Annotated in this window: 102 protein-coding genes and 2 pseudogenes (2 of these 104 only partly in view); 49 read left to right on the top strand and 55 right to left on the bottom strand. The window is 75.0% G+C overall.

Annotation, left to right across the window (positions count from 1 at the left end; translation table 11 throughout):
* The 3 genes from ACZ4VL_RS01430 to ACZ4VL_RS01420 all read left to right on the top strand — a co-directional run.
* A protein-coding gene (locus ACZ4VL_RS01430) for an NADP-dependent succinic semialdehyde dehydrogenase (protein ID WP_468194169.1) crosses the window boundary here: on the top strand, positions 1 to 1,284 show its 3' portion. The gene continues 111 nt to the left of window position 1, outside the view; 1,284 of the gene's 1,395 nt are visible here — the last part of the coding sequence; the start codon falls outside the window, past its left edge; the stop codon is at positions 1,282 to 1,284.
* A gap of 121 nt (positions 1,285 to 1,405) precedes the next feature.
* A complete protein-coding gene (locus ACZ4VL_RS01425) occupies positions 1,406 to 2,749 on the top strand; it encodes an MFS transporter (protein WP_468194166.1) in 1,344 nt (447 codons plus the stop codon).
* On the top strand, positions 2,746 to 3,960 hold the full coding sequence (locus ACZ4VL_RS01420; RefSeq protein ID WP_468194164.1) for an anhydro-N-acetylmuramic acid kinase: 1,215 nt from the start codon (positions 2,746 to 2,748) through the stop codon (positions 3,958 to 3,960). The genes ACZ4VL_RS01425 and ACZ4VL_RS01420 overlap by 4 nt, the downstream gene beginning before the upstream one ends.
* Positions 3,961 to 3,969: 9 nt before the next feature.
* On the opposite strand, the gene ACZ4VL_RS01415 is transcribed toward ACZ4VL_RS01420, so the two are convergent.
* The 5 genes from ACZ4VL_RS01415 to ACZ4VL_RS01395 all read right to left on the bottom strand — a co-directional run bounded on the left by ACZ4VL_RS01415 (position 3,970) and on the right by ACZ4VL_RS01395 (position 10,080).
* Complete coding sequence (locus ACZ4VL_RS01415) at positions 3,970 to 4,761, bottom strand: SOS response-associated peptidase (RefSeq protein WP_468194161.1); 792 nt, start codon at positions 4,759 to 4,761, stop codon at positions 3,970 to 3,972.
* 545 nt (positions 4,762 to 5,306) lie between these two features.
* Positions 5,307 to 6,542, bottom strand: coding sequence for an FAD-dependent monooxygenase (locus ACZ4VL_RS01410; RefSeq protein ID WP_468194159.1), 1,236 nt, complete (start codon positions 6,540 to 6,542; stop codon positions 5,307 to 5,309).
* Positions 6,543 to 6,660: 118 nt separating this feature from the next.
* Entirely contained in the window at positions 6,661 to 8,301 is a 1,641-nt protein-coding gene (pgm, locus tag ACZ4VL_RS01405) for a phosphoglucomutase (alpha-D-glucose-1,6-bisphosphate-dependent) (protein WP_468194156.1), read from the bottom strand.
* A 164-nt stretch (positions 8,302 to 8,465) separates the two neighbouring features.
* The gene (locus tag ACZ4VL_RS01400; protein ID WP_468194153.1) at positions 8,466 to 9,362 is read right to left on the bottom strand and encodes a CHAD domain-containing protein; all 897 of its coding nucleotides are present in this window, start codon (positions 9,360 to 9,362) and stop codon (positions 8,466 to 8,468) included.
* 307 nt (positions 9,363 to 9,669) lie between these two features.
* Positions 9,670 to 10,080, bottom strand: coding sequence for an organic hydroperoxide resistance protein (locus ACZ4VL_RS01395; protein WP_361087464.1), 411 nt, complete (start codon positions 10,078 to 10,080; stop codon positions 9,670 to 9,672).
* A 130-nt stretch (positions 10,081 to 10,210) separates the two neighbouring features.
* On the opposite strand from ACZ4VL_RS01395, the gene ACZ4VL_RS01390 reads away from it, so the two are divergent.
* The 10 genes from ACZ4VL_RS01390 to ACZ4VL_RS01345 all read left to right on the top strand — a co-directional run bounded on the left by ACZ4VL_RS01390 (position 10,211) and on the right by ACZ4VL_RS01345 (position 20,675).
* Positions 10,211 to 10,684, top strand: a complete 474-nt coding sequence (locus tag ACZ4VL_RS01390) for a MarR family winged helix-turn-helix transcriptional regulator (protein ID WP_468194149.1) — start codon at positions 10,211 to 10,213, stop codon at positions 10,682 to 10,684.
* A 104-nt stretch (positions 10,685 to 10,788) separates the two neighbouring features.
* A complete protein-coding gene (locus ACZ4VL_RS01385; protein WP_468194147.1) occupies positions 10,789 to 11,289 on the top strand; it encodes a hypothetical protein in 501 nt (166 codons plus the stop codon).
* On the top strand, positions 11,286 to 11,714 hold the full coding sequence (locus ACZ4VL_RS01380; protein WP_468194144.1) for a WD40 repeat domain-containing protein: 429 nt from the start codon (positions 11,286 to 11,288) through the stop codon (positions 11,712 to 11,714). Before ACZ4VL_RS01385 ends, ACZ4VL_RS01380 begins: the two co-directional genes overlap by 4 nt.
* A gap of 9 nt (positions 11,715 to 11,723) precedes the next feature.
* On the top strand, positions 11,724 to 12,110 hold the full coding sequence (locus ACZ4VL_RS01375) for a VOC family protein (protein ID WP_468194142.1): 387 nt from the start codon (positions 11,724 to 11,726) through the stop codon (positions 12,108 to 12,110).
* Positions 12,111 to 12,467: 357 nt separating this feature from the next.
* A complete protein-coding gene (gene mdlC, locus ACZ4VL_RS01370; RefSeq protein ID WP_468194139.1) occupies positions 12,468 to 14,093 on the top strand; it encodes a benzoylformate decarboxylase in 1,626 nt (541 codons plus the stop codon).
* A 41-nt stretch (positions 14,094 to 14,134) separates the two neighbouring features.
* A complete protein-coding gene (locus tag ACZ4VL_RS01365) occupies positions 14,135 to 15,541 on the top strand; it encodes an FAD-binding oxidoreductase (RefSeq protein ID WP_468194137.1) in 1,407 nt (468 codons plus the stop codon).
* Positions 15,538 to 16,992 (top strand): cytochrome P450, encoded by a 1,455-nt coding sequence (locus tag ACZ4VL_RS01360; protein ID WP_468194134.1) that lies wholly within the window; start codon positions 15,538 to 15,540, stop codon positions 16,990 to 16,992. Before ACZ4VL_RS01365 ends, ACZ4VL_RS01360 begins: the two co-directional genes overlap by 4 nt.
* 53 nt (positions 16,993 to 17,045) lie before the next feature.
* Positions 17,046 to 18,401, top strand: coding sequence for an alpha/beta hydrolase (locus ACZ4VL_RS01355; protein ID WP_468194132.1), 1,356 nt, complete (start codon positions 17,046 to 17,048; stop codon positions 18,399 to 18,401).
* A 49-nt stretch (positions 18,402 to 18,450) separates the two neighbouring features.
* A complete protein-coding gene (locus ACZ4VL_RS01350; RefSeq protein ID WP_468194129.1) occupies positions 18,451 to 20,421 on the top strand; it encodes a peroxidase family protein in 1,971 nt (656 codons plus the stop codon).
* Positions 20,418 to 20,675 carry a hypothetical protein gene (locus tag ACZ4VL_RS01345; protein WP_468194126.1) on the top strand — a complete coding sequence of 86 codons (258 nt, stop codon included), beginning with the start codon at positions 20,418 to 20,420 and terminating at the stop codon, positions 20,673 to 20,675. The genes ACZ4VL_RS01350 and ACZ4VL_RS01345 overlap by 4 nt, the downstream gene beginning before the upstream one ends.
* 45 nt (positions 20,676 to 20,720) lie before the next feature.
* On the opposite strand, the gene ACZ4VL_RS01340 is transcribed toward ACZ4VL_RS01345, so the two are convergent.
* Entirely contained in the window at positions 20,721 to 21,608 is an 888-nt protein-coding gene (locus ACZ4VL_RS01340) for an NmrA/HSCARG family protein (protein WP_468194124.1), read from the bottom strand.
* A 282-nt stretch (positions 21,609 to 21,890) separates the two neighbouring features.
* Here ACZ4VL_RS01340 and ACZ4VL_RS01335 point away from each other — a divergent pair, with 282 nt between their 5' ends.
* From ACZ4VL_RS01335 to ACZ4VL_RS01325, 3 genes and pseudogenes are all read left to right on the top strand, one after another.
* Positions 21,891 to 22,430 carry a DM13 domain-containing protein gene (locus ACZ4VL_RS01335; RefSeq protein WP_468194229.1) on the top strand — a complete coding sequence of 180 codons (540 nt, stop codon included), beginning with the start codon at positions 21,891 to 21,893 and terminating at the stop codon, positions 22,428 to 22,430.
* Between the two features lie 171 nt (positions 22,431 to 22,601).
* A pseudogene (locus tag ACZ4VL_RS01330) lies at positions 22,602 to 22,766 on the top strand (thymidylate synthase); the annotation flags it as partial.
* Between the two features lie 112 nt (positions 22,767 to 22,878).
* On the top strand, positions 22,879 to 23,550 hold the full coding sequence (locus ACZ4VL_RS01325; protein ID WP_468194122.1) for a Na/Pi symporter: 672 nt from the start codon (positions 22,879 to 22,881) through the stop codon (positions 23,548 to 23,550).
* Between the two features lie 74 nt (positions 23,551 to 23,624).
* Here ACZ4VL_RS01325 and ACZ4VL_RS01320 read toward each other — a convergent pair whose 3' ends face one another.
* Complete coding sequence (locus ACZ4VL_RS01320) at positions 23,625 to 24,134, bottom strand: hypothetical protein (protein ID WP_468194119.1); 510 nt, start codon at positions 24,132 to 24,134, stop codon at positions 23,625 to 23,627.
* A gap of 292 nt (positions 24,135 to 24,426) precedes the next feature.
* On the opposite strand from ACZ4VL_RS01320, the gene ACZ4VL_RS01315 reads away from it, so the two are divergent.
* Both ACZ4VL_RS01315 and lysA read left to right on the top strand, forming a co-directional pair.
* Entirely contained in the window at positions 24,427 to 24,816 is a 390-nt protein-coding gene (locus ACZ4VL_RS01315; RefSeq protein ID WP_468194117.1) for an SAV_915 family protein, read from the top strand.
* 14 nt (positions 24,817 to 24,830) lie between these two features.
* On the top strand, positions 24,831 to 26,165 hold the full coding sequence (lysA, locus tag ACZ4VL_RS01310) for a diaminopimelate decarboxylase (RefSeq protein WP_468194115.1): 1,335 nt from the start codon (positions 24,831 to 24,833) through the stop codon (positions 26,163 to 26,165).
* A gap of 113 nt (positions 26,166 to 26,278) precedes the next feature.
* Here lysA and ACZ4VL_RS01305 read toward each other — a convergent pair whose 3' ends face one another.
* Positions 26,279 to 26,890, bottom strand: a complete 612-nt coding sequence (locus ACZ4VL_RS01305) for a short chain dehydrogenase (protein ID WP_404232499.1) — start codon at positions 26,888 to 26,890, stop codon at positions 26,279 to 26,281.
* Positions 26,891 to 26,960: 70 nt separating this feature from the next.
* Here ACZ4VL_RS01305 and ACZ4VL_RS01300 point away from each other — a divergent pair, with 70 nt between their 5' ends.
* The 7 genes from ACZ4VL_RS01300 to ACZ4VL_RS01270 all read left to right on the top strand — a co-directional run bounded on the left by ACZ4VL_RS01300 (position 26,961) and on the right by ACZ4VL_RS01270 (position 36,057).
* On the top strand, positions 26,961 to 27,872 hold the full coding sequence (locus ACZ4VL_RS01300) for a LysR family transcriptional regulator (protein WP_468194111.1): 912 nt from the start codon (positions 26,961 to 26,963) through the stop codon (positions 27,870 to 27,872).
* A gap of 17 nt (positions 27,873 to 27,889) precedes the next feature.
* Positions 27,890 to 28,510 carry an L-threonylcarbamoyladenylate synthase gene (locus ACZ4VL_RS01295; protein ID WP_361086533.1) on the top strand — a complete coding sequence of 207 codons (621 nt, stop codon included), beginning with the start codon at positions 27,890 to 27,892 and terminating at the stop codon, positions 28,508 to 28,510.
* Between the two features lie 142 nt (positions 28,511 to 28,652).
* Positions 28,653 to 28,880 (top strand): DUF6296 family protein, encoded by a 228-nt coding sequence (locus ACZ4VL_RS01290; protein WP_468194108.1) that lies wholly within the window; start codon positions 28,653 to 28,655, stop codon positions 28,878 to 28,880.
* A gap of 87 nt (positions 28,881 to 28,967) precedes the next feature.
* Entirely contained in the window at positions 28,968 to 29,873 is a 906-nt protein-coding gene (locus ACZ4VL_RS01285) for a hypothetical protein (protein ID WP_468194105.1), read from the top strand.
* The gene (locus ACZ4VL_RS01280) at positions 29,873 to 32,044 is read left to right on the top strand and encodes a bifunctional serine/threonine-protein kinase/ABC transporter substrate-binding protein (RefSeq protein ID WP_468194103.1); all 2,172 of its coding nucleotides are present in this window, start codon (positions 29,873 to 29,875) and stop codon (positions 32,042 to 32,044) included. Before ACZ4VL_RS01285 ends, ACZ4VL_RS01280 begins: the two co-directional genes overlap by 1 nt.
* 6 nt (positions 32,045 to 32,050) lie before the next feature.
* Positions 32,051 to 34,357 carry a bifunctional serine/threonine-protein kinase/ABC transporter substrate-binding protein gene (locus ACZ4VL_RS01275; protein WP_468194101.1) on the top strand — a complete coding sequence of 769 codons (2,307 nt, stop codon included), beginning with the start codon at positions 32,051 to 32,053 and terminating at the stop codon, positions 34,355 to 34,357.
* A gap of 287 nt (positions 34,358 to 34,644) precedes the next feature.
* The gene (locus ACZ4VL_RS01270; RefSeq protein WP_468194099.1) at positions 34,645 to 36,057 is read left to right on the top strand and encodes a L,D-transpeptidase; all 1,413 of its coding nucleotides are present in this window, start codon (positions 34,645 to 34,647) and stop codon (positions 36,055 to 36,057) included.
* 87 nt (positions 36,058 to 36,144) lie between these two features.
* Here the strand turns inward: ACZ4VL_RS01270 and ACZ4VL_RS01265 are convergent, their stop codons facing one another.
* The 3 genes from ACZ4VL_RS01265 to ACZ4VL_RS01255 form a co-directional block, all read right to left on the bottom strand.
* Positions 36,145 to 36,816 carry a DUF4360 domain-containing protein gene (locus tag ACZ4VL_RS01265; RefSeq protein WP_468194096.1) on the bottom strand — a complete coding sequence of 224 codons (672 nt, stop codon included), beginning with the start codon at positions 36,814 to 36,816 and terminating at the stop codon, positions 36,145 to 36,147.
* A 47-nt stretch (positions 36,817 to 36,863) separates the two neighbouring features.
* Positions 36,864 to 37,511 carry a DUF4360 domain-containing protein gene (locus ACZ4VL_RS01260; protein WP_468194093.1) on the bottom strand — a complete coding sequence of 216 codons (648 nt, stop codon included), beginning with the start codon at positions 37,509 to 37,511 and terminating at the stop codon, positions 36,864 to 36,866.
* A 197-nt stretch (positions 37,512 to 37,708) separates the two neighbouring features.
* Positions 37,709 to 38,434, bottom strand: coding sequence for a DUF72 domain-containing protein (locus ACZ4VL_RS01255; RefSeq protein WP_468194091.1), 726 nt, complete (start codon positions 38,432 to 38,434; stop codon positions 37,709 to 37,711).
* A gap of 128 nt (positions 38,435 to 38,562) precedes the next feature.
* Between ACZ4VL_RS01255 and ACZ4VL_RS01250 the strand changes: the two genes are divergently transcribed.
* Positions 38,563 to 38,934 carry a hypothetical protein gene (locus ACZ4VL_RS01250; protein WP_468194088.1) on the top strand — a complete coding sequence of 124 codons (372 nt, stop codon included), beginning with the start codon at positions 38,563 to 38,565 and terminating at the stop codon, positions 38,932 to 38,934.
* A 65-nt stretch (positions 38,935 to 38,999) separates the two neighbouring features.
* Here ACZ4VL_RS01250 and ACZ4VL_RS01245 read toward each other — a convergent pair whose 3' ends face one another.
* From ACZ4VL_RS01245 to ACZ4VL_RS01215, 7 genes are all read right to left on the bottom strand, one after another.
* Positions 39,000 to 40,898, bottom strand: a complete 1,899-nt coding sequence (locus ACZ4VL_RS01245) for a complex I subunit 5 family protein (RefSeq protein WP_468194085.1) — start codon at positions 40,896 to 40,898, stop codon at positions 39,000 to 39,002.
* Between the two features lie 6 nt (positions 40,899 to 40,904).
* Positions 40,905 to 41,261, bottom strand: a complete 357-nt coding sequence (locus tag ACZ4VL_RS01240; protein ID WP_468194082.1) for a sodium:proton antiporter — start codon at positions 41,259 to 41,261, stop codon at positions 40,905 to 40,907.
* On the bottom strand, positions 41,261 to 42,004 hold the full coding sequence (locus ACZ4VL_RS01235; RefSeq protein ID WP_468194079.1) for an MnhB domain-containing protein: 744 nt from the start codon (positions 42,002 to 42,004) through the stop codon (positions 41,261 to 41,263). The genes ACZ4VL_RS01240 and ACZ4VL_RS01235 overlap by 1 nt, the downstream gene beginning before the upstream one ends.
* Positions 42,001 to 42,342: a Na(+)/H(+) antiporter subunit B gene (locus ACZ4VL_RS01230; protein ID WP_468194077.1), complete on the bottom strand. Its 342-nt coding sequence runs from the start codon at positions 42,340 to 42,342 to the stop codon at positions 42,001 to 42,003. The genes ACZ4VL_RS01235 and ACZ4VL_RS01230 overlap by 4 nt, the downstream gene beginning before the upstream one ends.
* On the bottom strand, positions 42,335 to 42,586 hold the full coding sequence (locus ACZ4VL_RS01225) for a monovalent cation/H(+) antiporter subunit G (RefSeq protein WP_468194076.1): 252 nt from the start codon (positions 42,584 to 42,586) through the stop codon (positions 42,335 to 42,337). Before ACZ4VL_RS01225 ends, ACZ4VL_RS01230 begins: the two co-directional genes overlap by 8 nt.
* A gap of 79 nt (positions 42,587 to 42,665) precedes the next feature.
* The gene (locus ACZ4VL_RS01220) at positions 42,666 to 42,965 is read right to left on the bottom strand and encodes an MrpF/PhaF family protein (protein ID WP_468194073.1); all 300 of its coding nucleotides are present in this window, start codon (positions 42,963 to 42,965) and stop codon (positions 42,666 to 42,668) included.
* On the bottom strand, positions 42,962 to 43,423 hold the full coding sequence (locus tag ACZ4VL_RS01215; RefSeq protein ID WP_468194071.1) for a hypothetical protein: 462 nt from the start codon (positions 43,421 to 43,423) through the stop codon (positions 42,962 to 42,964). The genes ACZ4VL_RS01220 and ACZ4VL_RS01215 overlap by 4 nt, the downstream gene beginning before the upstream one ends.
* Before the next feature lie 220 nt (positions 43,424 to 43,643).
* Between ACZ4VL_RS01215 and ACZ4VL_RS01210 the strand changes: the two genes are divergently transcribed.
* Together ACZ4VL_RS01210 and ACZ4VL_RS01205 are read left to right on the top strand one after the other, a co-directional pair.
* Entirely contained in the window at positions 43,644 to 44,483 is an 840-nt protein-coding gene (locus ACZ4VL_RS01210) for a class II glutamine amidotransferase (RefSeq protein WP_468194226.1), read from the top strand.
* A 190-nt stretch (positions 44,484 to 44,673) separates the two neighbouring features.
* Complete coding sequence (locus ACZ4VL_RS01205) at positions 44,674 to 46,245, top strand: alpha/beta hydrolase (protein WP_468194069.1); 1,572 nt, start codon at positions 44,674 to 44,676, stop codon at positions 46,243 to 46,245.
* A 20-nt stretch (positions 46,246 to 46,265) separates the two neighbouring features.
* On the opposite strand, the gene hypE is transcribed toward ACZ4VL_RS01205, so the two are convergent.
* The 16 genes from hypE to ACZ4VL_RS01125 form a co-directional block, all read right to left on the bottom strand.
* Positions 46,266 to 47,327, bottom strand: a complete 1,062-nt coding sequence (gene hypE / locus ACZ4VL_RS01200) for a hydrogenase expression/formation protein HypE (protein ID WP_468194066.1) — start codon at positions 47,325 to 47,327, stop codon at positions 46,266 to 46,268.
* Positions 47,320 to 48,456 (bottom strand): hydrogenase formation protein HypD, encoded by a 1,137-nt coding sequence (hypD, locus tag ACZ4VL_RS01195; RefSeq protein ID WP_468194063.1) that lies wholly within the window; start codon positions 48,454 to 48,456, stop codon positions 47,320 to 47,322. Before hypD ends, hypE begins: the two co-directional genes overlap by 8 nt.
* Complete coding sequence (locus ACZ4VL_RS01190; protein ID WP_385838700.1) at positions 48,453 to 48,794, bottom strand: HypC/HybG/HupF family hydrogenase formation chaperone; 342 nt, start codon at positions 48,792 to 48,794, stop codon at positions 48,453 to 48,455. The genes hypD and ACZ4VL_RS01190 overlap by 4 nt, the downstream gene beginning before the upstream one ends.
* Positions 48,763 to 51,228 carry a carbamoyltransferase HypF gene (gene hypF, locus ACZ4VL_RS01185; protein WP_468194060.1) on the bottom strand — a complete coding sequence of 822 codons (2,466 nt, stop codon included), beginning with the start codon at positions 51,226 to 51,228 and terminating at the stop codon, positions 48,763 to 48,765. Before hypF ends, ACZ4VL_RS01190 begins: the two co-directional genes overlap by 32 nt.
* Positions 51,228 to 52,007, bottom strand: a complete 780-nt coding sequence (hypB, locus tag ACZ4VL_RS01180) for a hydrogenase nickel incorporation protein HypB (RefSeq protein ID WP_468194057.1) — start codon at positions 52,005 to 52,007, stop codon at positions 51,228 to 51,230. The genes hypF and hypB overlap by 1 nt, the downstream gene beginning before the upstream one ends.
* Before the next feature lie 3 nt (positions 52,008 to 52,010).
* Positions 52,011 to 52,433, bottom strand: a complete 423-nt coding sequence (gene hypA / locus ACZ4VL_RS01175; protein ID WP_468194055.1) for a hydrogenase maturation nickel metallochaperone HypA — start codon at positions 52,431 to 52,433, stop codon at positions 52,011 to 52,013.
* Positions 52,434 to 52,591: 158 nt separating this feature from the next.
* A complete protein-coding gene (locus ACZ4VL_RS01170; RefSeq protein ID WP_385838726.1) occupies positions 52,592 to 52,705 on the bottom strand; it encodes a DUF6893 family small protein in 114 nt (37 codons plus the stop codon).
* A gap of 10 nt (positions 52,706 to 52,715) precedes the next feature.
* The gene (locus ACZ4VL_RS01165; protein WP_468194053.1) at positions 52,716 to 53,252 is read right to left on the bottom strand and encodes a hydrogenase maturation protease; all 537 of its coding nucleotides are present in this window, start codon (positions 53,250 to 53,252) and stop codon (positions 52,716 to 52,718) included.
* Positions 53,249 to 54,700, bottom strand: coding sequence for a hypothetical protein (locus ACZ4VL_RS01160; RefSeq protein WP_468194050.1), 1,452 nt, complete (start codon positions 54,698 to 54,700; stop codon positions 53,249 to 53,251). Before ACZ4VL_RS01160 ends, ACZ4VL_RS01165 begins: the two co-directional genes overlap by 4 nt.
* Positions 54,697 to 55,404, bottom strand: a complete 708-nt coding sequence (locus tag ACZ4VL_RS01155) for a DUF6084 family protein (protein WP_468194047.1) — start codon at positions 55,402 to 55,404, stop codon at positions 54,697 to 54,699. The genes ACZ4VL_RS01160 and ACZ4VL_RS01155 overlap by 4 nt, the downstream gene beginning before the upstream one ends.
* Positions 55,401 to 56,030: a DUF5947 family protein gene (locus ACZ4VL_RS01150; RefSeq protein WP_468194224.1), complete on the bottom strand. Its 630-nt coding sequence runs from the start codon at positions 56,028 to 56,030 to the stop codon at positions 55,401 to 55,403. Before ACZ4VL_RS01150 ends, ACZ4VL_RS01155 begins: the two co-directional genes overlap by 4 nt.
* Before the next feature lie 65 nt (positions 56,031 to 56,095).
* Positions 56,096 to 56,623: a hypothetical protein gene (locus tag ACZ4VL_RS01145; RefSeq protein WP_468194045.1), complete on the bottom strand. Its 528-nt coding sequence runs from the start codon at positions 56,621 to 56,623 to the stop codon at positions 56,096 to 56,098.
* Positions 56,620 to 58,404, bottom strand: a complete 1,785-nt coding sequence (locus ACZ4VL_RS01140) for a nickel-dependent hydrogenase large subunit (protein ID WP_468194042.1) — start codon at positions 58,402 to 58,404, stop codon at positions 56,620 to 56,622. Before ACZ4VL_RS01140 ends, ACZ4VL_RS01145 begins: the two co-directional genes overlap by 4 nt.
* A 91-nt stretch (positions 58,405 to 58,495) precedes the next feature.
* Positions 58,496 to 59,551: an NADH-quinone oxidoreductase subunit B family protein gene (locus ACZ4VL_RS01135; RefSeq protein ID WP_468194040.1), complete on the bottom strand. Its 1,056-nt coding sequence runs from the start codon at positions 59,549 to 59,551 to the stop codon at positions 58,496 to 58,498.
* A 93-nt stretch (positions 59,552 to 59,644) separates the two neighbouring features.
* A complete protein-coding gene (locus tag ACZ4VL_RS01130) occupies positions 59,645 to 61,426 on the bottom strand; it encodes an enoyl-CoA hydratase-related protein (protein ID WP_468194037.1) in 1,782 nt (593 codons plus the stop codon).
* A 184-nt stretch (positions 61,427 to 61,610) separates the two neighbouring features.
* On the bottom strand, positions 61,611 to 62,090 hold the full coding sequence (locus ACZ4VL_RS01125; protein WP_468194034.1) for a hypothetical protein: 480 nt from the start codon (positions 62,088 to 62,090) through the stop codon (positions 61,611 to 61,613).
* Between the two features lie 322 nt (positions 62,091 to 62,412).
* Here ACZ4VL_RS01125 and ACZ4VL_RS01120 point away from each other — a divergent pair, with 322 nt between their 5' ends.
* Positions 62,413 to 62,643, top strand: coding sequence for a hypothetical protein (locus tag ACZ4VL_RS01120; RefSeq protein ID WP_468194031.1), 231 nt, complete (start codon positions 62,413 to 62,415; stop codon positions 62,641 to 62,643).
* 22 nt (positions 62,644 to 62,665) lie between these two features.
* Here ACZ4VL_RS01120 and ACZ4VL_RS01115 read toward each other — a convergent pair whose 3' ends face one another.
* Complete coding sequence (locus tag ACZ4VL_RS01115; RefSeq protein ID WP_468194028.1) at positions 62,666 to 64,312, bottom strand: type 1 periplasmic-binding domain-containing protein; 1,647 nt, start codon at positions 64,310 to 64,312, stop codon at positions 62,666 to 62,668.
* Between the two features lie 51 nt (positions 64,313 to 64,363).
* On the bottom strand, positions 64,364 to 66,544 hold the full coding sequence (locus ACZ4VL_RS01110; protein ID WP_468194026.1) for a hypothetical protein: 2,181 nt from the start codon (positions 66,542 to 66,544) through the stop codon (positions 64,364 to 64,366).
* Between the two features lie 229 nt (positions 66,545 to 66,773).
* Here ACZ4VL_RS01110 and ACZ4VL_RS01105 point away from each other — a divergent pair, with 229 nt between their 5' ends.
* The gene (locus ACZ4VL_RS01105; protein WP_468194024.1) at positions 66,774 to 67,130 is read left to right on the top strand and encodes a hypothetical protein; all 357 of its coding nucleotides are present in this window, start codon (positions 66,774 to 66,776) and stop codon (positions 67,128 to 67,130) included.
* 83 nt (positions 67,131 to 67,213) lie between these two features.
* Positions 67,214 to 68,347 carry a site-2 protease family protein gene (locus ACZ4VL_RS01100; protein WP_468194022.1) on the top strand — a complete coding sequence of 378 codons (1,134 nt, stop codon included), beginning with the start codon at positions 67,214 to 67,216 and terminating at the stop codon, positions 68,345 to 68,347.
* Positions 68,348 to 68,414: 67 nt separating this feature from the next.
* Here the strand turns inward: ACZ4VL_RS01100 and ACZ4VL_RS01095 are convergent, their stop codons facing one another.
* Together ACZ4VL_RS01095 and ACZ4VL_RS01090 are read right to left on the bottom strand one after the other, a co-directional pair.
* A complete protein-coding gene (locus ACZ4VL_RS01095) occupies positions 68,415 to 69,155 on the bottom strand; it encodes a PP2C family protein-serine/threonine phosphatase (protein WP_468194020.1) in 741 nt (246 codons plus the stop codon).
* A 272-nt stretch (positions 69,156 to 69,427) separates the two neighbouring features.
* Positions 69,428 to 70,258 carry a LysR family substrate-binding domain-containing protein gene (locus tag ACZ4VL_RS01090; RefSeq protein WP_468194018.1) on the bottom strand — a complete coding sequence of 277 codons (831 nt, stop codon included), beginning with the start codon at positions 70,256 to 70,258 and terminating at the stop codon, positions 69,428 to 69,430.
* A 58-nt stretch (positions 70,259 to 70,316) separates the two neighbouring features.
* On the opposite strand from ACZ4VL_RS01090, the gene ACZ4VL_RS01085 reads away from it, so the two are divergent.
* The 5 genes from ACZ4VL_RS01085 to ACZ4VL_RS01065 all read left to right on the top strand — a co-directional run bounded on the left by ACZ4VL_RS01085 (position 70,317) and on the right by ACZ4VL_RS01065 (position 73,690).
* Positions 70,317 to 70,721, top strand: coding sequence for a DUF5997 family protein (locus tag ACZ4VL_RS01085; RefSeq protein WP_468194015.1), 405 nt, complete (start codon positions 70,317 to 70,319; stop codon positions 70,719 to 70,721).
* Between the two features lie 151 nt (positions 70,722 to 70,872).
* Positions 70,873 to 71,562, top strand: a complete 690-nt coding sequence (locus ACZ4VL_RS01080) for a LamG domain-containing protein (protein WP_404232560.1) — start codon at positions 70,873 to 70,875, stop codon at positions 71,560 to 71,562.
* 164 nt (positions 71,563 to 71,726) lie between these two features.
* Entirely contained in the window at positions 71,727 to 72,485 is a 759-nt protein-coding gene (locus tag ACZ4VL_RS01075; protein WP_468194013.1) for a 3-hydroxybutyrate dehydrogenase, read from the top strand.
* 142 nt (positions 72,486 to 72,627) lie between these two features.
* On the top strand, positions 72,628 to 73,317 hold the full coding sequence (locus ACZ4VL_RS01070; protein ID WP_468194010.1) for an HAD family acid phosphatase: 690 nt from the start codon (positions 72,628 to 72,630) through the stop codon (positions 73,315 to 73,317).
* Between the two features lie 181 nt (positions 73,318 to 73,498).
* A complete protein-coding gene (locus ACZ4VL_RS01065; RefSeq protein WP_385838821.1) occupies positions 73,499 to 73,690 on the top strand; it encodes a DUF6126 family protein in 192 nt (63 codons plus the stop codon).
* A 24-nt stretch (positions 73,691 to 73,714) separates the two neighbouring features.
* Here the strand turns inward: ACZ4VL_RS01065 and ACZ4VL_RS01060 are convergent, their stop codons facing one another.
* Positions 73,715 to 75,727, bottom strand: coding sequence for a glycoside hydrolase family 15 protein (locus tag ACZ4VL_RS01060; RefSeq protein WP_468194007.1), 2,013 nt, complete (start codon positions 75,725 to 75,727; stop codon positions 73,715 to 73,717).
* A 212-nt stretch (positions 75,728 to 75,939) separates the two neighbouring features.
* Complete coding sequence (locus ACZ4VL_RS01055; RefSeq protein WP_468194004.1) at positions 75,940 to 76,950, bottom strand: helix-turn-helix transcriptional regulator; 1,011 nt, start codon at positions 76,948 to 76,950, stop codon at positions 75,940 to 75,942.
* Between the two features lie 91 nt (positions 76,951 to 77,041).
* On the opposite strand from ACZ4VL_RS01055, the gene ACZ4VL_RS01050 reads away from it, so the two are divergent.
* From ACZ4VL_RS01050 to ACZ4VL_RS01025, 6 genes are all read left to right on the top strand, one after another.
* Positions 77,042 to 77,755: an NADPH-dependent F420 reductase gene (locus tag ACZ4VL_RS01050; protein WP_468194001.1), complete on the top strand. Its 714-nt coding sequence runs from the start codon at positions 77,042 to 77,044 to the stop codon at positions 77,753 to 77,755.
* A gap of 110 nt (positions 77,756 to 77,865) precedes the next feature.
* On the top strand, positions 77,866 to 79,041 hold the full coding sequence (locus tag ACZ4VL_RS01045) for a winged helix DNA-binding domain-containing protein (RefSeq protein ID WP_468193999.1): 1,176 nt from the start codon (positions 77,866 to 77,868) through the stop codon (positions 79,039 to 79,041).
* Positions 79,042 to 79,224: 183 nt separating this feature from the next.
* Complete coding sequence (locus tag ACZ4VL_RS01040; RefSeq protein WP_468193997.1) at positions 79,225 to 80,469, top strand: alpha/beta hydrolase family protein; 1,245 nt, start codon at positions 79,225 to 79,227, stop codon at positions 80,467 to 80,469.
* A gap of 276 nt (positions 80,470 to 80,745) precedes the next feature.
* Positions 80,746 to 81,516 (top strand): hypothetical protein, encoded by a 771-nt coding sequence (locus ACZ4VL_RS01035; protein WP_468193996.1) that lies wholly within the window; start codon positions 80,746 to 80,748, stop codon positions 81,514 to 81,516.
* 67 nt (positions 81,517 to 81,583) lie between these two features.
* On the top strand, positions 81,584 to 81,904 hold the full coding sequence (locus ACZ4VL_RS01030; protein ID WP_468193993.1) for a hypothetical protein: 321 nt from the start codon (positions 81,584 to 81,586) through the stop codon (positions 81,902 to 81,904).
* Between the two features lie 308 nt (positions 81,905 to 82,212).
* Complete coding sequence (locus tag ACZ4VL_RS01025) at positions 82,213 to 82,680, top strand: hypothetical protein (RefSeq protein ID WP_468193989.1); 468 nt, start codon at positions 82,213 to 82,215, stop codon at positions 82,678 to 82,680.
* A gap of 86 nt (positions 82,681 to 82,766) precedes the next feature.
* Here ACZ4VL_RS01025 and ACZ4VL_RS01020 read toward each other — a convergent pair whose 3' ends face one another.
* Positions 82,767 to 83,198: a GNAT family N-acetyltransferase gene (locus tag ACZ4VL_RS01020; RefSeq protein ID WP_468193987.1), complete on the bottom strand. Its 432-nt coding sequence runs from the start codon at positions 83,196 to 83,198 to the stop codon at positions 82,767 to 82,769.
* A gap of 101 nt (positions 83,199 to 83,299) precedes the next feature.
* On the opposite strand from ACZ4VL_RS01020, the gene ACZ4VL_RS01015 reads away from it, so the two are divergent.
* From ACZ4VL_RS01015 to ACZ4VL_RS01005, 3 genes are all read left to right on the top strand, one after another.
* Entirely contained in the window at positions 83,300 to 83,974 is a 675-nt protein-coding gene (locus ACZ4VL_RS01015) for a hypothetical protein (RefSeq protein ID WP_468193984.1), read from the top strand.
* A gap of 142 nt (positions 83,975 to 84,116) precedes the next feature.
* A complete protein-coding gene (locus tag ACZ4VL_RS01010; protein ID WP_468193982.1) occupies positions 84,117 to 85,505 on the top strand; it encodes a GH1 family beta-glucosidase in 1,389 nt (462 codons plus the stop codon).
* Positions 85,502 to 86,812 (top strand): MFS transporter, encoded by a 1,311-nt coding sequence (locus ACZ4VL_RS01005; protein WP_468193979.1) that lies wholly within the window; start codon positions 85,502 to 85,504, stop codon positions 86,810 to 86,812. The genes ACZ4VL_RS01010 and ACZ4VL_RS01005 overlap by 4 nt, the downstream gene beginning before the upstream one ends.
* Before the next feature lie 22 nt (positions 86,813 to 86,834).
* Here ACZ4VL_RS01005 and ACZ4VL_RS01000 read toward each other — a convergent pair whose 3' ends face one another.
* Positions 86,835 to 90,449 carry a hypothetical protein gene (locus tag ACZ4VL_RS01000; RefSeq protein ID WP_468193977.1) on the bottom strand — a complete coding sequence of 1,205 codons (3,615 nt, stop codon included), beginning with the start codon at positions 90,447 to 90,449 and terminating at the stop codon, positions 86,835 to 86,837.
* 146 nt (positions 90,450 to 90,595) lie between these two features.
* Positions 90,596 to 90,832, bottom strand: a complete 237-nt coding sequence (locus ACZ4VL_RS00995; protein WP_468193975.1) for a chaplin — start codon at positions 90,830 to 90,832, stop codon at positions 90,596 to 90,598.
* A gap of 149 nt (positions 90,833 to 90,981) precedes the next feature.
* Between ACZ4VL_RS00995 and ACZ4VL_RS00990 the strand changes: the two genes are divergently transcribed.
* Entirely contained in the window at positions 90,982 to 92,259 is a 1,278-nt protein-coding gene (locus ACZ4VL_RS00990) for a pyroglutamyl peptidase (RefSeq protein ID WP_468193973.1), read from the top strand.
* Between the two features lie 245 nt (positions 92,260 to 92,504).
* Complete coding sequence (locus tag ACZ4VL_RS00985) at positions 92,505 to 94,847, top strand: Orn/Lys/Arg family decarboxylase (RefSeq protein ID WP_468193971.1); 2,343 nt, start codon at positions 92,505 to 92,507, stop codon at positions 94,845 to 94,847.
* A 120-nt stretch (positions 94,848 to 94,967) separates the two neighbouring features.
* On the opposite strand, the gene ACZ4VL_RS00980 is transcribed toward ACZ4VL_RS00985, so the two are convergent.
* The 8 genes and pseudogenes from ACZ4VL_RS00980 to ACZ4VL_RS00945 form a co-directional block, all read right to left on the bottom strand.
* Positions 94,968 to 95,855, bottom strand: a complete 888-nt coding sequence (locus tag ACZ4VL_RS00980) for a calcium-binding protein (RefSeq protein WP_468193969.1) — start codon at positions 95,853 to 95,855, stop codon at positions 94,968 to 94,970.
* Positions 95,856 to 96,170: 315 nt separating this feature from the next.
* A pseudogene (locus ACZ4VL_RS00975) lies at positions 96,171 to 96,881 on the bottom strand (IclR family transcriptional regulator domain-containing protein); the annotation flags it as partial.
* An 899-nt stretch (positions 96,882 to 97,780) separates the two neighbouring features.
* The gene (locus tag ACZ4VL_RS00970; RefSeq protein ID WP_385838891.1) at positions 97,781 to 98,368 is read right to left on the bottom strand and encodes an RNA polymerase sigma factor; all 588 of its coding nucleotides are present in this window, start codon (positions 98,366 to 98,368) and stop codon (positions 97,781 to 97,783) included.
* Positions 98,369 to 98,739: 371 nt separating this feature from the next.
* The gene (locus tag ACZ4VL_RS00965) at positions 98,740 to 100,098 is read right to left on the bottom strand and encodes an MFS transporter (protein ID WP_468193966.1); all 1,359 of its coding nucleotides are present in this window, start codon (positions 100,096 to 100,098) and stop codon (positions 98,740 to 98,742) included.
* A gap of 88 nt (positions 100,099 to 100,186) precedes the next feature.
* Positions 100,187 to 102,205, bottom strand: coding sequence for a prolyl oligopeptidase family serine peptidase (locus ACZ4VL_RS00960; RefSeq protein ID WP_468193964.1), 2,019 nt, complete (start codon positions 102,203 to 102,205; stop codon positions 100,187 to 100,189).
* A 70-nt stretch (positions 102,206 to 102,275) separates the two neighbouring features.
* Positions 102,276 to 103,784: a glutamate synthase subunit beta gene (locus ACZ4VL_RS00955; RefSeq protein WP_468193963.1), complete on the bottom strand. Its 1,509-nt coding sequence runs from the start codon at positions 103,782 to 103,784 to the stop codon at positions 102,276 to 102,278.
* Between the two features lie 188 nt (positions 103,785 to 103,972).
* Positions 103,973 to 104,260 carry a DUF6225 family protein gene (locus tag ACZ4VL_RS00950; protein ID WP_468193961.1) on the bottom strand — a complete coding sequence of 96 codons (288 nt, stop codon included), beginning with the start codon at positions 104,258 to 104,260 and terminating at the stop codon, positions 103,973 to 103,975.
* Between the two features lie 77 nt (positions 104,261 to 104,337).
* Positions 104,338 to 104,940: a TetR/AcrR family transcriptional regulator gene (locus ACZ4VL_RS00945; RefSeq protein ID WP_468193958.1), complete on the bottom strand. Its 603-nt coding sequence runs from the start codon at positions 104,938 to 104,940 to the stop codon at positions 104,338 to 104,340.
* A 147-nt stretch (positions 104,941 to 105,087) separates the two neighbouring features.
* Between ACZ4VL_RS00945 and ACZ4VL_RS00940 the strand changes: the two genes are divergently transcribed.
* Positions 105,088 to 106,506, top strand: a complete 1,419-nt coding sequence (locus ACZ4VL_RS00940; RefSeq protein WP_468193956.1) for an amidase — start codon at positions 105,088 to 105,090, stop codon at positions 106,504 to 106,506.
* 27 nt (positions 106,507 to 106,533) lie between these two features.
* Here the strand turns inward: ACZ4VL_RS00940 and ACZ4VL_RS00935 are convergent, their stop codons facing one another.
* A complete protein-coding gene (locus ACZ4VL_RS00935; protein WP_468193953.1) occupies positions 106,534 to 107,688 on the bottom strand; it encodes a S8 family peptidase in 1,155 nt (384 codons plus the stop codon).
* A 165-nt stretch (positions 107,689 to 107,853) separates the two neighbouring features.
* On the opposite strand from ACZ4VL_RS00935, the gene ACZ4VL_RS00930 reads away from it, so the two are divergent.
* A complete protein-coding gene (locus ACZ4VL_RS00930; RefSeq protein WP_468193950.1) occupies positions 107,854 to 108,411 on the top strand; it encodes a hypothetical protein in 558 nt (185 codons plus the stop codon).
* Positions 108,412 to 108,511: 100 nt separating this feature from the next.
* On the opposite strand, the gene ACZ4VL_RS00925 is transcribed toward ACZ4VL_RS00930, so the two are convergent.
* From ACZ4VL_RS00925 to ACZ4VL_RS00915, 3 genes are all read right to left on the bottom strand, one after another.
* The gene (locus ACZ4VL_RS00925; protein ID WP_468193947.1) at positions 108,512 to 110,146 is read right to left on the bottom strand and encodes an isovaleryl-CoA dehydrogenase; all 1,635 of its coding nucleotides are present in this window, start codon (positions 110,144 to 110,146) and stop codon (positions 108,512 to 108,514) included.
* Positions 110,130 to 110,744 (bottom strand): TetR/AcrR family transcriptional regulator, encoded by a 615-nt coding sequence (locus ACZ4VL_RS00920; RefSeq protein ID WP_468193944.1) that lies wholly within the window; start codon positions 110,742 to 110,744, stop codon positions 110,130 to 110,132. Before ACZ4VL_RS00920 ends, ACZ4VL_RS00925 begins: the two co-directional genes overlap by 17 nt.
* 79 nt (positions 110,745 to 110,823) lie before the next feature.
* A protein-coding gene (locus ACZ4VL_RS00915; RefSeq protein ID WP_468193942.1) for a cytochrome P450 crosses the window boundary here: on the bottom strand, positions 110,824 to 110,952 show its end. Its footprint extends 1,224 nt past the window's final position; only the last 129 of its 1,353 coding nucleotides appear in the window; its start codon lies off the right edge, out of view — the gene reads right to left on this strand; the stop codon is at positions 110,824 to 110,826.

Raw genomic sequence — 110,952 nt, 5'->3', positions numbered from 1 at the left:
TCGTACCGCAGGACCGGCTTCGCCGAGCGGGCGGCGCTGCTGCTGCGCGCCGCCGACCTGTTGGAGGGGGACAACGAGGACATCGCGCGGACGATGACCACCGAGATGGGCAAGCCGCTGGCGGCGGCCCGCGCCGAGGCCGCGAAGTGCGTGAAGGCCATGCGCTGGTACGCCGAGCGCGCCGAGGGCCTGCTCGCCGACGAGGTGCCGGTGGACGCCGACGTCCGCGACAGCGGCGCCTCGACGGTGCGCACCCACTACCGGCCGCTCGGGGTGGTCCTCGCCGTCATGCCGTGGAACTTCCCCCTCTGGCAGGTGGTGCGGTTCGCCGCGCCCGCGCTGATGGCGGGCAACGTCGGCCTGCTCAAGCACGCCTCGAACGTCCCCCAGACGGCCATCTACCTCGGCGACCTCTTCGAGCGGGCCGGCTACCCGCACGGCTGCTTCCAGACCCTGCTGATCGGCTCCGGCGCCGTCGAGGGGGTGCTGCGCGACCGCCGGGTCGCCGCGGCCACCCTGACCGGCAGCGAGCCGGCCGGCCGCGCGGTCGCCGCCACGGCGGGCGACGAGGTCAAGAAGACGGTCATGGAGCTGGGCGGCAGCGACCCGTACGTGGTGATGCCGTCGGCCGACATCGCACGGGCCGTACGGACGGCGATCACCGCGCGGGTGCAGAACAACGGGCAGTCCTGCATCGCCGCCAAACGGTTCATCGTGCACGCCGACGTCTACGACGAGTTCGCGGAGCGCTTCACCGCCGGCATGGCGGCGCTGGCCGTCGGCGACCCGATGCTGGAGACCACCGACGTCGGCCCGCTCGCCACCGAGAAGGGCCGGGCCGACCTGGAGGAGCTCGTCGACGACGCGGTGCGCGGCGGCGCGGAGGTCCTGTGCGGCGGACGCCGGCCGCCGGCGCTGGAGCAGGGCTGGTACTACGAGCCCACCGTGCTCGCGGGCATCACCCCGGACATGCGCATCGACCTGGAGGAGACCTTCGGGCCCGTCGCCACGCTCTACCGGGTCGCGGACCTCGACGAGGCGGTGGCGCGCGCCAACCACACCCCGTTCGGGCTCAGCTCGAACGTGTGGACCCGCAGCGACGAGGACGTCGCCCGGTTCGTCCGTGACCTCCAGGCGGGCGGCATCTACGTCAACGGCATGACCGCCTCGCACCCCGCCCTGCCGTTCGGCGGCGTCAAGCGCTCGGGCTACGGCCGGGAGCTGTCCGGGCACGGCATCCGCGAGTTCTGCAACATCACCACGGTCTGGCAGTCGGCCGGCTGACCCGCCCGGTCCCGGCCCCGCCCGCTGCGCCCCCTCCCGGTCACCCGCCTGTCCGCCGCCGTTCTGCTGAACCGTGTCCTGCGCAGGCGTCGGGCGGGCGCCGAGGGGGCACGCAGCACGGGTGAGCCCTCTCGAACTGCGTCCGGCCATCGCCGACGCCCGTACCGCCCGGTCCCGGCGGGCCCTGCTCGCCGGCTGTGTCGGCAACCTCGTCGAGTGGTACGAGTTCGGCGTCTACGGCTGCCTGGTCACGGTCATCGCGGACAACTTCTTCGCCGCCCGCGGCCCGGCCGGCGGAGCCGGGGCGCTCCTCGCGACGTACGCCTCCTTCGCGCTCGCGTTCTTCTTCCGGCCGGTCGGCGCCCTGCTGTTCGGGCGGCTCGGCGACCGGGCCGGCCGCCGACCCGCCCTCGTCGCGTCCGTCACCGTCATGACCCTGGCCACCACCGCCATCGGGCTGCTGCCCACCCGGGACGCGATCGGCGTGGCCGCCCCCGTCCTGCTGACGGTCCTGCGCGTGCTGCAAGGGCTCTCCGCGGGCGGCGAGTTCGGCGGTGCCGTCTCCCTGATGACGGAACACGCGCCGCCGGGCCGCCGCGGCCTGCACGGCGCCTTCCAGTCCTTCACCGTCGCGCTCGGCCTGCTGGCCGGGGCCGCCACGGCCGCCCTCCTCGCGACCGTACTGCCGACCGCGGCCCTGTACGCATGGGGGTGGCGGATCCCGTTCCTGCTGGCCCTGCCGCTGGGGGCGGTGGCGCTGTGGCTGCGCACCGGGGTGGAGGAGCCGCCGGCCCCCGTCCCGGTCGCCCCGGTGGCCGGCGCCGGACCGGACCGGGCCGGCTGGCTCCCGTCCGCCGGGGCTCCCGGCCCGGCCCCGGTGGTGTACGCCGTCGTCCTCGGCATCGGCCGGGTCATGGGCTGGTCGGCGGCCGGCTACACCTTCCTCGTCGTCCTGCCGTCCCATCTGCAGACCGTCCTCGGCGCCTCCGTACGGGACGCCCTCCTCGCCACCGCCCTCGCCAACCTCGGTTTCGCGGCGGCCATCCTCCCCGCAGGTGCCCTCAGCGACCGGATCGGCCGCCGCCCGGTGATGGTCTTCGGGGCCCTGTCGGTGGTCCTGCTCTCCTTCCCGCTGCTGCGCCTGCTCCAGTCCCCCGCCGCGGCGACGGGCGCCAAGGCGGGCGCGGTGCTGCTCGCCGGGGTGCTGGTCGGCCTGCTCGCCGGGCCGGGGCCGGCCATGCTCGCCGAGATGTTCCCGCGCCGGATCCGCTGCACCGGCCTGGGCGTGGCCTACGCCCTGGCCAACGCCGTGTTCTCCGGGTGCGCGGGCCTCGTCATCACCGCGCTGACCGCCCGGACCGGCAGTCCGGACGTGCCCGCCTTCTACGCGGCAGGGGCCTGCGCCGTGAGCACCGTCGCGCTGCTGACCCTGGGCGGCGACGACCACCTGGAGCCGCTGCGATGAGGGTGATCGGACTGATGTCGGGGACCTCGTACGACGCGATCGACGCCGCGGCCGCCGACCTGGCCCTGACCGACTGCGACGGCGACGGCGACGGCGACGGCGACGGCAGCACGTTGTACCTGACCCCGCTGGGCATGGTCAGCGACCCGTACCCGGACGAGGTGCGCGGCGCCCTCGCCGCCGCCCTGCCGCCCGCCCCCACCACCCTGGCCGACGTCTGTCGCCTGGACACGTGGGTCGGGCAGGCCTTCGCCGCCGCGGCGGCCCGCGCCGACCGCGAACTCTGCGCGGGACGGGCCGAGCTGGTCGCCTCGCACGGGCAGACGGTGTTCCACTGGGCCGAGGCCGGCCGGGTGCACGGCACCCTCCAACTGGGCGAGCCGGCCTGGATCGCCGAGGCCGGCGGCTGCCCGGTCGTCTCCGGGTTCCGGCCTCGGGACGTGGCGGCGGGCGGGCAGGGCGCGCCGCTGGTGAGCCTGGTCGACCTGATGCTGCTGCGGGGCCGACCGGGGGTGCCGGCCGCCCTGAACATCGGGGGCATCGCCAACGTGACGGCGCTGCCGGCCGGCGGCGAACCCGTGGCGTTCGACACCGGGCCCGGGAACGCGCTGGTCGACGCCGCGGTCCGGGACCTGACCGGCGGGCGGCTCGCCTACGACGAGGACGGTGCGCTCGCCGCCGCGGGACGGGTCCACCGGCCGCTGCTGGAGCGGCTGCTCGCGGAGCCCTACTACCGGCTGCCGCCGCCCCGGACCACCGGGAAGGAACTGTTCCACGCGGACTACCTGCGGACCGTGCTGGCCGGGTGCACGGGGCCGGCGCCCTCGCCGCAGGACCTCGTGGCGACGCTGACGCGGCTGACCGCCCGCACGGTGGCGGGTGCGCTGCGCCCGCTGCGGACCACCGAGGTCTTCGTGTCGGGGGGCGGGGTCCGCAACCCGGTGCTGATGGGCATGCTCCGCGAGGAGCTGGCGGGCGGCACGGCCGTGCGGGGCTCGGAGGACCTGGGCCTGCCCGCGGCGGCGAAGGAGGCGTACGCGTTCGCCGTCCTCGGCTACCTCACGCTGCACGGGCTGCCGGGGAACGCCCCCCGCTGCACCGGGGCCGGCGGGCCGCGGGTGCTGGGCTCCCTGACACCGGGCCGGCGCCCGCTCCGGCTGCCCGCTCCGCCGGCCCGAGCGCCGCGGGCGCTGGTCGTACGGGAACCGTGAGGCGGCGGGTCAGGGCGCAGGGGCCGGGGCCGGTCGGAGGAGGTCGGGTCCGTCGTTGCGGACGCTGTTGACCGCGGTGGAGACCGGGCGGACCTCCAGCCGGCCGTCCGCCGGGGTGTGGAGCAGGGCGCGCAGTGCGTCGACGTCCTGATGGGCGGGGTCCAGCCAGGCCTCGTAGTCGCCGGGGTCCAGCGCGAGCGGCATGCGGGGGTGGATCCGGCCGGCGGCGTCGACGGCCTCGGTGGTGATGATCGTGGCGGTGACGAGCCAGGCGTCCGGGTCGTCCCCGTCGGCGACGGCCGGGTCCCGCCAGAACTCGTACAGTCCGGCCATGGCCATCACCGAGGCGTCCTCGGGGGTGATGAAATACGGCTGCTTGTACGCCTTCGCGGCGGCGGTGGCGGGCACGGCCTGCCATTCGTAGAAGCCGTCGGCGGGCAGCAGGCAGCGGCGGCGGGTGAAGGCGCGGCGGTAGGCCGGCTTCTCGTGGACCGTCTCCATCCGGGCGTTGATCATCCGGGCGCCGCCGGACGCGTCCTTCGCCCAGGAGGGGACCAGGCCCCAGCGCAGGGGGCGCAGCCGGCGCACCGGAGTGTCGCTGTCGTCGCTGCCGCGGGCGGCGTCGCGGTCGGGGCCGTGGTCGGGGCCGTGGTCGCGGTCGGGGCGTTCGAGGACGGCCCAGACCGGGTCGGTGGGGGCGACGTTCCAGCTGGGCGCGAGCGTCTCCCGGGGGTCCCAGGCGGCCTCGAACAGGCCGGCGAGGTCCTCGGGGGCGCGGGATGAGGCGTAGCGTCCGCACATGGCATCCACTGTGCCACCTCGGCCCCTACGGCCGCCGCGGGCCGACTCCGGGCCCGCCCGACACCGTCCGTCCGGGGGCCGGTGCCGTGGCGTCCGGCGCCGCGGGCGCGGGGAACAAGGAGGGGTACGTGCCCGCAGCCGCCGGGGCGACCGCCCGGGCCGCTCACCGCAGGCGGCCGCCGACTCCAGCGTAGGCCGAGGTGTGGTGTCGTGGACAGCGGAGCCGTCTGCCCGGCCCTGCGGGCGGCTTTTCTCCCCGCCCCGCCCGTTCCCGAAACCGGGGCTCCGCCCCGGACCCTTCCGCCTCACACGCCGGCGGGGCTGGAATGCGCTGCTCCGCCCCGAACCCCGATCCGGGCGCTCAACCACCCCACGGGCCGGATCGTGCCGCTGCCCGGCCATTCCGGCGCCCCGAATCCAGCCCCGCCGGCGTTCGAAGCGCGGGGGCCGGGGCGGAGCCCCGAAACTCCGACGCCGCCCATCCAGCCCCGCCGGCGCGAGGCGCGGGGGCCGGGGCGGAGTCCCGAAAAGCTTCGGCGCCGCCGTCAGGGGGTCAGGGCGCGGCCGCCGATGTCCGGGGCGCCCGCCAGCTGGGCCTGCCACCAGGTGTGGGCGGCGGGTCCGTCCATCTGCGCCCAGGCGGGGGTCCGCTCCACCTGGGCGCGCCCCAGCCGGCGGGCGAGGGCCACCAGATCCCGGCCCGCCGCCCCGCGGGAGGCGCCGTACGCGGACACCAGCCCGGCCCAGGACCCGGCGGCACGCCAGGCCGCCTCGAACGCGGAGGCGTCCTGGAGGGCCTTGGCGGCGCCGCTGGTGTTGTGGGGCCGCACCACGCTCGCCGCGTCCCCCGCGAGCAGCAGCCGCCCGGCGGTGATGCGGTCGGCGGCGAGGTCGTAGAGGGGCTGGACGTGGATGTCCGCGGGCTCGGTCAGCCCCAGGACCCGGGCCCAGTACGGCGGGAAATGCCGGTCCAGGACCTCGTGGAGGTGCGCGGTGAGCTGCTCCGTGACCCGGCCGGGCGGGAAGCTGGTGGGGTCGTCGTACGGGAGGCGGCCGGCTTGCGGGGGCGTGGCGTACAGGACCCAGTTGACGCGGAGCCCGTCCGGGCCGGGGATGCGGTAGACGACGCAGCTGCCGCCGGGGAAGCACACGGTGGAGACCGCGTCGGAGGGCCAGGTGTCGGTGTCGGTGCCGGTCGCCGCGGGGAGGCGGGCCGCGTCCAGGTTGCCGCGCCAGCAGACGTACCCGGCGTACTGCGGCAGGTGGTCCGGGCAGACGGCCTCGCGCACCACCGACCGGTAGCCGTCGGCCCCGACCACCAGGTCGTACGGCTCGGCGGAGCCGTCCGCCAGCCGGACCTGGGCCTGCCCGCCGGCGGCATCGGGCGCGTCGGCGACGCCGGCGACGGCCGCGCCCTGCCGGTAGCGCACCGACGGCGGGGTGGCCTCGCGCAGCCCGCGCCACAGCAGGCCCCAGTGGTAGGAGTGGAACGGGAACGGCTGCTCCCAGAACACCCGCCCGGCCGGGCCGGCCGCGTCGTCGCGGACCAGCCACCGGCGGCGGGCCAGCGGGTGCGCGGCGATCCCGGCGGGCAGTGCGCCGGTCGCGGCCAGTTCGGCGGCCCGATCGTCGTGGACGCACAGCCCGACGCCGCGGTCCGCGAGGCGGCCCCGGGTGCGTTCTAGGACGACGACCTCGTCGGCGCCGGCGCGCACCGCCGCCGAGGCGAACGCGCAGCCCGCGATGCTCCCGCCGACCACCGCGACCCTGCCACCCCGCATGGCTGCTCCCTCCGCGCCCGGCTCGGATACCGACCGGTCCGCCACCCTAGGCGAGAGGGCCGGGGTGGCGGTCGGTTTTCGGCCGTTCGGGCGGCTGTGGAGCCGCCCGGCCGGCGCCTCAGCCGGTCAGGGCGGCGGAGACGACCGCCTTGGCCTCCTGCTGGACGCGGGCGAGGTGGTCGGCGCCGAGGAAGGACTCGGCGTAGATCTTGTAGACGTCCTCGGTGCCGGAGGGGCGGGCCGCGAACCAGGCGTGCTCGGTCGCCACCTTGATGCCGCCGATGGCTGCGCCGTTGCCGGGCGCGTGCGTGAGGACGGCGGTGACCGGCTCCCCCGCCAGGGTGTCGGCCGTGACCTGCTCGGGCGACAGGCGGCCGAGGACGGCCTTCTGCTGCCGGTCGGCGGGGGCGTCGATACGGGCGTACGCGGGCTCGCCGAAGCGCTCGGTGAGGTGGGCGTACCGCTGGCTGGGGGTCTGCCCGGTGACGGCCAGCATCTCCGAGGCGAGGAGGGCGAGGATGATGCCGTCCTTGTCGGTGGTCCACACGGACCCGTCGCGGCGCAGGAAGGACGCCCCGGCGGATTCCTCGCCGCCGAAACCGAGGGTGCCGGCGGACAGTCCGTCGACGAACCACTTGAAGCCGACGGGCACTTCCACGAGTTCGCGGCCCAGGTCGGCGGCGACCCGGTCGATCATCCCGGAGGAGACGAGCGTCTTGCCGACGGCGGCCCGCTGCGGCCACTGCTCGCGGTGCCGGTAGAGGTAGTCGATGGCGGTGGCCAGGTAGTGGTTGGGGTTCATCAGGCCGCCGTCGGGGGTGACGATGCCGTGCCGGTCGGCGTCGGCGTCGTTGCCGGTGGCGATCTGGAACCGGTCCCGGCCCTCGATCAGGGAGGCCATCGCGTACGGGGAGGAGCAGTCCATGCGGATCTTGCCGTCCCAGTCCAGCGTCATGAACCGCCAGGTGGGGTCGGTGTGCGGGTTGACGACGGTGAGGTCGAGGCGGTGTTCCTCGGCGATGCGCTGCCAGTACGCGACGGAGGCGCCGCCGAGCGGGTCGGCGCCGATGCGGACGCCCGCGGCGCGTACGGCGTCCAGGTCGAGGACGGAGGGCAGGTCGCGCACGTAGGCGCCGAGGTAGTCGTACGTGCCGGTGGTCGCCGCGGCGCGGGCGCGGGTGTACGGCAGCCGGCGGACCTCCTTGAGGCCGCCGGTGATGATCTCGTTGGCGCGGTCCTGGATCCAGCCGGTGGCGTCGGAGCCGGCGGGACCGCCGGACGGCGGGTTGTACTTGAACCCGCCGTCCGCGGGCGGGTTGTGCGAGGGGGTGACGACGACGCCGTCGGCCAGGCCCGAGGTGCGGCCCCGGTTGTGGGTGAGGATGGCGTGCGAGACGGCCGGGGTGGGCGTATAGCCGTCGGCGCTGTCGACGAGGACGGTGACCCCGTTGGCGGCGAACACCTCCAGGGCCGTCACCCGGGCGGGTTCGGACAGGGCGTGGGTGTCCGCGCCGAGGAACAGCGGCCCGTCGACGCCCTGCTGCGCCCGGTACTCGCAGATGGCCTGGCCGGTCGCGGCGATGTGGTCCTCGTTGAACGCGGTGGCGAGGGAGGAGCCGCGGTGACCGGACGTGCCGAAGGCGACGCGCTGGGCGGGGTCCGCCGGGTCGGGGTGCAGGGCGTAGTACGCGGTGACGAGCCGGGCGACATCGATCAGGTCGTCCGGGCCCGCCTGCTGCCCTGCTCGTTCGTTCGGCATGTGCCGGCTCCTCCGTACTGGTCCAAAGAGAACAACACCGGCCATTGTGTCGTCCCCGGAAGGTGCCCGCACAGGCGGCCCCCGGCCGTGTTCCCGCCCCGCGGCGCCCCACCGACGCGCCGCCTCCTCCGTTCCGCGCGCGGTCCGGGCCCGGTGACCGCGGGTCAGCGGCCGGGGCTCAGCGCCGCGAGCTCGCGGTGCAGGACGGCCAGGCGGGCCTCGACGGCGGCGGCCGCGGCGTGCTCGTGCACCGTCAGTTCCCGCAGGGCGTCGCGGACTTCGCCGACCGGTGCCGCGTCCAGCCAGGGGGCGACGGTGCGCCGGCAGACGGTGCTGTCCTGGTGCTCACCGAGGGCGTCGTGGAGCGCGCCGAGGACGCGCAGCGGGCTCCGGAGCAGCCCCGGGTAGGCGCGGGCCACGCTGCGGCCGGTGTCGAGCACGGGTTTGGCGGCCTTGCGCACCTCGTGCAGCTCGTCCGCCCTGACCTCGGGGTCCGCGACGGCCGCGGCGGTGGCGAAGTCCTCGACCAACGACGGCCAGGCCGCGCAGAACCACTCGCCGAGGCCCCCGGCGGCGCCCTGCGGGACCGGGGCGTCGGCCCGGGCGTCGAGTGCGGCGACGAGGGACCGGTAGCGGGGCCCGTCGAGCACGGCGAGCAGGTCGCGGCGGGCCGGGCCGCGCGACTCCTCCAGGCGCAGCAGCGTCCAGCGGGCGGGGCGGCCGGCCATGGGGGCGTGGGCCGCGATGCGGTGGGCCGTCTCGTCGAAGTGTCGGACGCGGCCGAGCTGTTCGCCCAGCCAGGTGAACTCCTCCGCCAGGCCGCCGGGCTGCGCCTCGGGTGCGGTGCCGGCGGGCGTCCCGGTGGCCGGCGCCGCGGTCGGCGCCGCCGGTGTTTCGGGTTGTTCGACGGTGTGCCAGACGCTGCGCAGCCGGCGGGAGGCGGTCCGCATCACCTTCACCGCCCCCGGCCGGTCCCGGCGCACGAGCGGTTCGCGCGAGACGAGCCTGTCCCGTTCCCGCTGTACGTACGCGCCGACGGCCGCCGCGGCCTCCACCCTCATCGGTGTTCCCTCCCCCAGGTGGCGTGCGCGCCGGCCGGCCGGTCCGGGCCGGAGCCGCCCATGGTGGGCACGGTCTACCCGAGGCGCACCGTGGCCAAAACCGGGCGGGGGCGGTGCCCCCGATCGGGTCACGGCGGTGACGCCCGGGTGACGGTGACGGCGGCCGCGTTGACGGCGGCCGCGGCCACGGCGGGCGTTCCGCGGGGGCCGGGGTCGGGGGGCCTGAGCCGACCGGTGGGGCAACGGGTGACGGCCGGTCCGGAGCCCCGGCGCGGGGGTCCGGACCGGCCGTCACCGGTCACGTCCGTTACTCGATGACGAGCTCGACCGGGATGTTGCCGCGGGTCGCCTTGGAGTAGGGGCAGACCTCGTGGGCCTGCTTGACCAGCATGGCGCCGGTCTCGCCGGCGAGGGCCTCGGGGAGCTCGACGCGGAGGGTGACGGCGAGGCCGAACCCGTTGCCGTCCTTGCCGATGGAGGTCTCGGCGGTGACGGACACCTCGCCGGTGTCGACCTTCGCCTGGCGGCCGACCAGGCCGAGGGCGCTGGCGAAGCAGGCCGCGTAGCCCGCGGCGAAGAGCTGCTCGGGGTTGGTGCCCTGGCCGTTGCCGCCGAGCGCCGGGGGCATGGCGAGCGCGAGGTCGATCTGACCGTCGGAGCTGACCGTGCGGCCCTCGCGGCCGTTGGCGGTGGCGACAGCGGTGTACAGCGCGTCCATCGGGGTTCCTCTCGCGGTGGTGGTTCCGGTGTGCCGGGCGGTGACCGCCCCGACGTCCATAACTAGAGCACACAATTAAGTTGTGCACAACTCAATGACTCGCTCGTCACGCCCGGGTACACTGGCCGGCATGAGCGAGCTGCCCACCGAAACCCTCCGCGACGAGGACTTCCTCCGCCTGGACGGGCAGATCTGCTTCGCCCTGAACGCGGCGAGCCGGGCCTTCGGGGGCGTCTACCGGGTGATCCTCAAGGACCTCGGCCTGACCTATCCCCAGTACCTGGTGATGCTGGTGCTCTGGGAGGGGGGCACCACGCCCGTCAAGGAGCTCGGCAACCGCCTGCGGCTGGACTCGGGAACCCTCTCCCCCCTGCTCAAGCGGCTGGAGGCCGCCGGCCTCATCAGCCGCGAGCGCAGCACGGAGGACGAGCGCTCCGTCCGCGCCGTCCTGACCGAGGCCGGTACGCAGCTGCGCGCCCGCGCGGTGGAGGTGCCGCGCCGCATCGCCGCCGCCACCGGGTTCGACCTCGCCGAGATGCGGGAACTCCAGATCCGTCTGCACCGCCTCACCACGGCGCTGGACGCGGCCGCCCTGGAGTTGTGACCGCAGCCGCGGCGCCGCCGGCGCGGGCGGTGCGGGGAACCTGAGCGAAACCGCTTCCCGGTGCGCCCGGCGGCTCCTACCCTCGGAAGCGGAGGGGGGCCGCCATGGAGGAGATCGTCACCGTCGCGGCAACGTCACTGCTGCAGGCCATGGCAACGGACGCCTGGCAGCAGGCCCGCGCGGGGGTCGTCGCGCTGTGGAGGCGCGCCCGGCCCGGGCCGCAGCACCCGGCGGACCACCGCGAGGACGGCACGCGCACGGAACGCGAACCGGACGCCGAACTGGACGCCGAACTGGACGCCGAACTGGTCGTGCTGCGCTCGCGGTTGGCCGCGGCGCGGGACTCGGGTGACACGACGGCCGAGGAGGCGCTGGCCGCCGACTGGCGCGAGCGGTTCCGCGAGCTGCTGCTGCGCCATCCCGAACTGGTCGAACCGATCCGGCAGTTGATCGAGGAGCTCCGCCCTGCCCCGACCGGGGCGGCAGCCCCCGGCACCCCGCGCGACCCCGGCGACCCGGGCGGCGGTGCCACCGTGACCACGTACGTCCAGGGCCACGGCACCGTGTACCTGGCCGCCCGGGACATGACCATCAACGGCCGATGACCGCGGAGGACGACGGGCCCCCGCCGCCACCCGGGCAGTCGCCCCCACCCGAGCAGTCGCCCCCGCCGCCCGGGCCGGACGGCGGGAGCCCCGTCCTGCACACCGAGGTCCGCGACAGCGGCACCGCGTACATCGCGGGCCGCGACGTCGTCCTCACCGTCGAGGACGGCCCGCACGTCCACCAGGCCGTCCTGCCCCTCCGACCGCGCGCGGCCGGGCACACCCTGCCCGTGGGCACCGTGGCCTTCGCCCCGGACGGCCAGACCCTCGTCACGGGAGGCTGGGACAACACCGTGCGGGTCTGGGAGACCGACCCGGCGCGCCTGCTGCCCCGCCTGTGCACGGCCACGGCCGGCCCGCGCGACCGCGACCTGTGGCGGCGACACCTGCCCAACGCGCCCTACGCGCCGGGCTGCCGGGCGTAGATTCGCGTCATGGTGCACGTACTGGGCAGCAGGGTCCTGCTGCGTCCCACCGATCCCGAGCGCTCGCGCGCCTTCTACGGCGACGTCCTGGGGCTGGCCGTCTACCGCGAGTTCGGCACCGGCCCGGAGCGCGGCACGGTCTACTTCCTCGGCGGCGGCTTCCTGGAGCTGTCCGGCCGATCCGACACCCCGCCCGGGCCCGAGATCCGGCTGTGGCTCCAGGTCGCCGACGTGCAGGCGGCGTACGAGGAGCTGCGGAAGCGGGGGGCCGAGGTGCTGCGGCCGCCGCTGCGGGAGCCGTGGGGGCTGATCGAGATGTGGCTCGCGGATCCGGACGGGGTGCGCATCGCCGTGGTGGAGGTGCCGGCGGACCATCCGCTGCGGTTCCGCCCCTGAGCGCAGCCGGGGTACCGGGAGTGCCCAAAGTTGCCGGAGTTGCCGGAGTTGCGGGAGGCGGGGAGTTGCCGGCGCGGTCGAGCGCGCGGGCGCGCACGGTCCGCATCGGACCCCGCGCCCGGGAACTCCGGTGCGCTCCGCCGATGGGGTGAACGGGTCCGCCACCTACAGGAGGGACATCCGGCCGATCCCGTAGACGGGGCGTCAACCGCCCCGGGCGGCGCGGGCCCGCCAGGACTGCGGTCGGCGCGGGCGCGTAACAGGTCCGGGGTGGCCGTGGAGGCCTTTTGTAAAGATCCACGCAGTGTGCTGGATTGATCACCGACAGTGCTCCCCCGGCTGCGCGGAAGGATCCCCATGCGCACGGTTCGCGAATCAGTCCTGGACGTCCTACGGGCCCGTGGCATCACCACGGTCTTCGGCAACCCCGGTTCGACGGAGCTGCCGATGCTCAAGCAGTTCCCGGACGACTTCCGGTACGTGCTCGGCCTCCAGGAGGCCGTCGTCGTCGGGATGGCCGACGGGTTCGCGCTCGCCTCGGGCACCACCGCCCTGGCCAACCTGCACACCGGGCCCGGCACCGGCAACGCGATGGGCGCCGTCCTCAACGCCCGTGCGAACCGCACCCCGATGGTCGTCACCGCCGGACAGCAGCACCGGGCGATGCTCACCGCGGAGGCCCTGCTCACCAACGCACAGCCGACCCTGCTCCCGCAGCCGGCCGTCAAGTGGGCGTACGAGCCGCCGCGCCCCGCGGACGTCGCCCCCGCCCTCGCCCGCGCCGTGCAGCTCGCCGAAACCCCACCGCACGGGCCGGTGTTCCTGTCCCTGCCCATGGACGACTTCGACGCGGAGCTCACCGAGCAGGAGGACCGGGCCGCCCGCGCGGCCGCCGCCCGCCGGATCACGCATGCCGCCGCCCCCGACCCGGCCGCGGTCGCCGCCCTCGCGGAGCGGATCTCCCGCGCCCGCTCCGCGGTCCTCGTCGTCGGCGACGACGTCGACGCCTCCGGCGCCTGGGACGCCGTGGTCGCGCTCGCCGAGCGCACCGCGCTGCCCGTCTGGGCGGCCCCGATCTCCGCACGGGTCTCCTTCCCCCGCAACCACCCGCAGTTCCGCGGTGAGCTGACCGCGGCGATCGGGCCGCTGGGCCGGCAGCTGGCGGGGCACGACCTGGTCGTCGTCATCGGCGCGCAGGTGTTCCGCTACTACCCGTACGTCCCCGGCGACCACCTGCCGGAGGGCACCGAGCTGGTGCTGCTGACGCGGGACGCCGAGGAGGCCGCCAAGGCCCCGGTCGGGGACGCGGTCGTCGCGGACCTCGCTCTCGCCGCGCGGGCGCTCGCGGACCGGCTCCCGGCCGCCGGGTCCGCGTCCCCGGCGGCGACACCCCACGAGCAGGCGCCCTCCACCGGGGCGGAGACCGAGGCCGGCGACGGGGTCCTGACCCCGCTGGCCGCCCTGCGGGCGATCGCCCAGGGCGCCCCGGAGAACACCCTCTGGGTCAACGAATCGCCGTCCAACGTCCCCCAGTTCCACGAGGCGACCCGGATCTCCACCCCCGGCTCCTACCTGTTCTCCGCCGGCGGCGGGCTCGGCTTCGGGGCCGCCGCAGCCGTCGGAGCCCAACTCGGCGCCCCCGGCCGGCCCGTGGTGTGCGTCATCGGCGACGGCTCGGTCCACTACGCCGTCCAGGCCCTGTGGACCGCCGCCGCCTACCGGGTGCCCGTCACCTTCGTCGTCCTCAGCAACGCCCGCTACGCGATCCTCCAGTGGTTCGCGCAGCTCGAACACGCCCAGGGCGCGCCCGGACTCGACATCCCCGGCATCGACATCACGGCCGTCGCCACCGGCTACGGGGTGCGTGCCCACCGGGCCCAGGGCGCGGGCGAACTCACCAAGCTCGTACGGGACTCGGCGGCCCAGCAGGACGGGCCGGTCCTCATCGACGTGCCCGTCACCACCGAGTTCCCCTCTCTCTGAGCCCGTCAACGGCCACCCGCCCCGACCAACGGAAGGCCCGCATGTCACCCGAGACCCCCCTCCTGTCCCGTCTGCGCACGCTCCTGCCCGAGCATGCGGACGTCCTGCACACCGATCCCGAGACCCTCTCGGCGCACGCCCGCGACGCGGCCCCGTTCTCCGAGGCGGGCCTGCCCGCCACCGTCGCGTTCCCGCGGACCGCCGAGCAGGTCCAGCACATCCTGCGGACCTCGTACGAGCTGGGCGTCCCCGTCGTCCCGCAGGGCGCCCGGACGGGCCTCGCGGGCGCCGCGAACGCGGTGGACGGCTGCGTCGTGCTGAACACGGGCCGGATGGACCGCATCCTGCAGATCGACCCGGCCAACCGGCTGGTGCGCTGCGAGCCGGGCGTCGTCACCAAGCGGCTGAACGACGCCGTCGCCGAGCACGGGCTCAGCTACCCGCCCGACCCGGCGTCCTGGGAGCACTGCACCATCGGCGGGAACATCGCCACCGGGGCCGGGGGCATCTGCTGCGTGAAGTACGGGGTCACCGCGGACTACGTGCTCGGCCTGGACCTGGTCCTGCCCGACGGGCGGCGGATGCGCACCGGCCGGGACACGGTCAAGGGGGTCGCCGGCTACGACCTGACCCGCCTCCTCGTCGGCTCCGAGGGCACGCTCGCCGTCATCGTCGGCGCCACCCTGGCGCTGCGGCCCGTACGGCCGCCGGCGCTGTCCCTGCTCGCCCAGTTCCCGAGCCTGGTGCAGGCCGGGGAGGCGGTCTCCGCGATCACCGCCGCCGGCCACGTGCCGTCGGCCCTCGAACTCCTCGACCGGGCCACCTCGCAGGCGGTGGCCGACCACGGGCACCCGCTGCTGGAGGCCGGCGCCGCCGCCACGCTGATCGTCGAGAGCGACAGCGCGGACCCGGTCCGCGAGCTCACCGCGATGACGCTGCTGTGCAAGGGGGCGGGGGCGCAGAACGTGGTCACCTCGGCCACCGCCGAGGAGTCCCGGCGGATCATCGAGGCCCGGCGGCTGGTCAGTCCGGCCCTGGGGGCGTTCGCCGCGACGCTGGGCGGCAGGCCGACCGCGTTCATCGAGGACGTGGCCGTGCCGCGCTCCGAACTGGCCAAGTTCATGGGCACCATCGAGGAGATCGCGGCCAACCACCGGCTGCGGATCTTCACGCTCGGGCACGCCGGCGACGGCAACCTGCACCCCACGGTCGTGTTCGACGAGTCGGACGCCGACGAGTTCCGCCGCGCCCAGACCGCGTACGACGACATCATGGCCGCCGGTCTGGCGCTCGGCGGCACCAGCACCGGCGAGCACGGCATCGGCACCCTCAAGCGGGAGTGGCTCACCCGCGAGCTCGACCCGGTCAGCCTGGAGCTGCAGCGCGGCCTCAAGCGCCTCTTCGACCCGAAGAACCTGCTCAACCCCGGCAAGGTCGTGGAGGCATGACCGAGGACTCCCCCGCGGCCGGCGCCGCCGCCACCACCGCCGGCACCACGACTGCCGGCACCACGACCGCCGCCACCGCGTCCGCCGCGCCCGCCGCCCGCACCGCCTCCACGCCCGCGCGCGCCGTGCCGCGGCCCGCCCGGGCCGGGCGGGCCGAAACCGTCCGGTTCGCGGCGACGCACACCCTGCCCGCCTTCATCCGGGGGGCCTTCCACGTCCGGCCCAAGGTGGTCTCGGCGTACGCGGCCCTCGGCCAGCAGGGCTGGTCGGCGGCGACGCTGCGGGCCATGCGCGCCCGGCACGGCGGAGCCCCGGTCGAGGTGCGCGGACTGTCCGGGACGCTGCTGGTCCTGCTCGACCAGGCCGACGTCCGGCAGTTCTACGACATGCCGGTGCGCACCCTGGCCATGGACGCCCCCGACAAGTACCGGGGGCTGTCGCTGCTGGAGCCCACCGGGGTGATCTGCTCCCACGGCGACACCCGCGAGGACCGCCGCCGGATCAACGACGAGGTGCTCGCCGCGGACCGGCCCGTGCACCCGTCCTGCCGGGAGTTCCAGACCCTGGTCGACGAGGAGGCCACCGCCCTGACCTGCGGTGTGGAGCTGGACTTCGCACGGCTTCGCCGCACGACGGCCCGGCTCGGCCGCCGCATGGTCCTCGGCGACGCGGCGGCCGGCGACGAGGAACTCGCCCGCTGGCTGCTGGCCATCCGCGAGGAGGCCAACTGGATGCGGATGCGCAAGGGCCGGGCCGCGGCGGCCGAGGCGCTGTACGCGAAGGCCGCCGCCCGCGTCGAGGAGTACGCCGCCCGGGCCGAGCCGTACACCCTCGCCGCGCTCGCCCGCCGGCACCCGTCGGCGGCCGGCCCCGACGCCGCTGCGCTGGACCCCGTGGGGCAGGCCCACCACTGGCTGCTCGCCCTCGACACCGTCGGCCCGACCGTGGCCCGGACCCTGCTGCTGCTCTCCGCGCACCCGGCCGAACAGGACGCCGTCCGGGCCGAGGTCGACGCCGGGGACCCGGAACTGCCCCGGCTGCGGGCCTGCGTACGGGAGACGCTGCGGCTGTACCCGCTCGTGCCGGACCTGGTTCGGGTCACCCGCGCCGAGACCGAGTGGCGCGGGCAGCGCTATCCCGCGGGAACGGCCGTGCTGGTGCCCGCCCTGTTCCACCAGCGGGACCCCGAACACGTCGCGGCCGCACACCAGTTCGCGCCCGCCCGGTGGCTGCGCGCCGGCGCGGCGGACGAGACCGGGATGGCGCCGTTCAGCCACGGCGGCGGGCGCTGCCCGGGCGAGCACCTGGGGCTGCTGACGTCGACGGCACTGATCGCGGCGGTGCTGCGGGACCACCGGGTCACCGGCGGCCGCCCCGTGCTGGACCCCTCCCTGGCACTGCCGGGCCTGCTCGGCGCGGCCGGCATCCGGCTCGCCCTCACCGCCCGCTGAGCCCGCGCGGCGCGCCACCCCCCTTCCACCCCCATGCCCCGGAGACCACCCGCATGACCGATGCCACGACCGCCGTCACCGGGCACGAACCGGACGTCGACTCCCTGCACCACATGTGCCGCCTGCTCGCCGAGGCCGCCGAAGGCGTGGGGGAGGCGTCCCGGTACGCGTCCGAACTCGCCCTCGGCACCCGGCTGCCGCGGGCCGTCCGCGGCGCCGCCGCCCGGCGCACCCTGCTGCGGACGATCACCGACCCGAAGGGCCTGGGCTGGGCCCCGCGCGGCCGCGGCCTGGCCGGACTGGGGCGGCTCGTCGGCGTGTTCACCAGCCGGGAGAGCCTCGCGGTGACCCTGGCCGTGACGGGTCTGAAGGCCCGCATCCGGGCCGCCGCCGTCCACCACCCCGAGCTCCTGGGGGACCCCGACACCGCCCGCGTCCTCAGAGCCGTCGCGGAGGACCGTCAGCGCGAGGCGGTCCGGGTGTTCCGTGCCATCCTCGGCCGCAAGGGCGCCGAGCGGACCTTCGCGCTGCTCGCCCCGGCCTTCGCCGACGTCCTCGCGTGGAACGCCCTCACCGACGAGAACCCGCTGAACGACGCGGCCGGGTGGGAGGTCGCCACCGGCCGCACCCTCACCGGCGCCGAGCCGGTCCTCGGGATCGGCGCCCGGATCTGGGCGTTCCTCGACCGCGGCCCCGGCCGCGCCGAACCCTTCGTCCCCCCGGCCGGGTTCACCGAGCGGCTGGACACCGGCGGCACCATCGCCGGGTACGTGCGGAACATCGACGCGGTGGGCACCGACGGCACCCTGCTGGTCCAGCGGGCCGTCGGACCCGACGGCGTCCAGCGGTACGTCGTCCAGCTCGCCGGCATGTCGGGGCTGAGCGGGGACAGCCCGCAGGACCTGCTGGGCGCCGTCCACGCGGTGGCGCGGCCCGCCACGCCGTACTCCCGGGCCGTGTGCAAGGCGCTGCGCGCGGCCGTCCCCTCCGGCTCGGAGATCGCCCTCGTCGGGCACAGCCTGGGCGGGATCACCGCGATGAACCTGGCCGCCGACCGGGACTTCTGCGGGGTGTACCGGGTCACCCACGTCGTGGCGATCGGCTCCCCCGTCGACGGCAAGCGGCCCGCCGACCCGCGGACCCGGGTGTGCTCGCTGGTGAACGAGCACGACGTCGTACCCAGCCTGGAGGGCCGCTCCTCGGTGTCCCCGTACCGGCTGCCGGAGCAGTTCACCGAGTTCACCTGGACCGACGACACGCACGCCTTCCCGCTGTGCCACGCCGCCGAGCGGTACGCGCACAACCTGGAGCACGACGTGCCCGGGGCGCGGGCGCACGTGGACGCCGAACTCGCCCCCTACCGGGGCCGGGTGACCGCGACCCGCCTCTTCCGCCTCTACGACCGCTGACCGCCCACCTCCGACCGCTGACCGCCGACCCGCTGAGGACCACCACCACATGAGCGACACCGCCTCCACCGAACAGTCCGGGCCGGGCCGGGGGAAGACCGCGCCTGCCCCGGACGGCCCCGGTACCGCCGGCTCCAGCTCCCGCTCCGGCTCCGGCTCCGGCTCCACGGGGGTGCCCGGGCAGGCGGGCGCGGGCCGCCCGGCGGCCCCCGGCTACGGCCCGCCCGGCCTCCTCGAACGCCTCGGGTCGGCCGCCTTCGCCCGCATCAACCGCACCCGCGCCTGGCACGAACTCCCGCAACCCCTCGCGCTGCTGAACCTGCGGGTGCTCCGCGACGACCTGCGCCGCCAGAACCTGCACGACACGTACGGCGCCGGGGGCGAGCGCCGTCGCCGCCCCACCGTCGAACCCGCGCCGTTCCGCTCGTACGACGGCTCGGGCTACGACCCGTACGACGAGGACATGGGCCGGGTCGGCACCCGGCTCGACCGCAACGCCCCGCTCCACCTGGTGTTCCCGGAGGGCGAGGAGGGGCTGATGTCGCCGAGCCCGCGGGAGATCAGCAGGCAGCTGCTGGCCCGCCGGGGCTTCGTGCCGGCGCCCACGCTGAACCTGTTGGCCGCCGCCTGGATCCAGTTCGAGAACCACGGCTGGGCCAACCACGGCGACAACGAGGAGGCCGAGCCCTTCACCGTCCCGCTCGCCGAGGACGACGACTGGGCCGAACACGGCGGCGGCTGCCCGATGCGGATCAACCGCACCCGCCCCGACCCGGTCGCCCACACCGCCGCGGAGGCCCCGCCGACGTACGAGAACACGGTCACGCACTGGTGGGACGGGTCGCAGGTCTACGGCTCGGACGAGGCCCGCTGCCGCTCGCTGCGGACCGGCGAGCACGGCAAGCTGATCCTCGAGGACGGCCGGCTGCCCACCGACCCGCGCCCGGGCAGGGAGTGCCTCGACCGGACCGGCATGAACAGCGACTACTGGACGGGCCTGTCGCTGCTGCACACGCTGTTCGCGAAGGAGCACAACTCCGTCTGCGACTTCCTGCGCTCGCACTATCCGACGTGGGACGACGAGCGGCTCTTCCACACCGCCCGACTGGTCAACACCGCCCTCATGGCGAAGATCCACACGGTGGAGTGGACACCCGGCATCCTCGACACGCCGGTCCTCAAGCGAGCGATGGACGCCAACTGGTACGGGGTCCTGCCGCGCTGGGTCCGCCGTACGTACGGGCGGGTCGGCCGGGGCGAGATGCTCAGCGGCATCCTCGGCTCGCAGACGGACCACCACGCGGCGCCGTTCTCCATGACGGAGGAGTTCGTCTCCGCGTACCGGCTGCACCCGCTGATCCCGGACGAGCTGGTGGTCCGCGACCACCGCCGGGGCGCCGTCCGCGCCACCATCGGCTTCGACGAGATGCAGGGCCGCACCACCCGCACCGCGATCGACACGTACGGCATGAGCGACCTGTTCGCCTCGTTCGGCACCGCCCACCCCGGCGCCCTGGTCCTCCACAACCACCCGGACGCGCTGCGCAACCTGGCCCGGCTCACCGGCGAGCACATCGACCTCGGGACCGTCGACATCCTCCGGGACCGGGAGCGCGGCATCCCCCGCTACAACGCCTACCGGCAGATGCTGCGCAAGCGGCCCGTCACCTCCTTCGAGGAGCTGACGGGCGGCCACCCGAACGACACGCCACTGCTGGAGGAGCTGTACGAGGGGCGGCTCGACCGTGTCGACACCCTCGTCGGCAACCTCGCCGAACCGCGCCCGGCCGGGTTCGGTTTCAGCGACTCCCTGTTCCGGATCTTCATCCTGATGGCGAGCCGGCGGCTCAAGAGCGACCGCTTCTTCACCACCGACTACCGGCCGGAGGTGTACACCGCGGAGGGCCTGGAGTGGGTCGACCGCAACACCATGGTCACGGTGCTGCTGCGGCACCACCCCGAACTGGCCCCCGCCCTGGACGGCGTCACCAACGCCTTCGCCCCCTGGAGGACCCTGTGACCGGGATTCCCGCACCGCGGCCGGAGTCGCTGCCGCGCCTGCCGGCCGCGGAGGGGCTGCGCGCCCACTCCGCCGCCCTGCTCGAGCACGCGCGACGGCTGCGGGCCGGGGCCGCCGCACTCGACTGGAAGGGGCCGCAGGCGGAGGCCTTCCGGTGGCGCATCGAGGACCTCGCCGACCGGTGCACGGCGGCGGCGGGCGGCCTGGCACGCTCCGCGGACCAGTTGGACGCCGCCGCCCGCGCCCGGCGCTGAGGGCGCCGGGGAGTGTCGGCGCCCCGGTGCTGGGGGAACGGACGATCAAGAGGGGCGGCCCGGCTCCGTCGGCACGGTCCACTCCTTGCCCGCCCAGTCGTCCAGGGTCGCCAGGTGCGGGCGGGCTGCGCGCAGGGCGGGCACGTCGGCGAGGAAGCCCGTGGTGCCGAACCACTCGAACATGACGGCCATTTCCTCGCTGTACGCCCGTACCTCCTCGACGGGCTGGGAGCGGAACCGCACCGGGCGGCCGGCGGCGCGGGCGAAGGCCTCCGCCATCTGCGGGCCGGTCAACCGGTCGCCGGCGATCTCCAGGGTGCGGCCCAGGTACTCGGCGGGGGCGTCGAAGGCGTCGGCGGCGATCTCGCCGATGTCGTCGGGGTGGATCAGCTGGAGCGCGGTGTGCGGGGCGAGCGCCAGCGTCAGGACGAGTTCGCCGCCGGCCCACCGGGGGCCCATGTCCGTGAAGTTGGTGAGGAAGAAGGCGGGTCGGAGCACGGTGGCCGGCAGGCCGAGCTCCGCGACGTGCTGCTCGATCAGGCCCTTGCTCCGGAAGTGCGGCACGTCGCCGGGGCGGCCGGCGCCGTCGACGGAGGTGTAGACGAAGTGGGCGACGCCGGTCCGGGCGGCGGCGTCCGCGACCGCCTTGCCCCGGCGGACCTCGGTCTCGAAGCCTTCGGGCCCGGGCGCGGGCATCGGCTGGACGCTGAAGACGCCGTGCACGCCCCGCATGGCCGCTTCGAGGGAGGCGGGATCGTCGAGGTTCCCGGCGACCGGGGTCGCCCCCAGGGTCCGCAGGGCGCGCGCCGCGGGGAGGCCGGGATCGCGGACCAGGGCGTGCACCTGCCGGCCGCGGGCGACGAGGGCACGGACGGTGGCGCCGCCCTGGCGGCCCGTTGCTCCGGTGACGAGGACGGTGCGGTGGTCCGACATGGCACGACTCCTTGGCGGTGCGGGGTTTGCGAGGCTCGCGGACTTGCGGGCTCGCGGGCTCGGGGGCTGCCGTCGCGGCCGCCCCCGTGTGATCGAAAGCCTGCTCCCTCAAGGGCGGTTGAGGTCCAGTCCCTGTGACCGTGATCACCGTCCGGGCCGGCGCTGCGCGCCGTAAGGGTTTCGTCATCCGGCGGTCCGTCCGCGCGCCGTGTGCAGCGTGTGACGATGGACCTCCTGGGCGGAACGATCACGAAGGGTGAGGGAGCGGCAGTGGGCAAGGGGATGCGGCGCGGACGGGTGTGGGGCGCGGTGCTGGTGGTGGGCGCGCTTCTGGCGGGGGCCGGGCTGTACTGGTTCGAGCCGTGGAAGCTCTGGCAGGACGACCGGGTGAGCGAGGCACTGCCGGCGGCCCCCGCGGCCCCGGCGGCCGGCGGCGCGGCCGGCACCCCGGCCGTCGGCGCGGGACCGCAGGTCCTCGCCCAGGGCACGCTGATCAGCCACGAGCACACCACCACGGGCACGGTGAAGGTGCTGCGCCTCGCCGACGGGTCCCTGAACCTGCGGCTGGAGAACCTCGACACGAGCAACGGCCCGGACCTGCGCGTGTGGTTGACCGACGCCCCGGTGAAGGAGGGCGTGGCCGGCTGGCGGGTCTTCGACGACGGCAGGTACGTCAGCCTCGGCAAGCTGAAGGGCAACAAGGGCGACCAGAACTACGCGATCCCCGCGGACGTCGACCCGGCCGACTACAGCAGCGTCACCATCTGGTGCGACCGCTTCGACGTCTCCTTCGGGGCGGCGCCCCTCGTCAGGAGCTCGTAGCCTTGGTGCATGGCGGAAGCCTAATCCGACAGCGGGCCGGACAGCAGCCGTGAAAAGGGTGACGTCTCCGGGCGAACCCCTTCGGACGCCGGAGCCGTCCAGCTCCCCGCCTGGACCAAGGCCCTCGGCTGGTGCGGTGTCGCCGGGCTGATCTACCTGCTGATCTGTGCCGTGAGCATCATCAGCCGCGGCTTTGTGGGGCTGGGCGGCGACGCTGCGCACACCATGTTCGCCTTCGCAGCGAACCCGTGGGTCGGGCTGGCCGTCGGCGTTCTCGGTACGGTCCTGATCCAGTCGTCGACCACGACGACGGCGATCGCCGTCACCGCCGTGGGGTCGGGTGCGTTGCCCATCCAGGGCGCGATCCCCATCATCCTGGTCGCGAACGTCGGCAATCTTCTTCCCGATCGAGCTGGTCTGGCATCCGCTGGAACGCATCAGCGGGACGTTGACCGATGCGCTGTACGGCACGGACTGGCTGCCGAACCCGGCCCGCTTCAACTTCGTCCGGGCGGCCACCAGGCCGGTGGAACGCGGAGTGATCCACGCGACCTCGCACGTCAGCAGCACGCTCGGTCCGCTGTTCACCATCGTGATCGGCGCCGTGCTGATCCTGGTCGCCGTCCGCTACCTGGGGAAGCTGCTGCTCGAACTGCTCATGGTCGGCAGGGCCCGCGACGTCCTGATCAAGGCCGTCGGGCGCAACGCCTACCTCGCCATGGCGTCCGGCATGGGGGTGACCGTCGTCACCCAGTCCTCGACGATCACCACGTCCGTGCTGGTCCCCTTCGCCGGAGCGGGCATCCTGACACCGGCGCAGGTGTGTCCCGTCGTCGTCGGCTCCAACCTCGGTACGACGTTCACGGTGGTCTTCGCGGCGTTCGCCGGTGTCGGGCAGGACGCGAAGATCGGCCTGCAGGCGGCCTTCGTGCATCTGATCTACAACCTCTTCGCGATCGTCGTGATCTACGTGATTCCGCTCCTGCGCCCCGTGCCGCGGTTCTGCGCCGAGAACCTCGCCCGCGTCGCCTCCGGGCACCGGTGGGTCCTGGCCGTGTATTTCGGCACCGTCTTCATCGCACTGCCCGCCCTGGTCATCGTGCTGGTGGGCGTGCTCTGAACGCCGGGATCCGCGAGGCCCTGCACTGCGCTCCTGCGCCGTACGGGGCCCCGCCACACGGCGAACGCGCAGCACTAGGTCAGCGCGGAGGCCTTGAAGACCGCGCGGGCCGTCTCGCGGTCGATCAGGCTGCAGAACTGGCGCAGCGGGACCAGGCCTTCGCCCAGGGTGCCGCTGGACACGCTCGTGCCGATGTCCTCCCCGACCCGGTACCACAGGGGCGGGTCGTCGGCGAAGACCTGCGGGTCGAGCTCGACGCTGCCGCCGTCCGTGTCCGTCAGGACGAGCCGCTGGGCGACGCAGTCGTGCCAGGCGACCGTCGCGAGCCGGTCGGTACGGACCCGCCGGCGCCGGATCAGCCCCCGGGTGGTCAGCAGGCCGGGCGTGGCGCTGACCCGGGTCGGCCACAGGACCACGAGCAGCAGCAGGCCGAGCCAGATCCACACCACCGCGCGCCGCCAGCCGCTGTCGCCGGCCACCACGTCGGCCGTCAGCAGCACCGCCGGCAGCAGTACCGCGAAGGCGAGCGCTGCCCGTACCTCCCCGCCCCAGGCACGGTTGCGGAGCGCAGCCGGTTCAGACATGGGACCCTCCTCACTTCCTTTACGCGTCAATTAATTTCACACCCCACGCAACGAGGCGGGGAAGGGCCGGTATGCCGTCCGGCGGCGTCCTGGCGGGGAAAGGCCAAAGACTGACGCGTTTCTTACCGACCGGTTTGGCGGGCGTCAGGGCCGTGTATGAACACGGCCCGTCCGCGTCAAGGTCCCGTCAGGGGGAGGCCCGCACGGTACGCGGACGGGCATAGCTTCGATGCGCGCCCCGGCGGCCGGGGCGCATCCCTACCGTTCCACCACGCGCCCCGGGGAGGGCCCCATGTGTCTGTTCCGGTACGAAGACGATCCCGAGCCCGAAGAACGGGTCCCGGCCGGGCTGCTGTACGTGCCCGTCCGGCCGGGGAACTGCACGGAAGCGGTGATCCGGCTGTTCCGCACTCCGCTGGGCACGCGCACGGCCGTCGGGTTCACCGGCCCGGCCCGACTGACCGCCGTCCTCGGCGCCGGCCACCCGTACATCCGGCTGTCGGAGGCCGCGTTGCGCCGGATGTGCGAGCCGCTCGGCGCACACCTGGTCACGGTCGACCCGGCCCTCTCGGCCCCGCCGGTCACCCCGGTACCGGTCCGGGTTCCCGACGGGCCCCGGGATCCCGGTGTGGGGCCCGATCCGGGCCGGCGCCCGGGCCCGCTGCCCGTCCGGACCCTCTGAGCGGGGGCGGGACCATGACCACGGCCGTGCTGTCCGACCTCGCCGAGGGGGCGGCCGAACTGTCCGTGTGGCCCGCGTCCACGACCCGCCTCCCGCACGGCGGCCTGGCCGTCGGCGGGGTGTCGCTGGCGGAGGTCGCCGACCGGTTCGACACCCCGGTCTACGTGCTGGACGAGGGGGAGGTGCGGGCCCGCTGCCGGACGTACCGCGACGCGTTCCCGGACGCCGAGGTGCTGTACGCGGCCAAGGCGTTCCTGTCGCGGGCCATGGTGCACTGGGTCGCCGAGGAGGGCCTCGGACTCGACGTGTGCTCGGCGGGAGAGCTCGAACTCGCCGTCACCGCCGGGTTCCCGGCTGACCGCATCGTGCTGCACGGCAACGCCAAGTCGCCGCGCGACATCGAGACGGCGCTGCGCCTCGGGGTGGGGCGGATCGTCATCGACGGCCCGTCGGAGATCGCGCGGCTGGCCGCCGCCGTGGGCCCGGGCGGCCACCAGAAGGTGATGGTCCGGGTCGTGCCCGGCATCTCGGCGGGCGCCCACGAGAAGATCCGTACGGGGACGGACGGGCAGAAGTTCGGGCTGTCCCTCACCGACGGCTCCGCACAGCACGCCGTCCTGCGGATCCTGGGCCGGCCGCAGCTGGAACTGACCGGCCTGCACTGCCACATCGGGTCGCAGATCACCGATGTCAAACCGTACGTGTCCGCGCTGCGCCGGATGGTGGGTCTGATGGCCCGTATCCGCGACGCGCACGGCGTCGTCCTGCCCGAGCTGGACATGGGCGGTGGTCACGGCATCGCCTACCGGCCCGGGGAGGCCGCGCTCGACCTCACGGCGCTCGCCCGGCGGCTGCGCGCCGAGCTGACCGCGAGCTGTGCGGCGGCCGGGCTGCCCGTACCGCGGCTCGCCGTCGAGCCCGGCCGGGCGGTGGTCGGGCCGGCGGGGGTGGCGGTGTACCGGGTCCTCGCGGTGAAGCGCACCGGGGGCCGGCTGTTCGTGGCGGTGGACGGCGGGATGAGCGACAATCCCCGGCCTGCCCTGTACGGGGTGCGCTACGCGCCCCGGCTGATCGGCCGCCACACGGGCGCCGAGCCGTGCACGGCGACCGTCGTCGGCCGGCACTGCGAGGCGGGCGACGTCCTCGCGGCGGGGGTGGAGCTGCCCGGCGACGTCCGCGCCGGCGACCTGCTCGCCGTACCGGTGGCGGGGGCGTACCAGCTGTCCATGGCTTCGGGCTACAACCTGGTCGGGCGGCCGCCGCTGGTCGCCGTCGACGGCGGTACGGCCAGGCTGCTGATACGCCGTGAGACGTTGGACGACCTGCGCAGCAGGGAGGTGGGCGACTAGGACACCGCCCGCCCGGGCCGCCGGCCGCCGCTGACGGGCGGTCGGCGGCCCGGGGGGCGGCGGCCCGGGGGGCGGCGGCCCGGGGGGCGGCGGCCCGGGGGGCGGCGGCGCGGCTAGTCGCCCAGCTCCAGGATCCGGCCCGTCTCCACGCCCTCGATGCAGCGGACGTACGCCTGGGACACCTCCGCCAGGTCGACCGGAGCGAAGCCGGGGAAGTAGCCGGCGTAGACGTCGAGGGACTCGGTGACGACGGTGGGGCTGACGGCGTTGACGCGCTGCGGGGCGATCTCCGCCGCCGCGGCGCGGACGAACGCCTCGACGGCGCCGTTGGCCATGGAGGCGGCCGAGCCCGTCATGATGGGGCTGCGCGCCAGGACTCCGGTGATCAGGGTGAACGAGCCGCGCGGCGCGATCCGGCCGGTGCCCTGGCGGACCAGCTCCAGCTGGCTCTGGACCTTGCCGCGGAAGGCCGCGGTCCAGTCGTCCGGGGTCATGTCGGCGACGGGCTTGAACGGGACCGAGCCGGCGGCGCACGCCACCGCGTCGAGCTGCCCGCCCGCGCCGGCGGCCTCGTACAGGGCGGTGATCTGCGCCGGGTCGGTGACGTCGAAGCGGAGGTCGCCGCTGGAGCGTCCGGCGGTGACCACCTCGTGGCCGCGGGCGGTGAGGGTCTGGTGCACTGCGGTGCCGAGCTTGCCGCCCGCACCGATGAGGAGGATTCGCATGGCCCCGACGCTAGGCGAACGGGCCGTGACCAGGGAAATACCTTCCGTGCGGCATTTATGCTTGCCGGTTGTGAATGTGGAACTGAGGCATCTGCGGACCCTGGCGGCGATCGGCGACGAGGGCACCATCACGGGCGCCGCGGCCGTCCTGCACATCAGCCAGCCGGCCGTGTCCCGCACCCTCGACCAGCTGGAACAGCGCCTGGGCACCCGTCTGGTCGAGCGCACCACGCGCAGCCTCGCCCTCACCCCGGCGGGCCGGCGGCTGTGGGAGCACGCCCACCGCATCCTCACGCAGCTCGACGACGCCCTCGCCGAGGCCGTGGCCGGCCCGGAGCCGCGGCCGCTGCGCATCGGCTTCGGCTGGGCCGCCCTCGGCGCGCACACCGTGGCCCTGCTGCGCGACTGGCGCCGCGACCACCCGCAGGCGCCGGTCCAGGTGCACCGGCTGCCCGACCCGGTCGCGGCCCTGCGCCGGGGCGACATCGACGCCGCGTTCGTCCGCATCCTGCCCGAGGGGGACGAGGCCGGCGGGCTGTCCGCGCTGGCGCTGTACAGCGAGCCGCGCGTGGCGGCGCTGTGCGAGGACGATCCCCTATCCGGCCGCGACCGGGTCGCCCTGGCCGACCTCGTCGACCGTACCGTGGTCCTGTGTGCTACGGCCGCCACGACCAGCACCGCACTGTGGCCGGAGGGCCGCCGGCCCGAGGCCACCCTGGAGGTCGCCAACGTCGACGAGTGGCTGACCGCCATCGCGACGGGCGAGGCCGTCGGCGTCACCGCCGAGGCCACCCGGCACAGCCACCCGTTCCCCGGCGTCCGCTTCCTGCCGCTCACCGGGATCGGCCCGGTGACGGTGCACTTCCTCGCGCCGACGGTACCGACCCACCCGGCGACGGCCGCGTTCCGCCGCCACGCCCGGCGCGCGCTGTCCCCCGCGGCGCCCGCCGCGGACCCCTCGGCGTCCACGGCCGCGGCCTGATCGCGTACGCTCGGCAGATGGCGAAGTACTTCGACGTGCACCCGGACAACCCGCAGCACCGCACCATCAGCGGCATCGCCGACAGCCTCCGCTCCGGCGCGCTCGTCGCGTATCCGACCGACTCCTGCTACGCGCTGGGCTGCCAGATGGGCAACCGCGACGGCCTCGCCCGGATCCGGTCCATCCGCCACCTCGACGACCGGCACCACTTCACGCTCGTGTGCCAGAACTTCGCGCAGCTGGGCCAGCTCGTGAACATCGGCAACGACGTGTTCCGCGCCATCAAGGCGGCCACGCCCGGCAGTTACACCTTCATCCTGCCGGCGACGCGGGAGGTGCCGCGCCAACTGCTGCACCCCCGCAAGAAGACGGTCGGCGTCCGGATCCCCGACCACACCGTCACCCAGGCCCTGCTCACCGAACTCGGCGAGCCGCTGGTGTCGAGCACGCTGCTGCTGCCCGACGAGGGCGAACCCCTGACCCAGGGGTGGGAGATCAAGGAGCGGCTCGACCACGTCGTGGACATCGTCGTCGACTCGGGCGAGTGCGGCACCGAGCCGACCACGGTCGTCGACTTCTCCGGCGGGTCGGCCGAGATCGTCCGCGTGGGCGCGGGCGACACCAGCCGGTTCGAGTGACGGCGCCGCCGCGCCCCTGACGCCGAGGCCGCCCCGGCGGCGTGCGTGATCGTCTTCCCGGCCGAGGTGCGATGCACCCGGCGGGAGCTGCGCGCATCATGGAGGTAAGGACGCTCCGTTCGCTCGGCGAAGGAGGGCGCGGATGAGTTCCCAGCGGTATGAGCTGGTGTTTTCCGAGGGTCCGGGTACGGGCGAGGACACCGTGGTGGTGGCGCCCACCGGCGTGGCGGGGCCGGGCGGACACCCGGTCTACGAGGATCCGACCGGCATCGTGCGGGCCGAGATCAGCGACCGGGGCGAGGTCCGCGTCCTGGCCACGGGCGGGGGCCAGAACCCGGTCCGCGTGGTCCGGGTCCGGGCACTGCCCTGAGCCGCCGGTCGGAGGGATCCGTATTCGGTCAACCTTCGTTTCCCGTAGGACACTTGAAGCCCGCGCGCGCCGGGTACGCTCTGCCGCGTGGGACGGTCGGGGGGACACGGACACCAGGGGGCGCTGCGGGCCGGCGGCAACCTGGTCGCAGGCCTGCTCCTCGTCGGTCTCACCGGATGCACCTCGGACGGTACGGCGCGCGGGTCCGCGGACGCCTCCGCCTCAGCTTCCGGCTCACCCCGCGCGTCCGCGTCGGGTACGCCCGCCCCGTCGGGCACGGCCTCGTCCTCGGCCGCGGCCGGCACCGGAGCCGGCACCTCCGGCCCGGGCGGCGGCGCGGCCCCGCTCGTCCCCGAGCTGGACGAGCGGCAGCAGCCCCGGGACCGGACCGCGGCGCGGGCCCTGCTCGCCCGCATCGTCGTCGACCAGGACGCCTTCGGGGCGGAGGTGCGGCGCAGCAGCCCGTTCGAAAGCGACCGGGACAGCTGGCCGGTGCTCGGCCACGACTGCGTGTGGCGGACCGAGGGCCTGCCGCCGGACGTCCTGGCCACCAGCACCCGGCAGTTCCACGTCCCGGCCGCCGACGGCCGCGGCCGGGTCAGGATCCACGCCACCGTGACCGTGCACCGTACCCGCGAGGAGTCCGGCTGGGAGACCGCCCACGCCATGGAGGAGGTACTGCGCTGCCCGAACCAGGTGCTGCGCGCCGGCGAGGAGCTGAAGGGCCTGTGGGGCGCCTCCCTCTACCTGGGCGAGCAGCTGAACGGCTGGTCCGAGGACGCCTTCAGCGAGTCCGGCCAGTGGGTGGGCGAGGGCAGCGGTGGACCCCAGCGGTACCTCTGGTCACAGGGACAGTTCGGGCCCGTCACGGTGGCCGTCGCCGGCAAGGGCGCCGCCGGGGTCACCGAGGAGGCCCTCAACGCGCTCGTCGTGCAGGGCACCAGCCGGATGATGTACCGGGCCGGGCAGGCCCTCGGGAAGGTGTCCCGCTGATGGAGCGGCTCCACCCCTCGGACCCGTCCCGGATCGCCGGCCACCGCCTGCTGGGGCGGCTCGGCGCGGGCGGCATGGGCGTCGTCTACCTCGGCCGCACCGCGGACGGGGCGCTCGCCGCGGTCAAGGTGATCCGCGCCGAGTACGCCGACGAGGTGGACTTCCGGGCCCGGTTCCGGCGCGAGGCCGCCATCGCCGCCCGGGTCGACAGCCCCTGGGCGGTGCGCGTCACCGGCGCCGACCCGGATGCGGCCGGGCCCTGGCTGGCCACCGCCTTCGTGCCCGGGCCCTCGCTCGCCGAGGCCGTCGCCGCCCACGGGCCGCTGCCGCTGCGCGCCGTACGGATCCTCGGCAAGGCCCTGGCCCGGGCGCTCGACGTGATGCACGGGCAGGGCCTGGTGCACCGCGACGTCAAGCCCGCGAACGTGCTGCTGGGCATGGACGGGCCCCGGCTCATCGACTTCGGCATCGCGCGCGGCGGCGAGCACACCGCGCTGACCTCGACCGACGTCGTCCTCGGCACCCCCGGGTTCCTCTCCCCCGAGCAGGCGCGCGGGCTGGCGGCGGAGCCGGCGGGCGACGTGTTCTCCCTCGGCTGCCTGCTGGCGTACGCGGCCACCGGCCGGCTGCCGTTCGGCACGGGCACCGTGGACGCGGTGCTGTACCGGACCGTGCACGACGAGCCGGAGTTCGGGCCCGAGGTCCTCGCCGACCCGGAGCTCACCGCACTGCTGCGCACCGCCCTCGCCAAACACCCCGACATCCGCCCCACCGCCCGGGAGCTGGACGAGTCGCTGACCGAGGACGATCCGGGCGGGGACACCGGCTGGCTGCCCGACCCGGTCGTCGCGTCGATCGCCGAGCGGGCCGCACAGCTGCTCGCCCTGCCCGGGATCGAGGAGACCCTCGCCGACCCGGCCGCCGAGCCCACGGTCGGCGCCGGGGGCCGGCCGCAGGCGCGTACGGTGTCGCGGCGGCGGCTGCTGCGCCTGGCCTCCGCCGGTGCGGTGGTCGCGGCGGGCGGCGGCGTGGTGGCCGCCCTCGCGTCCCGCCGGGGCGGGGTGGACCCGGGGGCGACGGCCGGCCGGGAGTGGCTGATCGGGGTGCACGCCGACCTCTCCGGGCCGCAGGCGGTCATCGGCAAGGCCCAGCTACAGGGGGTGGAGTTGGCCGTCGCCGCGTTCAACTCCCGCCCCGACAGGCCGTTCACGGCCTCCGTCCGGCGCGTCGACGATGCGGGGGACCCCGCCCGCTCCGCCCGCGTCGCCGCCGAACTCGCCGGCAGCCCCGACGTCCTCGCCGTGGTCGGCCCCACCGGCAACGCCTCCGTGATGACCTGCCTGGAGGTGTACGGGGAAGCCGCGCTCCCCCTGCTGTCCGTGTCCGCGCTGGGCACCACCTTCGGCGTCGCCGACCGGCGCAGCTTCTTCCAGACCTGCTCGCTCTCCCTCGGCCAGGGCCATGCCGTGGCGCTGCAGCTGGTGCAGGCCCGGGGCGCCCGGCGGGTGGGGCTGCTGTGCGACCGCGCCGGGGACGCGGAGGGCTGGCAGGCGGTGCTCCAGGCGAGCCGGACCCTCGCCGTCGTCGCTCCGCAGGTCGCGCCGTACGCGCGGGTCCTCCCCCGGGAGTCCGGGAACGAACTGCCCGCGGTGCTGGCCGACCTGCTCGCGCAAGGGGTCGACGGGATCTTCTGCACCGGTACCCCGGCCCGTACCGCGCAGGCCGTCCGCTGGCTGGACGGCGCCGGGTTCAAGGGGCCGCGGGTGGCCGACTACACGGTCGTGGGCGAGGAGTTCCTGGCCGCGGCCGGCGCCGCGGCCGAGGGCTGGCAGGTCCTCGCGCCGTACACCGGGCCGGACTCGCCCCCGGTCCTGGAGCACATCGTGGGCGAGCACCGGTCCGGGCCTCCGATCGGGCCGTGGGCCGCCGAGGCCTACGACACGGCCGGGCTGGTCCTGGACCGGCTCGTGACGGCCGCCCGGGCGGGCGGCGGCCGGCCCACCCGCGCCGAACTGCTCGCCGCGCTCGGCCGGGGCACCTACCGGGGTGTGGTCAAGGAGTACGCCTTCGACGAGCGTCAGCAGGTGAAGGGCAACGCGTACTTCCTCCACCGGATCGACCGGGGCCGGCTCCGCCACCTCGGCGCCGCCCCGCAGTCCCCCGCGGGATAGCGGCCGGTGCGCCCCCTCACCCCGGCCGATCCGGCCGCGGTCGGTGGACACCGCCTGCTGGGACGGCTCGGCTCCGGCGGGATGGGCACCGTGTACCTGGGCCGCTCGCCGGCGGGTGCGCTGCTGGCCGTGAAGGTGATCCGCGCCGACCACGCCGCGGACCCGGCGTTCCGCGCCCGGTTCCGCCGCGAGGCGGAGGCGGCCGCGCGGCTGTCGGGGCGGTGGCTGGTGCCGGTGGTGGCCGCCGACCCGGAGGCGCGCGAGCCGTGGTTGGCCACCCCGTTCGTTCCCGGCCCGTCACTGGCGGAGGCGGTCGCGGGGTACGGGCCGCTGCCCGCCGCGAGCGTGCGGACGCTGGGCGTGCGGCTGGCGGAGGCGCTGGAGGGGGTGCACGCTGCGGGGCTGGTCCACCGGGACGTCAAACCGGGGAACGTCCTCCTCGCCGCGGACGGGCCGCGGCTGATCGACTTCGGGATCGCACGGACCGTCGGGGCCACCACCCTGACGGCGGCCGGCTCCGTCGTCGGCACCCCCGGCTACCTGCCCCCGGAGCAGGCCCGGGCGGGCGGGCCGGCGCCGGGTCCGGCCGGTGACGTGTTCTCCCTCGGCTGCGTGCTGGTGTACGCGGCGACGGGGCGCGGCCCGTTCGGGGGCGGGCACCCGGCCGCGGTGGTCTTCCGTACGGTGCACGACCCTCCCGACCTGGCCGGGGTGCCGGCGGAGCTGCTGGAACCGCTCTCCGCCTGCGTGGCCAAGGACCCGGCCGACCGGCCCGCCCCGGCGATGCTGCGGACCCTCCTCGGCGACCGTCCGGGCGACGGCCCCGACGGCCCGAGCGCGAACGGCCCGAGCGCGTACGGCCCGGGCGGGACCAGGTCCGGTGCGGACGGCCCCGGACCCGGCCCCGGCCCCGGCCCCAGCTCCACCGGCTCCGGTGGGGGCGAGGGGGCGGACTGGCTGCCGGCGCCGCTGCCGCGGCTGATCGCCGAGCGCTCCACGCGGGCCCTGGAGCTGCCCGTTCCGGAGCCCACCCGGGTCGACCGCCCCGGAGCGGACGGCGCCGCGCGAGCCGCGGACGGGGGTGCCGGACCGGCCCGCGGGTTCCTCACCCGGCGGCGGCTGCTCGCGGCCGGCGGGGCCCTCGTCGCGGTCGCCCCGCCCCTCGCCTGGCTGGCCACCCGCGACCCGGGCGGGCGGAGCGCACCCCCCGCCGCGTCCGGTGGCGGCCCGCCCACCTTCACCGTCGGACTGCAGGCCGACCTGACCGGACCCGGCCGGGCGCTCGGGCAGGCGTACGAACGGGGGGTGCGGCTGGCGGTGGAGGCGCACAATGCGCGCCCGGGCATCCCGTTCGGGCTGGCCGTGCGCACCGCCGACGACGGCGGGGACCCCGCCCGGGCCGCCGGGGCCGCCGGGCAGCTGGTCGCCGACGCGTCCGTGGTGGCGCTGATCGGCCCCACCGCGGAGGCAGCGGTGCCCGCGGTGGCCGGCGCCTGCCTCGCGGCGGACCTCGCGCTGCTGCTGGTGTCGGCCCACAGCGGGCAGGCCGGCCCGACGCCGTGGCGGACGCTGTGCGACACACGCGCCGACGCGGACGGCATCGGCCTGCCGGTGCTGCACTACCTGTCCCGCGTCCGGCCGGTCACCCGCACCGGCGTGGTGGAGGACGGCGCGGCCGGCGGCGGGGACCGGCAGCTGACCCGCGTGCTGCGGCAGACCCCGCCCTCACAGGGCTCGACCAGCGTGCACCGGATCCCGTCGGGCAGCTCCGACTTCGCCGCCGCGGTGGGCGCCCTGGTCGCGGCGGACGCCCGGGCCGCCGTGTTCTCGGGCTCCTCGCCGGAGCGCGCGGGGCGGTTCGCCCGGGCCTTGGCCGAGGGCGGGTTCCAGGGGCCGCGGCTGGCCACCGGGGAGGTGATGGAGCCGGCGTTCCTGGCGGCGGCCGGCCCGGCCGCGGAGGGCTGGCTGTTCAGCACGTACTTCGCCGACCCGGCGGAGGTGCCCGCCGCGGCCGGGTTCGTCGCCGCGCACCGGGCCGCGTACGGGGGTCCGCCGGCGCGGTGGGCCGCCGAGGCGTACGACGCGGTGGGGCTGCTGGCCGCCGCGCTCGGCGCCCTGGAGGGCGAGGGGCGGGACCGGCCGGGGCTGTCCCGCCGGGTCTTCCGCACCGCCTACCAGGGGCTGGCCAAGCCGCTGGCCTTCGACGCGACCACGCACCGACTGGCCGGGCAGCGCACCGCGCACCTCCACCAGGTCCGGTCGGGCGCCTTCCGGTACCTCGGGCCGTATCAGGACGTGACGTCGGCGTCGTGAGGGACGGCGGCCGTCCCGTGCCAGGGCCGGCCGACTGCCGGGCGTTGCTCCGTGCGAGTTCTCTTGTACGCCCGTTCGGCCGTACGAACCGAGTGCATGATCATCCTTTAGGCCCGCACTCGCTTACATGGCGCCATCCGGTCATGGGCGATCTGGGAGGCCGCGTCCCGATGTCATCGACGCACCGCGCACCGCACACACCACAGGCACCAGGTACACCACAACCACCCCCTGCGCAGAAGGAGCGGCGGGGCAGGCTCCTACGGCGGGACGCGGCGTGGAGCGCGGTGGCCGCGGTGACCGGCGGCGCCCTCCTCATCGCCATGGTGCCGGGCAGCGTGCCCCGGGCGGACGGCAAGGGGCTCGGCTCCGGCGACGCCTCCGTGACGCTGCTGATCGGGCGGGCCCTGCAAGAGGGCGGCCGCGTCGCGCACTGCGGGGCCGCCGGGGCGACGGAGGACCGGCCGTGCACGGGCTGGCGGCAGGAACGGGTCCGGGCGACCGCCTACGGCGCCGGGACGGTGCTCCAGGAGACCGCCGGGCGCGGCGCGGCCGCCGGGGCGCGGCCGGTCCTGCTGCCCACGGACGCGCGCGGCCCGCTGCGCATCGGGCTGGCCGGGCCGGGGCAGCTCATCGACGTCACGGTCCGGGACGGGCACGGGCGGTACGTGGGCGGCGCGCTCGGCCCGAAGGGACGGCAGTGGGCCAACACCGAGTCGCTGCGGGCGGGCGAGCAGTACACGGTCCACGTGGGCGCCCAGGACGGGGCGGGGACGCCGGTCGGGGTCACCATGGCCTTCCGGACCGCGCCGCCCTCGGACGGGGACCGGATCACGGCGGAGCTCGGGCCCGGGTCGGGAACGTACGGGGCGGGGCAGATCGTGACGGCGGCGCTCAGCCGGCCGGTGCCCGCGGCCGATCCGGAGGCGCGCATCCGGGTCGAGCGGGCGCTCGAAGTGACCTCGGAGCCGGCGGTGGAGGGCTCCTGGTACTGGGTGGACGACTCGACGCTGCACTACCGGCCGCGTACGTACTGGCCGGCGCAGGCGGTGGTGCGGGTGCGCAGCGGGCTGGACGGGGTCGAGGTCGGCGACCACGGGCTCGGCGGCCCTTCGGAGTCCGTGGAGTTCACCGTCGGGGACCGGATCGAGGCGGTGACCGACTCCGCCGCCCACGAGATGACCGTACGGCGCAACGGCCGGGTGCTGCGGAGGATCCCGGTCACGACGGGGAAGGCGGGGTTCCTGACCCGCAGCGGCATCAAGGTCGTGCTGGGCAAGGAGGAGCAGGTCCGCATGCGGGGGGACACGGTCGGGATCCAGCGCGGCACGAAGGAGTTCTACGACCTGCCGGTCTTTTACGCGACGCGGGTGACGTGGAGCGGGGAGTACGTGCACGCGGCGCCGTGGTCGGTGGACGCCCAGGGCGAGGAGAACGTCAGCCACGGCTGTACGGGCATGAGCACGGCGAACGCGGCGTGGTTCTTCAAGACGGTACGGGTGGGGGACATCGTCGAGGTGGTGAACAGCGGCGGGGAGCCGATGGCCCCGTTCGCGAACGGCTTCGGCGACTGGAACCTCGACTGGCGGACCTGGCTCAAGGGCAGCGCCCTGGCCGCCGCCCCCGGTCGGGCCCCGGCGGCGCCCGCGGTGCCGTCGGTGTCGGGGCGCACCCCGTCCCGGCTGTACCCGATGACGTGATGCCATCCGCGGGTCCGGCGGTCGGGACGTGCCGTCCCCGGCCCGCGCGGCGCGGGCCAGGGACGGCTGCATGCTGCCGGCCGAGGGCTACCGGCGCGGCGGGCAGGTCTGCCAGGCGAGGTGGTAGAGCGTGCTCACGCCGGCGTCCGTGGAGTCCATCGTCATGAAGCTGGTGGCGGCCTGCGGGTTCGACGTCCCCGCATTCACCCGCAGTTCGGTGTTGATGTTGAAATTGCGCTTTTCCCCGCAGGGGGCCCAGACGAGGTCCGCGAACTCGGTCCGGTCGGTCGACTGCCAGTTGTCGTTCAGCGGACCGTTGAACTGGTGGGTGCGCGAGGTCGTCTGCGGCATTCCCTGGAAGTAGTAGTTCGCCCGTTCCTGTCCCCAGGCTCCGGGCTGGAGGAATGCGAATCCGCGGTAGTCCGCCTGGACGATCGCGTAGGTGAAGCCCGAAGGAACGTGGACCCGGAGATTGAGCTGGCAGTTCCTGCGGAATGCGGTCGGCGGCGCGCCGGGTCCGACCTGTGCGAGGTAGTCACTGTAGGTGACCGTGAAGGCGGTGTTGTCGGGGGCCACGGCCACCTGGGCGGTGCCCTCGCGGCAGCCCGAGCCGTTCACCGTGGCGAGCTCGATCACGATCTTGTCGGGTGGTGCGGTGATCTGGGGGGTGTGGTCTGCGGCTCCGGCCGGTGAGGCGGTCGCGATCAGCGCGGCCGCGGCGGCGCCGGTGAGAAGGGTGCGGGACAGGGAATGGGACATCGTCGTCGCTCCTGACGTGTGTTCGGCGTTCCTGTGCGCACCCCGTGTCAGACCCCGGGGCATTCCTTCCAGGCGAAGTGGTAGACCGTGCTGACGCTGCCGTCCGTGGAGTCCATGCTCATGAAGCTGAGGGCCTGCGGGTTCGAGCTGCCCGCGTACACCCGCAGCTCGGTGTTGACGTTGAGGTTGCGCTCCTCGCCGCACGGGGCCCAGACCAGGTCGGCGTACTCGGTCCGGTCGCTCGCCTGCCAGTTGTCGGTGTACGGGCCGTTGAACTGGTGCACCGTGCGGGCCGTCTGCGCCATGCCCTGGAAGTAGTAGTTGGCGCGCTCCTGGCCGTAGGCCCCGCGCTGGAGGTGGGCGAAGCCGCGGTAGTCGGCGCGGGCGATGGCGTAGGTGAAGCCCTGCGGTACGTGGATCTGGAGGGCGAGTTGGCAGTTCTTGCGGAAGTCGGTCCCGCCGGCTCCGGCGCCGGCCTGGGCGAGGTAGTCGCTGTACGTGACGGTGAACGAGGTGTTGTCAGAGGCCGCGGCCACGCTCGCGGTGCCCTGCGGGCAGCCCGATCCATTGACGCCGACGACGTCGACGGTGATTCTTCCGGGCGGTGTGGTCTCGCTTTCCGCGTGGGCGGGCACGGCCGTTGCGGATAACGCCGCCACCGCCGCGACGACGACGGTGATCCTGCGGAGCGCCATTCGAATTCCCCATTTCCTGCGGAGCCGGCTCTGATTTTGGGCATGCACATGCCACCACGCGGGGAGCGGGCTGGGAAGGTTGGGATACGGCCAACCGGCCCGGGAAACGGCCCCCGCCCGCTCGCTGGCCGAATTCCGCCGGAGCCGGGAACGGCCGCCGGGGCACCTCGGACCCGGGTGTTCCGAGTCCGCTGAGGTCAGGACGCGACCAGGCGGCAGAAGGCCTCGGCGTCGTGGACCGCGGCCCCGCCCGGGTCGTTGTTGAAGTACGCGAACACGTCCGCCCCGCGCGGCCAGGCGTCCGCGATCCGGCCCGCCCACGAACGCAGCGCGGTCGACCCGTAGCGCGGCCACGGGCTCGCCGCTCCCTCGTGGAAGCGCAGGTAGCCCCAGTCGGCCGTGCGCCACAGCGGGGTCACCGGCCGGGAGCCGCGGTCGGCCCAGCACAACGCCGCGCCGCGCGCGGCGAGAACCTCCCGGACGTCCGGATTCCACCAGGAGTCGTGGCGGGGTTCCACAGCCACCCGGGTCCCGGCCGGGAAGCAGCCGAGGCAGGCGTCGAGGGCCTGCGGGTCGGCGCGCAGGGTGGGCGGCAGCTGGAGCAGGACCGGGCCCAGCCGGTCGCCGAGGGCTTCGGCGTGGGCCATCAGCCGCCGGACCGGTTCCTCCGGCTCGCGCAGGCGTTTGACGTGGGTCAGGAAGCGGCTGGCCTTCACGGCGAAGACGAAGCCGTCCGGGGTGCGCTCCCGCCAGTCCGCGAAGGTGTGCGGGGAGGGCAGCCGGTAGAACGCGTTGTTGCTCTCCACGGTGCCGAAGCGGGCGGCGTACTCCTCCAACCAGAGCCGCTGCGGCCGGTCGGCGGGGTACAGCACCCCCGACCAGTCCCGGTACTGCCATCCGGAGGTTCCGACGAGCACGGGCATGGTGCCGATGATGACCGGCCGCGCCCCGCCCCGCATCCGCCGCCCCGCACGCCCCGCCGGCCGCCCCGGCCCGTGTCCGGGGGTGTGGCCGGGGGTGTGGCCGGGCCGCGGCGGGGCAGGCGCGCGGCATGACGTTGCAGCATCCGGCGGAGCGCGTCGGCGAGGACCGGGCGGGACGCTTCGAGAAGCTGGCCGAGCTCGCCTCGAACTTCACGAGCTCCGCCTTCTTCTCGGTCCTGTGCATGGCCCTGGTCGGGGCCTTCGCGGCCGTCCACGCCGCCCACCTGCCCATCGAGTGGCAGCACCTCGTCGGCGACTCCATGGGTGCGGTGTCCCTGCTGCTGCTGGCCCTGCTCAAGAACTCCGAGCGGCGCGCCGAGCACGCGATCCAGCGCAAGCTCGACGCGATCGCCTCGGCCCTGCTGGAGCAGCAGCAGGGCCGCAGGGGCGACGCGGAGGAGGATCTGGAGTCCGCGATCGGCATGGAGGAGCGGTACTAGCGCCGTGGGACGGCGGCGGCCTCCGTCCGGGCCGTCGGTGGCGGCCGACCGGCCGGCAGGGGCCGTCACGTCTGGAGGGCGACGGCGACGAGCAGCGCGGCCATCCCCACGGCCAGCCAGGCCAGGTAGTCGCCGACCAGCCCCGAGTGCAGCCGGCGCAGCGTCCGGACCGCGGCGGCGGCCGCCGGGCGGCGCAGGGCGGTGGCGGCGCCCGGCCGCCACAGCGCGGCCGCCGCCAGCAGGGCCGCGGCCGCCGTGGACAGCAGGCCGAGCCCGACGCCCAGCGGCGTCCACCCCGTGTGCACCTCCTGCGCGGCCCCGGCCCCCGCGTCCCGGGCGGCCCCCGCGCCCTGCGCACCTCCCGTGGCCCGCGCACCTCCCGTGTCCCGGGCGGCTCCCGTGTCCCGGGCGGCTCCCGGTCCCCCGGCCGCGGCCGCGTACCCGGCGGCGTCCGTGAACAGCACCGCCCCGTGCGCCAGGCTCCGCGCAGGCTCCGCGACAGCCCCGGCGAGGAGCCCCAGGGCCAGCAGCGCCGCCGGTACGGCGACCATGGGCCGCGGCGGCACCCGGCGGGCCGTGCGCACCTCGGGCTCCTCCCCCTCCCCCGTGGTCCCGGTGTCGCCGGCGCGCTCCTGCGGCGGCGGGCCCGCGCCGAGGAAGATCCGGGCGGCGGCGCGCAGCAGGGTGCCGCCGGTGACGGCCGAGACCAGGAGGAACACCGGGGTCAGGGCGGGCCCGGCCGCCTCCTCGGCGAGGGCCTTGCCGAGGCCGGCGCCGAACGGCGGCAGCCCGGCGAGGACGAGGGCCCCGACGGCGAAGAGGACGCCGACGGTCGGCAGCGCCCGCCCCTTGCCGTGCAGACCGTGCTCGTCGACGGAGCCGTACTGGTCGAGCAGCACCCCGCTCAGACCGAACAGGGCGGCCTTGGCGCAGCCGTGCCCGGCCACGTACACGGCGGTGGCGCCGGTGCCGGCCGGGGTGAGGAGGGCGATGCCGACGAGGAACAGGCCGATGTGGCTGACGGTGGAGAAGGCCAGCATCCGTTTCAGGTGGCGCTGCGGCCAACACATGACCGCGCCCAGCAGGGCGGTGGCCACGCCGACGGCGACGAAGGTGGTCCGGAACGCCCCGTGCGGGATCCCGCCGGGCCCGGAGAAGACGGTCCAGTACACCCGGGCGACCCCGTACACGCCGAGCTCGACCATCACGCCGGACATCAGCATGCACACCGGGGTCGGGGCGACGGCGTGCGCGTCGGGCAGCCAGAAGTGGAACGGGGCGGCCGCGGCCTTCACCAGGAAGGCGGTGAGGACGAGGACGAACGCGGCCACGGTCAGGGCGCCGGCGGGCCGGCCGGCGAGTGCCCCGCCGAGCCGGGCTAGGTTCAGCTCGCCGGTGCGCGCGTACAGCAGCGCGATCCCGAGGAGCGAGCAGTAGGCGGCGAAGGAGGTGACGATGCCGAAGGCCAGGGCGCCCTGGAGGGGTCTGGGGTCCTCGATGCGGTAGCCGGTGAGCGCGTACGCGGCGACGCTCATCAGCTCGAAGAAGACGAACGCGTCGAACAGGTCGGCGGTGAGGGCGAAGCCGGTCATGCCGGCCTCGAAGAGCAGGATCAGCGCCGGGAACACCCCGGTGCGTTCGCCGGAGGGCTCGTCGAAGAAGCGCCACGAGTAGACGGTCACGGCGAGGACGAGCGCCGAGGCCAGCAGGGCCAGGCCGGCGCCGAGCGGGTCCGCCAGCAGGACGATCCCGACCGTGGTGGGATGCCCGCCCACCAGGGCGGTCGCCCGGTGCTCCGCGTGCGGCCACAGCAGGACCAGGCAGCCGAGGTCGGCGGCGGCCGCGGTGATCGCGAGCACGTCGCAGCCGGTCCGCGGCAACCAGCGGCCGGCCACGGCCAGGACGGCCGCCCCGATCAGCGGGATCGCCACCGACAGCGGCAGCAGCACCTGGGCGGCGGCCACCGGGCCTCAGCCCCTCAGCCCGGTGAGCGACTGCGGGTCGACCGTGCCGTGGCGCTTGTGCAGCTGGATCGTGAGGGCGAGCAGCAGGGCGGTCACGGTGGCGCCGACGACGATGTCGGTGAGGGTCATGGCCTGGACGACGGGGTCGACGACGGGCCGGCTGCCGGGCGGGAGGTCGGCGAAGACCGGGGCGGTGGCCCGGCGGCGGTACCCGACGCCCAGCAGCATCAGGTAGGTGGAGGACTGGGCGACGGCGAGGCAGCCGACGGCGTGGATGAGGTTGCGGCTGGTGACCAGGCCGTACAGGGCGGCCAGCAGGACCCAGCCGGCGGCGAGGAACGGCAGGGCGGCCGTCGGACCCATCAGCCCCCGCCCTCCCCCGGCTCGGTGATCTCGACGGCCTGGTCGAGGAAGTGGGCGAGCAGCACGATCAGGCCCGAGCCGACCTCGATGCCGACGGCGGCGTTGAACAGGGGGACGAGCCCGCCGGAGGTGATCTCGTTGAACGTGCCGAAGGGCAGCACGTTCTCCAGGAAGGCACCGCCGGCCGCGAGCCCGGCCAGGCCCAGGAGGGTGAAGGACACGGCGGCCAGCACGTCCGCGACGTCGAGGACGGCGAGCGGCCGGACCCTTTCCAGGACCCGGTAGTCGGCGGCGAGGTACGCCAGGTGCAGGGCGGTGGCGAGGACGACTCCGCCCTGGAATCCGCCGCCGGGGCTGAGCTGCCCGTGCGCCACCACGTACACGCCGACGGTGAGGGCGACGGGCAGCAGGACGGCGCCGAACAGACGGGTACCGGGCAGGGCCGCCTCGGCCCGGGGCCGGGCCTTGCGCTCGTCGCGGGCCTGCCGCAGCAGCAAGGTGGCGCCGAGAACGGTCGCGAGGAGGATGGACTCCTCGCCGAGGGTGTCGAGGGCCCGGAGGTCGAAGTTGACGGAGGAGACCACGTTCGCGGTGCGGCGGGCCAGGGCGGCGGCCACGGCCCGGTCGCCGTACGGGTGGCGGTCGGTGCCGAAGGCCGGCAGTTGCAGGCAGGCGGCCGTGAGGAAGGCGGCGAGCACGGCGACGGCGGCCCAGAGCAGCACGAGCCGGACCCGGGCGCTCACCGCCCCTCCCGGGGCCGCCCGCGGTCATCGCGGTCATCGCGGTCATCGCGGTCTTCGCGGTCGTCTCCTGCGTCGCGGCCGCCCGGCCGCCCGTCGGTGGCGGGGCCGCGCAGGACCTTGCGGGCGGTGAGCAGGATCAGCAGCGGGGTCAGCGCGGTGCCGACCACCAGTTGGGCCAGGGCCACGTCGGGTGCCTGGAGGACGAGGAACAGGACGGTCAGCGCCAGCCCGAACACGGAGAGCGCGACGGCCTGCCGTTCGGGCTCCCGGCACAGCACGGCGAGCGTCGCGGCCACGGCGACCAGGAGCAGGGCGGTGGTGTTCAGCGCGTCATCCATGCGGGCTCCCGCCCTTCCGCTCGCCCGCGTCGCCCGCGGCGCCCGCGGCTTCCGCGGTGGCCCGGCCGACGGCGATGGCGGTGACCGTCCCGCCGACCGCGAGGAGCAGCCCGATCAGCAGCGTCTTGACGGCGGCCCGGCCGGGTCCCTGCTCCAGGGCCACGGCGGCGGCGATCAGCGGGACGCCGAGCCCGCCCGCCGGGGCGAGCGCGTGCAGCCGGTCCAGGCTCCCCGGCAGCCGCACCAGCGCCGCCGCCCCCGCCAGGACGCATCCGACGCCGGCTCACAGCAGGACGGCGGCCGCCGCGTGCACCAGGGCCATGTCAGCCGTCCCCCGGGGGCCGGCGGGCGCCCGCGAAGCGGGTGAAGACGAGGACGCCGGCGGGCGAGAGCACGGCGAACACCAGCGCCAGGTCCTGGTACGCGGGCCGCTCGTACGCCATCGGCAGCAGCAGGAGCACGGCCCCGGTCACCGTGCCCGCCATGCACAGGCCCACGAGACGGCGTACGGTGCCGCCCCGGGCCGCGGCCCACAGGCAGGCCGGCCAGCCGGCCACGAGGAGGACGAGGGCGGCGGCCGCCCAGGAACCGGCGGACAGGGGTCCCGTCGCGAGGCGGGTCACGGCCGCTCCCCCGTGCCGCGCACGGCGCGTTCCGGCCCGCCGGGCCGGTCCGCGAAGGTGTGCACCACCACGACCCGGTCGCTCCGTTCGGGCAGGTCGATGACGCAGGTGTCGGCGGACCAGCCCAGCAGCACCCCCGCCCACCCGCGGTCGACGCCCTCGCGCAGCCGGATCCGTCGTACCCGGCCGGTGCGCGCCGCCGGCCGGACCAGGACGGTTGCCAGGACCACCAGGCCGCGCACCGCCGCGGCGGGCAGGGACGCGACGGCCCGCAGCGCCCCGGTCCCGCCGCGCACCCGTACGCCGGCCGCGCGCCGCATCCGTCCGGCCACCAGGGCCGCACCGGCCGCCGCGACCGCGGCGACCAGCAGCTCGACGGGGCCGGGCGTGCTGATCAACACCAGCGTGGTCCCCGTGAGCACCGCCCACCAGACGAGGAACTCGACCGCGCCGCGCACTGCCTCCCCTTCCCTGGGCCTGACCCGGGCCCAGGCCCGGGCCCGGGCCGCAGACACCGATTCTGGGCGCCCCCGCACCGGCCGCCGCCGCTGCCGCCGCCCGCGACGCGGGCGATGCCACCCGCCCGGCCCAACGACCGGACCGGCCGGACCCGCAGGCAGGGCGGGGAGCGCCGCACCGCGTTAGGCTCGGACGAGGTGCAGGAGAGGGATGGTGCTCATGTGTCGCTGGCTCGCCTACTCCGGGTCGCCCATGCTGCTCGACGCGGTCCTCTATCAGCCGGAACACTCACTGATCAACCAGAGTCTGCACGCGAAGATGGGGGTCGAGACCACCAACGGCGACGGATTCGGCATCGGCTGGTACAGCCAGGACGGGGGCGGCACGCCGGCGGTCTTCCGCGACATCGGTCCGGCCTGGAGCAACACCAACCTGCGCGAGCTGGCGTCCCACATCCGCTCGACGCTGTTCTTCGCCCACGTCCGCGCCTCCACCGGTTCGGCGATCCAGCAGACCAACTGCCATCCGTTCCGGCACGGCCGCTGGCTGTGGATGCACAACGGGGCCATCACCGACTTCGCCCGCCTCCAGCGCGACCTGTGCATGGCCGTGGACCCGGCGCTGTTCCCGTGCATCCAGGGCTCGACGGATTCCGAGGTGATGTTCTACCTGGCCGTCACCTTCGGCCTCGACCAGGACGTGCCCGGTGCGGTCGCCCGGATGGCGGGGCTCGTGGAACGGCTGGGCAAGGAGCACGGCGTCGCGGACCCGCTGCAGATGACGGTCGCCGTCAGCGACGGGGAGCGGGTGTGGGCGTTCCGCTACTCCAGCCAGGGCAGGTCCCGTTCGTTGTTCTACAGCAGCCGCGCCGAGACCGTGCGCCAGCTGTACCCGGAACTGCCCTTCCTGAAGGAGGTGTCGGACGCGACCCGGCTGGTGGTGTCCGAGCCGCTGGGCGACCTGCCGGGCGTGTGGAACGAGCTTCCCGAGGCCAGCTACGTCGTCGTGCCGCCGGCGGGTCCGGAGGACTACCTGCCGTTCATTCCCGAGCTGCCCTGAGCCCGTGCACGGCTGAGCCCGTGCCCGCCTGCTCCCGGCCGCTCGGCCAGGGGCGTGCTCCCAGGGGCGTGCTCCAGGAGCGGACGGCGATCAGCCCGGAGGCCGATGCGTGGCCCCGGGCCCTTCTCTAACGTCGGTGGGGCGGGGCTCCGTTGGGGTGGGGCCGGGTGACGAGGGGCGGGGAAGCGGCATGCGGGTGGGCAGGACGGCCGTCGTCGGGGCAGCGCTGGTGGTGCTGGCGGGCGTGGCGTGGGGCGGGGCCGGGCCGGCCGCCGCGGCCGGGGCCGCCCGCGGGAAGAAGCCTGCCGAGGCGGCCGCCGTGGCCCCCTTCCGGCAGCAGCGCCTCGCCTGGCACGACTGCGCCACCGACCCGCAGGACCGGGCCGGCCGCGAGCTGGACGAGGCGGGGGCCCGCTGCACCGAGGCCATCGTGCCACTGGACTACCGCAGGCCGCAGGGCCGGACGGTGCGGGTCGCACTGTCACGGCTGCCGGCCGCCGACCCCGCGCGCCGGCGCGGAGCACTGTTCTACGACCCGGGCGGGCCCGGCGTCCCCGCGATGCGGCTCTCCCTCGCCCTCCGGCAGGCCGAGCCGGATCTCGCCGCCCGCTACGACATCGTCGGCATGGACCCGCGCTTCGTGGGCCGCAGCACGCCGCTGGACTGCGGCTGGCCCACCGCCGGGGTCCGTGCCGCCGGGCCGGACCGGGCGGGCTTCGACCGGAGCGCGGCGCTGGCCCGGGACCTGGCGGAGCGCTGCGCGGGCCACCGGGAAATGCTGCCGCACGCCTCGACCCGCAACACCGCCCGGGACATGGACGTGGTCCGGGCCGCCCTCGGCGAGTCCCGGCTGTCCTACCTCGGGTCCTCGTACGGCACCTATCTGGGCGAGGTGTACCTCCAGCTGTTCCCGCACCGCGTCGACCGGGCCGTCCTCGACAGCGCCCTGGACCCCGACCTGTTCGGACCCGACCTGACCCGCACCCAGGGGCCCGCCATGACGGCGGCGCTCGGCAACTGGGCTGCCTGGGCGGCCCGCCACCACGACCGCTACGCACTGGGCGCCACCCGCGAGGCGGTCCTGGCCACCGTCCACCGGGTCAACGCGGTCGTGAACCGGGGCCCGTTGGCGGTCGGTGCGCACACGGTCGACAGCGGGACCCTGCCGCTGGTGCTGTGGACCGTGTCCGCCGGGGACGACGACGCCTCGTACGCCGGGTTCTCCGACCTGGTCCGCGCCCTGGACGAGGCCTCCCGCGGGCTGGACCCGGTCCCGGCCCCGCTGCTGGAGGCGGTGCTGGCCGGGCTGGACTCCCCCGACGCGGAGGGCGCGGCCGCCGCGCAGAACGCGGTGCTGTGCGCCGACCGGGCGGCCTCCCGCGATCCGGAGGCGTACTACCGGGCCGTCGAGGCCCTCCGCGCCGACGAGCCGGTATTCGGCCCGCTCGTGCACAACCTCACGCCCTGCACGTTCTGGCCGGCGTCCCCGGCGGAGCCGCCCACCCGGGTCGCCACCAGGGCCCCGGTCCTGCTGGTCGGGGCCGACGGCGACCCTGCCGCCCCGCGGCCGGGCCAGCTCGCCGCGCACCGCGCACTGGCCGGGTCCCGCCTGGTCACCCTGCGGGGCGCCTTCCACCACACGGTCTACGGAGGGCTGTTCGCCCCCCGCGACGGCTGCGTCGAGGACGCCGTGGGCCGGTACCTCGCCGACGGGATCCTGCCCGGCCGCGACCTGGACTGCCCCGCACCGCCCGCCGGCTGACGGGCCGGTACGGGACGGTGTCAGCAGATCCGGGGCAGTTGCTCCCCGATCGGCAGGTCCACCACACGGGTGCCGCCCAGACCGGTCCGGGCGACGACCATCCCGGGGTGCGCCTCGACGGCCTCGCCGACCACCGCCGCGTGCCGGCCCAGCGGGTGGGCGCGCATCGCGTCGAGGACCGCGTCGGCGTGCTCCCGCGGCACGAAGGCCACCAGCTTGCCCTCGTTGGCGACGTACAGGGGGTCGAGGCCGAGGATGGCGCAGGCGTTGGCCACGGGGTCCGGGACCGGCACCCGGCCCTCGTCCAGCACGACGCCGGTGCCGGAGGCCGCGGCGATCTCGTTCAGGGCCGCGGCCAGGCCCCCGCGCGTGGGGTCGCGCAGCACGTGCAGGTCGGGGGTGACGGCGAGCATGGCCTGCACGAGCCCGCCCAGCGGCGCGCAGTCGCTGACCGTCTCCACGTCGAAGCCGAGGTTCTCGCGGACGCTCATGATGGCCACCCCGTGGAGGCCGATCTCCCCGCTGACGATGACCACGTCCCCCGGGAGGACCCGCTGCGGGCGCAGGTCCACTCCGTCCGGGATCAGTCCGATGCCGGCCGTGTTGACGTAGATGCCGTCGCCGTGGCCGGCCTCCACGACCTTGGTGTCGCCGGTCGCCACCTCCACGTCGGCGGCGCGCGCGGCCGCGCCGAGCGCCTCGGCCACCCGTGCCACGACGGACAGCTCGACGCCCTCCTCCAGGATGAAGCCGCAGGACAGGTAGGCGGCGCGGGCTCCGCTCATGGCGAGGTCGTTGACCGTGCCGTTGACCGCGAGGTCGCCGATGCTGCCGCCGGGGAAGAACAGCGGCCGGACGACGTACGAGTCGGTGGAGAAGGCCAGTCGGGCGCCGCCCAGGGTGAGGGCGGCGCTGTCGCCGAGACCGGCCAGCAGCCGGCCGCCGTAGGCGGGTGCGAAGACGTGCCGGACCAGCTCGGCGGAGAGCGCGCCGCCCCCGCCGTGTCCCATGACCACCCGGGGGTGGTCGCGCAGGGGGGCCGGGCAGGCCCAGCCGGTGATGTCGAGGGCGGTGTCAGACAACGGGGGTCGCCTCCAGCGGTGCGGTCCGGCGCGCCGGGGTGATGTCGAGGCGCCGGTAGAGGTAGTAGGCGGCGCAGGCGCCCTCGCTGGAGACCATGGTGGCGCCGAGCGGGTTGCGCGGGGTGCAGGTGGTACCGAACGCCTCGCACTGGTGCGGCTTGATCAGCCCCTGGAGGACCTCGCCGCTGCGGCACTCGGCGGGCTCCTCGGTGGTGATGCCGGTGACGGAGAAGCGGTGCTCGGCGTCGTACTCCCGGTAGCGCTCGGACAGCCGCCAGCCGCTGTCCGGGATGACGCCGATGCCGCGCCAGGACCGGTCGGTGACCTCGAAGACGTCGTCGAGCATGGCGAGGGCGGCCGGATTGCCCTCGGGGCGGACGGCCCGCGCGTACGCGTTGTCGACGGTGTGTTCACCGCGTTCGAGCTGGCGCACGGCCCGGCGCACGCCCTCCAGGATGTCGAGCGGCTCGAATCCGGTCACGACGATGGGGACCCGGTGGCGGGCGGCGAGCTGCGGGTACTCGGCCGTGCCCATCACACTGCACACATGGCCGGCGGCGAGGAAGCCCTGCACCCGGCAGCTGGGCGAGTTCATGATCGCCTCGATGGCCGGGGGCACCCGGACGTGGGAGACCAGCAGGCTGAAGTTGCGGATGCCGAGCTTCCGCGCCTGGTACACCGTCATGGCGTTGGGCGGGGCGGTCGTCTCGAAGCCGATGCCGAAGAACACCACCTCGCGGTCCGGGTTCTGCCGGGCGATCCGCAGCGCGTCGAGCGGGGAGTAGACGACGCGTACGTCGCCGCCCTCACCGCGCACCTGGAAGAGGTCGCGGCCGGTACCGGGGACGCGCAGCATGTCGCCGAACGAGCAGAAGACGACCCCGGGGCGGGAGGCGATCTCCAGGGCCTTGTCGATGACCTCCAGCGGGGTCACGCACACGGGGCACCCCGGTCCGTGGATCAGCTCGACCTGCTCGGGCAGGAGCTGGTCGATCCCGTGCCGGATGATGGTGTGCGTCTGGCCGCCGCAGACCTCCATGAGCGCCCAGGGGCGGGTCACGGTGGCGTGGATGTCGTCGAGCAGTCGGCGGGCCAGCCCGGGATCCTGGAATTCGTCGATGTACTTCACGGCTGCCGCGCCTCCCGCGCTGTGTCCCCGGCCGGCGCCGGGTCGAAGGGCCAGTCCTGTCCGGCGCCCGCTTCGGCCGCCGCCCGCTCCCAGGGGTCGCCGAACTCCTCCTGGAGCATGCCGAGTTCTGCGAAGAGTTCGAGGGTCTGCCGGGCCGATTCCTCGTCGAGGCGTTGCAGGGCGAACCCGACGTGGACGATGGCGTACTCGCCGACCTGCAGGTCGGGCAGGTACTCCAGGCACACCTCCTTGACCACTCCGCCGAAGTCGACGGTGGCCATCCGGGTGCCGTCCTTCTCCCCGATGTCAAGCACTCTGCCGGGTACCGCCAGGCACATGTCCCTCTCCTTGGTCTGGGTGGTGCGGGGCGCAGGCCGCCACCATGAGCTGGCCGAGGGCCAGTCCGCCGTCGTTCGGCGGGACGCGGTGGTGGCGCAGGACGGTGAAGCCGCGCTCGCGGAGCAGGCGGGTGCAGGCCGACGAGAGCACGGTGTTGGCGAAGACGCCGCCGCTGAGGGCGACGGTGTCGAGGCCGTGCTCCTCGCGGGCGAGCACGGCGAGATCGACGACGAGGGCGGCGACGGCGGCGTGGAAGCGGGCCGCGATCACGGCCGCCGGGGTGCCGGCCCGCAGGTCGGCGACCACGGCGGCCAGGACGGGGGCCGGGTCGGCGACGACGGGCGCCGGGGCTACGTCCAGCCGCGCACTGGCGGGCACGGCGGCTGCCGGGGCGGGCACGACGGGCGCGGGGCCGGGGTCGGGCGGCTGCGCACGGCGCAGGTCGAAGGCGTACCCGGGGCCGGCGTGGGCGGGGTCCGCGGCCAGGGCGGCGCCCTCCAGCTCGATCGCGGCCTGGGCCTCGTACCCGGCGTGGTGGCAGACGCCGGCGAGGGAGGACACGGCGTCGAAGAGCCGGCCCATGCTGGACGTGGGGGTGCAGTGCAGCCCGGATCCCAGCTGGCGTTCGAGGACCCGGAGTTCCTCGGGCGGGCAGGCGGCGGTGCAGGGCAGGTCCGGCGCCCAGGGCAGCCCGGCGGCCCGCAGGTGGGACAGGGCCATCCGGTAGGGCCGCAGGACGGCTGCGTCGCCTCCCGGCAGCGGCACCGGGGCGAGGTGGGCGAAGCGCTGGTGGCGGGCGTAGTCGGCGAGCAGGATCTCGCCGCCCCACACGGTGCCGTCGTCCCCGTACCCCGTTCCGTCGAAGGCGGCGCCGATCACCCGGCCGGTGCCGTCGAGGCCGTGTTCGGCCATCGCCGAGGCGATGTGCGCGTGGTGGTGCTGGACCGCCGTCAGGGGGCGGGCGCCGGCGGCGCGCCGGGCCCAGGCGCCGGAGCGGTAGCCCGGGTGGCGGTCGGCGGCGAGCCGGGCGGGTCGGACGCCGGTGATGGACTCCAGTTGCCGTTCGGCGCGTTCGAAGGCCTGCTGGGTGGCCAGGTCGTCCATGTCGCCGATGTGCGCCGACAGCCAGGCCTTGCGGCCCTCGCCGAGGCAGAAGGTGTTCTTCAGGTCCCCTCCGGCGGCGAGTACGGCCGGTACGGGCAGCGGCAGCTCCAGCGGCAGCGGCGCGTACCCGCGGGCGCGCCGCAGTACGAGCAGTTCGCCGTCGCAGACGCGCACGACGGAGTCGTCGCAGGGGACGTGGACGGGCCGGTCGTGGGTGAGCCAGGCGTCGGCGATGCCGCCGAGCCGCTCCAGGGCCTCGGTGTCGCCGGTGACGATGGGCTCGCCGGACAGGTTGCCGCTGGTCATGACGAGCAGGCGGGGTCCGGGCGGGTCGCCGGGCAGCCCGAGCAGCAGGTGGTGCACGGGCGTGTACGGGAGCATCACGCCGAGGTCGGGGCAGCGGGGGGCGACCCCGTCGGCGACCGCGCCCGGGCCGTGGTCCGTTGCGGGGCGGCGGCGCAGCAGGACGACGGGGCGGACGGGTCCGGTCAGCAGGCCGCGTTCGGCCGCGTCGAGGCGGACGAGGTGCTCGACGTCGGCGGGGTCACGGGCCATCAGGGCGAACGGCTTGTCCCCGCGGGCCTTGCGGCGGCGCAGCTCGGCGACGGCGGCGGCGTTGGCGGCGTCGCAGGCGAGGTGGTAGCCGCCGAGCCCCTTGACCGCGAGGATCGCTCCGGCGGCCAGGAGGCGGCGGGCCGCGGCGATCGGGTCGGTCCCGGGGGCCCCGGCGGTCTCGCGCGGGGGCGCCCCGGTCAGCAGGCGCAGCCGAGGGCCGCAGGCGGGGCAGGCCACGGGCTGGGCGTGGAAGCGCCGGTCGGCGGGGTCGGCGTACTCGCGGGCGCAGTCGGGGCACATCGGGAAGCGGGCCATGGTGGTGTGGTCCCGGTCGTACGGCAGCCCGGTGACGATGGTGAAGCGGGGCCCGCAGTGGGTGCAGGTGATGAACGGGTGCCGGTGGCGCCGGTCGGCGGGGTCCGCCAGCTCGGCGAGGCAGTCCGCGCAGGTGGCGGTGTCCGGGGAGACGAGGGTGCGTGCGGGGCCGCCGGCGCGCGAGGCGGTGATGGTGAACCCGGAGCCGCCGGCGACGGGGACCTCGTGGTGGTCGACGGTGTGGACGACGGCGAGGGGCGGGGCGTCGGCGGCGAGCCGCTCGCAGAACGCCGAGACGGCGGCGGTCGCGCCCTCGACCTCGGCGACGACGCCCTCGGGGGTGTTGGTGACGTGCCCGGTGAGGCCGAGTCCGGTCGCGCGGGTGTACACGTACGGCCGGAAGCCGACGCCCTGCACCACCCCGCGCACCACGATCCGGCGGCGCTGCACGGCCTCCATCAGCGGGTCGGAGCAGGAGCCGGCGCCCCGTGTTCGTGTGCGTGCCCGGCCGAGGCGTCGTGGTGATGGTGGTGATGGTGGTGTGCGGGCTGCTGCCCGGCCATGACCGGGACGTGTACGGGAGCGCCGTCGCGGGCCGCGAGCGCCCGGTCGAGCAGGGCGCCTGCGCCCTCCCCGGTGCGGGCCGAGGTCAACAGGACCTCGACGCCCGGGTTGACCTGCTGGACGTTGGCGCGGAAGGCGGCCTCGTCGAACTCCGCGGCCCCTGCGATGTCGGTCTTCGTGACGACGACGAGTTGGGCCAGCCCGAAGGCCGTCGGGTACTTCAGCGGCTTGTCCTCGCCCTCGGTGACCGAGGCCAGGACGATGCGCAGGGACTCCCCGAGGTCGTAGGAGGCGGGGCAGACGAGGTTGCCGACGTTCTCCACGAACAGCAGGCGGGTGTCGCCGGGGAGCCAGCCGTCCAGGTGCCGGGCGAGCATCCCGGCCTCCAGGTGGCACAGCCCGTCGGTGAGGACCTGCTTGACGGGGACGCGGGAGCGCGCGAGCCGGTCGGCGTCGTTCTCGGTGGCCAGGTCGGCGGTGAGGGCGGCGACCGGTACCCCGCGTTCGCGGGCGAGGCCCAGTTCGCGTTCCAGGAGGGCCGTCTTCCCGCTGCCGGGGCTGGAGAGCAGGTTGACGACGGTGGTGCCGCGAGCGGCGAGTTCGGTGCGCAGGGCCTGCGCGGCGGAGTCGTTCTTGGCGAGGACCGCCTGCTTCAGGTCGACCACACGGCACATGGTTCAGCACTCCTCGGCGATCGGTGCTCGGGACGGGACGGGGGCGGCAGCGGTGGTGGTGGGGGTGGCGGCGGTGCCGTCCTCCCAGTGCACGCTCAGGATCTGCAGTTCCCGCCCGGCCCGGAGCTCGACGTCGGTCGCGAGGTCGCAGCGGGGGCAGATCAGCCGGGGCGGCATGCCGGTGGCCCAGTCGGCGGTGCAGGAGCGGCAGCGGGCGCGGGCGGGCACCGGCTCGGTCTCGAGCGCGGCCCCTTCGAGGAGGGTTCCGGCGCAGGCGAGTTCGAAGCAGAAGGCGAGGGCGTCCGGTACCACTCCGGCCAGCTCCCCGACCTGGAGCCGGACCGAGGTGACGGCGGTCGCGCCGGCGGCTTCGGCCGCTTCCTCCACCTGGCCCACCACGGCCATGGCGATCGACATCTCGTGCATGGGACTCCGTCCTGCCGGGCCCCATTAGACCGGCGGGCGGGGTGCGGGGCGGCCGGGCGCGCCGACGCGCCGGGCCGGCCGTACGCCATTCGGACGCGAACGGGCCGCGGGACCGGGCCTTGAAGCGGTCCCGCGGCCGTTCCGCGGTCGTCCCGCGGTCACATGCGGCGGATGCGCAGGTAGCGCTGGATGTCGGGCAGGACCGCCTTCAGCACGAGCGCGGCGAGGACGATGACGGCCCAGCCGCCGATGACGGATTTGTTCGAGCTCATGGGTTCCTCCTCAGTTGGCGGCGACACCCGGTTCGTCCTGCGGCGTCTCCTCGTCCTGGTGGTGCACGAGGTCCAGCACCATCCGCACGGCCTCGTCGACGGCGGCGGCCACCGGGGGGCTCAGTCCGATCTCCTCGTCCAGGCTGCCGGGTTCGCAGCCGACGACCCAGATGCGGCGGGGCGGGGCGGCCCCGGTCCCGGCGCACAGGGTGTCGAGCAGGGCGAGCACGGCGTCGGGGGACATCTGGTGGCCGTCGAGCACGGGGGCCTGCGGGGCGACGGGCCCTTCCCCGCCGGCCTCGATCAGGTACAGCGTGCCGGGGGCTCCGCCGCGGGCGGTGGCGTCGACGAGGACGAGCGTGTCGTAGCCGTCGAGCAGCTGGTAGGCGAGGTGGACGCCGCGGACGCCGATGTCGGCGGTCTCCACCCCGTCGGGCAGCCGGCCGGCCGCCCCGGGCGCGGACAGCCGCCGTACGGTCTCGACGCCGAAGCCGTCGTCGCCGAGGAAGACGTTGCCGATGCCGGCGACCAGGGTCCGGCGGCTCACGCGTCCTCCAGGGGCGTGACCTCGTCGGGCTGGAAGTACAGGAACCGGCCCTGTTCGCGGCGGATGTCGGCGCCCGGGTCGCCGTCGACGGTGACGGCGAGGTGGACCCCGCCGTCGACGTCGCGGAGCACGGCCTCGACGAGGGCGGTGCGGCCCTGGAGGAACAGGTCCTGGGCGTCGGTGCGCCGCAGCCCCGGCCGGAGCAGCACGCGGCTGCCCGCGCCGACGGCCGTCCCGTCGACGGTGATCCGGTCGCGGGCCGGGTCGGCGGGGTCCGCGTGGGCGGGGTCCCACCAGGGGGTGTCGGGGCGGAACACCGCGTCCCCGTCGAGCGGTTCGGGCAGGTTGCCGGGGCCGGGCGGCGCGGCGGCGGCCGCGGCCGCGGTTCCCGGTCCGGTGATCTCGCGCAGGGCCCGGACGGCGCCGTGCAGGCGTTCCAGCACCTCGGGGGGCATGCTGTCGGCCAGGTCGATCACGGCGGCGGCGCGGGTGTCCGTGCCGCGCGCCTCGCGTTTCTCCTGGTCGGTGAGGGCGGCCGTGCGCAGGGCGAGGATCTCGTCGATCTCGGTGGCGTCGTACATGGCCCCGGCGCTCTCGGGGGCGATGCGCGGGTGGTCCTCCAGGATGATCGGCGAGGACAGGACCACGTCGGCGCGGCCGTCCTCCCCGGCCAGCACCGGCCAGGTGTGCCGGTTGTCGCAGCCGGCGACCGAGGCCCGGGCCCATTCGGGCGGGTCGGTCATCGACAGGAAGGATCCGGCGCTGAGCCCGAGCAGCAGGTGAGCGGCGACCAGGGACCGCGCCAGGGCGGCCTCGCGGTCGGCCCCGTGCTCGGGCGGGTTCCAGTCCGCGGTGTTCTCGACGACCGCGGTGAGTTTCAGCGCCCGGTACGGGACGTCCAGGGGCGCGGCGTGCAGCCGCAGGACGCCGTCGATGCGCTCGGTGCGCCGGACCAGGCGGCCCACCGGCCGTCCGTCGGCGTCGAGGACGGGCTCGGTCTCCTCGCGGGCGGGCCGGGTGAAGGGCAGCGACACCTCGCCGGCCTCCAGATCGGCGACGCGGACGCTCATCTCGACCCGCTCCTCGCGGCCCTCGTCCCAGGGGACCAGGACCCGGTCGGGCAGGTGGAGTTCGCGCACGGCGGCGAAGGACCCGTCGGCTCGGGCCTCTTCGACGGTACGGCGTTGGGCGTGCAGGAAGCGCAGTTCGACGGCGACGGAGGCGTCGCCGCGGGGTTCCGCGACGAGTTCGGTGCGCTGGCCCGAGTGTTCGCCGTGCCGGGGTCCCCAGACGGGCGGGACCAGGACGCCGAACTGCCAGCGCATCCGGTTCTTCGCGGCGGAGGCCCGGTACGGGTAGAGCACGTAGCCCTCGAACAGGACGGCGTCGGCGACCTGGCGGGCGAGCGCGAAGCGGGCCGCGGGTACGGCGGCGGTGGTCGCGGTCATGGCGCGGTCCTTCCGGTGGCGCGCGGCAGGACGGCACCCGCCCAGACGGGGTCGCGGGGCGGGCGCCCGTCGGTGTCGGCGTGCGCCGCGGCGAGCAGGGCCCGTACGGTCTCCTCCCAGGAGGCGAGGGCGTGGCGGGAGCGGTAGGCGAGCAGCTCCGCCATGGTGTCGCGGGGCAGGCGCAGCCAGCCGCAGCCGGGGAAGTGCTGCTCCATCATCTCCCGCCACACGGTGACGGGCAGCCGGCAGGCGGCCTCGCGGTGCCAGGGCACGGGCTCGACGTGGAAGCCGCCGGCGCCGGTGAAGGCCGTACCGGAGAACAGCATCAGCAGGGGCGCCTCGCCGTCCTGCAGGGCGGCGAGGTAGCGGCCGGCCGAGATGTCCTGGTCGTAGCTGCAGGGCACGGCGACGTCGGTCTCGGTCTCCCCGGTGAAGCCGGGCACCATGACCGCGACCTGGGCGAGCTGGACGGGGTGCAGGGTGCTGCCCCAGCGGGAGCGGTCGCCGAACAGGTCGTGGAGGGCGGCGGTCTCGGCGGGCCCGTAGTCGCGCCGGGCCGGTTCGATCCGCACCTGGCAGCGCAGGGCGAGGGCGTGGACGCGGGCGCCGCCGGAGGCGGTGATGCGCAGCCGGAAGACGAGGGTGGGGCCGGCCGCGTACGGATCGGCGCGCACACCGGTGACGGTGAAGCCGAAGTCGGTCACGACTGCCCCTCCTGCCCGGCCGTGCGGGGTGCGGGCAGTGCGGTGGCGCGCCGCTCTACCTGGGCGAAGAAGGCGGTGAGGGCGGCGCGGGCCTCCGCGCCGCCGTCGAAGCCCTGCCACAGCATCCGCATCCGGCCCACCAGTTCGTAGCAGATGTCGATGGGGACGAGGTGGCACTCGGTGCGGTCCGCGGTGCGGTGCAGGAGCAGCGCCTCGACGTCGGGTTCCAGCATCCCGGCGAGCCGGCCGGCGCCGAGGACGGTCTGCCAGGTCTGCGGGTCCAGTTCGCTCTCGGTGGCCCCGGCGGGGCTGGGGTAGAGCGCGACGAGCCGGTCGAGTGCGGCGTTGCGGAAGAAGAACGCGACGCCGACCGGGATCCGCAGCCGTTCCCAGGCGGTGTCGTCGAGCCGGTGGGCGGGGTCGGTGAGGTAGCGGTCGGGGACGGTGCGGTACCGTCCGCGGCCGGCCCCCGGGCGGTCGAAGAGCAGGGCGCAGGGGGTGCACGCGCAGACCAGGGCCCGCTTCTCGGTCTCCACCAGGTGCCGGTGGCCGTGCCCGGCCACCGGCACCCCGCACAGTTCGCACACCTCGGGGCGCGGCGGGCGGGGACCGGTGAAGCGCCGCAGTCCGGGCACGGCCGTGCGGGACGGCCCGGACGCGGACGGGGGTGCGGCCTGGGGGCGGGCCGGGCTCACGGCACGCGCGCCGGGGTCGGCGGGCGGGTGCCGATCTGCAGCAGGGCGGGGGCGGGGGCCGCGGGGGCCAGTTCGACCGCGGTGACCTCGGGGGCGAGGCAGGCCACGGCGTCCTCGACGCCCTGCCGGACCGCCTCCGCGGTGCTCCCGCAGCCGCAGCCGGTGGCGGGCCGGCCGGTGGAGCGCAGCCGGAGGGTGCCGGTGGCCCCGTCGAAGCCGATCAGTTCGACGGGTTCGGGTACGGACTCCAGGGCGCGGGCGATCCGGGTGTCGACGTCGTCGGGGTGCAGGTCGTGCAGGGCGAGCAGACCGGCCACCAGGTCGTCGCCGAGCATGCGGGTGAGGGCGCCCGCGCCGAGCCGCTCCACGATCCGGGCGAGCCCGGCACCGTAGAAGTCCATGAGCACGCGGACGAGTTCCTCGGCCGCCTCGCAGGCCTGCCGGTCGCCGGAGGCGGCCAGCCGGTCGAGGACCTCCTCGACGCGGCGGCCGGCCTCCCGGGCGTCGATGACGGCCGCGCTCATCCGCCGAGCCCGCTCAGGCCGGTGGGCACGTGCATCGACTTCACGGTCCTGCCGCCGCCGACGTACATGTGGACGCCGCAGGGCAGGCAGGGGTCGAAGCTGCGCACGGCGCGCATGATGTCGATGCCCTTGAAGTTCTCCGGGGTGTTCTCCTCGAAGATCGGGGTGTTCTGGACGGCGTCCTCGTACGGGCCGGGGGTGCCGTAGGTGTCGCGGGTACTGGCGTTCCAGGGCGTCGGCGGGTACGGGTGGTAGTTGGCGATCTTCCCGTCGCGGATGACCAGGTGGTGCGAGAGGACGCCGCGCACGGCCTCGGTGAAGCCGCAGCCGATGGACTCGTCCGGCACCTCGAACTTCTCCCAGGTCTGGGTGCGTCCGGCGCGGACCTCGGCGAGCCCCTTCTCGGCGCAGTGCAGGGCGATGGCGGCCGCGTACGCCTGGAAGTACGTGCGGGCGCGGTTGCGCTCCAGCGCGTTGCTCCACTGCGGGATCTTCCACTCGAAGGTGGTCTCCGGCTTGGTCATGGTGCGCGGCAGGTTGATGACCACGCTGTGGCCGGTGGCCTTGACGTAGCCGACGTCGACGAGCCCGGACAGGGCGGTGGACCACAGGCGGGCGATGGGGCCGCCGCCGGTGTCGAGGGCGAGGTGGTCCTTGCCGTCGAACCATCGCGGGGACATGACCCAGCTGTACTTGTCGTCGAAGTTCCGCTTCTGCGGGGCCGGGATGGTGTGCTGGTTCCAGGGGTGGCGGGGGTCGACCGGGTTGCCGAGCGGGTCGTGGCGGACGAACTGCTCCTGGCCGGCCCAGTCGTCGTAGTACGAGCTGCCCAGCAGGATGCGGATGCCGAGGTTGATCTGCGTGAGGTCGTTGGTGACCAGCTTGCCGTCCACGATGACGCCCGGGGTGACGAACATCTTCCGTCCCCAGTCGGTCATGTTGGCGTACGTGAAGTCGCAGTACTCGGGGTCGTTGAGGGCGCCCCAGCAGCCCAGCAGGACGCGGCGGCGGCCGACTTCCTCGTAGCCGGGCAGGGCCTCGTAGAAGAAGTCGAAGAGGTCGTCGTGCAGCGGCACGACGCGCTTCATGAACTCGACGTACCGCATGAGGCGGCTCATGTAGTCGGTGAAGAGCTGGACGGAGGCGATGGTGCCGACGCCGCCCGGGTAGAGCGTGGAAGGGTGCACGTGGCGGCCCTCCATCAGGCAGAACATCTCGCGGGTGTAGCGGCTGACCTGGAGGGCCTCGCGGTAGAACTCGCCCTCGATGGGGTTGAGGGAGCGCATGATGTCGGCGATGGTGCGGTAGCCGTGCTCGGCGGCGTGCGGGGCTTCGGTGCGCTCGGCGAGGTCGAGGACGCCCGGGTTGGTCTCGCGGACCATCTTCTCGCAGTAGTCGACCCCGACCAGGTTCTCCTGGAAGATGTTGTGGTCGAACATGTACTCGGCCGACTCGCCGAGGTTGATGATCCACTCGGCGAGGTGGGGCGGCTTGACCCCGTAGGCCATGTTCTGGGTGTAGACGGAGCAGGTGGCGTGGTTGTCGCCGCAGATCCCGCAGATGCGGCTGGTGATGAAGTGCGCGTCGCGGGGGTCCTTGCCGCGCATGAAGACGCTGTAGCCGCGGAAGACGGACGAGGTGCTGTAGCACTCGGCGACCCGCTTCTGCTTGAAGTCGATCTTCGTGTGGATGCCGAGGCTGCCCACGATCCGGGTGATCGGATCCCAGGCCATCTCCACCAGGCCGCTGCCGTCACCGGCCGCCTTCGTCTTCGGTGTCATCGTGTCTGCCGTGGCCCTTCTGGAAGCGGGATCGGGAGCGGGAGGGTGCGGAGGGTGCGGGAGGTGAGGGCGTCGGGCGGGGCGGTGCCGGTCACCAGGGCGGTCGGTAGCCGGTGGTGATCTTCCGGCCCGTGTGGCGCCACTTCGGCTCCTCGTCCACCGTGTGCAGCGTGACCGCACGCAGCTTGCGGATCAGGGCGCCGTACGCGCCGCTGGCCTTGGTGGAGACCGTGGCGCCCGGCGGCTGGTCCATGAACGGCATGAACTTGTCCGGGAAGCCGGGCATGGTGCAGGCGATGCAGATGCCGCCGACGTTCGGGCAGCCGCCGATGCCGTTCATCCAGCCGCGCTTGGGCACGTTGCACTTGACGACCGGGCCCCAGCAGCCGACCTTGACCAGGCACTGCGGCGAGTCGTACGCCTCGGCGAACTGGCCCTGCTCGTAGTAGCCGGCCCGGTCGCAGCCCTCGTGGACGGTCTGCTCGAACAGCCAGGTCGGGCGCAGCTTGTCGTCCAGCGGGATCATCGGCGCGGAGCCGGCCGCCTGGTAGAGCAGGTAGGTGAGGGTCTCCGAGAAGTTGTCCGGCTGGATCGGGCAGCCGGGCACGCACACGATCGGGATACCGGCCTTCGAGGTCCAGTCCCAGCCCAGGTAGTCGGGAACGCCCATGGCGCCCGTGGGGTTGCCCTCCATGGCGTGGATGCCGCCGTACGTGGCGCAGGTGCCGATCGCCACCACGGCGAGGGCCTTGGGTGCCAGCCGGTCGATCCACTCGCTGGTGGTGATGGGTTGGCCGGTCTCCGGGTCGTCGCCGAAGCCGCACCAGTAGCCCTCGGGCTTGATCTTCTCGTTGGGGACGGAGCCTTCGACGACGAGGACGAAGGGGTCGATCTCGCCGCGCTCCCCCTTGAAGAACCATTCGATGAACGTGTCGGCGCCACCGACCGGGCCGCATTCGAAGTCGATGAGCGGCCAGTGGACGGCGATCTTGGGCAGGCCGGGAAGGGTGCCCGTGACGATCTCCTCGATGCTGGGCTGCATCGCGGCCGTCAGGGACACCGAGTCGCCGTCGCAGCTCAGTCCGGCGTTGATCCAGAGGATGTGGATCGTGGGGTCCTCTACCGTGCTCTGCGTTCCAGCAGTCATGCGGATCGCTCCTTGGGCGGGGATGCGGGAGGGGGTCCTGCGGGGCCGGGAACGGCCGCGGGGGAAGGTCAGCGGCCGCCCCCACCCTTCTTGCTAGCAGCCGGCCGGCCCGGCCGCCCTGTCGGACTGGGCCGGTGCAGTGATTCCGGGCGGCCGCCCGGGGGTCGCGGTGGTACGCCGTCCCCGGGTGGGCATCGCCAGGTGCGGCGGGGTCCCAAAAGGGACCTCCTTGCGGACGAACGCCCTGCGCAGCGCGTGGTAGGGGGCCTGCGGGTCGAAGAACGCCTCCCGCATCCGGGCCAGCTCGGCCCGGCGGTGGGCGGCCAGCGGCCGCAGCGTCTCGTCGACCTCCCGGCGGGCCTTCTTCCCGGCGACCCGGGACCGGGTGCCGGGCCAGTCGGCGAGCCGGACCGCGAGGCGGGCGGCCTCCTCGGCGAAGGCCTGCGGGGCGCAGTCGATGGTCCGGTCGGCGAGTCCGAGGCGGCGGGCGGCCTCGGAGCCGACGGGCAGGGCGTCGCTCATGAGGCGCTGGGCGACGCCGGTGCCGGTGCGGCGGGGCAGGGTGTACGTCCAGTACTCCGAGCCGTAGAGGCCCATCAGCCGGTAGTGGGGGTTCAGGACCGCCCCGGACCGCATCCAGACCTCGTCGGCGGCGAGGGCGAGCATGGCCCCGCCGGCGGCGGCGTTGCCGCCGAGGGCGGCCACGACGAGCCGGTCGGTGGTGGTCAGCACGGCCTCGACGAGGTCGTCCATGGCGTTGATGTTGGCCCAGGACTCCTCGGCCGGGTCGGCGGCGGCCTCGATGACGCCGAGGTGGATGCCGTTGGAGAAGAAGTCGCGGGCGCCGCCGAGGACGAGGACGGAGGTGGGGCGCGAGCAGGCCTCGCGGTAGGCGGCGAGCAGGCGCCGGCAGTGCTCGGTGCTCATCGCACCGCCGGGGAAGGAGAACGACAGGAAGCCCGCCTCGCCGTCCTCCCGGTAGCGGATGTCCGACCAGGTGCGGGGGCCGCCGTCCCGGGTCGCGGTGTCCGGCGGGGCGGGGATCTCGGGCAGGGCGGGCAGCCGGCCGGCGAGGGCGAGGGTGGCGGGGAGTTTCACGGTCGCCGGCTCGCCGGGGGCGCGCCGCCCGTCCCGCAGTTCGGGGATCCACACGGCCCCGTCGACGGTGGCCCGGCAGATCGCGCCGGCCCGGGTGGCGAGCAGTTCGCCGGGGCGGCCGCGCAGCCCGTCCTCGGGGTGGCCGCCGTACAGGTACCACTGGCCGCCCAGCAGTTCGTCGAGGACGCCGGGCTGCGAGTCGGCGGCGCGCAGGATCCGCACGACGCGGTCGGTGGGGTCGTGCGCCCAGTCGATCCGGCGCTCTTCCTGGCGCAGGTACGGCAGGGCGCGGCCGGACCGCTGGGGTTCGGGGGTGTGCGTGCCGGAGGCGAAGCGGTCGACGGCCAGGAGCAGGGCGGCCAGGGCCGCGTCGGAGACCTCACCGCGGTAGGCGTCGCTCTTGCCGACGGGCGGGAGCGTGCAGTGGGCGGTGGCCCAGACGGGGCCGGCGTCCATTTCCTCGTCGGCCTGGAGGACGGTGACGCCCCAGGTGTCCGCGCCGTCGGTGAGGGCCCGGTCCAGGGAGGAGGGGCCGCGGTCGCCCACGGGGCCCGGATGGACGACGAGGCAGACGTGCCGGGACCAGACCTCGCGGGGGATGGCCGTCTTGAGCATCGGGGCGACGATGAGGTCGGGCCGGTGACGTTCGACGGCCTCGGCGAGGCGGGTGCCGGGCAGGACGAGCTCGACCACCACGCTGTGCCCGCGGTCCCGCAGCTCGGCGTGGACCCGCTGGGTGAGGCTGTTGAACGTACTGGCGGCGAGCAGGATGAGCACGTGTTCTCCCAAGCGTCCGGCCCGGCGGCGCCGGTGGCCGAAACGGTTTCGGCCACCGGCGATCGTCGGCCACGGGCGTGCGCCGGTCGCTGAGACGTACGGGCGGTGTCACCCGTACGGGGAGCACGGCACCGCCACCTGGTGGAGGGCGGGCGGTGCCGGGGCGCCGCCCGCCGCCACCGGGTCAGCGCAGGTCGAAGCTGATGGAGGACGCCTTGTCGTTCATGCCGTCACCGACGTACGCGTTGTAGCCGTGGTAGGTCTGGTGGGCGCCCCGGAAGTCCTTGTGCTCCCACAGGGTGATCGGGCAGGTGATGCCCTCGGCCGAGCTCACGGTGTCGTTCCAGCCCCACTTGGAGAGCTCGTTGAACTCGGGGTAGCGCCAGTTGCAGCCGACGCTGCCGCGGAACGTGAACTCGCTGCCGCCGGAGTTGGCGTCGCTCCATATCCGGCCGAGGTCCTTGTACTCCGCCCGGGCGCCGAAGGCGGCCGCCTCGGTGCGGGTCCCGAAGCAACTGCCCACGCCGGTGTCGACGACGTACGTGCAGTACGTGGCGGGCTTGGGGGCCGGCGCCCGTTCCACCGCCGCGGCCGGGACGACGCCGGCGGCCGTGAGGGTGAGGGCGGCCGCGCCGAGCGCGAAGGCCGATCGAATCATGCGCATGACTACTCCTCGAATCGGTGCGGAAACGCGCCCCGTTCGCGGCGTGCGAGGGGCGCGGGGACGACTCAACGGGGCGGCCCGGGGGTGCGTCGAGGGGGCGCAGGTGCCCGTGGCACGTTCCGCCCGCCCGGCGGCGGGTCAGCGGCCCGCGGGCGGGTGGCCGGAACGGACGCCGGGGCCGGGACGGTTCCGGGCGCGGGCCTGCGGGGCGGGGGCGGCGCCTGCGCCCGGGTGGACGCCGGGGCGGCCGCTGGGTGACCGGATCGCCATGGATACGGGTGTTCCGCCCGGGGCTCCACGGGTTGTCCCGTTCTCGACCGGGGTGGCGGGTGGTGCGCATCACCCCTGGATCCCCGGTGGTCGGCCGGACATCGTCCTCACCGAGGACCGGGCCATCCCGCCGGCGCTCCAGGACCTGATGGTCCGGGAGGCCGACGAGCTGACCCCGGGCAACCCCTTCCGCGACCGCCCCGTCCCCGCCCCGCACCTCGGGCCGCGCGACCCGGCGGTGCTCGCGGACGAACTGGTGCTGGCGGCCCGGCCCTACCGCTGAGCCCGGCCCGGCGCCTTCCCGCTCAGCAGCCCGGGGCTCCCGTGCCGCCCCGCTGCGGCAGGCTCAGGTTGGGTGCGGAGCTCGGCCAGGTCAGGGCGGCCGTCTTCGTCGTCCCGTCCGCGTTGATCTGGACGACGGGGATCGGCTTGCCGACCGGGTTCCCGTCGGTACCGAACGACAGCCATCCGCTGGCCCCGGGCAGCATCTGCGCGCAGTAGAACTGGTGCAGGATGCCGGTCAGCAGGCCCGGGTTCTTCACGCCCGCCCCCTCGTGCCGGGCGGCGCTGAGTCCGGCGACCACGGCGTCGTGCGTGAGCATCGCCTGCCCGCTGGCGAGGCCCGCCGGGTCGAAGGACAGCGGCGGCTGCGCGCCCTGCGTGGTGGCGAGGGGCTGCTTCGTACACGGGTCGGGGCGCCCGGTGAACGCCGAGAAGAACTGGTCGTAGTTGCGCTTGGCGTCCGACCCGGGGCACTCGTTCCCCCACTCCTCCGGGCTGGCGAGCGCCGTGAACGCCACGGTGACCCGCCCCGAGGAGATGCCCTTGAGCACCGTGTCGTCGCGGATGGCCTCCGAGGCGTCGTCGCCGACCAGGATGTTCAACTGGCCGATGCCGCAGGGCGCGCCCTGCACCCAGGTCTGCACGAAGGCGCCCAGGTCGCGGCCGCGGCCGGCGAAGTACACGGCGGACGGGGCGGCCTGGCACAGGTTGGCGTGCATCAGGCTGAACTGCTGCACCAGGTAGTCGTAGCGGCCCGCACCGCTGGGCATGTCATGGGGCGAGGTGTACGGCAGCACGGTCACCGTGCGGTCCGGGGCCTGGAAGCGGACCTTGGCCTCGGCCGCCAGGGTGGCGGTGTAGTCGTCGCCCTCGACTCCGTCGGCGACCACGGCCATCGAGGTGACCGCCGGCTTCAGCCCCGACACGTACTGGTTGGCGGCGATCACGGTGTCCGTGTTGGTCGGCGAGACGCGGAACATGTCGGGGATCAGCTTCTTGCCCGTCGGATCGGCCGGGTCCAGGTTCATCGAGTTGCCGGTGACCGTGGAGCCGATGACCGGGATGTGCAGCTGTCCGGAGATCGCCGCGGCGGCGCGCCGGGTCTGCTCGGTGGACTGGCCGAGGCCGACGACCGCCGAGATGCGCTCGGACCGGGCGTACTGCTTGACGCTCTCCACCGTCCGCTCCCAGGACCCGTACCGGCTGCCCATGTTGGCCAGGTAGAGCTTGACGCCGGGCCTGCTGCCGTACGCGGCGGTGTTGTTCGCCCTCCAGACGGCGGTGATCGCGCCCTCGATGTTGTGGTACAGCGACTCGTACGTCACCGTGTCCACGTCGTCGACGGGCGACAGGTTCAGCATGAGCACGACGCTGGTGGACTCCCCCGTGACCGCGTCGTTGGCGGCGCGTACGTCCTTCTGGAGTGCGCGCATCCGCTCCGGGTCGCTCTTCGTGAACGGCTTGCCCTCCAGGTTCACCCCGACGCAGGCCACGGGTTCGCCGGTGGCGGTCATCCCCTTGCCGCACGACAGCTCGGGCGGGAAGAAGAACGTGTAGAGGCGGTTGCCGCCCACGACGGCGCCGGCCAGGACCAGGAGGATGACGACCACCGACACCACCGGATGGCGGCGCCACCGGAGGAACCTGGGAATGCGTACACCTGCGGGCATGAAGGACTCCTTGCGGTGCGCACGGCCACGCCGGTGCGTGGCGCGGGAGGATCAGGCGAAGCGGGCGCCGGCCTGCTGGAGGGCGCTGACGTCGAGCAGACGGGAGTTGTGCGCCAGGCGTTCGAAGCCCTCTTCGATCTGGGCGTCCCATCGCCGGCTGCGCTCGGTCAGCGGGTCGTTGTACAGCCACAGCAGGGCCAGGAGCTTGGCGGTGGCCACCGAGACGACGTCCCGGCCGGTCTGTTCGATCCCGGTGAGGAGGAGGGCGTACGCCTCCTGCGCGGACTGCTGGTGGACGAGGCGGCAGGGCGCCGACGCGAGGTAGTCGAGGAGCCGCACCCAGGCGCGGTGGTCGCGGTCGAACCGCGTGGCGAGCGCTTCGGCGACCGCGGGGAAGTCACCCAGGGCCAGGGCGTAGAAGAGCTGCTGTTCGTCGCGGGCGACGGTCGAGCCGTTGTGCGCGGAGGTCAGCGAGGCCAGGGCCTGGGCCTGCCGGGTGAACACCTCGCGCCACGGGTCGGTGGGGGTCTCCCGGCCGGGCCGAGCCGGGGCGGCGGGGGCGGGGAACGTCGCGGGGGCGGCGGCCAGGGCGGTGAGCGCGCAGCGGCTCAGCCAGGGGTGCAGGACGGGCGGCCGGTCGGCCTCGCCCCAGCCGACCTCCCGGACGAGGGAAGGGCGGTGGAAGAAGGTGCTGACCCACAGGTTGCGGCGCAGCAGCTCCAGGCTGCGCGGCAGGTCCGCTATCTCGGGCGGTACGCGGGGGTCGTCGGCGGTGCGCACGTCCGCGAGGTAGGCCGCGGCGAGGACCACGGGCGGCGCGCCCGTCCACTGCCGCCCGGGGGCGTCCAGCCCCTCGGGCAGGCTGCCCTCCAGGGCGCGCGACCACAGGGGTCTGCCGCCCGCGTCGACGGCGGCGGGCAGGGGTCTGTCCCGTTCGGCGGCGTCCGCATCGGGGGACGCGGAGGCGCGCTGGTCCCGCAGGGTGAGGGCGGCTCCCCAGTGGCCGCCGGTGAGGGCGTGGGCGACGGACGCGGGAACGGGCGCGGCCAGGGAGCCGCCGCCGTCGGCGATGTCCCCGACGCGTTCCTCGGACATCGGGTCGAGCCAGACCGGGTACCAGTAGTGGGCCGCCGAGAGCGGGTCCGGGCCACCGCCCGGCTCGTCCTGCCGGGTCCAGGCCGCGCGGGTGGCGCGGGACAGCAGGGGGATGCGGCGCTGCGGGCTCTCCGGCAGCGGGGTGGTGCGCCAGGGCTCGCACCAGCGGGTGGTCCACTCGGGCTGCCACTGGTCGCAGGCGGCGAGGACGACGAGCGGGTCCGCAGCGCCGAACGAGCCCGGCGCGTGCTGCTCGTTGCGGATCCGGGCGGCGACGAGGGCGGTGAGGAAGTGGCGGCCGGCCGGGGTCTGGGCCCCGTCCACGAACAACACCCAGGCGTGGTCGTGGCGGCCGCGGGCGGGCCCGGACGTCGGGATCTCGCAGGAGCAGGCGGAGCGCAGCGCCGGGTGCCGCTCGGCCTGGTCCTTGGCGTCGGCGAGGAAGGCCGCCAGCAGGGGTGCCACCGCCGCCGAGCGGGAGGCGGAGCTGAGCCGGACCAGGGCGTCGACGTGCCCGGCGTCCTCCGCCTCGGGGATGCCGACGTGCCAGCGCAGTGCGTCGCGCAGGCCCCAGCGGGCGGTGCTCTGCAGCAGCGATCCGATCACGGGCCGGGCCCCGTCCCGTACCGCCCCGGCGACCTCGCGGGGGCCCTGGACGAGCGGGCTGAGCGCGCCGGTGACCACTACGTCCATGGTGGCGTCCACGGCGCCTTCCAGACGGGAGGCGAACCGGCCGCGGCGGGTGTTGCGCGTGTAGTGCCGGATCAGGTCGCGGATCTGGTCCGTCGCGCGGGCCCGGTCGGGCTCCAGGTCCTCGTTGAGCGCGAGCAGTCCGAGGGCGAAGCGGTGGAAGACCGGGCTGCGGCGTAACGTGTCCCAGCCGCGCATCATCTGGAACGCGACCAGGGCCGCCGCGGAGACCGGGTCCAGCGGGGTCTCGTTGAAGTCGAGGTGGGCGTGGACCACCGTCGATCCGCATCCCTGGGACAGGGACCGCAGCGTGGTGGACTTGCCGGAGCGGCGCGGCCCGAGCAGGGCCACCACCGGCTGCCGCTGGTCCGGATAGCGCCAGATCATGTGCCGCAGGAACGCGTCCGTCCCCTGCGCATGGCCGAGCTCCGCCGTTGCGCTCATCATGCCCCGCCCCCCGACTCATCGATACGCGCACACCGACGACACGGAAGGTAACACCATGAGGACGAGGAGCGACGGTGATACCGCGGATCCGTTGCGCTGCCGGGGCAGTCCTGTTGCGGATCTTCGACGGATATCCTGCAACCGCGCCGCTCCGGCCGGTTCCGGGCGGCGGAGAAACGTGACATGTGATGTGCCGGGCCGCCCCTGCGCGGCCGGAGAGGGAGCCCCGATGGACGTACTGCACTTCGAGCGGATCACCGCCTTCATCGAGGCGCGGCTCACCCCGCTGTTCGACGAGGCGACCGGCAGCGAGCGCGGCTTCGCGATGGACGACACCTCCCGCGCCCTGCGGGCGCTGCGCAACGCGGTGCTGGAGGCCTCCGCGGTCAAGGGGCTGCTGGAGAAGCGCGCCACGGCCGACGCAGCCCTGGGCCGGGTCATCGACCAGTCGGTGGAGCACCACTGGGACGTGCTGCGCGGCATCGCCCGGCAGTGGGAGGACCACGCCGACTTCCTGAAGGAGTTCAAGCGCCACGCCTGGGAGCTGGAGGCCGCGCCGGCCGCCGTCGCCGCCACGGAGGGCTGAGCCCCGGCGAGGCGGCGCCCACGCACCCCGGAGCGACAATGGGGGGTGTGGTCCGGCCACAGCACTAGGGGCAGGAGACGACGATGAACGGCTCGGTCCCCATCGGGCGGGTGGTCGGCGTACCCCTGCGGATGCACTGGAGCGTTCCGCTGCTGGTGGTGCTGTTCGCGTACGGGCTCGGCCGCCAGACCCTCCCCGCGTGGACGCCCGGGCAGTCCCGCACCGTCTACACCGTCGCCGCGGCCGTCGGCGCGCTGCTGCTCCTGGCCAGCCTGCTGCTGCACGAGACCGCGCACGCGGCGACCGCCCGGCGCAAGGACATCTCCGTCCAGGACGTGACCCTGTGGGCGCTGGGCGGCATGACCCGGATGGGGCGCCCGCAGAGCGCCGGGGTGGCGTTCGCGGTGGCGGTCAGCGGGCCCGTCGCCAGCCTCCTGGTCGGCGGCGTCTCACTCGGTGCGGGCTTCGGGCTGCACACCCTGACCGGCTGGGCGGTGCCCGCGGCCGTCCTGGTGTGGCTCGGCTGGACGAACCTGTTCCTCGGGGTGTTCAACCTGCTCCCGGCCGCCCCGCTCGACGGCGGACGGGTGCTCCAGGCACTGCTGTGGTGGCGCACCGGGGACCGGGAGCGGGCGGACCGCGCGGCCTCGCGCAGCGGGCAGGTCTTCGGCGTGCTGCTGGCGGCCTTCGGCTGGATCTCCTTCCTGCGCGGCTCCCCCGGCGGACTGTGGCTGGTCCTCGTGGGCCTGTTCATGGCGGTCGTCGCGGGCGCCGAGCGGCGCACCTCGGAGCTGCGCACCGCCCTGGAGGGCGTGCGGGTGGCCGATGCCATGTCGACGCCCGTGGTCACCGGGGCGGACTGGCTCGCCGTACCGCGGTTCATCGACGAGGTGGCCCTGGAGGCGCGGCACTCCGTGCTGCCCGTCCTCGACTTCGACGGCCGGCCCAGCGGGATCGTGCACATGGGCCGGCTGGCCGCGCTACCCGCCGCACAGCGGGAGGACCTGCGGGTCCGCGACGTGGCGACCCCGCGGGAGCGGTGCACGGTGGCCGCCCCGGGCGACCTGCTGACCGCGACGCTGGACGCGCTGCGGCCCGGCGCCGGGCTGCCGGTCCTGGTGCTGGACGGGGAGCAACTGGTGGGGATCGTGACGGCGGCGGACATCTCCCGGATGCTGCGCCGGCACGCGCTGGGCGGGGGCCGGGGACCGGGCTGAGCCCGGGCGGCTCCGGCTCCGGCTCGGCGGGGGCAGCGGGCGGCCGACGGCGGACGAGCTGTTGGAGCTACTCGCCGATCCGGAGGAGGGCGAGGGTGATGTTGTCCGAGCCGCCCGCCTCGATCGCGGCCCGCCACAGCTCGTACGTGGCCTTGCCGTCGTCGTGCACCCGCAGCAGCTCGCCGAGCTCCTCCTCCGGGACGGCGTCGGTCAGCCCGTCGGAGCACACGAGGTAACGGGCCCCCGCTGCCACGGGCCGCACCGACACGTGGGGCGTGATGCCGCTGCTGTGCCGGGCGCCGCCGATGGCCTGCGTGAGCAGGGACGTCGTGCGCTGCCCGGGGGCCAGGGGCGGGTTGTCGTCCACGCTCACCTGGAGCAGGTCCTCCCCGGAGGCGTCGAGCACCCGGCTGTCGCCGACGTTGAAGGAGATCAGCGAGTCGGCGAGGACCACGGCCCCGGCGACCGTCGTGCCCATGGTGGCGAGCCCCGGGTCGCTGTCGGCGGCCGCGTACACCACCTGGTCGCACATCGTCAGCGCCTCGCGGACGGCGCCCTCGCTGGCCAGGGCGGGCCCGAGCGCCGCGAGTTGGCGCACGACCAGGGCGCTGGCCACCTCACCGGCCGGCTGGCCGCCGATCCCGTCGGCTACGGCGACGACCAGGGGCTCGCCGAGGGGGAAGACGAAGGTCTGGGGGTTGCGGGTCACCGTGGCGCACAGCGTCCACGGCCCGACCACGAGGCTGTCCTCGTTGTGGTCCCGTATCAGCCCGGAATGGCTCAGCGCGCTCACGGCTACGTACGGCATCGCACCCCCATTGTCCCGCCGCAGGCCCGCGCCCGCCCCGGCACGGGGCCCCGGCCTCGTGCGCAAACGGCCGGGCGCGGCCCTGACCTGGGCGGGCCGCGTACCGGCCGGTGGCTAGTGCTGTGGCCGGAAAGGTCTGCCGCCTCGCGACGTCCGGTGCGCATCGCAAGGCGGAGGGCCGCGGCTCGTACTGGACGTGCTTGCGCGGTCCGACAACGCGGCGAGGTGCCGTGCCGGGCGTCGCGAGGCGGTGAACCTTGCCGGTCACAGCACTAGGAGGGGCGGCGGCGGGGCCTGCCGCCCTTGGGGGTGCCGGTGCCCTTGCCGCCCTTGGCGGTGCGGGCGCCCTTGGCACCGCCCGCGCCGGCGGTCCCGCCGCGCTGGCCCTTCCCGGCCGCCGACCTGCCCGCGGCGGCACCGCGCCCGCCGCCGCCCTTCGCCTCGGCGCGGCCCCGCTGCTTCGGCTGCGCGGCGGCCGGCTGGGGGCCGCGGGTGCTGTTGACGGTGCGGCCGCGGACGATGCCGATGAAGTGCTCGACCAGGTCGGTGGTCTCGTCCTCGATCCAGGAGAGGGCCACCCGGGACGTCGGCGCGTCGGTGACCGGCCGGTAGGTCAGGTCCTTGCGGTGGTGCAGGCGGGCCAGGGACTGCGGGGCGACGAGGACGCCGATGCCGGCCGCGACGAGCTCGACGGCGTCGGCGGTGGTCGCCGGCCGCTCGAACGCGGGACGCCCGGGAAGGGTCTCCCAGCCGAGGGTGTCGTCGAGGGGGTGCAGCACGATCTCGTCCGCCAGGTCCCCGGTGGTCACCTCCTCCACGGCGGCCACGAGGTGGTCCTTGGGGACGATCACCACGGTGGTCTCGGTGTAGAGGGGGATCGCGGACAGGCCCGTCCGGTCCATCGGCAGGCGCACCAGGCCGGCGTCGGCACCGCGGTCACGCAGCGTGTCCGGCGCCTCGGGGGCGGGCACCTGGAGGAGGGTCAGCGGAACGTCGGGCAGGCGCTCGTTCCAGATCCGTACCCACTTACCGGGGGTCACTCCGGGGACGTACGCGAGCCGGAACGAGGGAGAGAGCGGGGGGTGTGCTTCCGAGCCTGTCACCCGCCCAGATTACCGGGCGTGGTCAGGAGTAGCGCACACGCTCGATATTCTTGTCCTCATGACGTCGCACAAGACCACCCAGACCATGAAGCCCGCCACCGCGGCGAAGAAGCTGGGTGTGTACCTCGAAGCCACCCCCGCGGAGTTCCGGGAGGGTGTCGTTTCCCGCAGCGAGCTGAACGCGCTGCAGGCCGACCCGCCCCAGTGGCTGCAGGAGCTGCGACGCAACGGCCCGCACCCGCGCCCGGTGGTCGCGGCCCGCCTCGGCATCTCCATCGCCGGCCTCGCCCGCGGCGGTGTCACCGAGGCCCTCACGACCGAGCAGATCGACGCGATCAAGCAGGAGAACCCGGAGTGGCTCCAGAAGGAGCGCGCCACGCAGGCCGACGTCCGCAAGGAAGCGGCCCGCATCAAGGAGCGGAACGCGGAGCGCGCGGCGCGCCGGGAGCAGTCCGAGGGCTGACCCCGCACGCCCCACCCGCACCGCACTCGCTCCGCACCGACACCGGGTGCGCCGGGGCAGGACCGGCGCACCGGTGCACATCCCCCGCTCAAAGGCGGTTCCGCTACCCGTCCCCGGCGTGGCGCCCCCACGCCCTGGGCAGCCCTTCCGTGTGATCTCGCAACTCCTCGCACGGTTCCGCCGCAGCGCTGCGGCCGTACCCGTGTTCACGGCCGACTTCAGCTCGACAACCCAGTGGGTCGCCGGAAGGTCCTGGGCCTATCCCAACGGCGGACCCATCAACCCCGGCGACAACAAACTCGACTACCTCACCCCCGATCCCGCCTACAGCCGCGGCGGCACCTTCCGCGCCACCCGCCGCCCGGACGGCAAGTGGGACGCCGGACTGCTGACCACCGAGGGCAGCAAACAGGGCTTCCAGCTCCGCGCGGAGGACGTGCTGGAGGCGCGCGTCCGGCTCCCGGAGGAGATAGGCGCCTGGCCGGCGATCTGGACCTGGCGGGACGGCGGCCAGGAGGTCGACGTCTTCGAGTACCACCCCGACAACCCCGACCTGCTCGAACTGTCCAACCACGTGCGCGGCGGCTCGCACTACTACCGCAACCCGGCCGTGGAGCCGGGAGGGTGGGTGGACCTGAAGGTGAAGTTCGGCACCCGGTCGGTCGTCTGGTGGGTCAACGGCACCCGCGTGTACGCCGACCGCGGCGGCGTGGGCCGACGCTGGCGCGCGTACATCATCGTCAACCTGTCGGTGTGCGCCGGCCGCTACCACCCCGCGCCGGAGGCGGGGGTGACCGAGATGTCGTACGAGGTCTCGGACCTCCGCGTCTACCGCACCTAGCGGATCCCGGCCGGTCCCGGTCACCCCCGGCCCTGGCCGGACCCGACACCCCGGCCCGGCCGGTCCTCGCCTGCCGGCCGGTGGCGGGCGGCACCACACCCGGTGCGGCGAGAGTGGCGGTCGCCGCCATGGGCGCGGGGCCGGGCCGTTCCTACTGTTCAGGCATGACGATCCCATCTCCTTCCCTGCGGGGACGTGTCGCGCTGGTGACGGGCGGCGGCAGCGGCATCGGCCGGGCCTGCGCCGTCGCGTTCGCCGAGGCGGGGGCCGAGGTCCACGTCGCCGACGTCCGCGAGGAGTCCGCGAAGGCCGTGGCCGCTCTCGTCGGCGGGCGGGCGCACGTCGTCGATCTGGCCGATCCGGCCGCCGCCGGGGAGCTGCCCGCCGCCGTGGACGTCCTGGTCAACAGTGCGGGACTACAGCACGTGGCGCCGATCCCGGAGTTCCCGGTGGAACGCTTCACCCTGATCCAGCAGGTCATGGTCACCGCACCGTTCCTGCTGCTGCGCCGGGTCCTGCCGCACATGTACGGGGCGGGCTGGGGCCGGGTGGTCAACATCTCCAGCGTCCACGGGCTGCGCGCCAGCGCGTACAAGTCCGCCTACGTCGCGGCCAAGCACGGCCTGGAGGGCCTGAGCAAGGTCACCGCCCTCGAGGGCGCCCCGTACGGGGTGACGAGCAACTGCATCAGCCCGGGCTACGTCCGCACCCCGCTGGTCGAGGCGCAGATCGGACAGCAGGCCGCCGCGCACGGCATCAGCCCCGACGACGTGCTGAGGGACGTCCTGCTGGCGCGGTCCGCCATCAGGCGCCTGATCGAGCCCGAGGAGGTGGCGGCGGCCGCGCTCTGGCTGTGCGGGCCGCACACCGGGCACATCACGGGCACCTCCCTCCCCCTGGACGGCGGCTGGACGGCTACCTGACGGATCACCGTCGGTTTTCGGAAAGACGAGCGTTCACCTGTTGGGCGGAAGAAATTCCCTACCGACCAGTAGACATGGCATGCGATCTTGCCGATTCTGGGCGCGTACACGCCAAGTCCGCCCCCACGAGGAGCGCCCCCACATGCGCAGCACCCGTATCCCCACCCACACCCGCCTCCGTACGCTCGGGACCGCGACCGCCACGGCCGCGGCCACCGCCGTCCTGCTGCTGGCCCCCGCCGGCACCTCCCAGGCGGCCCCGGTCGCCCCCGCCCCGGCCGCCCCGGCCGCGGCGACGGCGTCCGCCCCGGGCGGCAACGCCGCCATCCTGGGCATCGACTACGCCACCTGGAAGCGTGACGTCGCCACCGTCATGGCCACCGCCCGCCCGTACGTCGAGCAGCGCATCGCGCAGACGCCGGCCGGCCAGAAGACCGCCATCGTCCTCGACATCGACAACTCCTCGCTGGAGACGGACTTCCACTGGTTCTGGACGTTCCCGACCCCGGCGATCTCCGAGGTCCGCGACCTGACCCGGTACGCCGACGAGCGCGGCGTCGCCATCTTCTTCGTCACCGCCCGCCCCGGCATCATCGGCTCCCTGACGGAGCACAACCTCCGCTCGGTCGGCTACCCGGTGTCCGGCCTGTACGTGCGGGACCTGCCGGACCTGTTCGACGAGGTCAGCGCGTACAAGACGTCCAAGCGCGCCGAGATCGAGGCCCGCGGCTACCAGATCATCGCGAACATCGGCAACAACCAGAGCGACCTGGTCGGCGGCCACGCGGAGCGCACGTTCAAGCTGCCGGACTACAACGGCAAGCTCTCCTGACACCCCGGGCCGCCGGAGCGGCCGGCCAGGGCGTGCGACACCGCCGCGCCCGGGCCGGCCGCTCCGGCGGCCCACCCAGGGGCGTCCCGTGGGACGGCTAGACTTGCCGGGTTCTGACAACGACCGCGCGGGATCGACCATGCAGGATCGACCACGTGGGATTCGGGCACCGGGAGCCGTGATGGAGCAGCAGGAGCGCGCACACGGCGCCGGCCGCGGAGCCGAGCACGGCCCGGACGACGCCGGGGCCGGCTACGAGCAGTGGAAGGGGAAGGGCGTCGCGCTGCGCGCCTTCTTCTACATCGCCGGCACCCACCTCTTCGCCGGTTTCATCTGGCTGCTGTTCACCCTCGGCGAGCACGCCCAGAAGTGACCCCGGGCCCGGCCCGGTCCCGCGCTACCGCAGCGGCGGCGCAGGCAGCGGACTGCCCTCCAGGGCCAGCTCCGTCATCAGCAGCAGCGCACCCGTCCAGCCGAGCGGGGCGACGGACGACGGGTTGCCGGACCCGTTGACGGTCTCCGGGAGTTCGCCCAGGCCGTTGCGCTTGGACAGCACCCAGTCCAGTACCTGCTGCGCCCTGCCGGTCTCGCCCAGGTGGGCCCAGGCCAGCGCGAAGAAACTGGTGCTGGCGGTCCAGGCGTACGAGCCCCAGCTGAAGCCGGGGTCGTTGCCGGGCGAGAGCCCCCCGTTCGGCAGCAGCAGCGCCCGCTGGGTGGAGTCCAGCGCCGCCGGCAGGTCGGCGGGGGCCGCGTTGACCGGTGGCGCCATGAACGCGGCCGCGCTGTCCCGGCCGTGCTGCCCGTCGGCTGTGCGGGGGTAGCCGAGCGGGGCGAAGGAGGCGGCGATGCCGTCGGAGAGCCGCCGGGCGGCGAGACCCCAGCGGTCCCGGTCCTGGGGCTGCCCGAGGCGGTCGGCGAGGTCGGCGGCGGCGTTGAGGCCTGCCAGCAGGGGGGCGGCGGTGCCGATGTTGGGGGTCTGCGTGCCCAGTTCCCAGTAGTCGGGGGAGGCGGGCGGCAGGCCGTCGGGGCCGAGGGAGGCGGCGGCGTGGTCGGCGGCCCTGCGCACCATCGGGTACAGCTCGCGCAGCCGCTCGTCCCGGTCCGCGGGCGGCGCCACCCGGTACCACTGCCACGTGGCCCAGGGGACCCAGCCGTTGCCGTCGAGCTGCCAGGCCCTGCTGTCGGGCGGGCCGCTGCCGTCCAGTTCGGTACGGGCCTCCCAGGTCCCGTCGGCGCGCTGCGTCTCGGCGTCGTACCGCAGGATCCGGTAGGCCTCCTCGTCGTGGCCGGTGGCGGCGAACGCGACGGCGGCGTAGGCCCCGTCCCGCGGCCAGGAGTACTCCCACGGCGGCGACCAGGCCGCGGCGAACGCCCCGTTGGGCCGGAGCAGCGCCCGCATGGACAGCAGTGCGCGCTGCGCCGCGGCCCGCTGGTCCGCGGTGGTGCCGGGCACGTGGCCGGCGGCGAGCCAGGCACGACTCTCGGCGATCTGGGCCCGCGCACCGGGATCGTCCGCGGACACCACCGCTGACGTCTGCGCCCCGGCGGGCAGGTAGCGGCGGCGGCCGGACGGGAGGGCGAGGACGTTGCTGCCGTCGACGTACGAGGCGCCGACCGCGAAGGAGGGCGGGACGGCCTCGGTGGTGGTGCCGTTGGACAGCAGGCCGGCGGTGCGGGCGGCGAGCGCCGAGGTGGGCACGTAGCAGGGTTCCGTCTCGCCGCAGCGCTCGGTGTCGGCCGGGTTGATCCGGAAGGCGAGCCGGGAGGAGGCGGAGGGGTGCCAGCCGCCCCAGTACGCCGTGTCGTAGTTCCAGCTGGTCAGCGAGTCGGCGACCGGGGCGGTGGTGCCGTACCAGGCGATGGTCCTGTTCTCGCTGGTGGTGGCCTGGAGGTGCAGGTGGTAGGTGGCGCCGGGGGTGACGTCGAGGCCGATCGGGAACTCCAGCCAGCCGGTGCCGGCCCCGCCGAGGGATTCGAGGGTGAGGGTCCGGGAGGCGAGGACGGACGCGGCGTCGGCCTTGTCGCGGCGGATCTGCGCGGTCACCCGGCCGGTGGCCGCCGTGCTCCCCAGGTAGACGGAGACGCGGGAGATGCGGGTGGTGGCGACGGTGAACTCCTGCGCGGCCGCGTTGTTGGCGGCCTTCACGCTGAACAGGGCGGTCCCGTGCAGGGGCTGGCGGTCGTACGGCACGGCGAGCGCGCGTACGGGCGCGGGGCGGGCCGCCGGCTCGGGCGCATCGGCGGGCGCGGGCGCGGGTGCATGGGCGGGCGCGCGGGTGTGCACGGCTCCGGGTCCGGGGACGGGCGGGAGGCCCGGGCCGGCCGGGGGCCCTGCCGCCGGCGGCAGGGACAGCACGGCGGACAGCACAGCGGGGAGCACGGTGGGGAGCACGCCCGTCGCGAACGGCATCTGGTGCGGCCCTTCCTGTTCGGCCGGTGCACGGGGCCGCCCGGCGCGCGCAGCGGCGCCGGGCCCGCCCCGCACCGGAGGTGGGCCCCTCACTGTGCACGCCCCGGACCTGCGGCAGCGGCACCCAGGGGCCCGTTCCTCCGCGGTGGACCGTAATTCCATCCGATGGTGTGAAGTGCGCCGTCGGTCCGCCGGGCGGATGGCCGGCCGGTTCAGCCCCCGGCGCGCCGGAGCCGGTCGGCCGCGGCCCGTAGGTGTACGAGGACCTCGGGATCGGCATCGAGGTCGTAGTCCGCGTCGAGGCCGGCCAGGGTCTGCGCGATCCGGGTGAGGGAGTCGTCGGAGGCGTCGACGCGGCAGGTCGAGGCGTCCAACGGACGGACGCGCGGGCCCAGGCCCCGCGTCCGGGCGCGGACGCGGTCGGCCGGGGCTCGGACGGTGGCGACGGCCCGGTGGCGGGTGGGGACCGCCGAGAGGCGGGCGGCGACGAACGCCGCCGGGTCGCCGCCGGGGACGAGGCGGGCTGCCACGCGCCGGCCGGTGGGGGTGGCATCGGTGATCCGGTCGAGGCGGAAGAGGCGCCAGTCGTCCCGGTCGGTGTCGTGGGCCAGGAGGTACCACAGGCCACCGGAGGCAACCAGGTGGCAGGGCTCGGCGCGACGCCGTACCGCGCTCCCTGCAGCGGTGGCAGTGGCGGTGGCGGCATCGATGGCGGTGGCGGTGGGCCCGTACCGGGCGGTGTAGTCGAACGCCACGATCTCGTGGTCGCGGCACGCGGTGGCGAGGACCGCCAGCAGGGCCGGGTCGGCGCGCGGCCCGCGGTCCTCCCAGACGATGCCGGCCAGGGCGGTCTGCAGGGCGGCGGCCTGGCCGCGCAGCCGGCGCGGAAGGACCCGTTCGAGTTTGGCCAGGGCCTGCAGCGCGGTTTCCTCGATGCCGGTCAGGCCGCCGGCGGCGGTGCGCAGGGCCACGGCGACGGCGACGGCCTCGTCGTCGTCCAGGAGGAGGGGCGGCAGCTCGGTGCCGGCGGCCAGGCGGTAGCCGCCGGCGTGCCCGCGGGCGCTCGCCACGGGATAGCCCAGCTCGCGCAGCCGGTCCATGTCACGGCGCACAGTGCGGACGGTCACCCCCAGCCGCTCCGCCAGGTCGGCACCGGACCATTCCCGGCGGGTCTGCAGCAGGGACAGCAGCCGCAGCATGCGGGCGGTCATCTCGCTCGTCATGCGTTCCATCGTGCCCGAATCAAAGGACATTCCCTGTCCTGAAAGCTCCCTACAGTGGATCCGTCCGCAGGATCAAATCGGGAGGTTTCCCATGAAAATTGCAGTTCTCGGTACCGGTGGGGGCGCCCGTGCGCACATCGCGCGACTGGCCGGCCTGGGCCACGAGGTCTTCGTCGGCACCCGCGACCCGCGGGCCACCCTGGCCCGGACCGAGCCGGACGCGATGGGCAACCCGCCGTTCGGGGACTGGCTCGCCACGCACCCCGGCGGCACGCTGCTGCCGTTCCGGGAGGCCGCGGCCGCCGCCGACGACGTCGTCATCAACGGCATCGACGGTCGCAGCGCCGTCGCCGCTCTTTCGGCGGTCTCCGGCGCGCTCGCCGGCAAGACGCTCATCGACTACGCCGTCCCCTACGTGTACGCACCGGACGTCGAGCATCCGTGGCCCACGCCGTGGGGCGTGATGCCGAAGATGGAGCCCTGTGACACCGACAGCCTCGGCGAGCAGATCCAGCGGGCCCTGCCGCGGACCAAGGTCGTGAAGTCGTTCGTCACGCAGGAGCAGGCGACCGTGGTCGACCCGAGGACGGTCGGCGGGGGCGCGCACACCATGTTCGTGGCCGGCGAGCACGCCGACGCCAAGCAGCACGCCGTCGAGCTGCTGACCGCGTACGGCTGGGAGGACGTCCTCGACCTGGGGCCCCTGGTGTCCGCCCGCGGCATGGAGATGTACGCCCACCTGCACAGCGCCGTCGGCTTGGCCCTGGGCTTCGGCACCCACTTCGGCATCAAGGTCGTCCGCTGAACGCCGGCACGGCCGACGCGCCCCGTCCGGCCGACCGGCCCCGCAGCACCGACCACCCCCGCGCGGCCGGTCTCCCGCGGATCACCGCTGCCGAGCGGCGTGCCCGCCTGGTGCTCCGCCACCGCCTCGCGCCCTCCGTCCGGGAGGCGACCGCCGAGGCGGTGGCCGAGGCCCTGATCGGCCTGCACGCCACCGACCCGGCGACGGTGTTCCTCGCCGCGGCCGCCCGGATGCACGCCCCCACCGCCGCCGCGATCGACCGCTCCCTGTACGAGGCCGCCGGGTCCGGGTCCGGTACCAGGTCCGCGGGCGGGAGCCCTGTGCTGGAGCGCATACGGTGCATGCGCCGCACCATGTTCGTCGTACCGGCCGCGCTGGCCCCGGTCGTGCAGTCCGCGACCGCGGGCGCCACCGCCGGGCGCCACCGGGCCGAGGCCGCCGTCCGGCTGCGCGCGGAGCTCGGCTGGGACGAGCGTCGCTACGCGGCGGTGGAGCAGGAGGTCCTGGCGGCCTTCGCGTCCCGCGGGCGGGCGACCGCCGCCCAGCTGGCAGCCGACGTACCCGCACTGCGCGAGCAGCTCGTCGTCTCCCCCGGCAAACCGTACGAGTCCCGGCAGCGGGCCGGCACGCCCGTCCTCGGGGTGCTCGCCGCAGAGGGCCGCATCCGGCGGACCCGACCGGCCGGGTCGTGGACCTCGGCTCAGTTCCACTGGGCGCCGTCCCGGCCGCTGCCGCAGGTGCCGGCGGCCGAGGCGAGGGTGGCGCTGGCCCGCCGGTACCTCGAGGCGTTCGGGCCGGTCACGCTGGACGACCTGAAGTGGTGGACCGGCTGGACCGTTACCGACAGCCGTACGGCGCTGGCCGCCACCGGTGCCCGGGCCGTCACCCTCGACGAGGGCACCGGCTACCTGCTGCCCGAGGACCTGGAACCGGAGCCGCGGGCTGCCGCGGCCGCCGAGCCCGCCGCCGCCCTGCTCCCGGGCCTCGACCCGACGGCCATGGGCTGGCGGCACCGCGGCTGGTACCTCGACCCGGCGCACACCGCGGAGCTCTTCGACCGCAACGGCAACGTCGGCCCCACCGTGTGGTGGGAGGGCCGCATCATCGGCGCCTGGGCCCAGCGCCCGGACGGCCGGATCGTCCACCACCTGCTCACCGACCCCGGCCCCGCGGCCCGCGCCGCCGTCCGGGCGGAAACCGCCCGCCTGTCCGCGTTCCTCGACGGCACCCGCGTCACCCCGTGCTACCGCACCCCTTTGGAACGCCAGCTCGCCGCGGGCCGGTGAGCCCCCGGCCCCGGCGTCCCGCCGGGGCCGCAGGCCGCCGATCGAGCACCGGGAGGGGTGGACAGGACTGGACAGTCACCGCCCCTGTCCGCCCTGGAAAGTGGACACCACCCGCGAAGAGCCTTGCTCCGTGTGCTGCGCAGGCATGCGAGCAAGCAAGCGGATCGAGCAAGGAGAAGTCCCATGGAACGACTGCTGTTTCCCGGCGACGCCCAGTTCTGGTACGAGACACTGCGCTCGTTCGGCCACATCGCCTACGGAGGAGCCGACTTCGGTGAGGTGGTCGCCACCAGTCGGCGCATCACCGAGGGCGACTACGGCAGTTGGCACGACGCATGGCTGGCCACCGCCGACCGGGTGGCCGGCGAGGCCGTACGGGCCCTGGACGCGGGCCACCCGGTGAGCGCCCGGGACGGCTTCCTGCGGGCGTCGAACTACTACCGGTCGGCCGAGTTCTTCCTGCACGGCAACCCGTGCGACCCCCGCCACGAGCACGCCTACGCGAGCTCCGTGGACTGCTTCCGGTCGGCGGCAGCCCTCTTCACCCCGCGGATAGAGCCGGTCGAGATCCCGTACGAGGGCACCACCCTGCCCGGCTACCTGTACCGGGCCGACACCTCCGGGACGCCCCGCCCGACCCTGGTCATGCACAACGGCTTCGACGGCACCGCGGAGGAGATGCACTTCTTCGGGGCGATGGCCGGCATCGAGCGCGGCTACACGGTGCTCGTCTTCGACGGACCCGGTCAGCCGGGGCCGCTGCACCGCGAGGGTCTGGTCTTCCGCCCCGACTGGGAGAACGTGGTCGGTCCGGTGCTGGACTTCGCCATGGAACTCCCCGAGGTCGACAGCAGCCGCGTCGCCCTGCTCGGCAACAGCATGGGCGGCCTCCTCGCCCCCAGGGCGGCGGCCTTCGACCACCGTCTGGCGGCGGTGGTCGCCCTCGACGGCGTCTACGACCTGGGTCCCGCGGTCACCGACCTGCTGCCCGGCGAGCGCACCGAGACGGAGCGGCGGCTGCGCGCCGACTCCGACCCGGAAGTCGACGCCCTGCTCGACCGGATGACCACCGAGAACCCCGTGGCGCGGTGGGCGATCAACCACGGCATGTACGTCATGGGCGCGGCCACTCCCCGGGCGTTCGGAGCCGCGTACCTCGACTACCACCTCCGCGACGGCGTCGCGTCGCAGATCCGGTGCCCGGCCCTGATCTGCGAGGCCGCCGAGGACCTGTTCTTCGCCGGACAGGCCAGGCAGCTGTATGGCGAACTCACCTGCCCCAGGACCCTCCTGGAGTTCACGGCGGAGGAAGGCGCCGACGCCCACTGCCAGGCCGGGGCCCAGCGGCTGGCCCTGGCCCGGATCTACGACTGGCTGGACGACACGCTCGGAGCGGTTCCCGACGCGCCGCGCGCACTGGCCGCCTGATCCGGATCCCCGGCCGGACGCCGCCGGCCCGTTCCGCCTTGCGCAGGCGGACCGGCGGCGTTGCCGCGACCCGGCCGCCGCAGCCCCTCCTGATTGTCGTGGATGCTTAACAACGCGCAGATCACGGCCGGTTGTGGAGGGAGCAGGCGCAGTGGCGCGCATATGCTCTTGTCGTCACATATGCGCGGCAACAACTGCCGGCCTGCCGCGCCCGCGCCGCCCACCGGAGCAGGGCCCGGAAGAACCGACGAACTCAAAGACATCAGGAGCCAGTCCATGTCCGGCTATCGTGAACTGCTGGGAACCGATTTCGACGGCCGGCCCACGGACGACATCGACGACGTGATCTACGACGCCTTCGAAAGTCCCCGTCACCTGACCCGTGTTCCCGGCCTCGTCGCCCTGATGAACGACCCCGGCGCGCCGGAGATCGACCGGTTCCTGGCCTGCGTGGTGCTGACGACCTGGGGCGAGGTCGCGGGTTACGAGGCGGTGATCCGAGCCGCCGCGGATCCCAGGAACACCCCCTGGTACGACTTCTCGATCGACCGGAAGTTCTCGGTGGACAGCACCTTCGCGCAGCTGGCGCACGCCGTCGCCGAGCGGGACCTGGCGCGGGAGAAGGGAACCGGGGCGCTTCGTCTGGACGCGGCCCGTGCTCTGGTGCGGCTCGCCGACAGCGAGTACTTCGAGGACAAACTGGGCGAGTTGTTCGACGGGGCCACGCTTCGGGCACTGCGCGGCGACATCGAGGAGGTCATCGATCGAGGCGTGCGGTCCCTGGCGGCAGGTGACAGGTATCGGTTCGACCTGCCCACGCAGCTGGTGGACCTCGCGGCCGGCGTGTCCACCGTCGACGGGCGCCTGGCCGTCGACCTGGCCATGCGCGTGCTGAACGTCAGCTGTTCTCCCCGTTCGCTGACTCATGCCGTCTCCATCGTCTACCGTGCCGAGGGGCCGGAGGCCGTGCAGTTCGGCGCGTTCCTGACGACGGTCGGTGACGAGGGAGTGCGGCAGGACGTCCGCGAAGCGCTGAGCCCATGCTGAGTGACCGTGTACGTACTCAGCCCGGTCGGCGGGGACGGCGGAACAGCCGTGGCGGCGAGGGGGAACCATGACGAAGCACTGGTCTGCGCCGCTCCTGGTGAACACGCTGCTCGGCGTCCCGGGCGTGGTGCCCATCTGGCTGCTGTGGTATTTCGCGGCGAACTGGCCGTTGGCCGGGCTCGGTTTGACCGCGCAGGAGCCGACGGAGAACGACGGCCCGCTGGGCTGGCTGCTGATCGCCGCCCCCGTAGCCGGCTCGTACGCCCTGCTCTGGTGGCTGGCCAACAAGCCGCTCCGCCGCCGATCGGCGCTCCCGGCCCTTCCGTACTGGGTCCTGAGCGTCGCGGCCCTGTTCGTTCCGACCATCGCCCTCGTCATCGCCACGTAGCGGCGGCTCGGGCCGTTTCGGGGACTTGCGGCTGCCCGGCAGGCCCGACGACATCCATTGCGTGACGGAGCGCTCCTTTTCATGAACCAACATGGTGATTGACCATGGAAGTCATGGAAGGGCGGGCTGTGCGCCTTGCGTATGGGGCTCGCGGCGGGCGCCGGCGCACGCGGAGCACGGGATTCGGGCTCCGTCAAGTCCCGAAATGCAGGGGCATGACGCGGCTCGGCGGCCGGGGCTTACTTGAGACATGGGTTCACGCAGAACCGGTGGCCCCTCCCCCACTTCCCCCAGGTAGGAGATTCCCCATGTCCCGCACCTCCCGAACCCTGCGTCTCGTGCTGCTCACCGCCTCGGCTTCGCTGGCGGCCGGAGGCGCGCTGCTGCCCACGGGTGCGATCGCCGCCCCGGCGAAGCCCCACACGGTCACCCTCCCGGCGGACCGCGGAAGCAACGACCACGAGAACCACCGCGGCAAGGACAGGCACGGCGACGACAGCGGCTCCAAGAGCACGGACACCGGCGAAGGTGGGGAGCAGACCGCGCCGAAGGACTCCGAGTCCGGCGTGGTTCCCGAGAGCCACTGCAACGACCCGAAGGCCCTCCCGGGGCTGTGCGTCGACGGCAAGCCCCTGCCGAAGGGCGACGGCACCGTCAAGGTCCCGCAGGGATCGGTCCTGTGCCTGGGGATCGACACCCCCGAGCAGTGCGCGGCCCGGCAGAAGCCCGTCGTGCACAGCCCCACGGGCAGCCCCACCGCGGAGCTCGCCGTATGACCCGACGTATGACCGAGGAGGCAGAGACACAGGCTGAGGGTGCGGCTCCGGAAGGGGCCGCACCCTCAGCCGGTGCCGTGTACGCGTTACGGGTGGGGCGTGAGCATGCGCGTGTAGGTGAGGGCGGGGTGGGTGTCGGCCGCGGTGCGGCCGGTTTCGGTGAAGCCGTTGCGGGTGAGGACGGCCCGGGACGCCGGGTTGTCGACGGCGGCCACGGCGGTCAGCGAGGACAGGCCGTACGGGCCGGCGGCCAGGTTGACCCGCCCTACCAGGGTCGCGTCGCCGGTCACGGCCACGGTCCCGGCCCCGGCCCCGGCGGCTGGTTCTTGCAGTACCACGTGGAAGTGGCATGATCCCGCATCCTGTTCCGCCAGGAGGGCTCGGTGCCGGGCGGCGAAGTGCCTGAAGTACGCGTCCCCGCGGTCCGGCACGAACCGTGCGAAGTAGGCCCGGTTCTCCCGCTCGAAGGCCAGCAGGGTCTCGGCGTGATCGGCCCGCAGGCGCTCCAGTCGCATCATGCGGAGCAGCCTGTGGAGGGCCGCCGGCCCGGGAGTCGTCGCACCCGCTGACTACGATCGTGTGAGAGCCGACCACCGTCGCCACGGACAGCGAGGACCCCATGACGATTCACCGCCCGGGACGGCCCGCGGACCTGCCGCCGGCGGACGTGCTGTGGGCGCGGTGGGCCCTGGCCGCCGTGCTGACGGCCCGGACCGAGGACGAGGGCCGCGGGATCCACCGCACCGGCACCTGGGTCGACGGGTCCGGGCTGCACCTGGACGACTGCGGCTGCACCTGGTGGGTCATGCGGGCCCTGGGCGACGGCCGCTACGTGCTCTACGGCGAGGACGAGTCCAGCGGGGCCAAGTGGCACCGGCCGGCGGTCGACATGCTGGCCGGGGGCCCGGACTGGCTGCCGTACGAGACGCTGCGCGACCTGCTCGAGAACTGGGAGCTGGGCTGTGTGTACTGGTACGAGAACGGGGCCTGGGCCCGCGCCCCGTACCCGGAGACCCTGGGGGACGACGGGCTCGACTGCGGGATCAGCCGTTTCGTGGCGCGCGAGGAGCTCTTCCGGGAGCTCGGGCTGTCGGCCGACGACGCGGACGGGCTGGTCGCGGCCGCCGAGGCCTACCGACTCGAACCCCGGGCCCTGGAGGAGCTGGCGGCCCGGGCTCCGGACGATGCCCTGGACCTGGCCGCCATGCTGCGTGCGCTCGACCCCGCCGGGCTCGCCGGGCCCGTCGGGGAGCGGGCCACCGGCGTGGGCTCGGCAGGCACCGGCACGCCGTAGCGCCTGCGCAAAAAGCTGAGGATTGTTCACTTTCCATTGACACGGCGGCCTCCGGGGCCCAACAGTGCGGGTTGGCACAGCACACACCCAGAGCACGGCACAGCTCAGCCCGCACTGCACCCGGCGACCGAAGTGAGCCCGTATGCCCGCGCCCGCGCCCGATCCCGCACCCCTGCCCCGCTTCCCCGCGGACTTCCTGTGGGGGGTCTCGACCTCCGCCTTCCAGATCGAGGGATCCCCCGCGGCGGACGGCCGGGGGCCCTCCTCCTGGGACGCCTTCGCCAGGGAACCGGGAAGGATCAAGGACGGCTCGCACGCCGACACCGCCACCGACCACTACCGCCGCTACCGCGAGGACGTGGCCCTCATGGCCGGACTCGGCGTCGACGCCTACCGGTTCTCGGTGTCCTGGTCGCGGGTCCTGCCCGACGGCCACGGCCCGGTCAACCCGCGCGGGCTGGACTTCTACGACCGGCTCGTCGACGAACTGTGCGCCCGCGGCATCGCCCCCGTGCCCACCCTCTTCCACTGGGACACCCCGCTCGCCCTAGAGGAACGCGGCGGCTGGCTCGAACGGGACACCGCCGAGCGGTTCGCCGCGTACGCCTCGGTCGTCGCAGAGCGCCTCGCGGACCGCGTCCCGATGTGGATCACCATCAACGAGCCCGCCGAGGTCACCCTCCTCGGCTACGGCCTCGGGGAGCACGCCCCGGGCCGGCAGCTCGTCTTCGACGCCCTGCCCGCCGCCCACCACCAGCTGCTGGCCCACGGCCTGGGCGTGCAGGCCCTGCGCGCCGCCGGGGCCCGCCGGATCGGGGTGGCGGCCTCGCACAGCCCCGTGTGGACCGCCGGCGACGGCCCCGCCGACCGGGCGGCCGCCGACCTGTACGACCTGCTCACCAACCGCCTCTTCGCCGACCCGATCCTGACCGGCGCCTACCCGGACGAGGGACTGGCCGCCATGCTGCCGGGGCCGGTGGCGGAGGACCTCCGGACGATCTCGGCCCCGCTGGACTGGTACGGCGTGAACTACTACAATCCGATGCTCGTCGGCGCGCCGGAGCCGGGCACCGCCACCGCGTTCGGCGGCATCGGCATCCCCGCGGACCTCCCCTTCGGCATCCGGCAGATCGACGGGTACGAGCAGACCGACTTCGGCTGGCCGGTGGTCCCGGACGGGTTGCGCGAACTGCTCGTGGGCCTGCGCGAGCGCTACGGGGACCGGCTGCCCCCGCTCTACATCACCGAGAACGGCTGCTCGTACGGCGACGCGCCCGACCCCGTCACCGGACGCGTCGCGGACGCACGGCGGATCGCGTACCACGAGGGGCACCTGCGGGCCCTGCACCGGGCGATGGAGCAGGGCGTGGACGTCCGCGGCTACTTCATCTGGTCGATCCTCGACAACTTCGAGTGGGCGGAGGGCTACCGTCAGCGGTTCGGGCTCGTCCACGTGGACTACGCGACGCTGGAGCGGACGCCCAAGGACTCGTACGCCTGGTACCGCGACGTGATCAAGGGCGGCAGATGACGGCCGGCTCGACGGCCGCGGCGGCCGGCGGCCCCGCCGAAGGCGCAGGGCGAGGCCACGGCGGGGGCGGGGGTGGGGCCGGGTTCCGGGCCGGCGGGGCCGCCGGGGTCGGCGCGCCGTGGGTGGCGGCGCTGTCCCTGGCCAACCTCGGTGTGTGGGTGGGCTGGTTCGGCCCGCTGCAACTCCTCCTCGCCCGCCAGGCCGAACTCCTCGCCCCGGACTCCAAGGCCTCCGCCCTCGCGCTGGTCACGGGCATCGGCGCGGCGGTGTCGATGGTCGCGAACCCGGTCTTCGGGGCCCTGTCCGACCGTACGACCGCGGCGGCGGGCCGGCGGATCCCCTGGGTGATCGGCGGCGTCACGGCCGGCGCGGCCGGCCTGCTGGCGCTGGGCCGGGCCGGGAGCATCGCCGCGGTGACGGCGGGCTGGTGCCTGGTGCAGCTGGGCCTGAACGCGGCCTTCGCCGCCCTGACCGCGGCCGTGCCCGACCGGGTGCCGCCCCGGCAGCGGGGGCTCGTCGGCGGCTGGCTCGGCGTCTCCCAGGTGATCGGGATCCTGCTCGGCACGGCACTGGCCGCGGCCGCGGGCGCGATCGCCGCCGGGTACGCCGCCTGCGCGGCCTTCGCCGTGCTGGCAGCCGTCCCGTACGTGCTGATGCGCCGCGACAGCCGCCTGTCCCGCGCCGACCGGCCCGTCTTCCGCCCGCGCGCCTTCCTCGCCGGCTTCCGCATCCGCCCGCGCCGGCACCCCGACTTCGCCTGGGCCTGGCTCACCCGGTTCCTGATGAACCTGTCCTACTCGGTCAGCACCATGTACCTGCTGTACTACCTGACCGACGCCGTGCGGTACGGGGGCGACGCGGACACCGGGGTGCTGGTCCTGACCGCGCTCAACGCACTGACCGTCCTGGCCACGGTCGTCATCGGCGGCGTCCTGTCCGACCGCTCCGGCCGGCGCAAGGCGTACGTCATCGGGTCCGGGCTGGTCATCTCGGCGGCCACCCTGCTGCTCGCCGTGTGGCCGACCTGGACGGGCGCGATCGTCGCCTCGCTCGTCCTCGGCATCGGCTACGGCGTCTACACGTCGGTGGACTTCGCCCTGTTGACCGACGTGCTGCCGACGGCCGAGGACCACGGCAGGGACCTCGGCGTCATCAACATCGCCAACGCCCTGCCGCAGGTCCTGGCCCCGGTGGTGGCCGCCCCGGTCGTCACCCACCTGGGCGGCTACACCGCGCTCTACACCCTCGCGGGCGCCCTGGCCCTGGCCGGGTCGGTACTGGTCCGCCGCATCCGCGGAGTGGCGTAGCGGGCCCGCCCCGGCGGGCCGGTCAGGCGAGCAGGGCGGCCACCGGCGACCTGCCGTCCCAGTGCGGGTCGCGGCCGGTCAGCCGCGCGACGATCCGCTCCCAGGCCCCGGGGTCGGTGCCCGGCCCGGTCGCCACGAGGGCCGCGAGTGCGGCCAGTGCCTCGGCGGCCTGCGGTGGGGCGTCCGTGCGGCGGGACGCGCCACCCAGGTAGGCGAGGACCCGTGCCGCCGGGGTGACGTGGTGCAGCAGGTCGGCCGCCGCGAGGTGGCCCGCGGCCAGCAGTCCGTCGAGCTGGGTGGTCGGCGCGCAGGACCACAGCGTGCCCAGGCCGTGGCGGGCGCGGGCCCGGGTCAGCTCGGGGCCGTCGGGCAGGCCCTCCGGCCCGGGTTCGGGTACGAGGGCGGGGTGGCGCAGCCGCAGTGCGGTCGGGGCGTCGGGATGGTTGACGAGGGCGGACCACTGAGGCAGCGGTTCCGCCTGGTGCGCGGCCTCCAGGGCCCGCCAGTCCACGCCGTACGGGGAGTACCACACGGCGCTGGTGCTCTGCCACGCGCGGTCGTGCCGCCGCAGCCGTGTGATCAGCTTGGCCGGGGCCAGCTCGCGGTCCGCGCGGGCGCGCAGCACGGCGACCGGATCCCCGGACTCCAGGGCCTTCACGCACAGGGCGGTCGCCGCCTGGCCCAGCACCCCGCGTGCGGCGAGCGCGGCGAGCCGGTCCGGGCCGCCGTGCTCGGCCAGGTGCAGGCAGCCGACGACCTGGTGCAGGAGGCTCAGGCCGGTGTGCCGGGCGAAGACCTCCTCGATCAGGTCGGGTTCGGCCGAGGCCAGCCAGTGGACACCGCCCGTCGGCCCCGTCTCCGCTCCTTCCGGGCCGCTGCGCAGTTCGTCCAGGACGCGCGCACCGAGGCCGTCCTCCGGCTTGCCGGTGCCGGGCCGGGAGCGGCCCACGATCCGGCGGGCGAGGTGCGGTACGACGCCGCTGCGCAGCAGTGCGAGGTCGACGTCCGGGTCGCCGAGGTCGGCCAGCAGGCCGGGGACCCAGGGGGACAGGCGCCGGACCCCGGAGGCCAGGACCCGCAGGGCCTGCGGATCGCGGCCGGCCAGCAGCCGGTCGACCACGAACCTGGGCGTGTCGTCGTGGCGTTGCAGGTAGGAGGCGAGCTTCCAGGGGCCGTCCGGTCCGAGACGGGGCAGGACCGCATCGACGACGTCGGCGTCGGCGAGGCAGAGCAGCGTGCCGATCGGCCAGGTCCACCCGAGGTTGCCGCGACGGCACAGCTCGATCGCCTCGTCGGGGGTCCGCGGAGGCTCGGTCCCCGTCCGCGCCAGGGGCCGGTGCCCAGCGGCCGCCGGCCGCCCGGAACGGGCAGTGTGCAGCAGGTCCGGCCAGCAGGGACCGCCGCGGCCCCTGTCGGCGCCGCCGGCCGCGGCCACGGCCGTGTCCGCGAGCCGCAGCCAGGCCTCGGGGTCGGTGCCGAGCTCGGCGCGCAGCAGGCGGGCCGTGCCCTCCCGCCACGCGTGGGCGAAGCCGAGCCTGTGCCAGTCGTACGGGAGGTCCAGCAGGAGGCGCGCGGGGAGCAGGGCGAGCATGTCCTCCACCGGCAGCAGTCCCTCGGCGTAGGCGAGTTCGAGGGACTGCACACCGCTCGCCCAGGTCGTGGGGGCGGCGAGGGCTTCCGCCGTCTCGGCGCGGGTGGGCGCGGCGGGCCAGGGGCGTTCGTCGGGCGGTGTGATGCCGTGCGGTGCACAGGCGTCGACCAGCCACTGCGGGGTGACGGCGAGGGCGGGCAGGCCGGCTCCCTGGGGGTGGGCGAGGAACCGCAGTACGCCGGGGTCGGCGGGCGTCGGTACGTCGCCGGGGGCGAGGGCGCGCAGGAGGTCCAGGGCGGCGAGGGCGGCCCGCTCGGTGGGGTTGCGCGGCGCCTCGGGGGGTGTGGCCGCGCCCGCCCGGGGGCGGGCTGCCGCACTGCCGCCGGTCCCGGCGGGCGGCCCCTCACTTGCCCCGTTCCCCTCCTCGCCCTTGTCCTCGCCCGCGCCCTCGCCCGCGTTCCCGTCGCGGTGCTCCGGGGCGGGGGTGTTGCCGGCCTCGGCCATCACCTCGGCCAGGGTGCCCGGATGGTGGGGCAGGAGGGTGTCGAACGCGGCCCAGGCCTCGGGGCGTTCACCGAGCCGGGCGTCGGTGAGCTCGCCGAGTTCGGCCAGGGCGCCGCCCGCCAGCAGCTTCCGCTGCGCGAGCCGGTCCAGGGCGGCGAGCGCGTGCACGGCGGGGTGCCCGGTGCGGGCCAGGTCGAGCGGGTCGAGCAGGCCGGCCGCGGCCATGCCCTCGGCCCACCGGCCGGCGTTGCCGTCCAGGGCCTCCGCGGCCAGGCGCTGCCGGGGCGGGGTGGTGTTGCCGACGCGTCTGGCGCCCGTCTGCCAGGGGTCGTTGAGGGCGCTCAGTCGGAACGCCAGCCGCTGGGCGTCGTCCGCTGCCTCGTGCCGGGCGAGTTCCTCGCTCGCCTTCGGCATGAACGGGGACGCGGCGTGCGCCTCGGACAGGGCCCGGGCGTCCTGGACGTACGGCTCGGCCAGCAGGACGGTCAGGCTGTTGGTACCGCGCGTGGTGGTCAGCAGGGCGGGCAGGCGCGCCGGGTCCTCGTACGGCTCGCAGCGCTCGCGCAGCCGGCGCGGTCCTTCCCCCGACCCGTCGTCCGCGGCGAGGGCGCGGGTGACGGCCGAGACGACCGGCTGGGTCAGCCGGGCCGCGGCGTCCGGGTCGGCGAGGACGGCGCGCACCCCGTCCGGTCCGCTGCGCTCCCACACCGCGGCCAGGGCGTACTGCTGGGCGCTGCCCCGGACCTGGGCGGTCAGGGCGCGGGCGGTCAGCCGGGGGTCGCCGGAGACGAGCAGCGGGGCGAGCCAGGTGCTCGGCAGGTCGGCGCCGCGGGCGGTGAGTTCGGCGTACAGCCGCGGGTCCATGGGGATCCGGTCGAGGCGCCGGGCGAGGGTGCGGCGCAGGGACTGGGTGGCGCGCGGGTTGCGGTAGACGGCGGCCCCGACCGCCGGGTCCCCGGTGTCGAGCAGCCGGGCCAGCACCCGGCTGTCGAGGCGGGTGTGGCGGGCGAGCGCGGACCGGGTGCGGGCGTCCCCGTGGTCCACGACGGCGGCGGTGACGGTCGGTCCGGGGAGGGCGCCGGTGGCGAGCAGCGCGTCGAGGCTGCGGTCAGGGAGGGCCGCCAGGGCCGCGGCCGCGTCCTCGGGCGGGGTGTGCTCCAGCAGCAGGGCCAGGGTGGCGTGGGCGCTGCGGGGTGCGGGCGGGCGTATTCCGCCGGGCCGGGCGGGCGGTACGGGCTGCGGGGCGGCGGCCAGCAGTTCGGGCAGGGTTCCACGGTGGGCGGCGAGGGCGTCGTGGACGCCGAGCCACCGCTCGGCGGTACCGCCGAGGTGGTCCCGGACCAGCGCGCCGATCAGCCGGGGGGTGGACTCGTCGGCCCCGCCGGCGGCGGCGACGGCGGCCGCGGCGGTCCGGGCGGGACGGGTGTGCTCCACCGCGCGGGCGGCGGCGCCGGGCGCGACCGGCTCGCCGGGTGTCTGCCGGGGCAGGGCGAGGAGGGTGCGCAGCGTCTGGGCGGCCGAACTGCCGTGCGAGGTGCTCATGGGGCCATGCTAGGAGCGGGGTCTGACAAGCCCTCAACGCCTCGGGGGCGTTGGCGGCGGGCCCGGCGCGGGCGAGCCGTCGTGCGTGAGCGGTGCCGCCGGACGGGTGGGGCGGCACCGCTCACGCTGCATGGCTGCCGAGCGGGTCAGCTGTTGACGCAGACGTTGCCCGCGGTCGGGTTCAGCAGGCCGATGATGTTGATGCTGTTGCCGCAGATGTTGATCGGGATGTGGATCGGTACCTGGACCACGTTGCCCGACAGGATGCCCGGCGAACCGACGGCATTGCCGTTGGCGGTGCTGTCGGCGACGGCGGATCCGGCCACGCCGAGCGCCGCGCAGACGGCCAGGGACGCTGCGGCGACCATGGTACGGATCTTCATGAGGATCTCCCATCGACTGAGGGGTGTGCGGGGCCCATCCCATACCAGTTCGCCACAAAGCGGGGTGATTCACTCTCCCGTGGGCCCTGTCCGCATCGGGCCGACGGGTGACTGTCGGGGTCCGTGGGGGCTTTGTAATGTCACATCGCATGATGTCCTTACGGCGCGCCGCGTCCACCGCGGCCCTTCTCGCCACCGTCCTGTCCACCGCACTCACCGCCCCCGCCCATGCGGACGAGGGCTCCGCCACCTGCCGTCCCCCGTCCGCCGCGACCCCCGACCCCGAGCAGGCCCGCCTCGCCGACCCCCGCACCGCCGCACTCGTCGATCGCGGCGGATTCGGCGACTTCGTCCGCCGCTTTCCCGCCGCCCTGTGCAGCAGCCGCACCCCCGCCGAGGCCGGACGGCTGCTCGACGTCTGGGGCACCGCGCTCTGGCAGGCCGCCGTCCAGCGCGCCCAGGGCCGCCGCCCCGGCGGCGACCTGCCCGCGGGCGACGACCGGCCGCTGTACTGGGCGCGCCTCGCCATGACCGCCGAACTCGGCCGCTGGCAGCCGACGTTCGGTGTCGACCGGACCGCTCTGCGGACCCGCTTCGAGGACGCCTCGCGCGGCATGACGGACAACGCCTTCCGCCCCGCGCCCGGCGTGCGCCGCATCTTCGTCAGCGGCTTCGACCCCTTCGGACTGGACGCCGAGATCCGCCGCGCCAACCCCTCCGGCTCCGCGGTCCTGCGGCTCAACGGGCGCCGCATCACCCTCCCCGACGGCAGCACCGCCGAGGTCCGCGCCGTCGTACTCCCCGTGCGGTACGCGGACTTCGACGCCGGCATCGTCGAGCGCGCCTTCGCCCCGCGGCTGGCCGGCGGCCCCGCCCCGGCGGACCTCGTCACCACGGTCAGCCAGGGCTATCCCGGCATCTTCACCCTGGAGGCCTGGGCCGGCCGCTCCCGGTCCGCCGACCCCTACCTCGACAACGCGCGCAGCCTCTCCGGCGGCACCCGCGAGCACCCGGTGACCGCCCCCGGGATGGGCCCGGGGGCGGAGTTCATCCGCACCACGCTGCCCGTCGACGCGGTCACCGCCGCCGTGCAGGCGCCGTTCCCGGTGCGCCTGAACGCCGCGGTCACCGAGATACCGGCGGGCGGCAGCACCCCCGTCGACCGGACCGACGGGCCGACGGCCGGCTCGCGGGCCGTCGCGGGCGGCGGGGGCGGCTACCTCTCCAACGAGGTGGCCTACCGCTCCAACCGGCTGCGGGGCGAGCTCGCCCCGCGCCTGCCCGGCGGCCACCTGCACACGCCCGTGCTCACCGGCCTCCCGGCCGACCCGCAGACCCTGACCGGGCCCGAGTTCGAACAGAACGAGGACGCGATCGCCGCCGAGGTCCGGGCCGTCCTCGAACAGGCCGCCGCCGTACGGCCGTAGCGCCGCGGCGCGGGCCGCAGCGCCACCGCCACCGACAACCGCCACCGCCACCGCCACCAGAGGGCCGTCGCCCCGCCCGGCGTCAAGGGCGGCCTTCCTCGCGCCCCACCTGTGGGTGAAGCAGTGCCGGAGACCGGGAACGGGGCCCCGGTCGGCCGGAAGACTGCGCGGGACGGAACACCCGGCACTCCGGAACACCCGCACACCCGCACACCCGCCCCCGAGACAGCGAACGGCAACGGCACATGGCGAACGGCACGGTCCTGCTGGCACTGCGTGAGAATCCCCTCGGAGGCGGCGTCGGCGCCGAACATCTCCGCCGCATCGGAAAGGAGTTGGAGAGCCAGGGACTGGAACTCCGCTGGGCGGCCAACACCCGCGACGCCCGGGCCACGCTGCGCACGGAGGCGGGGCTCGCGGCGGCCGTGGTCGCCTGGGACCTCCCGCGCAGCCCCGCCGGCCCCGCCGAGGAAGGCGGCGGCAGTGACGTGCTCCGCCACATCGGGAGCCGCTTCAAGGACCTCCCGGTCTTCCTCGTCATGGCCGACGACTCCGACCAGGACCTGGAGCGGCTGCCGCTGTGGGTGTCGGAGACCGTGGTCGGCTACATCTGGCCGCTGGAGGACACCCCGTCCTTCATCGCCGGCCGCGTCGGCACCGCGGCCCGGAACTACCGCAAGGACGTCCTGCCGCCGTTCTTCAAGGCCCTGCGCCGGTTCGACGACGCGCACGAGTACTCCTGGCACACCCCCGCCCACTCCGGCGGCGTGGCCTTCCTCAAGTCCCCCGCCGGCCGGGCCTTCTTCGACTACTACGGCGAGCGCCTGTTCCGCACCGACCTGTCGATCTCGGTCGGGGAACTCGGCTCCCTCTTCGAACACAGCGGCCCGATCGGCGAGGCCGAGCGCAACGCGGCCCGCGTCTTCGGCTCCGACCGCACCTACTTCGTCCTGCACGGCGACTCCACCGCCGACCGCATGGTCGGCCACTACAGCGTCACCACCGACGAGATCGCCCTCGTGGACCGCAACTGCCACAAGTCGGTCCTGCACGGCCTGGTCATCTCCGGCGCCCGCCCCGTCTACCTGGTGCCGACCCGCAACGGCTACGGCCTGGCCGGCCCCCTGCCACCCGCCGAGACCACCGCGGAGAACGTCGCCGCCCGGATCGCCGCGAACCCGCTCACGGCGGGGGCGGTGTCCCGCGACGCCCCGTACGCGGTGCTGACCAACTCGACGTACGACGGCCTGTGCTACGACACCGCGGCCGCCGCCCGCGCCCTCGCCCCGAGCGCGCCGCGCCTGCACTTCGACGAGGCCTGGTTCGCGTACGCCCGCTTCCACCCCCTGTACGCCGGCCGCTACGGCATGGCCGTCGGCCCGGACGTCTTCCCGGACGGGGCAGAAGGGCCCGCACGGCCCACCGTGTTCGCCACCCAGTCCACGCACAAGCTGCTCGCCGCCCTCTCCCAGTGCGCGATGGTCCACGTCAGGTCGGCGCCCCGGGCTCCCGTCGTGCACGAGCGGTTCAACGAGACGTTCATGATGCACGGCACCACTTCCCCGCTGTACCCGGCGATCGCCTCCCTCGACGTGGCCACCGCCATGATGGACGGCCCCCAGGGGCGGTGGCTGATCGACGAGGCCGTGACCGAGGCGATCCGGTTCCGGCAGGCCGTCGTCCGCACGGGGCGCCGGATCGCCGCCGCCGGGGACCGGCCGTCCTGGTTCTTCGGGGTGTGGCAGCCCGACACGGTCACCGACCCGGCCACCGGCGAGCGCATCGCCTTCGAGGACGCACCCACCGCCCTGCTCGGCAGGGAGCCCCGCTGCTGGCAGCTCGAACCCGGCGCCGCGTGGCACGGCTTCCACGGTCTCACCGACGGCTACTGCCTGCTCGACCCGATCAAGGTCACCGTGACCTGCCCCGGCGTCACCGCCTCCGGCGAGACCTCGGAGTGGGGCGTCCCGGCCCGGGTCCTCACCGCGTACCTGGCCGCCCGTGGGATCGTGGTGGAGAAGACCGACAGCTACACCGCCCTGGTGCTGTTCTCCATGGGCATCACCAAGGGCAAGTGGGGCACGCTGATGGACGCCCTCATGGACTTCAAGGCCCTGTACGACGAGGACGCCCCGCTGGACCGGGTCCTTCCGGAGCTCGTCGAGCAGTTCCCGCGGCGCTACGCCCGCACCACGCTCGGCGCACTGTGCCGGCAGATGCACCGGCACCTCACCGACGGGGCGTTCATCGACGCCCTCGACGCCGCCTTCCGGGAACTGCCCGAGCCGGTAGCCCCGCCCCGGCACTGCTACCAGCAGCTCATCCGCGGCGGGACCGAGCGGGTCCGGCTCCGCAAGGCGGCCGACCGCGTCGCCGCGGCCATGGTGACGGTGACCCCGCCCGGCATCCCGGTCCTCATGCCCGGCGAGTCCACCGGCGCCGATGACGGCCCGCTGCTGCGCTACCTGCGCGCCCTGGAGGCCTTCGACCGGGCCTTCCCCGGCTTCGGCAGCGAGGCGCACGGCGTCACCGTCGACCCCGACAACGGCGACTACCTCATCGAGTGCGTACGCCGGCAGGACACCTGACCCGCGCCCTCGCACCGCGGGACGCCCGCGGCGCCCGGTACGTGGTGCGCGCCGTGCCCGAGCGCGAGGACGCGTTCGGGCACGGCACGCCTCCCGGACTTCACCCCGGTATCGGTGGGGCTAGGGCACGTTGGTCGTGGTCTCGCAGGCGACCGAGATGTCCGCGCCGCCCTTGCCGTCGCAGGAGTCCGTCGCGGCGTCGCCGCCGTCCATGACGTCGTTGCCGCCCGCAGCCGCGTCCGCCGTGCCGTCGACCGGGGCCGCCGGGGCGGGGGCCGGGGTGGCCGCGGGGGTGACCGCGGGCTTCGGGCGCGAGGCCGAGGGGGTGCCGGTGTCCCCGCGGCCGCGGGAGGCGTGGCCCGAGTTGCCGTCGCCGATGATCGTGTCCGCACCCGCGCCGCCCATGAGGACGTCGTTGCCCTCGCCGGTGGCCGTGGCCTCGGCGGAGGAGTCGCCGGTGATGTTGTCGTCGCCGGCGCCGCCGTCGACGACGTCGTTGCCGCCGCCGGAGGCGTTGATGCCGCCCCGGCTGTCGCCGACCAGGTGGTCGTTGCCGTCCCCGCCGAAGACCATGTCGTTGCCGCCGCCCGTGGCGCTGCCGCCGAAGGAGATGCTGTCGCCACCGACGCGGTCGTCGCCCGCGCCGCCGAAGACGATGTCGTTGCCGCCGCCGTCCACGCTCGCCCTGGTGCCGATCAGGTCGCCGCGCACGAGGTCGTTGCCCTCGCCGCCGTCGACCTGGTCGTTGCCGAGCCCGCCGGACACGGTGTCGTTGCCGGCGAGGGCGCAGATCACGTCGTCGCCGCCCTTGCCGTCGATGGTGTCGACGTCCGCCGACCCCACGATGACGTCGTTGCCCTCCGTTCCGTTGATCGTCCCGGAGCCGGTGATGGTCGCGACCCGCCCGAAGCAGGTCGCCTCCTCGGCCGCGTCGGCGGCCACCGTCGGGAATCCGAGGGAGAGCAGCGCTGCCGCCGCCAGGATCAGGTGGGACTTGCGGCCGGGCATACGGACCTCCGGTGGTCGCGCGGGGTGGGGGGGACTACCAACGTCGAACGCCTGAGGACCATATGGAGTGAAACGGTCAGAATCAATCAATAAGTGGGATGTTGGGGTCTTTTACCTTCGATCGGCCCCCACGGCGGGTGCCCGCTGTCCCCTGCGGAGCACCCGCCGTGTCCGGCGGCGGGCCCGCTACACCCCCGAGGGGCACCGGCCGGCTCTGTCCGTGCCGTCCGCTCCGTGACGGCACGCCCCCGGGCTCCGTCCCCCGCCCGGGGCCGTCTCCTGCCCGGTCCGCGGCTGCGGCTGCGGGCCTCCGGAGACGATGAGGGCGAGGAGGACCGCGGCCGCCTCGCTCTGCAGGATCCTGGCCGCCAGCCGCAGGCGCCGCGGGTCGGGGGCCGGCATGGACAGGGCCAGGCACTCCGCGTCCGGCCCGACCGTGATCGGCACCGCCGCGCACACCGTGCCGATGGCGTACTCCTGGAGGTCCAGCAGCGGTTCGTACGGCATCCGGGTGTCGAGCTCGCGGAACAGGTCCCGCTCGCTGGTCACGGTGTGCGGGGTGAACCGGTCGAGCCGGTGCCGGGCCAGGTGGTCCCTGCGGTCCGTGTACGGGAGCTGCATCAGCAGCGCCTTGCCGACCGCGGAGGCGTGCGCGGCGGCACGGAAGTCGACCCATTCCTCGACGGGCGGTGCGGTGGGCGAGTCCGCGTACTGGGTGATGGCGACCTCGCCGTCGGCGTAGCGGGCGAGGTACACGGCCGCGCCCACCGCGTCGCGGACCCGGGCCAGGGTCTCGTGCAGCCGGCCGGGCCCGTCGACGGCCTCGGTCAGGGTCAGGGCCGTCCCCGCCACATAGGCGCCCGGGCCGACCGGGGCCGCCAGCTCCGCCCGGACCAGCCGCTCCATCACCCGCGCCAGGACCCGCTGCGGCAGCCGCGTCAGCCGGCCGATCTGGGCCAGGCTCACCCCGCCGGAGAACCTCCCCACCACCTCCAGGACGCGCAGCGCCTGGTGTACGGCCTCCAGCGCGCCCGGAGCGCGCCCCGCCTCCGGAGAGCGGCGGGGGGCCGGGGGACGCTGCGGGGTCCGCTGCGGCGCCAGCGCCCAGGCGTCGGCCGCCCGGGTCAGCCGGGCGGGGTCGAGACGGGCGTGCCGGGCCAGGGCGACGGCGATCTGCGGGCCCGGGACGAAGACCTCCCCGAGGTCGGGGTCCTCCTCCGGCACGAGCCCGGCGACGGCCCGCCGCAGCCGGACGGCCGGCCGGTGACGGGCCCCGCCCCGACGGCCCGTGGCGGGCAGGGCGGTGAGGTCCTGGGTGGTGATGGGCGGCGAGGTCCAGATCACCGAGGCGGCGAGCGCCCCTTCGAGGTTGTCGGGCAGCGGCGGCGCCGGCAGGCCGCGGTCCGGGGGCAGGGCGCGGGCGTACCGCTTCCAGTGGCGGGCGGTGGCCACCTCGGCCCGCGCCAGGTGGTGCAGGTAGAGGCAGTGCGCGGCGGCCCGGGAGTCGGCGCCGGCCGCGTACTGGAACCAGAACCGGGCGCCCTCCCCGCGGCCCGCCAGGTGCAGCAGGCAGCCGAACAGCAGCGCGGACGCGGGGCCGTGGGGCCAGGACTGCGGGGCGAGGGCGTGCTCGGCGAGGGGTCTGCTGTCCACCAGTTGTCCGGCCAGGGCGTCGAGCGCTCTACCGGCCCGGACGTGGCAGGCCGCGTCCAGGACGAGGGAGTCGGCCTCGGCCCCGGCGGCGTGCCCGGGCGGAACCCCGGTCCCGGTGGTCCGGGCCGCGGCGCGGGCCCGGTCGGCGGCGACCCGGCGGGCGATGCGGCGCAGGGCCGCGTACTCGTCGTAGCCGGCGTACTCCTCGGCCAGCACCTGTGCGTCGGCCAGGGCGGCGGCCAGCTCGCAGCCGGTGGCGCCGCGGTCGCGCGTCATGTCGCCCACTGGCTCTTCTCCTCTCCGGGGGCCCAGTCCAGGCCGAGCTTCCGGGACAGGGTCCGGCGGGCGCCGCGGATGTGCGAGCGGACCGTGGCGGGGCTGATCCCCATCATCCGGGCGACGGTGTCGTAGTCGTTGCCCATCAGGAACGCGAGGAGGACGACGTCGTAGTGCCGCTCGGTCAGTTCGGCGATGGCCGCGTACAGCCCCAGCTTGGACTCCAGCAGTTCCAGCCGCTCCCGCGAGGCGCGGCGCAGGGCTGCGAACCAGGCCGTCTCCACCATGGCCACGGGCCGGCCCAGGACGGCGAGCCGGCGCTCGACGTGCTCGCGCAGGACGGCCCAGGCGAAGCCGTGCAGGCTCTCCTGGCGCAGGGCGTGCTGCCACACCTTCAGCAGGAAGGTGAACACGTCGTCGACGGTGTCCTCGGCGTCCCTGCGGGTGCCCAGTTGGAGGTGGGCGTAGCGCAGGTAGGCGCGGTGGTGCTGGGAATGGAAGGCCGTGAAGTCCACCGGCAGGACACCGGCCAGTTCGCTGGAGACCGCCTGGTCCGCGGATGGGTCGAACTCACCCTCGTTCATGCGCTACTCCCCCACAGCTGCTCGTCGCCGCGGAGGGGCGCGGCGGGTACCTCACGGTGACGGGGCCGGTCGTCGGTGCGGCGGCGGCCTTTATCAGCACGTGGGCAACTGTCTGGACGGCGTTCACGTCGGTACGCGACCTTCCGGTGGGATGGGGTGTCGGGAGGGGCCGGTTCCCGCTCCGGCACCCGGGAGTTCCGGAAAAGGGCTCCCCATCCTCAGCCCATCGCACCGGACGCCCGTTTGTGCACGCGTGGTCCACGAATTTCTTCGGAAATGGCGCATCCAGCGCAGTACGCGCCCCCTTGCATCCGGCATGCGCCGGTGCAGGTGGTCGATCCGGGGCGGGTCGCGGCCGCGCCCGCGGGCGGTCAGGCGCGCGTGCCGCTCTCCTGCGCCCCGGTCGCCCCGCCGGCCCGTGCCGCCCCGGCGGTCTCTTCGGCCACTTCGACCTCTGCCGCCTCCCGGGCCTCGCGGCGGCGCCGGGCGTCCCGGTCGGTCTGGGCGTCGTACGTCAGCAGGGCGGGCAGGAGGGCGCAGAGGGCCGCCACCGCGCCCACGCACAGCAGCCCGCCGCCCCAGAAGGCGGGACGGGTGCCGGTCCAGCCGGCCATCGTTCCGGCACGGACCTGGCCGAGCTGCGGGCCCACGCTGTACGAGAGCACCTCGATACCGGCGAGCCGTCCGCGCAGCTCCTCGGGGATCGTCTGGTTCCAGATGGTCGCCCGGCCGAGCCCGCTCAGCATGTCGCCGGCCCCCGCGACCGCCAGGCACAGCAGCACGACCCGGATGTCCGTGGACCAGCCCGCGCCCGCGACGGCCGCGCCCCAGACCGCCGCGCCGCACACCACGAACAGGCCGTGCCGGCGCACCCGCGAGGTCCAGCCGCTGGTGACGCCGAGCAGGAGCGAACCCACCGCGCCCGCCGAGTACATCAGGCCCAGCGCCCACACGGCGTCGAGCTCGTCGGCGAGGAAGGGGAAGAGCGTGTGGGGGAAGGCGAAGAACATCGCCGCGAGGTCCACGGCGTAGGTGCCCAGCAGCACCGGCCGGCCCCACGCGTACCGCGCGCCCTCGGCGATCCCGCGCAGCGAGGGCCGCTCCGCGCCCGGCGCGGGCGGAGCCGGGGCCAGCCGGGTGCACAGGGCGACGGAGACGGCGAACCCGACGACGGTGACGGCGTACGCGGCGGCGTACCCGGCGTAGGCGACGACCAGGCCGGCGAGCGCCGGGCCGGCGATCGCGCCGATCTGGTAGCGCAGGGCGTTGAGCGCGGCGGCCGCGGTCATCTGCTCGTGCGGCACGATCCGCGCCAGCAGCGAGTCCAGGGCTGGCCGCTGGAGGCCGGAGAGTGCGGAGACGCCGGCCGCGACCACGTACAGCGGCCACAGCAGCGGATCCGGCAACAGGGCGTTGACGAGCAGGAGCAGGGCCAGCAGGCCGAGGCCCGCCTCGCTCAGCAGGATGAGCCGACGCCGGTCGAGGGCGTCGGCGAGCGCGCCCCCGTACAGTCCGAAGACGACGAGCGGGACGAGTTCCACCGCGCCCATCGCGCCCACCGCGAGCGGGGAGCCGGTCAGCTCCTTGATCTGCAGCGGCAGGGCGATCATTGCCATGAAGGAGCCGAAGAAGGTGACCGCGCCCTGGAAGAAGAGGGTGCGGAAGTCACGGCTGGAACGCCACGGCGAGAGATCGGGCAACAGCTTCGGCAGGCGGCGGGTGGTACTCACAGCGGTTCATGGTCCGTGAGGGCCGCGGCGGACGGCAAAGCATTTTCCGCCCGCCCGCCGCGGCTCCCCGACCACCGGCCGGGAGCGGTCAGGACGCTGCGTCGTCGCCGAGGTGCTGCCACAGGAAGGTGTAGGCGAGGGCCTGGTTGTGGGCGGCCTGTTCGTTGTCGGATGCGCCGCCGTGGCCGCCGCCGGTGTTCTCGTGGAACAGGACGCGGTGGCCGAGCTCCCGCAGCCGGGCCGCGGTCTTCCGGGCGTGGCCGGGGTGCACCCGGTCGTCGCGGGTGGAGGTCATCAGCAGCACCGGCGGGTACGGCCGCCCTGCGGCGAGGTTGTGGTACGGGGAGATGTCCTGAAGGTGCGGCCGGTCGGCCTCGGTGTCGGGGTCGCCGTACTCGGCGATCCAGGACGCACCGGCCAGCAGCCGGTGGTAGCGCAGCATGTCGAGGAGCGGGACCTTGGCGACGACCGCGCCGAACAGCTCCGGGTACCGGACGAGCATGGCACCCATGAGCAGGCCGCCGTTGCTGGCGCCGGTGATGCCGAGCCGCTCGGGGGTGGTGATGCCGCGGGCGGTGAGGTCCGCGGCGACGGCGGCGAAGTCCTCGAAGGCGCGGACCCGGTCGGCGCCGAGGGCGGCCTGGTGCCAGGCGGGGCCGTACTCGGCGCCGCCGCGGATGTTGGCGACGACGAAGGTGCCGCCGCGGGCGAGCCAGGCGCGGCCGGTGACGGCGTTGTAGCCGGGGGTCTGCTGGTCGCGGAAGCCGCCGTAGCCGTAGAGCAGTGCGGGGCCGGGCCGCTCGCGGTCGGCGGGGCCGACGACGAAGTAGGGCACGGCGGTGCCGTCCCGCGAGGTGGCGAAGAACTGCCGTACGTCCAGGCCGGCGGTGTCGAAGCGGGCGGGGGCCCGCTTGAGCACCTCGGAGTCGCCGCCGATGTGGCCGCGGGTGAGGGTGGAGGGCTGGAGGAAGCCGTCCACGTCGAGGAAGTACTCGTCGGAGGTGTCCGGGTCGGTGTCGGTGATGCACGCGGAGGACAGCGGCGGCACGTCGGCGAGCGGGCGGCGGCTCCAGCCGTCGGGGCCGGGGGTGAGGACCTCCAGCCGGGTGGCGACGTCGGCCAGCGTGTCCAGGACCAGGTGGTGGCGGGTCCAGCAGTGGCCCGACAGGGCGGTGCGCCCGTCGGGGGTGAACAGGGCGTGGGCGGTGCGGTCGCCCGCCATGAAGGCCTCGAAGTCGAACACGAGGAGCGAGCCGGCCGGGTGGCCGAGCCAGGGGCTCTTCGGGGTGACGACCAACCACTGCCGGTACGCGTACGCCCCGGCGTCGGCCGGCACGTCGATCCTGACCAGCCGGTCGCCGTCGGCGAGCAGGTGCAGCTCGTGGTGGAAGAAGTCGGTGGCGCGGGAGACGAAGGCCCGCTCGAAGCCGGGCGTGGCGTCGTACCAGCCGGAGGCGGAGACGTCCGCGTGTTCGGCCTCGAAGACGGTCTCGGCGTCCTCCAGGGCGGTGCCGCGCCGCCAGCGGCGGACGGTGCGCGGGTAGCCGGAGGCCGTCAGGGAGTCGGGGCCGAGGTCGGCGCCGATGAAGACGGTGTCCTCGTCGATCCAGGCGACCCGGGTCTTCGCCTCGGCGACCTCGAAGCCCCCTTCGACGAACTCCCGGTCGTCCAGGTCGAATTCGCGGACCACGACCGCGTCGGAGCCGTCCCGCGAGAGCATGACCAGCGCGCGCCGGTAGTCCGGGTAGCGGACGGCGGCCCCGGCCCACACCCACTCCTCGCCGTCCGCCGCCGCGAGGGCGTCGACGTCGAGGAGGACCTCCCAGGCGGGATCGTCCTTGCGGTACTGCTCCAGCGTGGTGCGCCGCCAGACGCCCTTCGGCCGGTCGGCGTCCCGCCAGTAGTCGTAGAGGTACGCCCCGCGGCGGACGGTGTAGGGGATGCGCTCGGCGTCGTCGAGCACCTCGCGCAGTGCGCCGCGCAGTGCCTCGAAGCGGGGGTCCGAGGTGAGCGCGGCGGCGGTCTCCGCGTTCCGCTCGGCGACCCAGCCCAGCGCGGCCTCGCCCTCGACGTCTTCCAACCACAGGAACGGATCTTCACCAGTCACCCCATGATTGTGCCGTCCGGGCCGGCCGCCCGGTGACGCATCCCCCTCCGGACCGCGGCCGCGCCGCCGCTCAGGGCCTCATGGGGCGGTCGTGCGCACACACGGGCGCGGGGAGGGAGGTCGAGCCGGTGAGGTAGCGGTCGACGGCGGCGGCCGCCGCCCGGCCCTCCGCGATGGCCCACACCACCAGGGACTGCCCGCGCCCGGCGTCCCCGGCAACGAACACCCCGTCGGCGCGGTCCGGGCCGCCGGCTGCGGGGGCCGGCTGCGGGAGGGCCGCGAAACCGGGGGTGCGGGCGTAGGCGCCGCGATCGTCCCGGGTGAGGCCGAGCTGCTCCTCCAGGGCGGCGGCCCGTTCCGGTCCCGAGAAGCCGAGGGCCAGCAGGACCAGTCCGGCCTCGATGACCCGCTCGGTCCCGGGGACGGGCAGCCGGGTCACCGGTTCCACCTCGGTCAGGCGCAGGGCCCGTACCCGGCCCTGCGCGTCGCCGTCGAAGTGCAGGGTGGCGTGGGCGAAGATCCGCGGGTCGTCGCCGTGGCGGTCGCGGGCCTCCTGGTGGGCGTGGGAGATCCGGTAGACCTTCGGGTACACGGGCCAGGGCTCGATGTCGGAGCGGCCGGGGCCGGGCTCCGGGTTGATGTCGAGCTGCACCACCGACCGGGCGCGCTGCCGCAGGGCGGTGCCGAGGCAGTCGGAGCCGGTGTCCCCACCGCCCACGATCACCACGTGCCGGCCCTCGGCGCTGATCGGGGCCGCCGCGAGGTCGCCCTCCTGGACCCGGTTCGCGCCGGTGAGGTACTCCATGGCCTGGTGGATGCCGTGCAGGCCGCGGCCCGGTACGGGCAGCTCGCGGCGCTCGCCGGCGCCGACCGCGACGACGACGGCGTCGTGCCGTCTGCGCAGGTCGGCCGGGTCGACGCCGCCCCCGACGTACGCCCCGGTGCGGAAGACGGTGCCCTCGTCGCGCATCTGCGCGATACGGCGGTCAAGGTGCGACTTCGCCATCTTGAAGGCGGGGATGCCGTAGCGGAGCAGCCCGCCGATCCGGTCGGCGCGCTCGTGGACGACGACGGTGTGCCCGGCCCGGGTCAGTTGCTGGGCCGCGGCGAGCCCGGCCGGGCCCGACCCTATGACGGCCACGGTCCGGCCGGTCGCCCGGGCGGGCGGGACGGGGGCGGTGTACCCGTGTGCCCAGGCCTGGTCGGCGATGGTCTGCTCGACGTTCTTGATGGTGACCGGGTCGGAGTTGATCGCGAGGACGCAGGAGTCCTCGCAGGGGGCGGGGCAGAGCCGGCCGGTGAACTCCGGGAAGTTGTTGGTCGCGTGGAGCCGGTCCGAGGCCGCCTGCCAGTCGCCGTGCGCGGCGTACGCGTTCCACTCGGGTATGAGGTTGCCGAGCGGGCAGCCGGCGTGGCAGAAGGGGATCCCGCAGTCCATGCACCGGTTGGCCTGTGCGGACACCAGGGGCAGCAGGGCCTGCCCGGCGTGCACCTCCTGCCAGTCGCCGAGCCGCTCGCCCGAGGGCCGGGCCGGGACGGGGCTGCGGGGGGTGCGGAGGAAACCGTGCGGATCGGTCATGCGCCGCCTCCCAGGCTCACGGGCGGTTCCGGCGTTCAGACCAGGCTACGCCGGGTGGGCCGCACCGTCCCGGCGACCGCCCGGCACCCGCCTGACGCCTGCCCGGCCCTGCCCCGGCGACCTTCCGGCATGCGCATCCGCCCGGGCCGCGCCCGCCCTCGCGGGGCGGGGGTCGGCCGGCGGGCCGGTCAGTCCAGGTCGAGGTGGTAGACGCCGGCCGTGGCGTCGGCGAAGAGCGTGAACTGCACCCGGGGCTCGGCCGGACCAGTCGTGGCGCCCGCGCCGCCCGCGTCGCCGTCCATGTCGAGCTCCACCGGTTCGGCGTCCACGAGGACGTACTCGCCGTAGCTCTCGAAGTCGCCGGGGCCGTCCGCGACGCCGATGTGGATCGGGGTGTCGTCGGGCAGTGCGGCCAGCACCTCGCGCAGCCGGCCGGCGGTCCATACCTGGGGGTTGTGATCGAACGTCTCAGCCATGCGGAGACAGTAGAGGCACGCGGGTCACCGGCGGCCGCGCCGCGCCGAACGGTTTTTCCCGGACACAGGTCAGTTTTTCAGGGCGTGTTGACACCCTCCCAGAGGGCGGCCAGGTGGGCGTGCAGGACGTCCTGCGCCTGGTCCGCGCTGAGGTGGCCGATGAGGACGTGCGCGGTCAGTCCGTCGGCGAGGGCGAGGAGGGTGCGGGCCTGCCGGGCCGGGTCCGGGTGGGCGGCCGCGTCCCCGGCGGCCTCCGTGACGAGTCGGGTGAACACGTCCTGCAGGACTGTGTAGTTGGCCCGCACCGCCCGGGCCAGCGGCTCGCTGACGGCGGCCTGGGCGAGGAAGGCCAGCCACACCCGGGCCTCGGCGCGGTGCTCGCCCCGCAGGAGGGCGACCTCGGTGGCGGCGTGGCCCAGGGCGGTGCCGGCCGACTGGGCGGGGCTGCGGACCAGGCGGGCCCGTACGCGCTCGCCGATGCGGTCGCCGATGTGGCCGAGGGCGAAGAGGAGCATCTCCTCCTTGGTGCGGAAGCACCGCTGGACGGCGCCCATCGACACCTGGGCGCGCTCGGCGACGTCGCGCAGGGTGACGCCCTCCAGGCCGCTCTCGTCGGCGAGCGCACAGACGGCCTCGGCGATCCGGCGGCGCCGGCCTTCGTGGTCCACCTGCCGGGGCATGTGCGTCTCCTGTCCTGGTGTGCCGGGCGGGTCGTTCGGGGCCGTGCACGGCCGCACGGGGCACTTTATTCGATGCAACCGCATCGGTTCCTGGGTTATCGTTCCGATGCAAGCGCATCACAACGAGTACGGGGAGGTGGGGACGTCGTGCGCGATCCCCTGTGGCAGCTGTCGGCGGCGGAGCAGGCAGAGGCGGTGCGCCGGGCGGAGGTCTCGGCGGTGGAGCTGGTGGACAGCCACCTGGAGCGGATCGCCGAGGTCAACCCGCAGGTGAACGCGGTCACCCAGCTGATGGCGGAACGGGCCCGGGCGGACGCGGCCGCCCTCGACCGGCGGCGCGCGGCCGGCGAGGAGCCGGGGCCGCTCGCGGGCGTGCCGTTCACCGTGAAGGAGACCACGGCGGTGGCGGGGGTGCCGACCACGTTGGGCGCGGAGCGGTTCCGGGACCTGGTGGCGGCCGCGGACGCGCCCCCGGTGGCGCGGCTGCGCGCGGCCGGGGCGATCCCCGTCGGGCACTCCAACATGCCGACGCTGGTCCTGGCCGGAATGCACACGCGCAGCCAACTGTTCGGGGACACGGTGAACCCGTGGGACCCGGCCCGGACCCCCGGCGGGACCAGCGGGGGCGACGCGGTGGCCGTAGCCACCGGCATGGCGGCGCTCGGACTCGGCAACGACTCCGGCGGGTCGCTGCGCGTCCCGGCCCACTTCTGCGGGGTCGCGGCGCTCAAGCCGACGACCGGCCGGTTCCCCGCGGACCACCGCGTCCTCGGCCCCGAGGACCCCGGACCGGCCTCGCAGATGCTGGTCACCGACGGCCCGCTGGCCCGCCGGGTACGCGATCTGCGGCTGGCGTACGAGGTCCTGGCCGGGGCCGATCCCCGCGACCCGCGGGCGCTGCCCGTACCGGTCCGCGGGGAACCGCTGCCGGGGCCGGTCAGGGTCGCGGTGGTGGCGGACCCGGGCGGGCACGGCGTCCACCCGGAGGTGCGGGCGGCAGTGGAGGCGGCGGCGGAGGCGCTGCGCGACGCCGGGTACGACGTGCGCGAGGTGGCGGACGTGCCGCGGCTGGACGAGACGCTGGAGGCGTACGACCGGATCATCATGACGGAGTTCGCACCGTCCTGGCCGGCGGTGCGGGGGCTGCTCGGGCCGGAGGGGAGCCGCTACATCGAGATGGCGATGGAGCGGACGCCTCCGGTGGACGCGGCCGGTCTGGTCCGGCTGATGGGCACCTGGCTGGGCGTCCGCCGCTCGTGGGCGGAGTTCCTGGACGAGTGGCCGCTGCTGCTCGGGCCGTCGTTCACCGAACCGCCCGTCGAACCGGGTCTGGAGTCACGGGACCGGGCGGGCCGGGACCGGGTCGCGGCGGGCCTGCGCCTGTGCACGGCCACCAGCTTCGCGGGCCTGCCCGCGGTGGCCGTGCCGACCGGGACGGACGCCGACGGGCTGCCGAGCGGGGTGCAGATCGTCGGGCGGGCGTTCCGCGAGGACCTGTGCCTGGACGCGGCCCAGGCGGTGGAGGACCGGCTCGGCGTCCTGACCCCGGTCGACCCGCGCGGCTGAGACGTGCCCCCGCCCGACCCGCCCCCGCTACCTGCCGCTCACGTCGAGCAGCCGGTTGGGGGTCTGGGGCGGGACCCCCGTCAGGACGTCCCGGGAGGCCCGTTCGGTGATCCAGGCGCGGACCTGCGCCGGGGTGGCGTCCGGATGCGCGGACAGGTACAGCGCGACGGCACCGGCCACGTGCGGGGCGGCCCACGAGGTGGCGATGGCGTCGCTCGTGACGGTGCCCCCGCCCGCCGCCGCGGAGGTGATCTTCTCTCCGGGGGCGTACAGGTCGACGCAGGTGCCGTACCCGGAGCCGAACGCGTCGCTGTCCCGCCAGTGCTTGTCGTCGGCGGTGGAGGCGGCCACCACGAGCGCGCCGCGCGCCCCGGCCGGGGAGTGCGAGCAGGCGTCGTCGGAGAAGTTGCCCGCCGAGACGACGACGGGGATGCCCGAGGCGATCAGGCGCTCGACGGCGGCGTCGAGGGCGGCGGAGGGCTTTTCCAGGTTGAGGGACATGTTGACCACCGCCGGGCGGCGGGCGTGTTCGGCCACCCAGTCCACCGCCTTGACGACGGAGTCCCCGGCGGCCGGGCCGGCGTCCTTCGCCCGCGCCGAACTGCCCCTGCCCTCCTCGCAGGCGATGGCCTGGACGCGGACGAGTTCGGCGCGCGGGGCGACGCCGAAGGTGCGGCCGCCGATGATGCCGGACACGAACGTGCCGTGCCCCAGCCCGCCGCCGTCGAGGCAGTCGCCGGCGTCCGGGTCGCCGACGAAGTCGGCGCCGAGGGAGGCGCGGCCGCCGAACTCCGCGTGTTTCACGTCCAGGCCGGTGTCGAGCACGTAGACGCGTACGCCTCTGCCGTCGGTACCGGGGGCGAAGGTCCCGTCGAGCGGCCGGCTGCGCTGGTCGATCCGGTCCAGGTTCCAGGAGACCCCCGTACGGGGGGCGGGCGCGGCGCCGGGCTTCCCGGACGGCGGCGTACCGCCCGAGGGGTCGCCGGACGGGCGGGGCGCGCCGGAGGCACCGCCGCCGCCCGGCGGGACGGTCGGCGCGGGCCCGGGTGCACCGGAGGAGGCCGTGGAGGGGCCGGGAGTGCCCGGGGTGGCCGGGTCCTCGGTCGGGGAGCAGGCCGAGAGCCCGATGAGTGCCACCGCCACCGCGGTGGCCGCCATCACGTGGGTGCGTGCGCGTGCCATGTCCGTCCCCCCGTCGCCGATGCGGCCGTCTGCCGCCGGGGGCGGAGACGTCCGGGGCGGCGGCGCGGTTGCACGCGACAAATTGGATCTTCAACCACGTCTGGTGTAGAACACATCACCGATCAGGCATGATCACAACACGTTTCAGCCATCGGGGGATTTGACATGAGGTCAACTCGACGTACCATCAGCGCGCTTGCGCTCGTCGCCGCGCTCGGCTCCGTCGCGGCCTGCGGGCCCGAGGACACACAGGCGGGCGGCACCGCAGGCGCCTCCGGCGCGTCCGCCCAGCCTTCCGCGAAGCCGTCCGCCAAGGCGCCCGCGGGCGGGAGCCCTTCCGCCGGCGCCGCCGCGCCGGGCGGCGACTGCGGGCAGCCGCCGAAGCTGCCGGCCGGCCACAAGATGGTCGAGGTCGCCGTACCGCCGTCGAAGGGCTCGATGTCCGCCAAGGACGCCCAGCCGGAGTGCACGCCGAACGACTGGATCTACCACGGCAAGGGCGAGGCGAAGTACTACCTGTTCGCCGAGGAGGTCAAGGCGGAGCTGTCCACCGGCTCCGGCTCCACCAAGACCGTCCCGGTCGGCGAGCTGTGGATGCACGCCGGCGACTGCCTGACGAACACCCCTGTGAAGCAGCCGTACACCTGCTCGGGCAGCATCTACGACATCACCGTCGACGGCGAGGGCAAGATCAAGACCATCAAGGAGGTCTGGCACCCGTAAGGGGCGCCGCATCCCCGGGGCCGGGGTCGGCAGCGGTCCCGCCGCCGGCCTCGGCCCCGGCCATCGGCCCGGGGCCCGGCCCCGGCCATGTCCCTCGGCGTCAGGCGGCCGTCGTACGGACCCGGGCGAGGACGCCCTCGGTGTCCACCCCGGTCGGGAGGGTGCCGTACGCGCCGCCGTGCCCCCCGCCCAGCCGGGAGGCGCAGAACGCGTCGGCGACGGCGGCCGGTGCGTGCCGCAGCAGCAGCGACGCCTGGAACACCAGGGCCATCGTCTCGGTCAGCTGCCGGGCCCGGTACTCGGCCTCGTCGGGGTCGGCGAGCTGCTTGTGCAGCCCCACCACCGCCGCGTCCAGGTGCCGGTCGGCACCCGCGGCAAGCCCCACTTCGGCGAAGAACGCCTCCACGGTCTCCGGCTGCCGGGCCATGGCCCGCAGCCCGTCCAGCGCGGCCACGTTCCCCGAGCCCTCCCAGATGGACGACAGCGGGGCCTCCCGGTACAGGCGGGGCATGCCCGAGTCCTCGATGTAGCCGTTGCCGCCCAGGCATTCCAGGGCCTCGGCCGCGTGCCCGGGGGCCCGCTTGCACACCCAGTACTTGGTCACGGCCAGCCCCAGCCGGCGCAGCAGGGCCTCGTCCCCGTCGCCCCTGGCGACCCGGTCCGTGGCCCCGGCCAGCCGCATCGCGACCGCGGTGGCGGCCTCCGACTCCAGCGCCAGGTCGGCGAGGACGTTGCGCATCAGGGGCTGGTCGATCAGGGCCTTGCCGAACGCGCGCCGGTGGGTGGCGTGGTGCACCGCCCGGATCACGCCGAGGCGCATCCCGGACGCCCCGCCGAGGACGCAGTCGAGACGGGTCATGTTGACCATCTCGATGATGGTGGCGACCCCGCGCCCCTCCTCCCCCACCAGCCAGCCGAAGGCCTCGTCGTACTCGATCTCGGCGGAGGCGTTGGAGCGGTTGCCCAGCTTGTCCTTGAGCCGCTGGAGCAGCAGGCGGTTGCGGCTGCCGTCGGGCAGCACCCGCGGCAGCAGGAAGCAGGACAGCCCTCCCGGGGCCTGCGCCAGGGTGAGGAAGACGTCCGACATGGGCGCCGAGGTGAACCACTTGTGCCCGGTCAGCCGGTACGTGCCGTCCCCGGCGGGGACGGCGGTCGTGGTGTTGGCGCGGACGTCGGAGCCGCCCTGCTTCTCGGTCATCGACATGCCGGCGATCAGCCCGCGCTTGCTGTCGGGGCGGCGCAGCCCGAAGTCGTAGGTGCGGGAGGCGAGCAGCGGCTCCAGCCACTCGGCGAGTGCGGGCGTCGCGCGCAGGGCGGGGACGGCCGCGTACGTCATGGAGACCGGGCAGGTGTGGCCCGCCTCGACCTGGCTCCAGACGAGGAACTTCGCCGCGCGGGCGACGTGTGCGCCCGGCCGGTCGTCGGCCCAGGGGGCGGCGTGCAGGCCGTGGCCGACGGCGGTGCGCATCAGCTCGTGCCAGTACGGGTGGAACTCGACCTCGTCGACGCGGTGGCCGTAGCGGTCGTGGGTGTGCAGCACGGGAGGGTTCTCGTTGGCCAGGCGCCCCCAGTCCGCGGCCCGTTCGGAGCCGGCGAGGACGCCGAGCGCGTGCAGCTCGGGCGCCGCCCAGCCGGCTCCCTCGCGGTCGAGGGCCGCCAGCAGGGCCGGGTCGTCGGCGGCGTCGTAGCCGTGGTGCGGCGGTACCTGGTTGGTGACCTCATGCGTCTGCGGCATCGTGTCCTCCAAGGGCGCGCAGGGTGAAGGTGATCAGGCCGGGGATGACGTCGCCGGGGGCCGCGTCGCCGTCGGCGAGGGGCCCGACGAGGGCCTCGGCGATGGCGCCGACCAGTGCGGCGGCGGTCAGCTCGGGGTTCTGCGGGGGCAGTTCGCCGGCGGCCACGCCCGCGGCGATCCGCTCGGCGTACACGTCGCGGAAGGCGCGGCGGAAAACGAGGCGTTCGGTGTCGACGGCCGGGTCGGCGGGCTCCGCGAGGAGGGCGAAGGCCCGCCGGGGGGCCTGGAGCGCCCGGGAGGCGAAGGTCTCCACCGCGGCGGCCACCCGCCGGGCGGCCGTTCCGGGGCGGTCCGCGGCGGCGGCGACCGCCTCCAGCTCGCGGGCGACCAGGGTGCGGAAGAGCGCGGCGGCGAGCTCGGACTTGCCGGAGAAGCACTGGTAGACGCTGCCGGTGGAGATGCCGGCCTCGGCCGCGATCGCCGCGACGGAGCAGCCGCCGTACCCCTCCCGGGAGAGCAGACGGACGGCGGCTTCCAGCACCCGGTCGCGGCGGGCGTCGAGTCGGGCCTGCACGGCAGGGGGGCGACGGTAGGGCATGGGAAGGATTGAAGCACCGATTCACCGCTTCACGGAAGCCCCGGCCGGCCACCCGCGGCCGGGCGGGCGGTAAGCCGCCTCAGGGCGCGGCAGCGGTCAGGGTCGCCGGGGTGGGCCCGTCGGGACGGACGGTGATGCCGTACGCGGTGCGGTCGGGCGTCGAGCGGAAGGCGACGGTGTACGCGGGCAGCAGCCGCTCCAGCAGGAC

Source organism: Streptomyces sp. NPDC029014, assembly GCF_055564695.1.
The sequence above is the reverse complement of the archived record's forward strand: the minus strand, read 5'-3'. Positions and strand labels throughout refer to the sequence as shown.

Coding starts and splice junctions, on each gene's coding strand:
- ACZ4VL_RS01420 (WP_468194164.1), top strand. CDS start 2,746: ATGAGGGTGATCGGACTGATGTCGGGGACCTCGTACGACGCGATCGAC.
- ACZ4VL_RS01415 (WP_468194161.1), bottom strand. CDS start 4,761: ATGTGCGGACGCTACGCCTCATCCCGCGCCCCCGAGGACCTCGCCGGC.
- ACZ4VL_RS01410 (WP_468194159.1), bottom strand. CDS start 6,542: ATGCGGGGTGGCAGGGTCGCGGTGGTCGGCGGGAGCATCGCGGGCTGC.
- pgm (WP_468194156.1), bottom strand. CDS start 8,301: ATGCCGAACGAACGAGCAGGGCAGCAGGCGGGCCCGGACGACCTGATC.
- ACZ4VL_RS01400 (WP_468194153.1), bottom strand. CDS start 9,362: ATGAGGGTGGAGGCCGCGGCGGCCGTCGGCGCGTACGTACAGCGGGAA.
- ACZ4VL_RS01395 (WP_361087464.1), bottom strand. CDS start 10,080: ATGGACGCGCTGTACACCGCTGTCGCCACCGCCAACGGCCGCGAGGGC.
- ACZ4VL_RS01390 (WP_468194149.1), top strand. CDS start 10,211: ATGAGCGAGCTGCCCACCGAAACCCTCCGCGACGAGGACTTCCTCCGC.
- ACZ4VL_RS01385 (WP_468194147.1), top strand. CDS start 10,789: ATGGAGGAGATCGTCACCGTCGCGGCAACGTCACTGCTGCAGGCCATG.
- ACZ4VL_RS01380 (WP_468194144.1), top strand. CDS start 11,286: ATGACCGCGGAGGACGACGGGCCCCCGCCGCCACCCGGGCAGTCGCCC.
- ACZ4VL_RS01375 (WP_468194142.1), top strand. CDS start 11,724: ATGGTGCACGTACTGGGCAGCAGGGTCCTGCTGCGTCCCACCGATCCC.
- mdlC (WP_468194139.1), top strand. CDS start 12,468: ATGCGCACGGTTCGCGAATCAGTCCTGGACGTCCTACGGGCCCGTGGC.
- ACZ4VL_RS01365 (WP_468194137.1), top strand. CDS start 14,135: ATGTCACCCGAGACCCCCCTCCTGTCCCGTCTGCGCACGCTCCTGCCC.
- ACZ4VL_RS01360 (WP_468194134.1), top strand. CDS start 15,538: ATGACCGAGGACTCCCCCGCGGCCGGCGCCGCCGCCACCACCGCCGGC.
- ACZ4VL_RS01355 (WP_468194132.1), top strand. CDS start 17,046: ATGACCGATGCCACGACCGCCGTCACCGGGCACGAACCGGACGTCGAC.
- ACZ4VL_RS01350 (WP_468194129.1), top strand. CDS start 18,451: ATGAGCGACACCGCCTCCACCGAACAGTCCGGGCCGGGCCGGGGGAAG.
- ACZ4VL_RS01340 (WP_468194124.1), bottom strand. CDS start 21,608: ATGTCGGACCACCGCACCGTCCTCGTCACCGGAGCAACGGGCCGCCAG.
- ACZ4VL_RS01335 (WP_468194229.1), top strand. CDS start 21,891: ATGCGGCGCGGACGGGTGTGGGGCGCGGTGCTGGTGGTGGGCGCGCTT.
- ACZ4VL_RS01320 (WP_468194119.1), bottom strand. CDS start 24,134: ATGTCTGAACCGGCTGCGCTCCGCAACCGTGCCTGGGGCGGGGAGGTA.
- ACZ4VL_RS01315 (WP_468194117.1), top strand. CDS start 24,427: ATGTGTCTGTTCCGGTACGAAGACGATCCCGAGCCCGAAGAACGGGTC.
- lysA (WP_468194115.1), top strand. CDS start 24,831: ATGACCACGGCCGTGCTGTCCGACCTCGCCGAGGGGGCGGCCGAACTG.
- ACZ4VL_RS01305 (WP_404232499.1), bottom strand. CDS start 26,890: ATGCGAATCCTCCTCATCGGTGCGGGCGGCAAGCTCGGCACCGCAGTG.
- ACZ4VL_RS01295 (WP_361086533.1), top strand. CDS start 27,890: ATGGCGAAGTACTTCGACGTGCACCCGGACAACCCGCAGCACCGCACC.
- ACZ4VL_RS01290 (WP_468194108.1), top strand. CDS start 28,653: ATGAGTTCCCAGCGGTATGAGCTGGTGTTTTCCGAGGGTCCGGGTACG.
- ACZ4VL_RS01280 (WP_468194103.1), top strand. CDS start 29,873: ATGGAGCGGCTCCACCCCTCGGACCCGTCCCGGATCGCCGGCCACCGC.
- ACZ4VL_RS01265 (WP_468194096.1), bottom strand. CDS start 36,816: ATGTCCCATTCCCTGTCCCGCACCCTTCTCACCGGCGCCGCCGCGGCC.
- ACZ4VL_RS01260 (WP_468194093.1), bottom strand. CDS start 37,511: ATGGCGCTCCGCAGGATCACCGTCGTCGTCGCGGCGGTGGCGGCGTTA.
- ACZ4VL_RS01255 (WP_468194091.1), bottom strand. CDS start 38,434: ATGCCCGTGCTCGTCGGAACCTCCGGATGGCAGTACCGGGACTGGTCG.
- ACZ4VL_RS01250 (WP_468194088.1), top strand. CDS start 38,563: ATGACGTTGCAGCATCCGGCGGAGCGCGTCGGCGAGGACCGGGCGGGA.
- ACZ4VL_RS01240 (WP_468194082.1), bottom strand. CDS start 41,261: ATGGGTCCGACGGCCGCCCTGCCGTTCCTCGCCGCCGGCTGGGTCCTG.
- ACZ4VL_RS01230 (WP_468194077.1), bottom strand. CDS start 42,342: ATGGATGACGCGCTGAACACCACCGCCCTGCTCCTGGTCGCCGTGGCC.
- ACZ4VL_RS01210 (WP_468194226.1), top strand. CDS start 43,644: ATGTGTCGCTGGCTCGCCTACTCCGGGTCGCCCATGCTGCTCGACGCG.
- ACZ4VL_RS01205 (WP_468194069.1), top strand. CDS start 44,674: ATGCGGGTGGGCAGGACGGCCGTCGTCGGGGCAGCGCTGGTGGTGCTG.
- ACZ4VL_RS01190 (WP_385838700.1), bottom strand. CDS start 48,794: ATGTGCCTGGCGGTACCCGGCAGAGTGCTTGACATCGGGGAGAAGGAC.
- hypF (WP_468194060.1), bottom strand. CDS start 51,228: ATGGAGGCCGTGCAGCGCCGCCGGATCGTGGTGCGCGGGGTGGTGCAG.
- hypB (WP_468194057.1), bottom strand. CDS start 52,007: ATGTGCCGTGTGGTCGACCTGAAGCAGGCGGTCCTCGCCAAGAACGAC.
- hypA (WP_468194055.1), bottom strand. CDS start 52,433: ATGCACGAGATGTCGATCGCCATGGCCGTGGTGGGCCAGGTGGAGGAA.
- ACZ4VL_RS01170 (WP_385838726.1), bottom strand. CDS start 52,705: ATGAGCTCGAACAAATCCGTCATCGGCGGCTGGGCCGTCATCGTCCTC.
- ACZ4VL_RS01160 (WP_468194050.1), bottom strand. CDS start 54,700: ATGACCGCGACCACCGCCGCCGTACCCGCGGCCCGCTTCGCGCTCGCC.
- ACZ4VL_RS01145 (WP_468194045.1), bottom strand. CDS start 56,623: ATGAGCGCGGCCGTCATCGACGCCCGGGAGGCCGGCCGCCGCGTCGAG.
- ACZ4VL_RS01140 (WP_468194042.1), bottom strand. CDS start 58,404: ATGACACCGAAGACGAAGGCGGCCGGTGACGGCAGCGGCCTGGTGGAG.
- ACZ4VL_RS01135 (WP_468194040.1), bottom strand. CDS start 59,551: ATGACTGCTGGAACGCAGAGCACGGTAGAGGACCCCACGATCCACATC.
- ACZ4VL_RS01125 (WP_468194034.1), bottom strand. CDS start 62,090: ATGCGCATGATTCGATCGGCCTTCGCGCTCGGCGCGGCCGCCCTCACC.
- ACZ4VL_RS01115 (WP_468194028.1), bottom strand. CDS start 64,312: ATGCCCGCAGGTGTACGCATTCCCAGGTTCCTCCGGTGGCGCCGCCAT.
- ACZ4VL_RS01110 (WP_468194026.1), bottom strand. CDS start 66,544: ATGATGAGCGCAACGGCGGAGCTCGGCCATGCGCAGGGGACGGACGCG.
- ACZ4VL_RS01105 (WP_468194024.1), top strand. CDS start 66,774: ATGGACGTACTGCACTTCGAGCGGATCACCGCCTTCATCGAGGCGCGG.
- ACZ4VL_RS01100 (WP_468194022.1), top strand. CDS start 67,214: ATGAACGGCTCGGTCCCCATCGGGCGGGTGGTCGGCGTACCCCTGCGG.
- ACZ4VL_RS01095 (WP_468194020.1), bottom strand. CDS start 69,155: ATGCCGTACGTAGCCGTGAGCGCGCTGAGCCATTCCGGGCTGATACGG.
- ACZ4VL_RS01085 (WP_468194015.1), top strand. CDS start 70,317: ATGACGTCGCACAAGACCACCCAGACCATGAAGCCCGCCACCGCGGCG.
- ACZ4VL_RS01075 (WP_468194013.1), top strand. CDS start 71,727: ATGACGATCCCATCTCCTTCCCTGCGGGGACGTGTCGCGCTGGTGACG.
- ACZ4VL_RS01070 (WP_468194010.1), top strand. CDS start 72,628: ATGCGCAGCACCCGTATCCCCACCCACACCCGCCTCCGTACGCTCGGG.
- ACZ4VL_RS01065 (WP_385838821.1), top strand. CDS start 73,499: ATGGAGCAGCAGGAGCGCGCACACGGCGCCGGCCGCGGAGCCGAGCAC.
- ACZ4VL_RS01060 (WP_468194007.1), bottom strand. CDS start 75,727: ATGCCGTTCGCGACGGGCGTGCTCCCCACCGTGCTCCCCGCTGTGCTG.
- ACZ4VL_RS01055 (WP_468194004.1), bottom strand. CDS start 76,950: ATGACGAGCGAGATGACCGCCCGCATGCTGCGGCTGCTGTCCCTGCTG.
- ACZ4VL_RS01050 (WP_468194001.1), top strand. CDS start 77,042: ATGAAAATTGCAGTTCTCGGTACCGGTGGGGGCGCCCGTGCGCACATC.
- ACZ4VL_RS01040 (WP_468193997.1), top strand. CDS start 79,225: ATGGAACGACTGCTGTTTCCCGGCGACGCCCAGTTCTGGTACGAGACA.
- ACZ4VL_RS01035 (WP_468193996.1), top strand. CDS start 80,746: ATGTCCGGCTATCGTGAACTGCTGGGAACCGATTTCGACGGCCGGCCC.
- ACZ4VL_RS01030 (WP_468193993.1), top strand. CDS start 81,584: ATGACGAAGCACTGGTCTGCGCCGCTCCTGGTGAACACGCTGCTCGGC.
- ACZ4VL_RS01025 (WP_468193989.1), top strand. CDS start 82,213: ATGTCCCGCACCTCCCGAACCCTGCGTCTCGTGCTGCTCACCGCCTCG.
- ACZ4VL_RS01020 (WP_468193987.1), bottom strand. CDS start 83,198: ATGATGCGACTGGAGCGCCTGCGGGCCGATCACGCCGAGACCCTGCTG.
- ACZ4VL_RS01015 (WP_468193984.1), top strand. CDS start 83,300: ATGACGATTCACCGCCCGGGACGGCCCGCGGACCTGCCGCCGGCGGAC.
- ACZ4VL_RS01010 (WP_468193982.1), top strand. CDS start 84,117: ATGCCCGCGCCCGCGCCCGATCCCGCACCCCTGCCCCGCTTCCCCGCG.
- ACZ4VL_RS01005 (WP_468193979.1), top strand. CDS start 85,502: ATGACGGCCGGCTCGACGGCCGCGGCGGCCGGCGGCCCCGCCGAAGGC.
- ACZ4VL_RS01000 (WP_468193977.1), bottom strand. CDS start 90,449: ATGAGCACCTCGCACGGCAGTTCGGCCGCCCAGACGCTGCGCACCCTC.
- ACZ4VL_RS00995 (WP_468193975.1), bottom strand. CDS start 90,832: ATGAAGATCCGTACCATGGTCGCCGCAGCGTCCCTGGCCGTCTGCGCG.
- ACZ4VL_RS00990 (WP_468193973.1), top strand. CDS start 90,982: ATGATGTCCTTACGGCGCGCCGCGTCCACCGCGGCCCTTCTCGCCACC.
- ACZ4VL_RS00985 (WP_468193971.1), top strand. CDS start 92,505: ATGGCGAACGGCACGGTCCTGCTGGCACTGCGTGAGAATCCCCTCGGA.
- ACZ4VL_RS00980 (WP_468193969.1), bottom strand. CDS start 95,855: ATGCCCGGCCGCAAGTCCCACCTGATCCTGGCGGCGGCAGCGCTGCTC.
- ACZ4VL_RS00970 (WP_385838891.1), bottom strand. CDS start 98,368: ATGAACGAGGGTGAGTTCGACCCATCCGCGGACCAGGCGGTCTCCAGC.
- ACZ4VL_RS00955 (WP_468193963.1), bottom strand. CDS start 103,784: ATGACCGATCCGCACGGTTTCCTCCGCACCCCCCGCAGCCCCGTCCCG.
- ACZ4VL_RS00950 (WP_468193961.1), bottom strand. CDS start 104,260: ATGGCTGAGACGTTCGATCACAACCCCCAGGTATGGACCGCCGGCCGG.
- ACZ4VL_RS00945 (WP_468193958.1), bottom strand. CDS start 104,940: ATGCCCCGGCAGGTGGACCACGAAGGCCGGCGCCGCCGGATCGCCGAG.
- ACZ4VL_RS00935 (WP_468193953.1), bottom strand. CDS start 107,688: ATGGCACGCGCACGCACCCACGTGATGGCGGCCACCGCGGTGGCGGTG.
- ACZ4VL_RS00930 (WP_468193950.1), top strand. CDS start 107,854: ATGAGGTCAACTCGACGTACCATCAGCGCGCTTGCGCTCGTCGCCGCG.
- ACZ4VL_RS00925 (WP_468193947.1), bottom strand. CDS start 110,146: ATGCCGCAGACGCATGAGGTCACCAACCAGGTACCGCCGCACCACGGC.
- ACZ4VL_RS00920 (WP_468193944.1), bottom strand. CDS start 110,744: ATGCCCTACCGTCGCCCCCCTGCCGTGCAGGCCCGACTCGACGCCCGC.